The 115,343-nt window shown below is 71.7% G+C and carries 97 protein-coding genes and 1 riboswitch (1 of these 98 running past the window's edge); of the genes, 69 read left to right on the top strand and 28 right to left on the bottom strand.

The annotated features are described in order from the left end of the window. The 3 genes from glyA to gcvT form a co-directional block, all read right to left on the bottom strand. On the bottom strand, positions 1–277 hold the 5' end (the start) of the coding sequence (glyA, locus tag ABZZ04_RS24445; RefSeq protein ID WP_148839341.1) for a serine hydroxymethyltransferase. The gene continues 983 nt to the left of window position 1, outside the view; the window shows 277 of its 1,260 coding nt (coding positions 1–277); its start codon is at positions 275–277; the stop codon falls past the left edge of the window. A 22-nt stretch (positions 278–299) separates the two neighbouring features. Further along, positions 300–677, bottom strand: a complete 378-nt coding sequence (gene gcvH, locus ABZZ04_RS24440) for a glycine cleavage system protein GcvH (protein WP_356934323.1) — start codon at positions 675–677, stop codon at positions 300–302. 92 nt (positions 678–769) lie between these two features. Continuing rightward, positions 770–1,885, bottom strand: coding sequence for a glycine cleavage system aminomethyltransferase GcvT (gene gcvT, locus ABZZ04_RS24435; protein WP_356934322.1), 1,116 nt, complete (start codon positions 1,883–1,885; stop codon positions 770–772). Positions 1,886–2,026: 141 nt separating this feature from the next. Beyond that, a riboswitch (glycine riboswitch) is annotated at positions 2,027–2,124 on the bottom strand. 159 nt (positions 2,125–2,283) lie between these two features. On the opposite strand from gcvT, the gene ABZZ04_RS24430 reads away from it, so the two are divergent. From ABZZ04_RS24430 to ABZZ04_RS24385, 10 genes are all read left to right on the top strand, one after another. Then, positions 2,284–2,967 carry an AAA family ATPase gene (locus ABZZ04_RS24430; protein WP_356934321.1) on the top strand — a complete coding sequence of 228 codons (684 nt, stop codon included), beginning with the start codon at positions 2,284–2,286 and terminating at the stop codon, positions 2,965–2,967. Positions 2,968–3,117: 150 nt separating this feature from the next. Further along, a complete protein-coding gene (locus tag ABZZ04_RS24425; protein ID WP_356934320.1) occupies positions 3,118–3,888 on the top strand; it encodes an enhanced serine sensitivity protein SseB in 771 nt (256 codons plus the stop codon). A gap of 174 nt (positions 3,889–4,062) precedes the next feature. Beyond that, positions 4,063–4,842: an enhanced serine sensitivity protein SseB C-terminal domain-containing protein gene (locus ABZZ04_RS24420; RefSeq protein WP_356934319.1), complete on the top strand. Its 780-nt coding sequence runs from the start codon at positions 4,063–4,065 to the stop codon at positions 4,840–4,842. Between the two features lie 621 nt (positions 4,843–5,463). Continuing rightward, positions 5,464–6,468 carry an ABC transporter permease gene (locus ABZZ04_RS24415; protein WP_356934318.1) on the top strand — a complete coding sequence of 335 codons (1,005 nt, stop codon included), beginning with the start codon at positions 5,464–5,466 and terminating at the stop codon, positions 6,466–6,468. 95 nt (positions 6,469–6,563) lie between these two features. Then, positions 6,564–8,336, top strand: a complete 1,773-nt coding sequence (locus tag ABZZ04_RS24410) for an ABC transporter substrate-binding protein (RefSeq protein WP_356934317.1) — start codon at positions 6,564–6,566, stop codon at positions 8,334–8,336. Between the two features lie 144 nt (positions 8,337–8,480). Further along, complete coding sequence (locus ABZZ04_RS24405; protein WP_356934342.1) at positions 8,481–9,482, top strand: ABC transporter permease; 1,002 nt, start codon at positions 8,481–8,483, stop codon at positions 9,480–9,482. Continuing rightward, positions 9,479–10,579: an ABC transporter ATP-binding protein gene (locus ABZZ04_RS24400; protein ID WP_356934316.1), complete on the top strand. Its 1,101-nt coding sequence runs from the start codon at positions 9,479–9,481 to the stop codon at positions 10,577–10,579. Before ABZZ04_RS24405 ends, ABZZ04_RS24400 begins: the two co-directional genes overlap by 4 nt. Positions 10,580–10,614: 35 nt before the next feature. Continuing rightward, entirely contained in the window at positions 10,615–11,922 is a 1,308-nt protein-coding gene (locus ABZZ04_RS24395) for a dipeptide ABC transporter ATP-binding protein (RefSeq protein ID WP_356934341.1), read from the top strand. Between the two features lie 18 nt (positions 11,923–11,940). Further along, the gene (locus ABZZ04_RS24390; RefSeq protein ID WP_356934315.1) at positions 11,941–12,612 is read left to right on the top strand and encodes a trimeric intracellular cation channel family protein; all 672 of its coding nucleotides are present in this window, start codon (positions 11,941–11,943) and stop codon (positions 12,610–12,612) included. Between the two features lie 112 nt (positions 12,613–12,724). Next, complete coding sequence (locus ABZZ04_RS24385; RefSeq protein ID WP_356934314.1) at positions 12,725–13,591, top strand: thioesterase family protein; 867 nt, start codon at positions 12,725–12,727, stop codon at positions 13,589–13,591. Between the two features lie 81 nt (positions 13,592–13,672). Here ABZZ04_RS24385 and ABZZ04_RS24380 read toward each other — a convergent pair whose 3' ends face one another. Then, entirely contained in the window at positions 13,673–14,356 is a 684-nt protein-coding gene (locus ABZZ04_RS24380) for a TetR family transcriptional regulator (RefSeq protein ID WP_356934313.1), read from the bottom strand. Positions 14,357–14,457: 101 nt separating this feature from the next. Here ABZZ04_RS24380 and ABZZ04_RS24375 point away from each other — a divergent pair, with 101 nt between their 5' ends. The 3 genes from ABZZ04_RS24375 (at position 14,458) to ABZZ04_RS24365 (ending at position 16,237) form a co-directional block, all read left to right on the top strand. Beyond that, entirely contained in the window at positions 14,458–14,634 is a 177-nt protein-coding gene (locus ABZZ04_RS24375; protein WP_266431472.1) for a hypothetical protein, read from the top strand. A gap of 61 nt (positions 14,635–14,695) precedes the next feature. Next, positions 14,696–15,037, top strand: coding sequence for a DUF4190 domain-containing protein (locus ABZZ04_RS24370; RefSeq protein WP_356934312.1), 342 nt, complete (start codon positions 14,696–14,698; stop codon positions 15,035–15,037). A gap of 189 nt (positions 15,038–15,226) precedes the next feature. Then, positions 15,227–16,237: a helix-turn-helix domain-containing protein gene (locus tag ABZZ04_RS24365; RefSeq protein WP_356934311.1), complete on the top strand. Its 1,011-nt coding sequence runs from the start codon at positions 15,227–15,229 to the stop codon at positions 16,235–16,237. Between the two features lie 58 nt (positions 16,238–16,295). Here the strand turns inward: ABZZ04_RS24365 and ABZZ04_RS24360 are convergent, their stop codons facing one another. After that, on the bottom strand, positions 16,296–20,123 hold the full coding sequence (locus tag ABZZ04_RS24360; protein ID WP_356934310.1) for a S8 family serine peptidase: 3,828 nt from the start codon (positions 20,121–20,123) through the stop codon (positions 16,296–16,298). Between the two features lie 360 nt (positions 20,124–20,483). Here ABZZ04_RS24360 and ABZZ04_RS24355 point away from each other — a divergent pair, with 360 nt between their 5' ends. After that, positions 20,484–21,653 carry a cysteine desulfurase family protein gene (locus ABZZ04_RS24355; RefSeq protein WP_356934309.1) on the top strand — a complete coding sequence of 390 codons (1,170 nt, stop codon included), beginning with the start codon at positions 20,484–20,486 and terminating at the stop codon, positions 21,651–21,653. A 152-nt stretch (positions 21,654–21,805) separates the two neighbouring features. Here the strand turns inward: ABZZ04_RS24355 and ABZZ04_RS24350 are convergent, their stop codons facing one another. Continuing rightward, positions 21,806–22,486: an N-acetylmuramoyl-L-alanine amidase gene (locus tag ABZZ04_RS24350; RefSeq protein ID WP_356934340.1), complete on the bottom strand. Its 681-nt coding sequence runs from the start codon at positions 22,484–22,486 to the stop codon at positions 21,806–21,808. Positions 22,487–22,547: 61 nt separating this feature from the next. Here ABZZ04_RS24350 and mnmA point away from each other — a divergent pair, with 61 nt between their 5' ends. Continuing rightward, a complete protein-coding gene (gene mnmA, locus ABZZ04_RS24345; RefSeq protein WP_356934308.1) occupies positions 22,548–23,678 on the top strand; it encodes a tRNA 2-thiouridine(34) synthase MnmA in 1,131 nt (376 codons plus the stop codon). A 126-nt stretch (positions 23,679–23,804) separates the two neighbouring features. Here the strand turns inward: mnmA and ABZZ04_RS24340 are convergent, their stop codons facing one another. Beyond that, entirely contained in the window at positions 23,805–24,605 is an 801-nt protein-coding gene (locus ABZZ04_RS24340) for an alpha/beta fold hydrolase (protein WP_356934307.1), read from the bottom strand. Positions 24,606–24,701: 96 nt separating this feature from the next. Then, positions 24,702–25,037 carry a DUF427 domain-containing protein gene (locus ABZZ04_RS24335; protein ID WP_356934306.1) on the bottom strand — a complete coding sequence of 112 codons (336 nt, stop codon included), beginning with the start codon at positions 25,035–25,037 and terminating at the stop codon, positions 24,702–24,704. Between the two features lie 76 nt (positions 25,038–25,113). On the opposite strand from ABZZ04_RS24335, the gene ABZZ04_RS24330 reads away from it, so the two are divergent. The 10 genes from ABZZ04_RS24330 (at position 25,114) to ABZZ04_RS24285 (ending at position 37,421) form a co-directional block, all read left to right on the top strand. Beyond that, positions 25,114–25,653, top strand: a complete 540-nt coding sequence (locus tag ABZZ04_RS24330) for a TIGR00730 family Rossman fold protein (RefSeq protein ID WP_356934305.1) — start codon at positions 25,114–25,116, stop codon at positions 25,651–25,653. A gap of 27 nt (positions 25,654–25,680) precedes the next feature. Next, positions 25,681–26,370: an SDR family oxidoreductase gene (locus ABZZ04_RS24325; RefSeq protein WP_356934304.1), complete on the top strand. Its 690-nt coding sequence runs from the start codon at positions 25,681–25,683 to the stop codon at positions 26,368–26,370. 48 nt (positions 26,371–26,418) lie between these two features. Beyond that, on the top strand, positions 26,419–27,444 hold the full coding sequence (locus ABZZ04_RS24320; protein ID WP_356934303.1) for a methionine synthase: 1,026 nt from the start codon (positions 26,419–26,421) through the stop codon (positions 27,442–27,444). A 30-nt stretch (positions 27,445–27,474) separates the two neighbouring features. Further along, the gene (gene ligA, locus ABZZ04_RS24315; RefSeq protein ID WP_356934302.1) at positions 27,475–29,697 is read left to right on the top strand and encodes an NAD-dependent DNA ligase LigA; all 2,223 of its coding nucleotides are present in this window, start codon (positions 27,475–27,477) and stop codon (positions 29,695–29,697) included. A 301-nt stretch (positions 29,698–29,998) separates the two neighbouring features. Continuing rightward, complete coding sequence (locus ABZZ04_RS24310; protein WP_356934301.1) at positions 29,999–32,155, top strand: bifunctional diguanylate cyclase/phosphodiesterase; 2,157 nt, start codon at positions 29,999–30,001, stop codon at positions 32,153–32,155. 325 nt (positions 32,156–32,480) lie between these two features. Further along, positions 32,481–32,777, top strand: a complete 297-nt coding sequence (gatC, locus tag ABZZ04_RS24305) for an Asp-tRNA(Asn)/Glu-tRNA(Gln) amidotransferase subunit GatC (RefSeq protein ID WP_015036350.1) — start codon at positions 32,481–32,483, stop codon at positions 32,775–32,777. Positions 32,778–32,782: 5 nt separating this feature from the next. Further along, a complete protein-coding gene (gatA, locus tag ABZZ04_RS24300; protein WP_356934300.1) occupies positions 32,783–34,285 on the top strand; it encodes an Asp-tRNA(Asn)/Glu-tRNA(Gln) amidotransferase subunit GatA in 1,503 nt (500 codons plus the stop codon). Further along, positions 34,282–34,521 (top strand): hypothetical protein, encoded by a 240-nt coding sequence (locus tag ABZZ04_RS24295; RefSeq protein WP_356934299.1) that lies wholly within the window; start codon positions 34,282–34,284, stop codon positions 34,519–34,521. Before gatA ends, ABZZ04_RS24295 begins: the two co-directional genes overlap by 4 nt. A gap of 15 nt (positions 34,522–34,536) precedes the next feature. Beyond that, complete coding sequence (gene gatB / locus ABZZ04_RS24290; protein WP_356934298.1) at positions 34,537–36,045, top strand: Asp-tRNA(Asn)/Glu-tRNA(Gln) amidotransferase subunit GatB; 1,509 nt, start codon at positions 34,537–34,539, stop codon at positions 36,043–36,045. Between the two features lie 128 nt (positions 36,046–36,173). Then, positions 36,174–37,421 carry an SLC13 family permease gene (locus ABZZ04_RS24285; RefSeq protein WP_356934297.1) on the top strand — a complete coding sequence of 416 codons (1,248 nt, stop codon included), beginning with the start codon at positions 36,174–36,176 and terminating at the stop codon, positions 37,419–37,421. 58 nt (positions 37,422–37,479) lie between these two features. On the opposite strand, the gene ABZZ04_RS24280 is transcribed toward ABZZ04_RS24285, so the two are convergent. Continuing rightward, positions 37,480–39,474, bottom strand: coding sequence for a protein kinase (locus tag ABZZ04_RS24280; protein ID WP_356934296.1), 1,995 nt, complete (start codon positions 39,472–39,474; stop codon positions 37,480–37,482). 232 nt (positions 39,475–39,706) lie between these two features. On the opposite strand from ABZZ04_RS24280, the gene ABZZ04_RS24275 reads away from it, so the two are divergent. The 4 genes from ABZZ04_RS24275 to ABZZ04_RS24260 all read left to right on the top strand — a co-directional run bounded on the left by ABZZ04_RS24275 (position 39,707) and on the right by ABZZ04_RS24260 (position 46,369). After that, positions 39,707–41,833, top strand: a complete 2,127-nt coding sequence (locus ABZZ04_RS24275) for a phosphocholine-specific phospholipase C (RefSeq protein ID WP_356934295.1) — start codon at positions 39,707–39,709, stop codon at positions 41,831–41,833. A 67-nt stretch (positions 41,834–41,900) separates the two neighbouring features. After that, positions 41,901–43,370 (top strand): hypothetical protein, encoded by a 1,470-nt coding sequence (locus tag ABZZ04_RS24270; protein ID WP_356934294.1) that lies wholly within the window; start codon positions 41,901–41,903, stop codon positions 43,368–43,370. 183 nt (positions 43,371–43,553) lie between these two features. After that, the gene (locus ABZZ04_RS24265) at positions 43,554–45,776 is read left to right on the top strand and encodes an MMPL family transporter (RefSeq protein WP_356934293.1); all 2,223 of its coding nucleotides are present in this window, start codon (positions 43,554–43,556) and stop codon (positions 45,774–45,776) included. Between the two features lie 38 nt (positions 45,777–45,814). Then, positions 45,815–46,369, top strand: a complete 555-nt coding sequence (locus ABZZ04_RS24260) for a GNAT family protein (protein WP_356934339.1) — start codon at positions 45,815–45,817, stop codon at positions 46,367–46,369. Positions 46,370–46,487: 118 nt separating this feature from the next. Here ABZZ04_RS24260 and ABZZ04_RS24255 read toward each other — a convergent pair whose 3' ends face one another. Next, positions 46,488–49,061: a helix-turn-helix domain-containing protein gene (locus ABZZ04_RS24255; RefSeq protein WP_356934292.1), complete on the bottom strand. Its 2,574-nt coding sequence runs from the start codon at positions 49,059–49,061 to the stop codon at positions 46,488–46,490. A 301-nt stretch (positions 49,062–49,362) separates the two neighbouring features. Here ABZZ04_RS24255 and ABZZ04_RS24250 point away from each other — a divergent pair, with 301 nt between their 5' ends. The 3 genes from ABZZ04_RS24250 to ABZZ04_RS24240 all read left to right on the top strand — a co-directional run bounded on the left by ABZZ04_RS24250 (position 49,363) and on the right by ABZZ04_RS24240 (position 52,184). After that, positions 49,363–49,587, top strand: coding sequence for a hypothetical protein (locus tag ABZZ04_RS24250; RefSeq protein WP_356934291.1), 225 nt, complete (start codon positions 49,363–49,365; stop codon positions 49,585–49,587). A gap of 104 nt (positions 49,588–49,691) precedes the next feature. Next, entirely contained in the window at positions 49,692–50,948 is a 1,257-nt protein-coding gene (locus tag ABZZ04_RS24245; RefSeq protein ID WP_356934290.1) for a serine hydrolase domain-containing protein, read from the top strand. A 126-nt stretch (positions 50,949–51,074) separates the two neighbouring features. After that, positions 51,075–52,184: an alpha/beta fold hydrolase gene (locus ABZZ04_RS24240; RefSeq protein WP_356934289.1), complete on the top strand. Its 1,110-nt coding sequence runs from the start codon at positions 51,075–51,077 to the stop codon at positions 52,182–52,184. Positions 52,185–52,230: 46 nt separating this feature from the next. On the opposite strand, the gene ABZZ04_RS24235 is transcribed toward ABZZ04_RS24240, so the two are convergent. The 3 genes from ABZZ04_RS24235 to ABZZ04_RS24225 all read right to left on the bottom strand — a co-directional run bounded on the left by ABZZ04_RS24235 (position 52,231) and on the right by ABZZ04_RS24225 (position 54,944). Then, positions 52,231–52,551: a DUF6191 domain-containing protein gene (locus tag ABZZ04_RS24235; RefSeq protein ID WP_356934288.1), complete on the bottom strand. Its 321-nt coding sequence runs from the start codon at positions 52,549–52,551 to the stop codon at positions 52,231–52,233. Positions 52,552–52,573: 22 nt separating this feature from the next. Further along, entirely contained in the window at positions 52,574–53,740 is a 1,167-nt protein-coding gene (locus ABZZ04_RS24230; protein ID WP_356934338.1) for a PQQ-dependent sugar dehydrogenase, read from the bottom strand. Between the two features lie 247 nt (positions 53,741–53,987). Then, positions 53,988–54,944: an aldo/keto reductase gene (locus ABZZ04_RS24225; protein ID WP_356934337.1), complete on the bottom strand. Its 957-nt coding sequence runs from the start codon at positions 54,942–54,944 to the stop codon at positions 53,988–53,990. Between the two features lie 345 nt (positions 54,945–55,289). Here ABZZ04_RS24225 and ABZZ04_RS24220 point away from each other — a divergent pair, with 345 nt between their 5' ends. From ABZZ04_RS24220 to ABZZ04_RS24185, 8 genes are all read left to right on the top strand, one after another. Then, positions 55,290–56,258 carry a 2-hydroxyacid dehydrogenase gene (locus tag ABZZ04_RS24220; RefSeq protein WP_356934287.1) on the top strand — a complete coding sequence of 323 codons (969 nt, stop codon included), beginning with the start codon at positions 55,290–55,292 and terminating at the stop codon, positions 56,256–56,258. A 274-nt stretch (positions 56,259–56,532) separates the two neighbouring features. Next, positions 56,533–59,391 (top strand): EAL domain-containing protein, encoded by a 2,859-nt coding sequence (locus ABZZ04_RS24215; protein ID WP_356934336.1) that lies wholly within the window; start codon positions 56,533–56,535, stop codon positions 59,389–59,391. A gap of 219 nt (positions 59,392–59,610) precedes the next feature. Then, positions 59,611–61,482 (top strand): acetolactate synthase large subunit, encoded by a 1,872-nt coding sequence (locus ABZZ04_RS24210; RefSeq protein ID WP_356934286.1) that lies wholly within the window; start codon positions 59,611–59,613, stop codon positions 61,480–61,482. Between the two features lie 22 nt (positions 61,483–61,504). Continuing rightward, positions 61,505–62,032: an acetolactate synthase small subunit gene (gene ilvN, locus ABZZ04_RS24205; protein WP_148839397.1), complete on the top strand. Its 528-nt coding sequence runs from the start codon at positions 61,505–61,507 to the stop codon at positions 62,030–62,032. Between the two features lie 114 nt (positions 62,033–62,146). Continuing rightward, on the top strand, positions 62,147–63,148 hold the full coding sequence (gene ilvC, locus ABZZ04_RS24200; RefSeq protein WP_356934285.1) for a ketol-acid reductoisomerase: 1,002 nt from the start codon (positions 62,147–62,149) through the stop codon (positions 63,146–63,148). A 273-nt stretch (positions 63,149–63,421) separates the two neighbouring features. Continuing rightward, positions 63,422–65,014: a phosphoglycerate dehydrogenase gene (gene serA / locus ABZZ04_RS24195; protein ID WP_356934284.1), complete on the top strand. Its 1,593-nt coding sequence runs from the start codon at positions 63,422–63,424 to the stop codon at positions 65,012–65,014. Positions 65,015–65,093: 79 nt separating this feature from the next. Further along, positions 65,094–65,675 carry a TetR/AcrR family transcriptional regulator gene (locus ABZZ04_RS24190; RefSeq protein ID WP_356934283.1) on the top strand — a complete coding sequence of 194 codons (582 nt, stop codon included), beginning with the start codon at positions 65,094–65,096 and terminating at the stop codon, positions 65,673–65,675. A 242-nt stretch (positions 65,676–65,917) separates the two neighbouring features. Then, positions 65,918–66,442 carry a hypothetical protein gene (locus ABZZ04_RS24185; protein WP_356934282.1) on the top strand — a complete coding sequence of 175 codons (525 nt, stop codon included), beginning with the start codon at positions 65,918–65,920 and terminating at the stop codon, positions 66,440–66,442. Between the two features lie 41 nt (positions 66,443–66,483). Here ABZZ04_RS24185 and ABZZ04_RS24180 read toward each other — a convergent pair whose 3' ends face one another. Further along, positions 66,484–67,659: a helix-turn-helix domain-containing protein gene (locus tag ABZZ04_RS24180; RefSeq protein WP_356934281.1), complete on the bottom strand. Its 1,176-nt coding sequence runs from the start codon at positions 67,657–67,659 to the stop codon at positions 66,484–66,486. A 179-nt stretch (positions 67,660–67,838) separates the two neighbouring features. Between ABZZ04_RS24180 and ABZZ04_RS24175 the strand changes: the two genes are divergently transcribed. Together ABZZ04_RS24175 and pruA are read left to right on the top strand one after the other, a co-directional pair. Beyond that, on the top strand, positions 67,839–68,765 hold the full coding sequence (locus tag ABZZ04_RS24175) for a proline dehydrogenase family protein (RefSeq protein ID WP_356934280.1): 927 nt from the start codon (positions 67,839–67,841) through the stop codon (positions 68,763–68,765). A gap of 52 nt (positions 68,766–68,817) precedes the next feature. Beyond that, the gene (gene pruA / locus ABZZ04_RS24170) at positions 68,818–70,449 is read left to right on the top strand and encodes an L-glutamate gamma-semialdehyde dehydrogenase (protein WP_356934279.1); all 1,632 of its coding nucleotides are present in this window, start codon (positions 68,818–68,820) and stop codon (positions 70,447–70,449) included. Between the two features lie 276 nt (positions 70,450–70,725). On the opposite strand, the gene ABZZ04_RS24165 is transcribed toward pruA, so the two are convergent. The 4 genes from ABZZ04_RS24165 to ABZZ04_RS24150 form a co-directional block, all read right to left on the bottom strand. Next, positions 70,726–71,448 carry a nitroreductase family protein gene (locus tag ABZZ04_RS24165; protein ID WP_356934278.1) on the bottom strand — a complete coding sequence of 241 codons (723 nt, stop codon included), beginning with the start codon at positions 71,446–71,448 and terminating at the stop codon, positions 70,726–70,728. An 81-nt stretch (positions 71,449–71,529) separates the two neighbouring features. Next, positions 71,530–72,738, bottom strand: coding sequence for a lysophospholipid acyltransferase family protein (locus ABZZ04_RS24160; protein ID WP_356934277.1), 1,209 nt, complete (start codon positions 72,736–72,738; stop codon positions 71,530–71,532). Continuing rightward, positions 72,735–73,595 carry a phosphatidate cytidylyltransferase gene (locus tag ABZZ04_RS24155; protein WP_356934276.1) on the bottom strand — a complete coding sequence of 287 codons (861 nt, stop codon included), beginning with the start codon at positions 73,593–73,595 and terminating at the stop codon, positions 72,735–72,737. The genes ABZZ04_RS24160 and ABZZ04_RS24155 overlap by 4 nt, the downstream gene beginning before the upstream one ends. Beyond that, positions 73,592–74,164 carry a CDP-alcohol phosphatidyltransferase family protein gene (locus ABZZ04_RS24150; protein ID WP_356934275.1) on the bottom strand — a complete coding sequence of 191 codons (573 nt, stop codon included), beginning with the start codon at positions 74,162–74,164 and terminating at the stop codon, positions 73,592–73,594. The genes ABZZ04_RS24155 and ABZZ04_RS24150 overlap by 4 nt, the downstream gene beginning before the upstream one ends. Before the next feature lie 456 nt (positions 74,165–74,620). On the opposite strand from ABZZ04_RS24150, the gene ABZZ04_RS24145 reads away from it, so the two are divergent. The 9 genes from ABZZ04_RS24145 (at position 74,621) to cimA (ending at position 85,089) form a co-directional block, all read left to right on the top strand. Beyond that, the gene (locus ABZZ04_RS24145; RefSeq protein WP_262376265.1) at positions 74,621–74,749 is read left to right on the top strand and encodes a hypothetical protein; all 129 of its coding nucleotides are present in this window, start codon (positions 74,621–74,623) and stop codon (positions 74,747–74,749) included. 276 nt (positions 74,750–75,025) lie between these two features. Next, positions 75,026–76,066 carry a 3-isopropylmalate dehydrogenase gene (locus tag ABZZ04_RS24140; RefSeq protein WP_356934274.1) on the top strand — a complete coding sequence of 347 codons (1,041 nt, stop codon included), beginning with the start codon at positions 75,026–75,028 and terminating at the stop codon, positions 76,064–76,066. 241 nt (positions 76,067–76,307) lie between these two features. After that, positions 76,308–77,396 carry a branched-chain amino acid aminotransferase gene (locus ABZZ04_RS24135; RefSeq protein ID WP_356934273.1) on the top strand — a complete coding sequence of 363 codons (1,089 nt, stop codon included), beginning with the start codon at positions 76,308–76,310 and terminating at the stop codon, positions 77,394–77,396. A 270-nt stretch (positions 77,397–77,666) separates the two neighbouring features. After that, entirely contained in the window at positions 77,667–78,347 is a 681-nt protein-coding gene (gene ureA / locus ABZZ04_RS24130) for an urease subunit gamma (protein ID WP_356934272.1), read from the top strand. Beyond that, positions 78,344–80,032: an urease subunit alpha gene (locus tag ABZZ04_RS24125; RefSeq protein WP_356934271.1), complete on the top strand. Its 1,689-nt coding sequence runs from the start codon at positions 78,344–78,346 to the stop codon at positions 80,030–80,032. Before ureA ends, ABZZ04_RS24125 begins: the two co-directional genes overlap by 4 nt. 19 nt (positions 80,033–80,051) lie before the next feature. After that, the gene (locus tag ABZZ04_RS24120; RefSeq protein ID WP_356934270.1) at positions 80,052–81,065 is read left to right on the top strand and encodes an agmatine deiminase family protein; all 1,014 of its coding nucleotides are present in this window, start codon (positions 80,052–80,054) and stop codon (positions 81,063–81,065) included. Between the two features lie 3 nt (positions 81,066–81,068). Further along, on the top strand, positions 81,069–81,674 hold the full coding sequence (locus ABZZ04_RS24115) for a TetR/AcrR family transcriptional regulator (RefSeq protein WP_356934269.1): 606 nt from the start codon (positions 81,069–81,071) through the stop codon (positions 81,672–81,674). Positions 81,675–81,805: 131 nt separating this feature from the next. Beyond that, positions 81,806–83,140, top strand: a complete 1,335-nt coding sequence (locus tag ABZZ04_RS24110) for an MFS transporter (protein ID WP_356934268.1) — start codon at positions 81,806–81,808, stop codon at positions 83,138–83,140. A 341-nt stretch (positions 83,141–83,481) separates the two neighbouring features. Continuing rightward, complete coding sequence (gene cimA / locus ABZZ04_RS24105; protein ID WP_356934267.1) at positions 83,482–85,089, top strand: citramalate synthase; 1,608 nt, start codon at positions 83,482–83,484, stop codon at positions 85,087–85,089. Positions 85,090–85,151: 62 nt separating this feature from the next. Here cimA and ABZZ04_RS24100 read toward each other — a convergent pair whose 3' ends face one another. Beyond that, positions 85,152–85,634 (bottom strand): hypothetical protein, encoded by a 483-nt coding sequence (locus ABZZ04_RS24100; protein ID WP_351835574.1) that lies wholly within the window; start codon positions 85,632–85,634, stop codon positions 85,152–85,154. A gap of 299 nt (positions 85,635–85,933) precedes the next feature. Between ABZZ04_RS24100 and ABZZ04_RS24095 the strand changes: the two genes are divergently transcribed. The 9 genes from ABZZ04_RS24095 to ABZZ04_RS24055 all read left to right on the top strand — a co-directional run bounded on the left by ABZZ04_RS24095 (position 85,934) and on the right by ABZZ04_RS24055 (position 99,011). Continuing rightward, positions 85,934–86,908, top strand: coding sequence for a LacI family DNA-binding transcriptional regulator (locus ABZZ04_RS24095; protein ID WP_356934266.1), 975 nt, complete (start codon positions 85,934–85,936; stop codon positions 86,906–86,908). 183 nt (positions 86,909–87,091) lie between these two features. Further along, entirely contained in the window at positions 87,092–88,765 is a 1,674-nt protein-coding gene (locus ABZZ04_RS24090) for an ABC transporter substrate-binding protein (RefSeq protein ID WP_356934265.1), read from the top strand. Between the two features lie 52 nt (positions 88,766–88,817). Further along, positions 88,818–89,930, top strand: coding sequence for an ABC transporter ATP-binding protein (locus ABZZ04_RS24085; protein ID WP_356934264.1), 1,113 nt, complete (start codon positions 88,818–88,820; stop codon positions 89,928–89,930). Continuing rightward, positions 89,927–90,907 carry an ABC transporter permease gene (locus tag ABZZ04_RS24080; protein WP_356934263.1) on the top strand — a complete coding sequence of 327 codons (981 nt, stop codon included), beginning with the start codon at positions 89,927–89,929 and terminating at the stop codon, positions 90,905–90,907. The genes ABZZ04_RS24085 and ABZZ04_RS24080 overlap by 4 nt, the downstream gene beginning before the upstream one ends. Before the next feature lie 4 nt (positions 90,908–90,911). Continuing rightward, positions 90,912–91,937, top strand: coding sequence for an ABC transporter permease (locus ABZZ04_RS24075; RefSeq protein ID WP_356934262.1), 1,026 nt, complete (start codon positions 90,912–90,914; stop codon positions 91,935–91,937). Continuing rightward, complete coding sequence (locus tag ABZZ04_RS24070; protein WP_356934261.1) at positions 91,934–92,965, top strand: ABC transporter ATP-binding protein; 1,032 nt, start codon at positions 91,934–91,936, stop codon at positions 92,963–92,965. The genes ABZZ04_RS24075 and ABZZ04_RS24070 overlap by 4 nt, the downstream gene beginning before the upstream one ends. 26 nt (positions 92,966–92,991) lie before the next feature. Next, positions 92,992–94,425, top strand: a complete 1,434-nt coding sequence (locus ABZZ04_RS24065; protein WP_356934260.1) for a GH1 family beta-glucosidase — start codon at positions 92,992–92,994, stop codon at positions 94,423–94,425. Positions 94,426–94,540: 115 nt separating this feature from the next. Further along, positions 94,541–95,986, top strand: a complete 1,446-nt coding sequence (locus ABZZ04_RS24060) for a hypothetical protein (RefSeq protein WP_356934259.1) — start codon at positions 94,541–94,543, stop codon at positions 95,984–95,986. A gap of 217 nt (positions 95,987–96,203) precedes the next feature. Continuing rightward, positions 96,204–99,011 carry a SpoIIE family protein phosphatase gene (locus tag ABZZ04_RS24055; protein WP_356934335.1) on the top strand — a complete coding sequence of 936 codons (2,808 nt, stop codon included), beginning with the start codon at positions 96,204–96,206 and terminating at the stop codon, positions 99,009–99,011. Here the strand turns inward: ABZZ04_RS24055 and ABZZ04_RS24050 are convergent. Then, complete coding sequence (locus ABZZ04_RS24050; RefSeq protein WP_356934258.1) at positions 98,974–99,489, bottom strand: hypothetical protein; 516 nt, start codon at positions 99,487–99,489, stop codon at positions 98,974–98,976. The two genes, ABZZ04_RS24055 and ABZZ04_RS24050, sit on opposite strands and share 38 nt — an antisense overlap. Positions 99,490–99,595: 106 nt before the next feature. Beyond that, positions 99,596–100,219, bottom strand: a complete 624-nt coding sequence (locus ABZZ04_RS24045; RefSeq protein WP_356934257.1) for a YceI family protein — start codon at positions 100,217–100,219, stop codon at positions 99,596–99,598. Positions 100,220–100,534: 315 nt separating this feature from the next. On the opposite strand from ABZZ04_RS24045, the gene ABZZ04_RS24040 reads away from it, so the two are divergent. Next, positions 100,535–101,059: a hypothetical protein gene (locus ABZZ04_RS24040; RefSeq protein WP_356934256.1), complete on the top strand. Its 525-nt coding sequence runs from the start codon at positions 100,535–100,537 to the stop codon at positions 101,057–101,059. Positions 101,060–101,316: 257 nt separating this feature from the next. After that, on the top strand, positions 101,317–102,084 hold the full coding sequence (locus ABZZ04_RS24035) for an ALF repeat-containing protein (protein ID WP_356934255.1): 768 nt from the start codon (positions 101,317–101,319) through the stop codon (positions 102,082–102,084). Positions 102,085–102,216: 132 nt separating this feature from the next. Here the strand turns inward: ABZZ04_RS24035 and ABZZ04_RS24030 are convergent, their stop codons facing one another. Then, positions 102,217–102,786, bottom strand: coding sequence for a DinB family protein (locus ABZZ04_RS24030; protein ID WP_356934254.1), 570 nt, complete (start codon positions 102,784–102,786; stop codon positions 102,217–102,219). Positions 102,787–103,407: 621 nt separating this feature from the next. Here ABZZ04_RS24030 and ABZZ04_RS24025 point away from each other — a divergent pair. The 3 genes from ABZZ04_RS24025 to ABZZ04_RS24015 all read left to right on the top strand — a co-directional run bounded on the left by ABZZ04_RS24025 (position 103,408) and on the right by ABZZ04_RS24015 (position 105,714). Further along, positions 103,408–104,931 carry a LamG domain-containing protein gene (locus ABZZ04_RS24025; protein WP_356934253.1) on the top strand — a complete coding sequence of 508 codons (1,524 nt, stop codon included), beginning with the start codon at positions 103,408–103,410 and terminating at the stop codon, positions 104,929–104,931. A 50-nt stretch (positions 104,932–104,981) separates the two neighbouring features. Next, positions 104,982–105,125, top strand: coding sequence for an Imm1 family immunity protein (locus ABZZ04_RS24020; RefSeq protein WP_356934252.1), 144 nt, complete (start codon positions 104,982–104,984; stop codon positions 105,123–105,125). Positions 105,126–105,201: 76 nt separating this feature from the next. After that, positions 105,202–105,714: a GNAT family protein gene (locus tag ABZZ04_RS24015; protein WP_356934251.1), complete on the top strand. Its 513-nt coding sequence runs from the start codon at positions 105,202–105,204 to the stop codon at positions 105,712–105,714. 69 nt (positions 105,715–105,783) lie between these two features. Here ABZZ04_RS24015 and ABZZ04_RS24010 read toward each other — a convergent pair whose 3' ends face one another. Further along, a complete protein-coding gene (locus ABZZ04_RS24010) occupies positions 105,784–107,010 on the bottom strand; it encodes a glycoside hydrolase family 64 protein (protein ID WP_356934250.1) in 1,227 nt (408 codons plus the stop codon). Between the two features lie 212 nt (positions 107,011–107,222). Here ABZZ04_RS24010 and ABZZ04_RS24005 point away from each other — a divergent pair, with 212 nt between their 5' ends. Next, entirely contained in the window at positions 107,223–108,932 is a 1,710-nt protein-coding gene (locus tag ABZZ04_RS24005) for a protein kinase (RefSeq protein WP_356934249.1), read from the top strand. 99 nt (positions 108,933–109,031) lie between these two features. On the opposite strand, the gene ABZZ04_RS24000 is transcribed toward ABZZ04_RS24005, so the two are convergent. Further along, positions 109,032–109,295, bottom strand: a complete 264-nt coding sequence (locus ABZZ04_RS24000) for a DUF397 domain-containing protein (protein ID WP_356934248.1) — start codon at positions 109,293–109,295, stop codon at positions 109,032–109,034. After that, entirely contained in the window at positions 109,292–110,116 is an 825-nt protein-coding gene (locus ABZZ04_RS23995) for a helix-turn-helix transcriptional regulator (protein ID WP_356934247.1), read from the bottom strand. Before ABZZ04_RS23995 ends, ABZZ04_RS24000 begins: the two co-directional genes overlap by 4 nt. 111 nt (positions 110,117–110,227) lie before the next feature. Between ABZZ04_RS23995 and ABZZ04_RS23990 the strand changes: the two genes are divergently transcribed. Both ABZZ04_RS23990 and ABZZ04_RS23985 read left to right on the top strand, forming a co-directional pair. Beyond that, positions 110,228–110,653: an ATP-binding protein gene (locus tag ABZZ04_RS23990; protein ID WP_356934246.1), complete on the top strand. Its 426-nt coding sequence runs from the start codon at positions 110,228–110,230 to the stop codon at positions 110,651–110,653. 162 nt (positions 110,654–110,815) lie between these two features. Beyond that, on the top strand, positions 110,816–111,688 hold the full coding sequence (locus ABZZ04_RS23985; RefSeq protein ID WP_356934245.1) for an MBL fold metallo-hydrolase: 873 nt from the start codon (positions 110,816–110,818) through the stop codon (positions 111,686–111,688). Positions 111,689–111,864: 176 nt separating this feature from the next. Here ABZZ04_RS23985 and ABZZ04_RS23980 read toward each other — a convergent pair whose 3' ends face one another. The 3 genes from ABZZ04_RS23980 to sigJ all read right to left on the bottom strand — a co-directional run bounded on the left by ABZZ04_RS23980 (position 111,865) and on the right by sigJ (position 114,617). Next, the gene (locus ABZZ04_RS23980) at positions 111,865–112,374 is read right to left on the bottom strand and encodes a hypothetical protein (protein ID WP_356934244.1); all 510 of its coding nucleotides are present in this window, start codon (positions 112,372–112,374) and stop codon (positions 111,865–111,867) included. 70 nt (positions 112,375–112,444) lie between these two features. Then, complete coding sequence (locus ABZZ04_RS23975) at positions 112,445–113,518, bottom strand: MerR family transcriptional regulator (RefSeq protein WP_356934243.1); 1,074 nt, start codon at positions 113,516–113,518, stop codon at positions 112,445–112,447. An 88-nt stretch (positions 113,519–113,606) separates the two neighbouring features. Then, positions 113,607–114,617, bottom strand: a complete 1,011-nt coding sequence (gene sigJ / locus ABZZ04_RS23970; RefSeq protein WP_356934242.1) for an RNA polymerase sigma factor SigJ — start codon at positions 114,615–114,617, stop codon at positions 113,607–113,609. A 138-nt stretch (positions 114,618–114,755) separates the two neighbouring features. Between sigJ and ABZZ04_RS23965 the strand changes: the two genes are divergently transcribed. After that, complete coding sequence (locus ABZZ04_RS23965; protein ID WP_356934334.1) at positions 114,756–115,130, top strand: hypothetical protein; 375 nt, start codon at positions 114,756–114,758, stop codon at positions 115,128–115,130. Positions 115,131–115,343: the final 213 nt, after the last annotated feature.

Here is a 115,343-nt window from a genome sequence, read left to right as displayed (position 1 = left end):
CGTTCGCGGCCTCGGCGCCGAACAGCGCCTTGATCCGGTCGATGGCGATCTGCTCGACGACGTCGACGTGCTCGCAGCCGCCGTAGTAGCGGCGGCCGGGGTAGCCCTCGGCGTACTTGTTGGTGAGGACGGAGCCCTGGGCCTCCATGACCGCGACCGGAGCGAAGTTCTCCGAGGCGATCATCTCGAGGGTGGACTGCTGTCGGTGGAGCTCGGCGTCGACGGCGGCGGCGACGTCCGGGTCCAGCTCGTGGAGGGAGGAGTTGAGAAGCGACATCAGATGGTCCCTTGGGGTCTCTTTAGTTGCCGGAGAACTCGGTGTACTCGTCGGCGGAGAGCAGGTTCCCGGGCTCCTCCGCGACGCGTACCTTGAACAGCCAGCCGCCCTCGAAGGGAGCGGAGTTCACCAGCGACGGGTCGTCCACGACGTCCTGGTTGAACTCGGTGACCTCGCCGGTCACGGGCGAGTACAGGTCGCTCACGGACTTGGTCGACTCCAGCTCGCCACAGGTCTCGCCCGCGGTCACCGTGTCACCGACCTCGGGGAGCTGGGCGTAGACGACGTCGCCGAGCGCGTTGGCGGCGAACTCGGTGATGCCGATCGTGGCCACACCGTCCTCGACGGCCGACAGCCACTCGTGCTCCTTGCTGTAACGCAGCTGCTGGGGGTTGCTCATGACCTGAATTCTCCTGTACGCGGGGGAGTGCTGATGAACGGTGGTCTTAAGAAGTGAGACGCGAATGCGTCACTTTCGGGGAAGCGCGGATGTCACTTCTGGCGCTTGTAGAAGGGCAGTGCCACGACCTCGTACGGCTCGTGGGTGCCCCGGATGTCCACTCCGACGCCCGCGGTGCCGGGCGTGGCGTGCGCGGCGTCCACGTACGCGATGGCGATCGGCTTGCCGAGGGTGGGCGACGGGGCGCCCGAGGTGACCTCGCCGACGACCTGGCCGTCGGCGACGACGGAGAAGCCGGCGCGGGGCACCCGGCGGCCCTCGGCGATCAGCCCGACCAGCTTGCGCGGCGGGGCGGTCTCGGCGCGCTCGGCGGCGGCCTCCAGGGCCTTGCGGCCCACGAAGTCGCCCTCCTTCTCGAACTTCACGACCCGGCCGAGACCGGCGTCGAACGGGGTCAGCGCCGTGGTCAGCTCGTGCCCGTACAGCGGCATGCCGGCCTCCAGGCGCAGCGTGTCGCGGCAGGAGAGCCCGCACGGGATCAGGCCGCGGGAGGCGCCGGCCTCGGTCAGCGCCTTCCACAGCTGCTCGGCGTGCTCGGGGGCGACGAACAGCTCGAAGCCGTCCTCGCCGGTGTAGCCGGTACGGGCGATCAGCGCGGGGACACCGGCGACGGTGCCGGGCAGACCGGCGTAGTACTTCAGGTTGTCCAGGTCGGCATCGGTGACGGAGGCCAGGATGGCGGGGGACTCGGGGCCCTGGACGGCGAGCAGCGCGTACGCGTCGCGGTCGTCGCGGACCTCGGCGTCGAAGCCGCCGACCCGCGCGGTCAGCGCGTCCAGCACGATCTGGGCGTTGCCGGCGTTGGCGACGACCATGTACTCGGTCTCCCCGAGCCGGTAGACGATCAGGTCGTCCAGGATGCCGCCGTCCTCGGCGCAGATCATCGTGTAGCGGGCGCGGCCCGTGGCGACGGTGCCGATGTTGCCGACCAGCGCGAAGTTCAGGAAGGCCGCGGCCCCGGGGCCGGTGACGGTGATCTCACCCATGTGCGACAGGTCGAAGAGACCGGCCCGGGTGCGGACCGCGTTGTGCTCGTCGCGCTCGCTGCCGTAGCGCAGGGGCATGTCCCAGCCGGCGAAATCGGTCATGGTCGCACCCAGCGAGCGGTGCAGGGCATCGAGGGCGGTGAGGCGGGGGGCGGTGCTCATGGATGTGACTCCCGGGGCATGACGACGAGGACGATCCCTCCCCATCTGTCATCGGAACCTGAGAGGTTCGCCGGGAGCCCCTGAACGGGGTCGGCTTGCACCTTGGGTGGAGCCGCAGAGCGGCCCGCTTTTCAGATCTGCCTCATCCGCACGGTACGGGGCCTGAGAGATTCAAGGGAGGAACTTGCTCCTTCGGCGCCCGGCACACGCGGTGACCGGAACTCTCCCGCGCGGATTCAAACGGCCTGTATGTAGTTGGCGGGGTCATCATCGCACGCATCGGGCCGGAGTGGGGCGTCGGTCCCCCTCGGGATTCGACGGCGCGGGCAGTTGTGCCGCATTACCTTTTCTTTACACTTCAGGGGCATACGTGGGGTGACCCGTACAGGGGGAGGGTGATGACGTTGCGGCGATACGCGACGACCGCGGGCATCGCGCACGGAGCGATGCCCGCACAGCCGGGAGCCCCGGCCAGGGAGGCGCTCGGCCCGCACGCGCCCGTCGTGCGGGACCTGCGGGAGCGGACGGGGGGCGGTCCGCGCGCCCTGGACTTCGCGCCGGGCGACGTGGTGGTGGTGTCCGGGCTGCCGGGCAGCGGCAAGTCGACGCTCATCCGGCGGGCGGTGACGACGGCGCGCGCGATCGACTCGCAGGACACCCGCGACCGCTGGGCGGGGATGATGCCCCGCTTACTCCCGTACGCCCTCTACCGCCCGCTCGTCCGCGCCGCCCACTACTGGGGGCTGCGGCGGGCGCTGCGCTCGGGGGAGTCCGTCGTCGTCCACGACTGCGGGACCCAGTCGTGGGTGCGCGGCTGGCTGGCCCGTGACGCCCGGCGCCGGGGCCGCGGCCTGCACCTGGTCCTGCTCGACGTCACGCCGCTGACGGCACGGGAGGGCCAGCGGGAGCGCGGGCGAGGAGTGTCCGGCTACGCGTTCGCCCGGCACCGCAGGGCCGTGGCCCGGCTGCTGAGGGCCACCGAGACCGGCCTGCTGCCGCCCGGCTGCGCCTCGGCGGTGCTGCTGGACCGGGAGGCCGCGGGGAGGCTGGACCGGATCGGGTTCACCGAGCCGGGGAGCTGAGCGGCCGGAAGGGGCCGGGACGGCCGGAGGGGACGGGGCGGCGGGGGAGGGGCACCGCCGGGCCGGTCGTCCGGGTGTTCGAGGGGCCGGGGTGGTCGCGGCGGCGGGCGTTAACCTTCTGCCGGAAGGCTCGGGCAAGAAGGGGAAGCAGTGGACATTCCGGCGCAGGTCCAGTCCCATCCGCAGGGCGGATGGCCGGCCAACGAGCTCGAAGAGGTGCTGATGGCCTCGGTGGGCAGCCCGGAGGCGGGCGGACGGCTCGTCGAGGTGCTCGGACGCAACCAGGTCTGGGTGCCCCTGCCCAACGGCGGCGGACCCGACTCCCCGGCCCTCGACCTGCCGACGGTGGAGATCGACGGCGCCCCGTACGTCCCCGTCTTCAGCTCCGAGCAGCAGTTCCTCGCCTGCGTCGGCGCCCACATGTCCTTCACCGTCGCGCCCGCCCGCGACTTCGCCCGCGGACTGCCCCCGCAGCTCGGCATAGCCGTGAATCCGGGCGGCGCGGTCGGGATGCCGCTGCCGCCGCCCGCCGTGGCCGAGCTCTGCCGGGCCGGACGCACCCCGCTGGACGGCCCGGCCAGCGGCGGCCGGGTCCGGCTGTACGAGCCGGACTGGCAGGAGGAGCCCGTCGACTTCCTCTCCGCGGCGGCCGGCGAGTTCGAGGAGAGCGGCGTGGTGCTCACCGCGCGCCGGGCCCTGGCCAGCATCGAGGGCGAGGACCCCGTCCTGTTCATCGGCGTCGAGTTCTCCACCTGGGACGGCGCGGGCCGCAACGCCCCGATGGACGCCCTCGGCCGCGCTCTCGGCCGGGTCGAGGTGCCCTGGTCGGTCAATCTCGTCCTGCTCGACGTGGCGCAGGACCCGGTGGGCGACTGGATGCGGGAGAAGATCCGGCCGTTCTACCAGCGGGCGGAGCGCTAGGGCGGGTTCCTGGGGCCCCGGACCGGACCGCGCGGCTCCGGCCCGTGGTGTCAAGCCGGTGTCAGGACCGGCGCATAAGCTGGTTTCATGGCTGGTGCCTCGGCATCGTGCCGCGCCCAGATGCCCGGGGCGCGGCGGGCCGACACAGTGGAGTCGAAGAGGGGCGGGACCAAGGTGAGTGCGTCAGGCACCGCGGCGGCCGGGCAGGTCGAGCACATGCTGCGCCAAGTGACGCCCGGGCGCTACGACGCGTACGAGGCGCTTCTGCAGGCCCTCGCGAACGACCGGGTCTGGATGCTCCTGTGGCACGGCGCGCCGGGCTCGCCCGACGCCCAGTACGGGAACATGGAGGTCGACGGTCTCGGCTACGCCCCCTGCGTGACCTCCGCGCAGGAGCTCTCGGCCAGCGGCTGGAACCGCGCCCACGAGGTGGTCACCGGCAGCGACATCGCCCGCGCCCTCTTCCCGGACCGATGGGGCATCTGGCTCAACCCGCACGCCCCGGGCGGCGGCGTCGGCATCCCCTGGCTGGACCTGCGCCGCATCGCCACCGGCCTCGACCGGATGCCCGCGGGCCCGCTCCGACTCACCGAGCCGGCCATCGAGATCCCGCAGTTCTACGCCCAGCTCGCGCAGAACGCCCACCGCACCCCCGCGATCCGCTCGCTGCGCCGCGCCTGGGTGCAGCCCGCGCTCGGCGCCCCGTACCTCGCCATCGGCCTCGACCTCTACGACACCAGCCGCCCCTCGGTCGACACGGTGCGCGCGATGATGCAGCAGTCGATCGCCTCGGTCCCGGACGGCCTGCCCGTCTCCACCGTCGCGATGTCCGACGAGTACGACCCGGTCGCGATGTGGCTGCGCGCCAACGCCCGGCCGTTCTACGACCGCGAGGCCCACGCCCCGGCCGCCCCCGCCGCGGGTTACGGCTACCCGCCCCAGCGCACGTACTGACCCCGCCCGCCGCGGGCCCGTGAGCCCGCGGGGGGCCGGCCCGCCCCCGTCGGCGCCTCCCGCGTCCCGGCCCGCGGTTTTTCGTGCCGGGGGTTTTGTGCCGTGGTTTCCGTACCGCGGGTTTCGTGCCGCGGTTTCCGTGCCGCGGTTTTCGTGTCGATCCGCGTCGGCCGGTGGTTCCCCGGTCCGCGGTCCACGGTCGCCACATCGGTCCTCGTACGTCCGATATTCCCGTGATGTGCACATGCGTACCCAACTGTCGGTGCCGATGGGTGAGTTCGCGGTTTGCCTGGTCATCTCGCCTGCCATGTCCGGGATTTACCCGCTGGTCATGTCTGGTGATGTCTGGTGATGAAAGCGGGGTCAATTGCCCCGCGTGCCCCGTTCTGGTTCAACTGGCCCGTGTTCGAGGGGCGTTCACATCCGTCCGGATAACGGAACACCCCAGACCGCATCACGGTTAGGCATCCATTCGCCTGACGCTCTGGCTACCTGTAGTGACGGCAATGAAGACTCCCGCAGCAAGGGCGTCTTGCCGCCTCTGCGTACGACTGACTGATCGCGCCGCCACAGCGGCCAGTTCGGCCCGGCCACCGCCGGTTGAGAGGGGTCCTTGCCACGATGACGGCACCACTGCAAGAGCCGACCACGGAAGCGGATCCGGTTGCGGCCGGCGGTACTGCGGCCGACTCCGGGGCGAAGAAGGTCGAGGGCCGGTCTCTCAAGCAGATCGCCTGGAACCGCCTGAAGCAGGACAAGGTCGCGCTGGCGGGCGGCATCACCGTGCTCCTCCTGGTCCTGGTGGCGGTCTTCGCGCCGCTGATCGTGAGCCTGCTCGGACACCCGCCGAACGAGTTCCACCAGGAGAAGCTCGACCCGCTGACCAACCTCCCGATGGGCAGTCTCGGCGGGGTGAGCGGCGACTTCCTCTTCGGCGTCGAGCCCAACAAGGGGCGCGACGTCTTCAGCCGGATCGTCTACGGCGCCCGGATCTCGCTGCTCGTGGCGTTCCTGGCGGCCCTGGTCGCCGTCGCCCTCGGCACGCTCTTCGGGATCATCGCCGGTTACTTCGGCGGCTGGGTGGACGCGACGATCAGCCGGGTCATGGACGTGCTGCTGTCCTTCCCGCAGCTCCTCTTCATCATCTCCCTGGTCTCGGTCCTCCCCGACGACCTGCTCGGACTGACCGGCAGCGGCGTGCGCATCGCCGTCCTCGTCGCCGTCATCGGCTTCTTCGGCTGGCCGTACGTGGGACGCATCGTCCGGGGCCAGACGCTCTCGCTGCGCGAACGCGAGTACGTGGAAGCGGCGCGCAGCCTCGGCGGCGGGCGGGTGCACATCCTCTTCCGTGAACTGCTGCCGAACCTGGTGGCGCCGATCACCGTCTACGCGACGCTCATGATCCCCACCAACATCCTCACCGAAGCGGCCCTCAGCTTCCTCGGCGCCGGTGTCCGGCCGCCCACCGCCTCCTGGGGCGGAATGCTGAGGGACGCCCTGGAGACGTACGAGCACGACCCGATGTTCATGGTCTTCCCCGGCGTGACGATCTTCATCACCGTACTGGCCTTCAACCTCTTCGGGGACGGGCTGCGCGACGCCCTGGACCCCAAGGGGACCCGATAACCCACGACTTGCCCCTGCCGCATCGTCAGGTGGCTTTTCCCATGGTTCTCCGGCAAGCAACGGCCTGGGACCGCGATCTCGGAGGTTGCGAGAAAATGTCCACAGTTACCTCGAAACGACGGCTCACCGCTGGTGCGGCCCTCGTGGTCGCGGCGCTGATGACCACCACGGCGTGCGGCGGCGGCGACGACGGCGAGAGCGGCGGCAAGTCGAAGGGCGCCGGCTTCAACGCGGCGTTCAACAAGGTCGCCAACCCGTCCACCAAGAAGGGCGGAACGCTCAAGTTCGTCGGCAAGCAGGACCTCGACTCCGCCGACCCCCAGCGTGCCTACTACGGCATGGCCTGGGACTTCATGCGCTTCTACACCCGCCAGCTGGTCACGTACGACACCAAGCCGGGTCAGGCCTCCACCAAGCTGGTCGGCGACCTCGCCACCGGCCCCGGTGAGATCTCGGACGACGGCAAGACCTACACGTACAAGCTGCGTTCCGGGCTGACCTGGGAGGACGGCTCCAAGCTGACCTCCAAGGACGTCAAGTACGGCATCGAGCGCATCTGGGCGACGGACACCATCACCGGTGGCCCGCAGTACCTGATGCAGACGCTGGACCCCAAGGGCGAGTACAAGGGCCCCTACAAGGACAAGTCCCCGGACAAGCTCGGCCTCAAGGCGATCGAGACCCCGGACGACAACACCATCGTCTTCAAGCTGCCCAAGCCCAACGGTGACTTCGAGCAGTTCCTCGCCATGCCGTCCGGCTCGCCCGTGAAGGCCGAGAAGGACACCGGCGCGAAGTACACCCAGCGCCCGTTCTCCAACGGCCCGTACAAGTTCGAGACGTACAAGCCGGGCAAGAACATCGTGCTCGTCCGCAACGACAAGTGGCAGAAGTCCTCGGACCCGGTTCGCGCCGCGCTCCCGGACAAGATCACCGTCACGATCTCCGCCAACCTGGAGGAGAACGACAAGAAGCTGATGGAGGGCGACTACGACGTCGACCTCAACGGCACCGGCATGACCCAGTCCGGCCGCGTCACCGCCGTCCAGAAGCACCGGGACAGCGTCGACAACATGCAGACGTCCTTCGTCCGCTACGTGGCGCTCGTCCACACGGCCAAGCCGTTCGACGACGTCCACTGCCGCAAGGCCGTCTTCTACGCCACGGACTTCGCCGGTCTCCAGCAGACCCGCGGTGGCGAGATCGCCGGTGGTGCGATCGCCAACAGCACCCTGCCGGTCTCCATCAAGGGTCACAGCGACTACGACCCGTACGGCGTCCTCGCCCGCAAGGGCAAGCCGGACCTGGCCAAGGCCAAGGACGAGCTGAAGCAGTGCGGCCAGCCGAACGGCTTCACCACCAAGCTCACCGCCCGCAACAACAACCCGGGTGAGGTCGACACCGCCGAGGCGCTCCAGGAGCAGCTCGGCAAGGTCGGCATCAAGGTCGAGGTCGACCCGATCGACGGCGCCGAGGCGTCCAGCATCACCGGCTCGCCGTCCGTCGTGAAGAAGCGCGGCTACGGCATGACGATGAGCGGCTGGGGCCCGGACTTCCCGTCCGGCCAGGGCTTCGGCCAGCCGCTGTGGGACAGCCGCTTCCTCGCGGACACCGGCAACTACAACGAGTCGCAGCTGAACGACCCGAAGATCGACGGGCTGTTCGACAAGGCGATCGCGGAGACCGACCCGGTCAAGGCCGGTGAGGTCTACAAGGAGCTCGACAAGCGGATCCTCGACCAGGCCGACTGGATGCCCTTCATCTACGAGAAGAACATCACCTGGCGCGGCAGCCGTCTGACGAACGCCTACATGTCCGACGCCTACAACGGCCGTTACGACTACGTCTCGCTCGGCGTCGTCAAGTAATCGCTGTAGCCAACAGCATTTGCAGTCAACCCGGTTGACTGTTCCACTGCCGCCGAAACCCGCCAGTCCGAAGGGCAGGTGATGGCCGGGGCGGTGGCCGGGAGCCCCCACAAGGGGTTCCCGGCCACCGCCGGGCCGCACACAGTGCTTGCTTATCTCATCCGGCGCCTGTTCGCCGTAGTCATCATGGTGCTCGTCGTACTGCTCGCGACCTTCACCATCTTCTTCATGCTGCCCAAGTGGGCGGGCCAGGACGTAGCAGTCCTCTTCGCCGGCAAGGCCACGGGTGTCGAGCAGCTCCAGGGCATCCGGGTCAAACTGGGTCTCGACGAGCCCCTTCTCGTCCAGTTCTGGGACTTCGTCAAGGGCATTCCGATGGGGCGCGACTACGCGAACGGTGACGACGTCACCCACTGCGCCGCTCCCTGCTTCGGGTACTCCTTCCGCACGGAGGTCCCGGTCTGGACCACCCTCAAGGACGCCCTGCCCGTCACCGGGGGCCTCGCCGCCGGTGCCTGTGTCCTGTGGCTCCTCGGCGGTGTCGCCACCGGTGTGGTGTCCGCGCTCCGCCGCGGCAGCATCTGGGACCGCGCCGCGATGACCACGGCCCTGGCCGGTGTCTCGCTGCCGATCTTCTTCACCGGCATGGTCGCGATGGGCCTGTTCGTGCACAACTTCGGTTGGGTGAAGATCGCCGACAACCTCTCCACGGACGACAGCATCGGGACCTGGTTCCAGACCCTGATCCTGCCGTGGATCGTGCTCGCGTTCCTGAACGCCGCGATGTACGCCCGCCTCACCAGGGCCACCATGCTCGAAGTGCTCGGCGAGGACTACATCCGCACCGCCCGCGCCAAGGGCCTCGGCGAGGGCACCGTCATCACCCGGCACGCGCTGCGTTCCGCGATGACGCCGATCCTCACCGTCTTCGGTCTCGACATCGGCGTGCTCCTCGGCGGCGCCGTCCTCACCGAGTCCACGTTCAACCTGCCGGGGCTCGGCCTCGCGGCGGTCCAGGCCATCAGCAACAAGGACCTGCCGGTGATCCTCGGCGTCACCCTGTTCGCGGCTCTCGCGATCGCCGTGGCCAACCTCCTCGTCGACATTCTGTACGCCGTCATCGACCCGCGAGTGAGGCTGGGATGACCGAACTGCACAAGAGCGGTGCCGCGCTGGGCGAACCCACCCGGACCGGATCGCCCGCTCCCTCCGCCTTCCTCGAAGTACGCGACCTCAAGGTGCACTTCCCGACCGACGACGGACTGGTCAAGTCCGTCGACGGGCTCAGCTTCCAGCTGGAGAAGGGCAAGACCCTCGGCATCGTCGGCGAGTCCGGCTCCGGGAAGTCCGTCACCTCGCTGGGCATCATGGGCCTGCACACCGCGGGCCAGTACGGCAAGCGCAAGGCGCAGGTCTCCGGCGAGATCTGGCTGGACGGCAAGGAACTGCTGACGGCCGACCCCGACGAGGTGCGCAGGCTGCGCGGTCGCGACATGGCCATGATCTTCCAGGACCCGCTGTCCGCGCTGCACCCGTACTACACGATCGGCAAGCAGATCGTGGAGGCGTACCGGGTCCACCACTCCGTGGACAAGAAGACCGCCCGCAAGCGGGCGGTGGAGATGCTCGACCGGGTCGGCATCCCGCAGCCCGACAAGCGCGTCGACAGCTACCCGCACGAGTTCTCCGGCGGTATGCGTCAGCGCGCGATGATCGCCATGTCGCTGGTCAACAACCCCGAGCTGCTGATCGCCGACGAGCCGACGACCGCACTGGACGTGACCGTCCAGGCGCAGATCCTCGACCTGATCCGGGACCTGCAGAAGGAGTTCGGCTCCGCCGTCATCATCATCACCCACGACCTGGGCGTCGTGGCCGAGCTCGCCGACGACATCCTCGTGATGTACGGCGGGCGCTGCGTCGAGCGCGGACCGGCCGAGAAGGTGTTCTACGAGCCCCGGCACCCCTACACCTGGGGCCTGCTGGGCTCGATGCCGCGCCTCGACCGCGACCAGACCGACCGGCTCATCCCGGTCAAGGGTTCCCCGCCGTCGCTCATCAACATCCCGTCGGGCTGCGCCTTCAACCCGCGCTGCCCGTACGCGGACGTGCCCAAGGACGACGTCACCCGCACCGTACGGCCCGAGCTGCAGGAGGTCGGCAGCCGGCACTGGGCGGCCTGCCACATGTCGCAGGAGCAGCGGGAGCGTATCTGGACCGAAGAGATTGCGCCCAAGCTGTGAGCGAGGAAAAGGCCGTGACGAGCGAGGACAAGGGCGTGGACGTTCCGGCGCAGAGGTCTGCCGGCGACGGGACGCCGGCCGGGGACGCCGCCTCCCGCGAGGTGCTGCTCAAGGTGACCGGGCTGCAGAAGCACTTCCCCCTCAAGAAGGGGATGCTGCAGCGCACCACCGGCGCCGTGAAGGCCGTCGACGGGATCGACTTCGAGGTGCACTCGGGCGAGACCCTGGGCGTCGTCGGCGAGTCCGGCTGCGGCAAGTCGACGATGGGCCGACTGATCACCCGGCTGCTCGAACCCACCGCGGGGAAGATCGAGTTCGAGGGGAGGGACATCACACACCTCGGCGTCAGCGGCATGCGCCCGATGCGCCGGGACATGCAGATGATCTTCCAGGACCCGTACTCCTCGCTGAACCCCCGGCACACGATCGGCACGATCGTGGGCGCCCCCTTCAAGCTCCAGGGCGTCACGCCCGAGGGCGGCGTCAAGAAGGAGGTGCAGCGGCTGCTGGAGGTGGTGGGCCTCAACCCCGAGCACTACAACCGCTACCCGCACGAGTTCTCCGGCGGCCAGCGCCAGCGCATCGGGATCGCCCGCGCACTCGCGCTCAAGCCGAAGCTGGTCGTGGCGGACGAGCCGGTGTCGGCACTGGACGTGTCGATCCAGGCGCAGGTGGTGAACCTGCTCGACGACCTCCAGCGCGAGCTGGGCCTCACGTACGTGATCATCGCCCACGACCTGTCGGTCGTCCGGCACGTCTCGGACCGGATCGCGGTGATGTACCTCGGCAAGGTCGTGGAGCTGGCCGACCGCGAGTCGCTCTACAGGGCGCCGATGCACCCGTACACCAAGGCGCTGCTCTCGGCGGTCCCGATCCCGGACCCCAAGCGGCGTTCGGCCAAGAGCGAGCGCATCCTGCTCAAGGGCGACGTGCCGTCGCCGATCGCACCGCCCAGCGGCTGCCGGTTCCACACCCGGTGCTGGAAGGCCACGGAGGTCTGCAAGACGCAGGAGCCGCCGCTGGCCATGCTGAAGACCGGGCACCAGGTGGCCTGCCACCACCCGGAGAACGCGCCCGACCAGGTGCCCGGCGAGGAGATCACGGCCCAGGCACGCGAGGCGATCGAGATCGTCGAGGTGCGCGAGGCCGCGGCGGACGGGGCCGAACCCGAGTCCGGCACCGAGGCCGCGGCGGAGGCCGAGTCCGGCACCGAGGCCGAGGCCGCCGGGACCGCGGCGGAGGAGTCCGGGGCCGCGTCCGAGGACGGGGCCGGGGCCGCCGGGTCCGCGACGGACGGCGGTACCGCATCGTCCGATACGCCGGAGGACAACCCCAAGGAGTAGTACCGGCACAATTGCCCGGTGCTCAACGAACTGTTCACGCCCTCCGTCCAGCATGCGCTCGACATCGTCGGAATCTTCGTCTTCGCGATCTCCGGCGCTCTGCTCGCCGTACGCAAGAACTTCGATGTCTTCGGCATCGCGGTGCTCGCCGAGGTGACCGCGCTGGGCGGGGGGCTGTTCCGTGACATCGTCATCGGGGCGCTCCCGCCCGCGGCGTTCACGGATCTCGGCTACTTCATCACCCCGCTCCTCGCCGCGGTCCTGGTGTTCTTCCTGCATCCGCACGTCGAGCGGATCCAGGTGGGCGTCAACGTCTTCGACGCGGCGGGCCTCGGGCTGTTCTGCGTCACGGGCACGGTCAAGGCGTACGACTACGGGCTCGGCCTCACCGCGTCGGCGACCCTCGGGCTGGCCACCGCGGTCGGTGGCGGCGTGCTGCGCGACGTACTGGCCAACGAGGTGCCCTCGCTGCTGCGCTGGGACCGCGACCTGTACGCGGTGCCCGCGATGGTCGGCGCCATGATGATCGTCCTGTGCATCCGCTTCGGCGCGCTCAACGCGTTCACCAGCGGCACCGCGGTGATCGTCGCCTTCGTGCTGCGACTGCTGGCGATGCGCTACCACTGGCGGGCCCCGCGCGCCTACAACCGGAAGTCCGCGACGGCCGAGGAGGGCTCCGCGACCACCTGACCCGGTCCGGGCCGGGTGCGCACCGGGTCCGGGCCGCACCCGGTGCGGCCCGCCATTTTCCGGTCACAAAAAAGCTACCGCTCAGTAATACAATCGGTGTACGGTGCATCGCATGGCACAGGCAGCAGAGCAGGCGGCACCGACCGCGCAGGCGACCATCGGCGACAGCGAGTTCGACCGCGACACCGCCGTCACCCTCCGCGAAGAGGGCGTCTACGACGCCGAACTCTCCGCGGGCTGGACGATCATCCACGCCGTCAACGGCGGCTATCTGCTCGCCATGCTGGGCCGCGCGCTTGGCGAGGCCCTGCCGCACCCGGACCCCTTCTCGGTCTCCGCGCACTACCTCACGGCGTCCGTCCCCGGTCCCGCGGTGATCCGGACCCAGACCGTCCGCACCGGCCGCACCCTCTCCACCGGCCAGGCCTCCCTCTTCCAGTACGCGGAGGACGGCTCCGAGGTCGAGCGCATCCGGGTCATCGCCACCTACGGCGACCTGGACGCCCTGACCGACGAGGTCCGCACGACGGCGAAGCCGCCGGTCATCCCGCCGCTGGAGCACTGCCTCGGCGCGAACGACGGCCCGGCCCCGATCCCCGGCAGCTCCGCCATCACCGGCCGGATCGACATCAAGCTGGACCCGGCGACGGTCGGCTGGGCCGTGGGCGCGCCCTCGGGCAAGGGGGAGATGCGCGGCTGGTTCGGCCTCGCGGACGGCCGCGACGCCGACCCGCTCTCGCTGCTCCTCACCGTGGACGCGCTGCCGCCCACCGCCTTCGAGCTGGGCATCAAGGGCTGGACGCCCACCATCGAGCTGACCACCCACATCCGCTGCCGCCCCGCCCCGGGTCCGCTCCGGGTCTCCATCACCACCCGCAACCTGGCGGGCGGCTTCCTGGAGGAGGACGCGGACGTCTGGGACAGCGCGGACCGACTGGTCGCCCAGTCCCGTCAGCTGGCCAGGGCGCCGCGTTCCTGAAGCGCCATCGATCCCCGTCGGGGCCCGCCGGAATCCGGCGGGCCCCGACTCGTGTGGGGTGTGCGGGCCGGGCGGACGCGCTCAGGCGGCCGGGCCGGTCGGGACGTTCGGATTGCTCGAACCGCTCGGACCGCTCGGACCGCTCGGGGTGTCCAGCCAGTGGAGCCGGCCGAGGTTGACCAGCCTGAGCCGTCGCCGGGCCGTCTCGGCCACCCGCCGCTCGCCCTCCGGTCCCGCGTCCAGCAGCGCCGACGCGGTGACCACCATGTGGTCGACGTAGAAGCCGCCCAGCATCAGCAGGTCCTCGTCGCTCCACCCCCGGGACTGCGGCTCCCCGGCGAGCGCATCGGCCGTCTCCTCGGCGAACCGCCGCAGTTGGGCCGCTATGGCCTCGCGGACCGGGCCGACCCCGCCGTGCTGCTCGCGGGCGATGAAGCGGAAGTGGGCGGGCTGCTCGCCGACGTGGCGCAGGATCAGCTCGACGCCGCGTCCCAGGCGCTCCTCGCTGTCGCCGGTCTCGGCGAGGACCGCGCCGATCATTCCGTGCAGGCTGTCCAGCGCCTCCTCGACGAGTGCCACGCCGAGCGCGGCGGTGTCCTCGAAGTGCCGGTAGAAGGCGGTGGGCGTGACCCCCGCGGCCCGGGTCACCTCGCGCAGTCCGAGGCTGCTGAGGCTCTGGTGCTCCAGGAGTGCGAGTGCGGCGTCCAGCAGTGCCTGACGTGTTCTCAGCTTCTGGGTCCGGCGGACGCCGACGGTGTGACTCATGCCATTCAGTAAACAACTGTTCTCCGGAGTGGGGAAGGGATGGCCGGGTCTAGACTGAGCAGTCAGTGAACAGTCGTAATCTCAAGTGCTCGTGAGGGCCCGTGGAAAGGCTGAACATGATCGTCCTCGTCGTCGCCCTGCTCCTGCTGGGGATTGTGCTGGGCGCGGTGGCCCAGATCCCGCCCGCGCTCTCCCTCGTGCTCGGTGCCCTGATCGGTTGCTGGCTGCTGGTCTTCGCCGTGCGCGAGCGGGCGGGCGCACGTCGCCGCTCCTCGTGACCGGCCGCACCGCCGCCACGACGTCCGCCGCACCGCACCCCGACCCGAAGGAGCCCGCCCCATGACCCTCACCGCGATCGCCCGCCGCCCCGGAACCGCCGTCCGGCCCCCCGCCTCCTGCGCCCCGGCAGGAACCCCCGGCCCGGCCGCCCCCGCCCGGCGCTCGACCCGGGACGCCGACGGACTGGCCGTCGCCTCCTTCGTGCTCGGGCTCGTCGGCCTGCTGGTGATGAACATCCTGCTCGGCCCGGCCGCCATCGTGATGGCGACCCTCGCCCTCGTCCGCTCCACGGCCCGCCGCGGCCGCGCCTGGCTCGGTCTCGCCCTCGGCATCGCCGACCTCGTGGTCCTCGCCCTCCTCGTCACCGGGAACGGCGTCGTCGCCTGGAACTTCGGCGGCTGAACCGGGGCGCGGCGGACCTGGCCGCTGCCGCCGCGCGCGGGTCCGCGGACACCGCGCACCCGCCGTACGTCCCGCTCCGGGTTCACGGAAACCGTGCCGTCTTCTTGATCATCCGGCAAGGTCGCCCGCATTCTGATGGGCGGCGCGACGGGTGTCCGTCCGGGGTGGGCTGCGGGAAGGAGAAAGCGCTTGCTGGAAATAGCCGGGATCGGGGCGGCGGAGGAGCGGGTCTACCGCCACCTGGTGGAGGTACGGGGCGCGGGCGTGGACGAGATCGTCCAACGGCTCCGCATCCGGGAACGCGAGGCGGCGTCGCTGCTGTCCTCCCTGCATGACAAGGGCCTGGTCGGGCGGCTGCCGGGCGACGGCGGCACGCGGTACGTACCCGTCCCGCCGGACGTGGCGCTGCAGCCCCTGCTGGCGCGCGGCCAGGAAGCGCTGGAGTGGGCGCGGCGCGCAGTGGAACAGCTGGCCGAGGAGTACCGGGCGGGCGGCCGACGCCATGACGCCGGGCAACTGGTCGAGGTGATCACCGGGGCCGGCGCCATCCGTCAGCAGCTGCGCCAACTCGCCTACGGGGCCCGCAGCGACCTGCGGTGGTTCTGCAAGGCCGACCCCGTGGCGCTGCGCGCCCAGGACAACGACGAGGAGTTCGAACTGCTCGCCCTGGGCATCCGCTACGAGGCGATCTACGAACGGGCCTGCCTGGAGATGCCCGGCATGGTCGACAACGTCGCCAAGGGCATCCGAGCCGGTGAAGTGGCCCGCGCCACCAGCGCACTCCCCGTGCGCATGGTCATCGTCGACGGCTCCGTCGCCGTCTGCCCGCTGTTGCCGAGCAGCACGGCCGGCGTCCGCGGCGAGCCGACCGCCGCGATCATCCGCAGCAGCACCCTCCTGGACGCCCTCGTCGCCCTGTTCGACATCCAGTGGGCGGCGGGGACCCCGCTGCACGTCACGGAGGCGGGCGGGCTGGCCGACTTCGCCGACATCATGGAACAGGGCGGCAGTCTCGCCGACGACGAGCGCTATCTGCTCTCCCTGGTCGTCGCGGGCGTGGCGGACAAGGCGATCGCCACCCAGCTGGGTGTCAGCCACCGCACGGTGCAGCGCCGGATCACCGCGCTGATGCAGCGGGCGGGCGCGACGACGCGTACGCAGCTGGTGTGGCAGGCGGCGCGGCGCGACTGGCTGCCGTAGGACGCACGGAAGCCGCGACCGGGGTCGGTCGCGGCTTCCGGACCTCGCGTACCGCCTCCTACCTCAGCGCGTACGCCCGCTCGATCTTCTGCGTCACCTCGTTGCCCGCGTCGTCCCAGGCGCGGACCCGCAGCGTGACGTACCCGCCGGTGCGGCCGGTCGAGGGGTGGGTGACCCGGACGCGGTAGGCGCCGTCGCCCCGGGCGGAAACCTTCGCCGCCCGCCAGTGCTCGCCGTCGTCGTACGAGACGGACACCTCCATGCCCTTCACGGAACGGCCCGTCAGACCGTCCTGGTGGCGGGCGCTCACTCCGAAGGCGAAGGACCCGGAGCCGGGGACGGCGCCCTTGAGGTCGGTGGCCACGTCGTAGTCGAGCTGGAGGAGAGGAATCAGGGACTCCTTGTCCGCGGCCGGGCGGGGGGCCGTGAACGACCAGCCGGTGCTGGTGGCCCGCGAGAGGGTGCCCTCGGGACCGGTGCGCTTCACGTCCAGGTCCAGCTGGTAGCGGCCGTCCTCGCCGCCCGCGGGGAAGGTGCCCCACGCCCGGGGACCCTCGGCGAGGACCTTGCCGTCGCGACGCAGCACGGCGCGGGTCTCGTCGGGGTAGGCGGTGTCGGCGTTCTTGCGGGGCATGGCGAAGCCGTAGTGGCCGGAGGCGGTGTCGGCGAACTCGGGGATCCCCACGGTCAACTGGTCGCCCTTGCGGTACGCGAGCCCTTCGGCACCCCGGGGGATCGCCGGGCGGACCACGGGGGCGTACCAGCTCTCCGTGCCACGCTCACCGGGCCGGTAGGTGCGCAGGGGGCCGAACATGCCGGTCCCGCTCGCCTGACCCGCCCAGGTGTTGCGGGGGTTGACCCAGTGCAGCCACCGGGTGTCGGCGGGACCGCTCAAGTACTCCGTCCGCACCTGCCCGGTGCGGACGTACCGGCCCCACGGGGAGAGGTACACGTTCTCCCCCTCCCACGGACGCCAGGACTCCCGGTTCTCCGTGACGTACCGCGCCCCGCTCGTGTCCGGGTAGCGCGAGACCACGGTGGCCGTGTTGTCCGGCCCGACCTTGTGGACCACGCGCTCGGGGACGCGCTGCTGAGAGACCTGCACGACGTCGTAGAGGTAGGGGCTCTCCGGGGTCCCCCTCAACTCCAGCACGGTGCCCGGCGCGCGCAGCCGCTGCGCGGTGGTGGGGGAGGCGTACAGCCCGATCGCGGGCAGTCGCGGTCCCACCGGCTGCCAGGTCGCGGTCGCGGACCTGTTGCCGTCGGCGGTGGTGACGGCGGCCGCGGCTCCGGCCTTGGCGGCCGCGGTCACCGCCTCGTCGTACTCGATTCCCTCCAGTTCCACGAGCACCGCCGCTCCGCGGACGTCCGTGCCCCGTTCGCGCAGTGCCGCGTAGTCCTCGGGTCGTCCGTGACCGGCGTCCACCACCCGCAGGCGCCGTACGCCCTCCACGGCGGGGGAGTTGTGGAGCAGACGGACGGGGACACCGGCCGCGGCGCCGGCGGAGACCGCGCGGGTGCGGAGCATCGGTGCGGTCAGCTGCCAGCGGGAGGAGAACTCGAAGTCTCCCTCGGTGTACTTCCCGGTGGGCGTGACGTAGAGGCGCTGTCCGCCGCTGTGGGAGGTGGAGAAGAAGCTGGCGAACTCCCGGTCGCCGGTCTTCCAGTGGGTGGTGAAGACCATCGGGCCCCGCTGCTCGGCCCGCTCGGGGGTCCGGATCTCCACGGGGACCGCCTTGCGTGCGTCGAACACCAGGTCCGTGTCGCCGCTCACCCGCAGCTGGGGGTCGACCACCAGGCTGGTGGTGAGGTTGTCCTCCGTGTACTGCCGGATGACGCCGTGCATGTAGTACGTGCCCGAGGGCACCTCCACCGTCGCGGTGTTCCCCGCCGGCAGCTCCCCGAGGACGTCGAAGCGGCCTATGGGGCCCAACAGGATCAGCGGGGAGACGGTCGCCGGCTGCCCGGCGCGGTCGACGCCGCGCACGGTGACCTTGTGCTTGACCGGGTCCTTCGTCGCGGAGAGAACGGTGTGCGCGACGGTCTGCCCGTCGGCCGAGGTGGCGGTGAGACGGCCGCCGTAGATGCCCTCCGGCAGCGCGGGCGCGTCGAGGGTCACGGTCACGTCGGCGGTGCCGTGGGCGGGCACGGTGACCTGTGCGGGGGCGCTGACGGCGCCTGCGGGTGCCGGGGCGCCGTAGAGCTTGTCGAAGGTGGTGGCCAGGGCGAGCGTGACGGGCGCGTCGCCGTCGTTGGTGTAGGTGACGCGCACCTGCCGCGGGCCCGCGTCCGGATCCAGGGAGCCGAAGGCGGTGGTGCCGGTGGCGCGCACCTGCTGGCGCACCGAGCGGGCCACGTCCACCCGGCCGGTGCCCTGCTCGTAGACCGTCTGGTCGGGGGCGGTACGCGTCGTGCTCATCAACGCGTCCTTGAGCTGACGGCCGTTCCAGTCCGGGTGCTGCGCGGCCAGGATCGCCGCCGCGCCCGCCACGTGCGGGGTCGCCATGGACGTACCGGAAGCGGCGGTGTACGACGCGTCCACCGGGGTGCCCATGGACGTACCGGCCGCGCGGGCGGCGACGATGCCGACGCCGGGGGCGGTGAGGTCGGGCTTGGCGCCGTTGTCCCCGACGCGCGGACCGCGGCTGGAGAAGGTGGCCAGCTCGTCGTCGCGGTCGACGGCGCCCACGGTCAGCGCGTTCGCCGCGGCGCCCGGGGAGCCCACCGTGTAGTCGGTGCCCGAGTTGCCCGCCGCCACGACGAAGAGGGTGCCGGTGTCCTCGCTGAGGTAGTCGAGGGCGATGCTGAGTATGTCGGTGCCGTCGGTGGGCTGGCCGCCCAGGCTCATGCTGACGATGTCGGCGCCCGAGCGGGCGGCCCATTCCATCCCGCCGAGGATGGCGGAGTACGGCCCGGAGCCGGTGTCGTCGAGCACCTTGCCGATCATCAGCCGTGCCCCCGGTGCCACGCCCTTGCGCGAGCCGTCCGAGGCGGCGCCGCTGCCGGCGATGGTGGAGGCGACGTGGGTGCCGTGGCCGTGGCCGTCGTTCGCGGTGGGGTCCTCGGTGAAGTTGCGTACTTCGCCGAGTTTCCCGGCCAGGTCGGGGTGGGTGGCGTCGACGCCGGTGTCCAGGACGGCGACGGTCGCGCCCTTTCCGTCGTAGCCGGCCTTCCACGCCTCGGGCGCACCGATCTGCGCGGTGCTGCGGTCGAGGGAGGCGTGGGCCTTCGCGTCCAGCCACAGCTTCTCGACGCCGCCCTCGAAGGCCGCGTTCTTGAAAGCGGAGTTCTTGGAAGAGGCTTTCTTCGCGCCGTCCCCGGCGGCGCTCTCGGCGAGCGCGTCGTCGTCGATGGCCTTCCAGAAGCGCTTGGCCTGCTTCTTGTCCGCCTTCAGCGCCGAGCCGCGCAGGCTCTTGATGACCAGGCCCTTGCGCGAACCGGTGGGCGCCGCCTTGGACGTGGGGTTCGTGCCGCCGGTGTAGCGGGCGATCAGCGGGATGGCGGAGGTGTGGGCGTCGTCGTAACCCTGCTTGACCAGGGAGGTGATGTTGAACAGCTGCCGGTCCAGCTTGCCGGACGAGATGTACGGGAGCGCGGCGCGGGGCAGCACGTACAGCTGCTTGTCGATCTCCAGCCGGGTGAAGTCGGCCGGCGAGACGCCCGGGGCCGGCTCGACGGAGACGGCCTTCCGGCCGTCGGGGAAGGTCTCCAGCCGTACCCGGTCACCGGTCACGAGCGTGACGGAGGTGACCTGGGGGCGGCCGGCGGAGTCCGGGCCGGCGGAGGCGGGTGCCGGAGCGGCGCTCGCGCCGGAGGAGACGGGGGACAGGGTGGCGATGAGTACGCCCGCCGCCAGAACGGAGGCAGAGCGATGCCGTATGTGCATCGGAACCTTTCCAGGAAGCAAGGAAACGGACACGCGGTGCGGCTCAAGACTGGGGCCCCCGCTGATCGCCGCACCAGACCTCTTCGGTGCCGTGCTTGCGACATGTCGCCAAAACGACACGGTGATTCCACCGCGCGTACCGACGGAGTCACCGGGGCCGTGCGGCCCCTCCCCGTCACCGGAAACGGCCTCGTCGCCCGGGACTTCGCCGGCTGAACCCGGGGGCCGGGCCCGACGCCCTCCCCCGCCCGGACGGACCCGGGAACGGGGCGGGGAGGACCGCACCCGGCCGTGCGCGGGCGCCGGAGCGCCATGCGCCCGCCGTACGCCCCGCCCCGGGCTCGTAGAATCGAGCCCACCATGGCTTACCTCGACCACGCCGCGACCACGCCGATGCTTCCGGAAGCGATCGAGGCGATGACCGCCCAGCTCGCCGTCACCGGCAACGCGTCCTCACTCCACGCCGCCGGGCGCCGGGCCCGCCGTACCGTCGAGGAGTCGAGAGAGACCCTCGCCGACGCCCTCGGCGCACGCCCCAGCGAGGTGGTCTTCACCTCCGGCGGGACCGAGGCCGACAACCTCGCGGTGAAGGGCCTGTACTGGGCCCGCCGCGACGCCGACCCCCGCCGCACACGCGTCCTGGCCAGCCCGGTCGAGCACCACGCGGTGCTGGACGCCGTCGACTGGCTCGCCGAGCACGAGGGCGCGGACGTCGAGTACCTCCCCGTCGACCCGTACGGACGCGTCCACCCCGACGTGCTGCGCGAGGCGATCCTCAAGGATCCCGACGACGTCGCGCTGATCACCGTGATGTGGGCCAACAACGAGATCGGCACGATCATGCCGGTACGCGAACTGGCCGACACGGCCCGCGAGTTCGGCGTACCGATGCACGCCGACGCGGTGCAGGCGTTCGGGCAGCTGGAAGTCGACTTCGCCCGGTCCGGACTGGCCGCGATGACGGTCAGCGGGCACAAGATCGGCGGCCCGTCCGGCATCGGCGCGCTGCTGCTGGGCCGCGAGTACACCCCCGTGCCCGTGCTCCACGGCGGCGGCCAGGAGCGGCACGTCCGCTCGGGCACCCTGGACGTGCCGGCCATCGCCTCCTTCGCCCTCGCGGGACGGCTCGCCGCCGACGGACGCGAGGAGTTCGCCCGGGAGATCGGCGGACTCCGCGACGACCTGGTCGCCGCGGTGCGGGCGGCCGTGCCCGACGCCGTCCTCGGCGGCGACCCGGCCCCCGGCGGCCGACTGCCCGCCAACGCGCACTTCAGCTTCCCCGGCTGCGAGGGCGACTCCCTGCTCCTGCTGCTGGACGCGCAGGGCATCGAGTGCTCCACCGGTTCGGCCTGCACCGCCGGGATCGCCCAGCCCAGCCATGTGCTGCTGGCCACCGGGACCGACCCGGACCTGGCCCGGGGCACCCTGCGCTTCTCGCTCGGCCACACGTCCACCGGGCAGGACGTGGACGAGGTGGCCCGCGCGATCGGCCCGGCGGTGGAACGGGCCCGCACGGCCGGACTCAGCTGACCGACGCGGCCACCTGCTGACACGTGCGCCGGCCGGCGTGGGCACCGGTCGGCGTGGGCGTCGGTCGGTGTGCGGGGCGGCCGGTGCGCGGGGCGGGGCGGCCGGGGCGTCCGTACCGCCGGTCGGGCCGTCCGGACTGCCCGGACCGTCGGTCAGGCCGTCCGCGCCGCCCGGACCAGCTTCATGTAACGGTCCCAGTCCCAGTGCTTCCCCGGGTCGGTGTGGTCCGCGCCCGGCACCTCCACGTGCCCGACGATGTGCTCCCGGTCCACCGGTATCCCGTACCGGCCGCAGATCGCGGCCGTCAGGCGCGCCGACGCCCCGTACATCGCCGCCGTGAAGTCCTGCGGGCGGTCCACGAAGCCCTCGTGCTCGATGCCGACGCTGCGCTCGTTGAACGACCTGTTCCCCGCGTGGAACGCCACGTCCAGCTCACGGATCATCTGCGCCACGTGGCCGTCCTTGCGGACCACGTAATGCGCCGCGGCCCCGTGCCCCGGGTCCTGGAAGACCTTCACCGCGCTCCGGTAGCTGCCCTGGGTGACATGGATGACGACCCGGTCGACCGTGTAGTCGTCGGGACGGTCGGCCCGCCGCCAGTTCGCCGGGGAGGCCGATATCCACTCGGCGCGCGCGTAGTCCACCTCGCCGGGCTTGCGGGGCTTCTCGATCCCCGGCAGCCGCCACCAGGCGCGCTTCAGCTCGTCCCGCGCCAGCACGGCCGTGCCCACGGCCGTGGCGGCGGCGCCGATCAGCAGCCCGCGCCGGCCGATGCCGCGCCCGGACCCCGCCTTCGCGGACCCCTCGGCGCCCGACGTCCCCTTGCTCTCCATGTGATCCACAACGCTCATCCGTGAGCGTCGAGTTCCCCGGGCCCCGTACCCTGGTGGAGCTATGACTCAGACTTCCCAGCGCCCCCTCCGCGTGCTCGCCGCCATGTCGGGCGGTGTCGACTCCGCCGTCGCCGCCGCCCGCGCCGCCGAGGCGGGCCACGACGTGACCGGTGTGCACCTCGCCCTCTCCGCGAACCCGCAGTCCTTCCGCACCGGAGCGCGCGGCTGCTGCACGATCGAGGACTCCCGCGACGCGCGCCGCGCGGCGGACGTCATCGGCATCCCGTTCTACGTCTGGGACCTGGCGGAACGGTTCCGCGAGGACGTCGTGGACGACTTCATCGCCGAGTACGAGGCGGGGCGCACCCCCAACCCGTGCCTGCGCTGCAACGAGAAGATCAAGTTCGCGGCGCTGCTCGACAAGGCCCTCGCGCTCGGCTTCGACGCCGTGTGCACCGGCCACTACGCCACCGTCGTGCTGAACGAGGACGGCAGCCGCGAGCTGCACCGCGCCTCCGACATGGCCAAGGACCAGTCGTACGTGCTCGGGGTCCTGGACGAGAAGCAGCTCGCCCACGCGATGTTCCCGCTCGGCGACACCCTCACCACCAAGGACGAGATCCGGGCCGAGGCCGAGCGGCGTGGGCTCGCCGTCGCCAAGAAGCCCGACAGCCACGACATCTGCTTCATCGCCGACGGCGACACCCAGGGCTTCCTCGCGAGCCGGCTCGGCACGGCCGAGGGCGACATCGTCGACGAGTCGGGCACGAAGGTCGGCACCCACGAGGGCGCCTTCGGCTTCACCATCGGCCAGCGCAAGGGCCTGCGCATCGGCCACCCCGCCCCCGACGGCAAGCCGCGCTACGTCCTGGACATCTCCCCGGTGAACAACACGGTGACGGTCGGCCCGGTCGAGGCCCTCGACGTCACCGCCCTCACCGCGATCAGGCCCCGCTGGTGCGGCACCGCCCCGTCCGGCCCCGGCACGTACACCGCCCAGCTCCGCGCCCACGGCGGCGAGACCGGGGTCACGGCGGAACTCGTCGACGGCACCCTGCACGTCGCCTTCACCGAACCGGTCCGCGGCGTGGCCCCCGGCCAGGCGGTCGTCCTGTACGACGGCACCCGCGTCGTCGGCTCGGCGACGATCGCCACGACGGCGCGACGGGAGACGGCGGCTACGTCCGGCTGATCCGGCAGACCGCGGCGACGTCCGGCTGATCCCGTCGGCCGACGCCTGCCCGACCCCGTACAGCCGTCCCCCGCGCGGTCGCGCCCACCCCCGTAAAACGGGCGCGACCGCGCGCGGAACGGGGTCTCAGGACGCCTGGCGGGCGTACACGTCCCGGGCGAAGAACTCCGCCAGGACCGGGGCCACCGCCTGCGGCGCCAGCTCGCGCGTCTGGCCCGTCAGGGTGCGGTGGCGGGACCGGGGGAGCGCGTCCGCCAGGGCACGGGCGGACATCCGGGCCGGGGCGGTGCTGGCGCCGCCGCAGACGACCAGGGTGCGCGCCGTGACGGAGGCGAAGCGCTCGGCCGGGATCGAGCCGTCGCCGAGCAGCGCGTCGTCGTACGCCAGGGTGTGCGCCATCGACACCAGGCCGCTCCACAGCGGGGCGCGCCGCATCCGGGCGATCATGTCGGCCGGTACGCCGGTCACGGACAGGAACAGCTCGACCGCCCCGGCGCGGTCCCCGGAGGACAGCAGCCGGTGCAGCCGGGAGGTGCAGCACTCCTTGTACTGGAGGCCCGAGGCGCCCGGCGTGTACGGGGGCTCGTACACCGCCAGCAGGTCGACGGGGAGCCCGGCCGCGTGCGCCTCCAGGGCCAGCGCCCCGCCCGCGCCCATGCCGAACACCGAGGCCCGGCCGCCCACCGCGGTGACGACGGCGGCCAGGTCCTCGATCTCGCGTTCCACCGCGTACGGCCCGCTGTCACCGCTGGCGCCGCGCCCGCGCCGGTCGTAGGTCACGACGTGGAAGCGGGGCGCCAGGAGGCGTGCCAGCGGAGCCTCGGTCTCCGCCGTGCCCAGGGCCCCGCCCACCAGGACCACCGGCGGCCCTTCGCCCCGCCGCCGGTACGCGATCATGGTGCCGTCGCGGGAGAGAATCTTGTCCATGCGAGGGTGGACCGCCCGCCCCGGAAAAACTCATCGGTCCGGCCGAAGATTTTTTGAAAATCTTCGATTCCCCAGGTCAGGGCCGTGCTTTGAGGGTCAGTCGGCAACCGTCCCGGTGTCGTAGAAGCAGAAGTGGTCCTTGATGGCGGCGACTTCCTCCTTCGGATCCGGGTAGGCCCAGACGAGATCCGCCGCCCCCGGCAGCGACCAGTAGGAGGCGTCCCCCTTGAACGGGCAGTGGGTACGGGTCCCCGAAGGGGACAGGAGGTCCGTGCGGACGTCCTCGGGCGGCAGGTAGTAGCGAACCGGACAGCCCGTCTCGCGCAGCACGAGCGGGCGGCGGCTCTCGGCGAGTACGAGCCCGTCCCGGACCACACGTACGTGTGCGGTGCCGGGCTCGACCGTGATGAGGTGTCCTGATGCGGAAGCCATACGGGGTTCAGCCACGCTGTCGGCCGGTTTCTTCCCCGGCGCCGGAGATGTCGGCACCGACCCTTACGGTGGCTGCATGAAGATCTGTGTTTTCCTCTCCGCCGCCGACCTCGACGACCGCTACACCCGGCCCGCCCGCGAATTCGCCGAACTGCTCGGCAGGGGCGGACACACCCTGGTCTGGGGAGGCTCGGAGAGCGGACTGATGAAGGTCGTCGCCGACGGGGTGCAGGAGTCGGGCGGACGGCTGGTGGGGGTGTCGGTCGACTTCCTGGCCGCGAAGGCGCGGACCGATGCGGACGAGATGGTGATCGCGCGCGACCTCGCCGAGCGCAAGGCTCTGCTCCTGGAGAAGGCCGACGCGGTCGTGATCATGGTGGGCGGCACCGGGACGCTCGACGAGGCGACCGAGATCCTGGAGCTGAAGAAGCACGGCAAGCACGACAAGCCGGTGGTCCTGCTCAACACGGCGGGCTTCTACGACGGGCTGCGCCAGCAGTTCCAGCGCATGGAGGACGAGGGCTTCCTGCCGGTCCCGCTCACCGACCTGGTGTTCTTCGCGAAGGACGGCGTGGGCGCCCTGGCCCACCTGGAGGAGTGGTCCGGCCTGCAGTGACCCGGCGGCGGGTGAGATCATGAGGCAATGCCCACTCATGTCATCACCGGCGCCGGTTCCGGTATCGGCGCAGCCGTGGCCCGTCGACTCCTGGAGCGCGGCGACGAGACCGTGCTGCTGGCCCGGGACGCGGCCCGCGCCAAGGAACTGGCCGCACTCCACCCCGGGGCCCGCACGCTCGTCGGCGACCTCTCCAACCCGGACCGGCTGTCCTGGGCCTTCGCCCAGCAGGCGATGCCGGAACGGATCGACTCGCTGCTGCACGTCGCGGGGGTCGTGGAACTCGGCAGGGTCGGCGACCTCACCCCCAAGGCGTGGCACTTCCAGCTCAACACCAACCTGGTCGCGCCCGCCGAGCTGACCCGCCTCTTCCTGCCCCAACTGCGCGTCTCCCAGGGGCACGTGCTCTTCGTGAACTCCGGCGCGGGCCTCGCGGCGCACGCCGAGTGGAGTGCGTACGCCGCGAGCAAGCACGGCCTGAAGGCGCTCGCCGACTCGCTGCGCCACGAGGAGCACGGGAACGGTGTCCGGGTGACCTCCGTCTACCCCGGACGCACCGCGAGCCCCATGCAGGCCAAGGTCCACCAGCAGGAGGGCAAGGAGTACGACCCCTCCCGCTGGATCGACCCGGAGTCGGTGGCCACCACCATCCTGATGGCCATCGACCTGCCGCGCGACGCCGAGGTCAACGACCTGACGGTGCGCCCCGGCCGCTGACCGCCCCGCGGGCCCGCCGGGGACATGGGCAGCACTTAGGCTTCCCGTGTGAGCGAGAAGAACGACTTCAGGGGTTGCCCGGCCACCGGCATCGGATCCATGCCCGGGGGAGACGCGCGGGAGGCGGCGAAGACCGTCACCGGTTCCTTCGCGGGCGGCGAGGGCCTGCCGTACCTGGCGGAACTGCCCGCCCGCGGCCCCGGCGCGGACATGATCGGGCGGACCGTCGGGCTGCTCGTCGAGCTGTACGGCCACGTCGAGCCCAGCGGCTGGCGGATCAGCGACCGGCCCGGCCGCGACACCCGCCGTGCCCGGTCCTGGCTCGGCGAGGACCTGGACGCCCTGGAGGAGTTCACCCAGGGATACGAGGGACCGCTCAAGGTCCAGGCCGTCGGCCCCTGGACGCTGGCCGCCGCCCTGGAACGCCGGGGCGGCGAGGCCGTCCTCGGCGACCCCGGGGCCTGCCGCGACCTGGCGGCCTCGCTGGCGGAGGGGCTGCGCGCCCACCTCGCGGAGGTACGGCGCAGGGTGCCCGGCGCCGAGGTGATCCTCCAGCTCGACGAGCCGTCGCTGACCGCCGTGCTGCGCGGACAGATCAGGACGGCGAGCGGCTACCGCACCCACCGGGCCGTGGACCGCCAGGTCGTGGAGGGCACGCTGCGCGACGTCCTGGCGACGGTCGGGGACGGGGCGACGCTCGTCCACACCTGCGCCCCCGGCGTACCGTTCGCGCTGCTGCGCCGGGCCGGGGCGGGTGGCATCTCGTTCGACCTCGCGCTGCTCACCGAGCGTGAGGAGGAAGCGATCGGTGAAGCGGTCGAGGGCGGCACCCGGCTCTTCCTCGGGGTGGTGCCGGGCACGGACCCGGCCTCGGGCGGATTGTCGGACCCGGGCGGTAGCGTCATGGGTGTCAGGACGCTGTGGCGCAGGCTGGGGCTGAATCCGGGGACTCTGTCGGAGTCCGTGGCCATCACCCCGTCGTGCGGGCTCGCGGGTGCGTCGCCCGCGTACGCGCGCGCCGTGCTCGCCCACTGCGTCCGGGCCGCGAGATCCCTCGCGGACAACCCTGAGTAACGGGGCAACGGGCAACGGGAGGACCAGACGATGGCCGGCGAACAGCAGACGGCGGTGCCCGCAGGGGCCCAGGAGCAGCACGCACTCCTCGCCGAGCAGATCGAGGAGCACCGCTTCCGGTACTACGTGAAGGACCAGCCGGTCGTCAGCGACGCCGAGTTCGACCGGCTGATGCGCGAGCTGGAGGCGCTGGAGGACATGTACCCCCAGCTGCGCACGCCGGATTCGCCGACCCAGAAGGTCGCCGGGCCGTACCGGACGGAATTCACCTCCGTCGAGCACCGTGAACGGATGCTCTCGCTGGACAACGCCTTCGACGACACGGAACTGGCCGCCTGGGGCGAGCGGATCGCGAAGGAGGTCGGCACGGCCGACCACCACTTCCTGTGCGAGCTGAAGGTCGACGGCCTGGCGGTCAACCTCACCTACGAGCACGGCCTGCTGACCCGGGCCGCGACCCGGGGCGACGGCCGCACCGGCGAGGACATCACCCCCAACGTCCGCACGATCGCCGGGATCCCGCACCGGCTGAAGGGCGACCGGATCCCGGAGCTGGTCGAGATCCGCGGCGAGGTCTTCTTCCCGATGGAAGCCTTCGACGGACTCAACGCCCGGCTGATCGAGGCGGGCGACAAACCCTTCGCCAACCCGCGCAACGCGGCCTCCGGTTCACTGCGCCAGAAGGACCCGAAGGTCACCGCCACCCGGCCGCTGCGCATGGTGGTGCACGGCATCGGTGCCCGCGAGGGCTTCGACATCGACTGCCTCTCGCACGCCTACGAGCTGCTGCGCGAATGGGGCCTGCCCACCGCCCGGCACAACAAGGTGGTGGACTCCCTCGACGGGGTACGGGAGTTCATCGCGTACTTCGGCGAGAACCGCCACTCCGTGGAGCACGAGATCGACGGCGTCGTCGTCAAGCTCGACGAGATCCCGCTCCAGGGCCGGCTCGGCTCCACCTCGCGCGCCCCGCGCTGGGCGATCGCCTGGAAGTACGCCCCCGAGGAGGTCAACACCAAACTGGTCAACATCCGGGTGGGCGTCGGCCGGACCGGCCGGGTCACGCCGTACGCGCAGGTCGAACCGGTGGAAGTGGCGGGCTCCGAGGTCGAGTTCGCCACCCTGCACAACCAGAACGTGGTGAAGGCGAAGGGCGTCCTCATCGGGGACACGGTGGTGATCCGCAAGGCGGGCGACGTGATCCCGGAGATCCTCGGCCCGGTCGTCGACCTGCGCGACGGCACCGAGCGGGCCTTCGTGATGCCGACGCACTGCCCCGAGTGCGGTACGGGGCTGAAGCCCATGAAGGAGGCCGACATCGACCTCCGCTGCCCCAACGCGCGTTCCTGCCCCGCCCAGTTGCGCGAGCGCGTCGCCTACCTCGCGGGCCGCAAGTGCCTCGACATCGACCACTTCGGCTACGTCGTGGCCGCCGCCCTGACCAAGCCGCTCGAACCCGAGGAGCCGCCGCTGCGCGACGAGGGCGATCTGTTCGGGCTGACGATCGAGGAGCTGCTGCCGATCCGCGCCTACGTCCTGGACCCGGTCAGCGGGCTGCCCAAGCGCGACCCGGAGACCGGCGAGGAGAAGACCGCCCTGGTCTTCGCCAACCAGCAGGGCGAGCCGAGGAAGAACGCCGTCGCCATGCTCGCCGCCATCGCCGCGGCCAAGGAAGCCCCGCTGGCCCGGGTCCTCACCGGGCTCTCCATCCGCCACGTCGGCCCGGTCGCCGCCGCGGAGCTGGCCCGTCAGTTCCGCTCCATCGACCGGATCGACGAGGCGACCGAGCAGGAGCTGGCCGAGGCCGACGGGGTCGGGGACATCATCGCCGCATCGGTGAAGCAGTGGTTCGCCGAGGACTGGCACCGGGAGATCCTCCGCAAGTGGCGCGAGGCCGGGGTCCGGATGGCGGACGAGGGACCTGGGGAGGACGTGGGGCCGGGCCCGCTCGACGGGCTCACCGTCGTCGTCACCGGCACGCTGGACGGGCACACCAGGGATGGCGCGAAAGAGGCGCTCCAGAAGCTGGGTGCCAAGGTGACGGGGTCGGTCTCGAAGAAGACCGCCTTCGTGGTCGTCGGAGACAACCCCGGCTCGAAATACGACAAAGCGATGCAGCTGAAGGTTCCGGTGCTGGACGAGGGCGGTTTCGCCGTCCTCCTCGAACACGGGCCGGACGCGGCACGCGAGGCGGCCGTACAGGCCGAGGAACCGGCCGGGGAAGCGGCCGGGGAGCCGGTGGAGGCCGGATAGGCCGAGCAGAGGGGGAACGGGCCGCGTGAACAGAAGGACCGATAAGGGGTGTCCTGCGATGAATCGGGACAAGTGTTTCGCTCCGGGAGCGGGTTCACCCGATCGGCGCATACCAGATGTTGACGGATGGTCGGTTCGCATTCGGGCAACAGCGTCCGAGCGCTGCCCGTAGCGGCCCTTCCCGGCCTACTGTTGAGACGTACACCTGCCGTGCCCGGCCGCGGGGTGGGAAACCGGGCAGCGCGGCATGGAGCGGAATCTATCGGGTGACATCGGCACCGCCGGCTGTGAGAGGGACGGAATGAAACCGACCGAGAGCGCCGCACCGGTGTCGCGGCTGCAAGGTTTCGTCGGCCTCACGCCGAAAGTGGGGGCCGTCTTCATCGTGATCGCCGTCGCCCAGCTCGCGACCGGTTTCTACCGGACCGTGAGCGAGGGGCGCGCGCTCTTCCCCGACGGCGAGCCCGGCTGGGCGCTCGCCGTCCTGACCGGAATCATCGTCGGCCACCTGGTCGCGCTCGGACGCGACCGCTGGTGGGGAGGGACCGGCTCCGGCGCCTCGCTCACCCTGGCCGTGCTGCTGCTCTACGGCTGGGTGCCCGCCGGGCTGGTCAGCCTGGTCGTCGTCGTCCTGGTCGGCATGGCCCGCAGACACCGTTGGTGGCAGGGGCTGCTGCACGGCGCCGTCGACATCCTCGGCATCGGCGCGGCGGCCCTGGTGCTCGCCGCGTTCGGCGAGGTGCAGACCGTCGAGTCGCCCTGGCAGCCACTCGACTGGGGCATCGCCGCGGTCCCGGAAGTCCTCCTGGCCGCCTCCACCTATCTTCTGGTGACCCGGGTCCTGCTGTGGTACGCGAGGACCCCCCAGGGCGGCGGACTGCCGACCATCGCCCGCAGCACCCTGCTGCGCCAGGGGCTCGTCGCCCTCGCCCTGCTCGGCATCGCGCCGCTGATCTGCGTCGTCGCGATGGCCACGCCCCTGCTCCTGCCGCTCTTCGCGGTCCCGCTGATCGCCCTGGACTCCGCGCTCTGGATCGCCCGGGCACGGGCCGAGGAGCAACTGCGCGACCCGTTGACCGGACTGCCCAACCGGCAGTGGCTGCTGGAACGCACCTGGACGGCGCTGGAGGACGCGGAGTCCACCGGCACCAGATCCGCGCTCGTCCTGATCGACCTCGACCGTTTCCGCGCGGTCAACGACACTCTCGGCCATCTGGCGGGGGACCGGCTGCTGCTGCAGATAGCCGAACGGCTGAGACTGGCGCTGCCCCGGGGGGCGGAGGCCGCACGGCTCGGCGGCGACGAGTTCGCCGTGCTCCTGCCGACGGCGGACTCCACCACCAGCGCCCAGCGGGTCGCCCGCCACCTGGTCGCCGAGCTGTCCTCCCCGCTCGACCTGGACGGTCTGACCCTGGTGCTGGAGGCCAGCGCCGGGGTGGCCGTCCACCCGGACCACGCACTGGACGCCGAGGGGCTGCTCAGACGCGCGGACGTGGCGATGTACCAGGCCAAGCGCGACCGCACGGGCGTCGAGGTGTACGAGTCCAAGCGGGACAGCAACACCCCCGACCGGCTCGGACTCCTGGGCGACCTGCGCCGGGCGCTGGACGCGGGCGAGGTCGAGCTGCACTACCAGCCGAAGGTCCGCTTCGACGGCCAGGTGGCCGGCCTGGAGGCGCTGGTGCGCTGGGTGCACCCGGAGCGCGGACGGGTCCCCCCGGACGAGTTCATCGCCATCGCCGAGTCGTCCGGACTGATGCCGCACCTCACGGAGTACGTCCTGGAGACGGCGCTGGCCCAGGTCGCCCGGTGGCGGGCGCAGGGCCTGTTCGTCCCGGTCGCGGTCAACGTCTCCCCGCGCGACGTCCACACCCCCGGCTTCGCGGGCGGCGTCGCGGCCCGGCTCGCCCGGCACGGCGTCCCGGCCGGCGCACTGCAGCTGGAGATAACGGAGCACGTGCTGCTGGAGGACCCGCAGCGCGCCGCCGACACGCTCGCCGGACTGACCGGGCACGGCGTGAAGATGTCCCTCGACGACTTCGGCACCGGCTACTCCTCCCTGGTCCACCTGCGGCGGCTGCCGGTCAGCGAGCTGAAGATCGACCGGTCGTTCGTGGCCCGGCTGGCCGTCGACAACGAGGACGCCGAGATCGTCCGCTGCACCATCGACCTGGCCCACTCGCTGGGCCTGCTGGTCGTCGCGGAGGGCGTCGAGGACGACGAGACCTGGGAGCGGCTGCGGGACCTGCGCTGCGACGCGGTGCAGGGGTGGCTGGTCGCCGCGGCGATGCCGCCCCAGGAGACGACGGCCTGGCTCCGGGCGCGGGGCGAGCACGGCTGGCGCCGGCCCGCCGAACTGGCCGCCGCGGCCGCCGCCGCGGCAGCCGCCGGTACGCCCCCGGAGCTGGAGCAGCGGCCCTCCGGCCGGGCGATCAACTCACGCCCCGCCACGACCTGAGCCCACGCGGCGTCCCGCCCCGAGGGACGGGACGCCGCACGGTGGGGAAAACCGTGTTCGGGAGAGGTGTTCCCCCGGGTGGCGGGAGAGGCGGCGGGCTACCCCATAGGATTGGGGGTCGGCGGCACATTTCCACCTGCCGCGCGACGCCTGGCACGCACGCTCGCCGTGTTGCCGAATCGCTCACGTGGCTCCGCCACGAGGGCGCTCCGGCGCCTTGCGATCGCACGCACCAGACGCCGCGCGGCCCGTCCTTCGGACGGACGGCGGAAATGTGCCGCCGGCCCCCGGCCAGAACCACACACCAACCCCTGAGGATCGCTGCATGCCTGGCATCACGCGCGAGGAGGTCGCCCACCTCGCCCGGCTGGCGCGTCTGGAGCTGAAGGGCGAAGAGCTCGATCACTTCGCCGGTCAGCTCGACGACATCATCGGCGCGGTCGCCCGCGTCTCCGAGGTCGCCGACCAAGACGTACCGCCGACCTCCCACCCGCTGCCGCTGACCAACGTCATGCGCGCGGACGAGGTCCGTCCGTCGCTCACCCCCGAGCAGGCGCTCTCCGGCGCCCCGGCCCAGGAGCAGCAGCGTTTCAAGGTGCCGCAGATCCTGGGGGAGGACTAACAGCCATGACGGACCACAGCACCATCATCAAGCTCACCGCCGCCGAGATCGCCGCGAGGATCGCCTCCGGCGAGCTGACGGCCGTCCAGGTCACCGAGGCCCACCTGGCCCGGATCGACGCGGTCGACGAGAAGGTCCACGCCTTCCTGCACGTCGACCGCGAGGGCGCCCTCGCGCAGGCCCGCGCCGTCGACGCGAAGAAGGCGGCCGGCGAGAAGCTCGGCCCGCTGGCCGGTGTCCCGCTCGCGCTGAAGGACATCTTCACCACGAAGGACATGCCGACCACCGTCGGCTCCAAGATCCTCGAGGGCTGGATCCCGCCGTACGACGCGACCCTCACCCGGAAGCTGAGGGCCGCCGACGTCGTCATCCTCGGCAAGACCAACATGGACGAGTTCGCCATGGGGTCCTCCACCGAGAACAGCGCCTACGGCCCGACCGGCAACCCGTGGGACCTCACCCGCATCCCCGGCGGCTCCGGCGGCGGCTCCTCGGCCGCCCTCGCCTCGTACGAGGCCCCGCTCGCCATCGGCACGGACACCGGCGGTTCCATCCGCCAGCCCGCCGCCGTCACCGGCACCGTCGGCGTCAAGCCCACCTACGGCGGCGTCTCCCGCTACGGCATGGTGGCCTTCTCCAGCTCCCTGGACCAGGGCGGGCCCTGCGCCCGTACCGTCCTGGACGCGGCCCTGCTGCACGAGGCGATCGCCGGGCACGACCCGATGGACTCCACGTCCATCGACGCCCCGGTCCCGCCGGTCGTCGAGGCCGCCCGCAACGGCAGCGTCGAGGGCATGCGCGTCGGCGTCGTCAAGCAGTTCGCCGGCGAGGGCTACCAGGCCGGTGTCGTCCAGCGGTTCAACGAGTCGGTCGAGCTGCTGAAGTCGCTCGGCGCCACGGTCGTCGAGCTGGACTGCCCGACCTTCGACCTGGCCCTGTCGGCGTACTACCTGATCGCGCCGTCCGAGTGCTCCTCCAACCTGGCCCGCTTCGACGCCATGCGCTACGGCCTGCGGGTCGGCGACGACGGCACGAAGTCCGCCGAGGAGGTCACCGCGCTCACCCGCGAGGCCGGCTTCGGCGACGAGGTCAAGCGCCGCGTCATCCTCGGCACGTACGCCCTCAGCTCCGGCTACTACGACGCGTACTACGGCTCGGCGCAGAAGGTCCGCACCCTCATCACCCGGGAGTTCGAGAAGGCCTTCGAGGAGGTGGACGTCATCGTCTCCCCGACGACGCCCACCACCGCCTTCCCGATCGGCGAGCGCGCCGACGACCCGATGGCGATGTACCTCGCGGACCTGTGCACCATCCCGACCAACCTCGCGGGCAACGCCGCCATGTCGCTGCCCTGCGGCCTGGCCCCCGAGGACGGGCTGCCGGTCGGGCTGCAGATCATCGCCCCCGCCATGAAGGACGACCGGCTGTACAAGGTCGGAGCCGCCGTCGAGGCCGCCTTCGTGGAAAAGTGGGGACACCCGCTGCTGGAGGAGGCTCCGTCACTGTGAGTGCACTGACCAAGGCCAAGGGCTTCAAGAAGTCCAAGACCGGTACGTACCTGTCCATCGGCACCACCGCCTTCGGGGCGGTCAGCGTGCTCAAGCAGGCCAGGAAGGCGCGTTCCGAGCACGACACGCTCCGACTGGTCGACGCCGTTGTCTCCGCCGCCGCCATCGCCACGGGCATCGCTCTGCTGCTGCGCGAACTCAAGCGCATCGGCGATGACGACGTACTGCTGGGCTGAGAGGGAAGTTTCACCGTGACTGTCACCGACCTGGTGTCGTACGAGGACGCGCTCGCGTCCTACGACCCCGTCATGGGCCTGGAGGTCCATGTCGAGCTCGGCACCAAGACCAAGATGTTCTGCGGCTGCTCCACCGAGCTCAAGCAGGACGCCAACTCCCAGACCTGCCCGGTCTGCCTCGGCCTGCCCGGCGCGCTCCCGGTCGTCAACGAGATCGGCGTCGAGTCCGCCATCAAGATCGGCCTCGCGCTGAACTGCGAGATCGCCGAGTGGTGCCGCTTCGCCCGGAAGAACTACTTCTATCCGGACATGCCGAAGAACTTCCAGACCTCCCAGTACGACGAGCCGATCGCATATGACGGCTATCTGGACGTCCAGCTGGAGGACGGGGAGATCTTCCGGGTCCAGATCGAGCGCGCCCACATGGAGGAGGACACCGGCAAGTCGACCCACGTCGGCGGTGCCACCGGCCGTATCCACGGCGCGTCCCACTCCCTGCTCGACTACAACCGCGCGGGCATCCCGCTCATCGAGATCGTCACCAAGCCGATCGAGGGCGCGGGCGCCCGCGCCCCCGAGGTCGCCAAGGCGTACGTCGCCGAGCTCCGTGAGCTCATCAAGGCGCTCGGCGTCTCCGAGGCCCGCATGGAGATGGGCCAGATGCGCTGCGACGTCAACCTGTCGCTGCGCCCCAACGGCACCGAGACGTTCGGTACCCGCTCCGAGACGAAGAACGTGAACTCGCTGCGTTCCGTCGAGCGCGCCGCCCGCTTCGAGATCCAGCGCCACGCGGCCGTGCTGTCCTCCGGCGGCACGATCGTGCAGGAGACCCGGCACTTCCACGAGGAGGACGGCTCCACCACGGCCGGCCGCATCAAGGACAACGCCGAGGACTACCGCTACTTCCCCGAGCCCGACCTGGTGCCGGTCGCCCCGGCCCGCGAATGGGTCGAGGAGCTCCGCAAGGGGCTGCCCGAACTGCCCCGGCTGCGCCGGGCGCGGCTCAAGGAGGAGTGGGGCGTCTCCGAGCACGACATGCAGTCCATCCTCAACGCCGGCGCGGTCGACCTGATCGTCGCCACGACCGACGCGGGCGCCCCCTCGGACCAGGCCCGCAAGTGGTGGATGGGCGAGCTGGCCCGCAACGCCAACGAGACCGGTCGCGGCCTCGACGAGCTGCCCATCACCCCGGCGCAGGTCGCCAGGGTGGCCGAGCTCGTCGCCTCGGGCGACCTCAACGACAAGCTGGCCCGCCAGGTCATCGAGGGCGTCCTCGCGGGCGAGGGCGACCCGGACACCGTCGTCGAGAAGCGCGGCCTGAAGGTCGTCTCCGACGAGGGCGCGCTGTCCACGGCCGTGGACGAGGCCATCGCCGCCAACGCGGCCATCGCGGACAAGATCCGTGGCGGCAAGGTCGCGGCGGCGGGCGCGCTCGTCGGCGCGGTCATGAAGGCCACCCGCGGCCAGGCGGACGCGGCCCGCGTGCGCGAGCTGATCCTGGAGAAGCTCGGCGTCGAGGGCTGATCCGCCCGCGCCCCGGCCGTCCCGTACGGCCGGGGAAGCCGTGAGTCACGTCCCCGGAGGGGCGGTGCACGCCGGTCACCGGTGCACCGCCCCTCCACCTGTGTCCGGAGAGTCCGTTGAACACCGTCATGACCGAGACCGTCGCCGTCGCCCTCCTGCTCGGCGTGCTGGTCTTCGCCGTACTGCGCCCGCGGGGACTGCCGGAGGCGACCGCCGCCGTACCCGCCGCCGTGCTGGTCGTCGTGGCCGGCGCGGTTCCGTGGCCGGAGGCCCGCGCCCAGGTGGACAGCCTGCTCCCGGTCGTCGGGTTCCTCGCGGCGATCCTGGTGCTGGCGCAGCTCTGCGCGGACGAGGGGCTGTTCACGGCCGCCGGCGACCTGGTCGCACGCGCCTGCCGGGGGCGGACCGGACCCCTGCTCGGCGGGGTCTTCGCCGTCGCCTCCGTGATCACCGCCGTGCTCAGCCTGGACGCGACCGTCGTCCTGCTGACCCCGGTCGTCCTCGCCACCGCCGCCCGCGTGGGCGCCCGCCCCCGCCCGTACGTCCACGCCTGCGCGCACCTCGCCAACTCGGCGTCCCTGCTGCTGCCGGTCTCCAACCTCACGAACCTGCTGGCGTTCACCGCGAGCGGCCTCTCCTTCACCCGGTTCGCCGCACTGATGAGCCTGCCGTGGCTGGCCGCGATCGCCGTCGAGTACGTCGTCTTCCGCCGGTTCTTCGCCGCCGACCTGGCAGCGGGCGCGCACCCGCCGGAACCGGAGGAGGCCCGCCCGGCCGTCCCCGTCTTCACGCTCGTCGTCCTCGCCCTCACCCTGGGCGGATTCGTCGTCACCTCGTTCGCGGGCGCCGAACCGCTGTGGGCGGCGCTGGCGGGCGCCGGGGTGCTGGCGGTCCGCGCACTGGCCAGGCGCGACACCACCGTCAAGGGAATCGTCCGCTCCGCCCACCCGCTGTTCTGCCTGTTCGTCCTCGCGCTCGGTGTCGTGGTCCGGGCGGTGGTGGACAACGGGCTGGGCGCCGGGATCGACGCCTTCCTGCCGGACGGCTCCTCGCTGCCCGAACTGCTGGCGGTGGCCGCGGCGGCGGCCGTCCTCGCCAACCTGATCAACAACCTGCCCGCGATTCTGGCCCTGCTCCCGGTCGTCGCGGCGGCGGGGCCCGGACCGCTGCTCGCCGCCCTGATCGGCGTGAACATCGGCCCGAACCTCACCTACGTCGGCTCGCTCGCCACCCTGCTCTGGCGTCGCATCCTGCACGCCCACGGCACCCCGCCCGAGCTCGGCGAGTTCACCCGGCTCGGGCTGCTGACCGTACCGGCGACCCTGGTCGCGTCGACGGTGGCGCTGTGGGGCGCGCTGCAACTGATCGGGGTGTGAAGCCCCCGGCGGGCCGGGGGCGCCTTCGAGGAGCGGGGCCGCCTCCTGAGAAGCGGAGTCACCTCTTGAGGAGCGGGGTGCCCAGCGCCAGTTGGGCGCCGTTGCAGGTCTCGTCGACGCTGATCCGCAGCCGCAGCCCGTTCTCGACCTTCAGGGACAGCTTCTGGGGCTTGCCCAGTCCGAGCGTGCCGACCCACAGGGTGGTGTCGTCCACCTTGATGGTCAGCCGCCCCGACTCGTAGTTCGAGTTGTCGTCGATGCCCGCGGTCAGGTCGAAGGTCTGCCAGGCCCGGCCGAGGTTGAACTCCATGTACGGCCCCTCGCCGCAGTCGGGCGTCGCCACGTAGGCGTCCGCGTACTGCTGGGCGTCGAGGGTCGCCGAGCCCACCTCGAACCCGTCGGGGTCGACGATCGGGGTCAGCGTGGTCAGCGACACCTCCGGGGCGTCCTCGGCGGTGCCGGGCGTCGAGGGGTCCGCCGACGGGCTGTCGCCCCCGTCGTCCCCGCCGTCCGTGCCCCCGGAGTCCGCGGCCGGCTCCTCGGCGCCGGAATCCGGCGGCGTGGGGGTCGGGGACGACGAACCGACGCTCCCGCCCGCCCGGCCGCCGTTGTCGTCGTCCCGCATGAGCGCCCACGCCCCGCCCGCGCCGAGTGCGGCGGCGACCAGCACGGCCGCCACCGCCAGCGCGACGGCCGGGCGCTTCCGCTTCCGCTCCGGCACGGAAGCAGGCGCGGGCAGCCGGACGTCCGCGGTCGGCGGGGCCACCGGTGCGGAGCCCGGGGACCGCGAGGCGTGCGGCCGGTCCGGTTCCCCGTCCGCCGGTCCCTGTTCCGGCGGCGTCGCCGGGCCGGGGTTCACGGTGGGGGGCGTCGGTACGCCCGGATCGGCGGAGGCGGTGACCGGCGGCGGGAAGCCGGGCGCCGCGCCCCCGACGGGGACCGCGGGCGGTGCACCGGGAGGGGGCAGCAGCGGTGGCGGCGGTACGGACGGCAGGCCCGTGCCCGGGGTGCCCGACGTACCCGGCGCGTTCGTGCCCGGGTCCGGCACCTCGTCCCGGGCCGATGCGCCGGAGGCGTCCGCGTCCGGAGCGTCCGTACCGGCGGACACCGCCGCGCCCGGCACCGCGTCGCGGACCGGGGCCGCCCCGGAGCCGGTGACCGTGGTCGACACCACCGCCGAGCGCACGTCCTTCACCCACGCCGACAGGTTCTCCGGCCGCCGGTCCGGCTCGGCCGCGCAGATCCGCAGGAGCCGCTCCACCCGGTCCGGGGCCGCGGCCGCCACCTGGGGGAGCGCGGCCAGTGCGGCCCGGAGCTGCTCCGGGGTGCTCGGCGGGGCCTGGCCGCTCAGCAGGAAGTAGGCGATCGCGCCGAACGCGTACCGGTCGGTGTTCGGGGTCCGCTTGCCCTCGAACACCTCCGGCGCCGCGTATCCCGGGGTGAACCAGACCTCCGCCGTCCGGTGGTCGGCCGTCAGCTTGCTCAGCCCGAAGTCGACCAGCGTGGCCTGCCCGTGCGCATCGACCATCACGTTCCCCGGGGACAGGTCGCCGTGCACGACGGTCCGGCCGGAGGGCGTCGCCCGCCCCGAGTGCAGCCAGTCCAGCACGTCGGCGAGCTGCTCCAGCGTCCGCAGCACCTCGCGCCGCTCGGCGTGGGTGGCCAGGGTGCGCTCCTCGCGCCAGTCGCGCAGGTCGAGGCCCTCCACATGGTTCATGACCAGCACGAGCGAGCGCCCGGCCGCGGTCGACGCCTCGCCGGGCCCGTGGATCGGCGGCCCCTCGAAGTGCTCGCGCACGCCCACCACGCCGGGCCGGTTCACGAACCGCAGCAGCTCCGCCTGCTCCTGCCACTTCGCGCTGAGCCGCTGGAACTGCTCGACGGTGATCGTGGTCCTCGAATCCATGACCTTCACGACCACGGTCTCCGGCGCCCCGTCGAGCTCGATCTCGGCCCGGTACAGGACCGCCTCGCCACCCCGCCCGATGGAATTGAGCAGGCGGTATCTGTCCGGTGCGGAATCAGGCCCGATGTGATGCGACGCGCTGTTCAACTGGTCCCCCAACACAAGTAATTGACGGTCCATAAGACTGCCGCGCGGGCGGGGGCCGGTCAACGTCCGGCCGGCGGCGGACGGGCGAGGGGCGAGGGGCGAGGAGGAGAGGCGCGGTTGGACTTCCCGGCCGACCTGTTGGACGTTCACCACGGAGCCGTACGAAATCCTTCCCCGCGCCACCCGGCTTGATTAGCTTCCCGGCTGAACGACAGGACTCGGGAGGCCCATCTTGACCACGGACATTTCACGGCGCCGGCTCTTCGCACTCGGCGGCGGCGCACTCGGTGCCGCGGCGGCGGGGTCGCTGCTCCCGCCGTCGCTGCAGGCCGCGATCGCCGCGCAGTCGGCGCACCGGGAGGGGTCCGGCGGCCGGGACGGGCTCGGAGCCATCAAGCACGTGGTGATCCTGATGCAGGAGAACCGTTCCTTCGACCATTACTTCGGGATGCTCCGGGGCGTACGGGGCTTCGGCGACCGCAACGCCGTCGAGCTGCCGTCCGGCAAGCCGGTCTTCGAGCAGCCCGCCCCGCTGGGCGGCTCCGTGCTGCCGTTCCCGGTGCGGGACGCCGCCGAGGCCCAGAAGAAGGACCTCCAGTACATCGGCGCCCTCGACCACTCCTGGAGCGGCGGCGGCAAGGCGTGGGCCGGGGGGTGGATGAACAACTGGGTGAGCACGAAGACGGCTGCCACCATGGCGTACTACGACCGCCGGGACATCCCGCTGCACTACGAGCTGGCCGACACCTTCACGGTCTGCGACGCCTACCACTCCTCCATCCACACCTCGACCAGCCCCAACCGCAACCACCTGTGGAGCGGGAAGACCGGCAACGAGCCGAACGGCAGGCGGGCCGTCGGCAACGACGCGTACGACGAGGGCACGCACCCCGGGTACGACTGGGGCACCTACGCGGAGCGGCTGGAGAAGGCCGGGCGCAGCTGGCGCACGTACACCGAGTGGGAGAACTTCACCGACAACCAGATCGAGTTCTTCGCCACCTTCAAGGCGGTCGCCCGCAAGGCGCTGGCGAGGACCGGCGGCCACACGTACATGGAGTCGTTCTACGCCGCGATACGCGACGCCGACGACGCGGAGCGGCAGCGGCTGTTCGGGCTGCTGGAGGAGGGCGTCGCCACCCTGGACAGGAGCGAGCGCAGCCTCTTCGAGCGGGCGCTGCGCCGGGTGGAGACCGGGAAGCTGGCCGAGGAGTTCGCCAAGGACGTGGCGGCGGGCACCCTGCCCGAGGTCTCGTACCTGGTGCCGTCGGCCGTCGACTCCGAGCACCCGAGCGTGTCCTCGCCGGTCCACAGCGCGACGATCGTCTACAAGGTCCTGGACGCGCTGGGCAGGCACCCCGAGGTGTGGCGGCACACCGCCGTGCTCATCAACTACGACGAGAACGACGGCTTCTTCGACCACGTGCCGCCGCCCGTCGCGCCGCCCGAGGTGGCCGAGGAGCGGTGGGAGGGCAAGCCCACCGGTCTCGGGATCCGGGTGCCGCTGCTGGTCGTGTCGCCGTGGACGGTGGGCGGCTACGTCTGCTCCGAGGTCTTCGACCACACCTCCGTGATCCGCTTCCTGGAGCGCTGGACCGGGGTGGAGGAGCCCAACATCAGCCAGTGGCGGCGCACCGTCACCGGCGACCTGACTTCCGCGTTCGACTTCGGGCGCGGGCGACGCAGGCCCGACCTGGAGCAGCCGGCCGCCATTCCGCCGTTCAGCGGGCGCTGGTCGCCGAAGCCGCCGGCCGTGCAGCGGATGCCGGTGCAGGAGCCCGGCACCCGCCCGGCCCGCCCGCTGCCGTACCAGCCGGACGCGCAGGCGAAGCCGGTGGACGGCGCGGTACGGGTGGACCTCAGCAACACGGGCCGCTCGTCCGCACACTTCGCGCTGTACCCGTACGCGGGAGAGTTCCCCGTGCCGCAGCACCGGGACGTGCGGGGCACGGACCGGTGGACGGTGCCGGTCCCCGGCGACGAGTACCGCTTCACGGTGACGGGACCGAACGGCTTCCGGCGCGAGTTCGCCGGGCCCGCGAAGGGCGGGGCGTCGGCCGGGGCCGAGGTCGCCTCGCGGATCGACGCCCACGAGCGGGACCTGCACCTCACCCTGCGCAACACGGGCAGCACGGTGCTCACCTTCGTCGTGCGCCCCCTGGGGTACGTGGACGAGGCGGACCTGCGGGGCTGGTCCAGGACCGTCAAGGTCAAGCCGGGGCGCAGCCGCACCGTGGTGCACTCGGCGGCCGACGCGCACGGCTGGTACGACCTGGCCGTCACCGTCGAGGGGGACGACGCCTTCCGGCGCCGCCTGATGGGGCACATCGAGAACGGCCGGGCGAGCGTCTCGGGCTGACGGTCCGCCCGGAAGTTCCTTCGCACGGGAGTTCGGTGACTGCCGGAACCATCGTGGTGCGACCCGCGTGTCCTCGATCATGACCGAACTGATCGAGAAATGGCTCGACGTCACGGCGGAGTCCGCCCCCGAGGAGGCGGACCCCGTCGTCCTGGAGTGCGCCCGCCTGCTCGCCGCCGAACCGGACGGCGAGCAGGCGGTCCTGCTGGCCTTCGGGCTGGTGGGCATGGCGCAGTACGTCCTCGGGCGACGCGGCACGGCCGTCGAGCGAGCCGTGGTGGACGCGCTCGGCGCCGCCGCCGCGGCCCTGGACGAGCGGGTTCTCCGGGCCGGCGGGTGCGGGCACGAGCTCCATCCGTACACCGACAGCCTGGAGGAGTGGGACACGGACGCGGACGGGCTGTTCACCGCGCCGGACGTCGAGATTCCGCTCGATGAGTGGGACGAGGCGGAGATCTGCCCCCGCAACGCCGCCGGGTGGGCGCGGACGGCGGCCGACGTGATCCTGCCGGGCAGCGCGGACGGCATCCCCGGGATCGTCCCCGAGGACCACCAACGGCACATCCGCAGCCTGGGCAGTGTGCTCAACGACTATCCGAACGGTGATCCGTTCTGGGACCTGGACCTCCACGCCGTACCGCCCGCCCGCCTCTCCCGGGCCGCTCTCGCCGGCTATGTCGTCGTCGCCCATGCGAACTGCTGGTACGCGGGGTCGGGCCGGATCAGGCAGCGGTCGCTGCTCGACGACATGATCGAGGGCCTGGAGTCCGTACTGCCGCTGCTGCCGGACGGGGCCTGCGCGCACGGGGACGGCGAGCACCCCGCACTGCGCTCCGGCGGCGAGGAGCAGGCGTCCGAGGGCATCCACCTGCAGAGCCCCGGCGGCCGGACCCTCCTGCGCGAGGAACACGCGGACGGATACGGCGCCTCGCTGGAGGCATGGACCTGCACCACCTTCCTGCGCGCCCTCGCCGTCGAGGCCCGCGACCATCTGCGCGAAGCGGTCGACAGACTCTTCGGCACCCGGGAGACGGCACATCTGGACCGGGTGTACCTGCGCCCCGACGGCCGGCTCGACATCGAGCCGCTGAGCGAGCGGCATGTCCCGTTCAAGGATGAGACGGCCTCCGAGGAGGCGGCGCTCTGGGCGGCCCGGCGGTACGAGCGGCTCGGTCCGGACGGACCCGCGCTCGACCGGACCGTCCTGCTGCTCCTGATGGGCACGGCGGCCGATTCCCTGGATCTGTCGTACGGCATCGCACGCGAGATCCTCGGCATCCTCCGCACCGCCGCCGCCACCCTGCCCGGCGGCGCGTGCGACCACACGGACGGCCATGGGCGCACGTCCGACCGCTCGGCGCACATCGCGCACCTCTACGACCCCGACGCATGCCCCGCCCCCGCCTCCGGCCAGGGCTTCAGGAGCGAGGTGCTGACCTGCCCCGTCCACCTGGCGGAGACCGTGACGAAGGGCATCGCGGAGATCGAGGAGCAGTTCGAGGAAGAACTGGAGGCGGAGGAGCAACGGGCCGGGTGAGACGGCCGGAGGGCGCTGCGACCCGGGACCGCGTCAGCCCCTGCGACCGTTGTGAGTAAGGCCACGAAAGAGACAAAGGATCACGATCGGCTGCCAGAGTGACAGTTCTCAGGTCATGTGCTCTTTGCGGGTAATTCATGCTTTGTCCCGGCAAAGAGCCACGAACCGGCAGGGAGCACGTCCGTGGCCGCCATCGCCCGCTGGTGCATCAGGCACCGCCTCATCGCCGTTCTCATCTGGCTCGTCGCCCTCGGCGGAGCAGCCACCGCGGCGGGATTCGCGGGTTCCGCGTACTCCAACGACTACGAGGTGCCCGGCACGGAGTCCGGCCGGGCCACCGAACTCCTCGCGAACGGCTTCACCGACCTCGGCGGGGACACCGACACCATCGTCTGGCACACCACCGACTCCACGGTGCGGGCCGACGACGTCCGCCAGACGATGACCCGGACCCTGCACGAGGTCGAGGAACTGCCCGGCGTCGGCTCGGTCACCGGACCCTACGGGGCCGCCGGCGCCGCGCAGATCAGCGAGGACGGGCGCACCGCCTACGCCACGGTCACCTTCGACCGGCAGGTCGACGACATCCCGGTGGCCCAGGCCCAGGCACTCGTCGACACCGCGAGGGCGGCGGCCGGCGAGCACCTCCGGGTGGAGGTGGGCGGCTCGGCGGTCGCCCTCACCGAAGCGCCGTCCGCCCATCTCAGCGAGGCCGTCGGCGTCGTCGTCGCGGCGGTCGTCCTGTTCCTCGCCTTCGGCTCGCTCGCCGCCAGCATGCTGCCCATCGCCACCGCCCTGGTCTCGGTCGGCACTGCCTACTCGGGCATCGTGCTGCTCGGCCATCTGATGACCGTCGCCGACTTCGCCCCCATGCTGGGCATGCTGATCGGGCTCGGCGTCGGCATCGACTACGCGCTGTTCATCGTCACCAGACACCGCAGGGGGCTGCGCAGGGGCCTGACGGTCACCGAGGCGGTGCAGGACGCCGTCGCGACGACCGGCCGGGCGGTCGTCTTCGCCGGGGCCACGGTCTGCATCGCCCTGCTCGGCATGCTGATCCTGCGGCTCGGCTTCCTCAACGGCGTGGCCATCGCCGCCTCGCTCACCGTGGTCCTGACCGTGGCCGCGTCCGTGACCCTGCTCCCCGCCCTGCTGTCCTTCATCGGGACGCGGGCCCTGAGCCGGCGCGAGCGGCGCAGGCTCGCCGAGCACGGGCCGCAGCCCGAACTCCCCACCGGCTTCGCCGCCCGCTGGTCCGCCTTCGTCGAACGCCACCCCAAACTGCTCGGCGGGATCGCCGCCGTGGTGATGCTGGTCCTGGCCCTGCCCACCTTCTCGCTCCACCTGGGCAGCGCCGACCAGGGCAACAACCCCGCCTCGTCCACCACCCGGCAGGCGTACGACCTGCTGGCCGACGGCTTCGGGCCGGGCGTCAACGGGCCGCTGACGGTCGTCGCCCGGCTGGACGGCGCGGACGACCGGCTGGCGATGGACGGACTGCCCGCCACGCTGCGGTCCACCGAGGGCGTCGCCTCGGCCGGCCCGGTCACGTACAGCGCCGACGGCGAAACGGCCTTCGTCACCGTCGTACCGAAGACGTCACCGCAGTCGGAGCGGACCAGCGAACTCGTCGACCGGCTGCGCTCCGACGTGCTGCCGCAGGCCGCGCAGAACACCTCGCTCCAGGCCCACGTCGGGGGAGTGACCGCGAGCTACGACGACTTCGCCGGGATCATCGTCGGCAAGCTCCCGCTCTTCGTCGGCGTCGTCACGGGGCTCGGCTGCCTGCTCCTGCTGCTGGCCTTCCGGTCGATCGGCATCCCGCTGAAGGCCGCGGCGATGAACGTGGCCGCCGTGGCCTCCTCGTTCGGGGTCGTCGTCGCGGTCTTCCAGTGGGGGTGGGGGAGCGAGCTGCTGGGGCTGGGCAGCGCGGGCCCCATCGAACCCTTCCTTCCGGTGATCATGGTGTCCGTGCTCTTCGGGCTGTCCATGGACTACCAGGTGTTCCTGGTGGGGCGGATGTACGAGGAGTGGCTGGAGACCGGCGACAACCGGCGGGCGGTCCGGGTCGGCCTCGCCGAGACCGGCCGGGTGATCAACTCCGCGGCCGTGATCATGATCTCGGTCTTCCTCGCGTTCGTCCTCAGCGGGGACCGGGTCATCGCGATGTTCGGCATCGCGCTCGCCGCCGCCGTCGCCCTCGACGCCTTCGTCCTGCGCACGCTGCTGGTCCCGGCCCTGATGCATCTGCTGGGCGGGGCGAACTGGTGGCTGCCGCGCCGGCTGGACCGGCTGCTGCCGCGGATCAGCATCGAGCCTCCCGAGCGGCCGGTGCCGCATGCGAGGATCCCGCAGGCGGCACAACCGGCCGAGGACGGGGCGGTGGGGGCCGCGAAGACGATGTGAGCGGTCCGAGAAGGCCACGAAGTCCGAGAAGGAGCATGATGTTCGCGGTATCCCTGGGTGACGACGGAGCGGAACTGCGTCCGCTGGAGATCTGGCAGGCGCAGGAGTTCCTCGCCCACATGGACCGGGCCCGGGAGCTCGTCGATCCCTGGATCCCCTTCGCGTCCTTCGCCACCGACCTGGAGTCGGCGCGAGCCCTGCTCGGAAGGTACGCGGAGAAGCAGGCGGCCGACACCGGCCGGCTCTACGGCATCTGGCTGGACGGCACGCTGGTCGGCGGCGTCCTGTTCCGGATCTTCGACGCGGAGTCGGGGAACTGCGAGGTCGGCTGCTGGCTCGAACCGGCGGCGCAGGGACGTGGCCTGATCACCCGGGCGTCGCGGAAGCTGATCGACTGGGCGGTGTACGAGCGCGGCATGCACCGGGTGGAATGGGTCGCCTCCGCCGCGAACCGGCGCAGCGTCGCCGTGGCCGAGCGGCTCGGCATGAAGCGCGACGGGGTGCTGCGCGAGAGCTACCTGTACCGGGGCGAGCGGCACGACTCGGAGATCTGGTCCGTGCTGGCCCCGGAGTGGCGGGCGCAGAAGGGCTGAGAACGGGGGCGCGGCGCACCGTCGGACGGTGCGCCGCGCCTTCCTGCTCCAGCCGCTCCGGGCCTTCCCGTTCAGCTGCTCCGGGCCTTCCCGTTCCGGTTGCTCCGGGCCTTCCCGTTCAGCTGCTCCGGGCTCCCTGCGCCTGTTGTGCCTGCTGTGTCTCCTGCGCCTGCTGTGTTTGATGCGCCCCGGCACCGAACCTGGCCGGCGCGTACTTGCGCTGGTGCTCGCGGTAGGAACGGGCGAGGTGGTGCTGGAGCCGGATGTGGCGGAACTGGTAGACCGCGCCGGCCCGGCGCAGTACGCCCCGGCGGTAGGCGTCGTCCAGGAAGGCCACCGTGTCCCAGGGCAGCTTGCCGGTCAGCGGCAGCCACACCCGGGACAGGACCAGCCACCGCCCCCAGGCGGTGAACGAGAGCGCGTACGAGCAGGTGCCGCCGAGCCCGCCGACGGCGCCGATGACGAGCCCGTCCGCCGAGTTCCAGATCAGCGGGCCGAGGATTCCGTCGAACAGCTCGGTGACCAGGCGCCCGCCGAACGCGATGACCAGGGTGAGCATCGGCGCCAGTACGAGGACCTGCCGGACCACCGTCGCGCGGTTCGAGGCCAGCAGACCGGCCGGGGTGGCCGCGGAGGCGACGTCCAGCGGTGCCTCCAGCGCGGCCAGGATCCCGAAGACGAGACCGGCACCCGCCCCGAAGATCAGGCCGAAGAGCAGCATGTTGATGAGCGTGCCCTTGATCACCAGCTCGTTCGCGAGCGGGACCCCGTAGAACAGCCAGCGCTGGAGGGCGAGGGCGGACGCGCAGCCGACGCCCATCACGGACCCGCCCAGCAGAACGGGACCGAACCGGGCGGCGAACGCACGGACCGGTCTGCGGCCGACACCGGTGCCCGCGCCGGGCAGCCGCAGCCGTACCCGGGCCGGTTCGAAGGCCATGGTGCCGAACCGGGCCAGGACCGCGTGGACGCACCCGAAGGCGAGACCGGCGGCCGTCCCCATCAGACCGCCCAGCAGGAGACCCTGACCGATCGGGAACGGCAGGTTGATCAGGTTGATGAGCCACTCGGAGAGGGTGACGCAGAGCGCCGACGCCACCACCACCGACAACAGCCGCGTGGACAGCCGGAGCGAATCGCCGATCCGCCACCACGCGAGGTCCTGCTGGTCGCGGTCGAGTCGGGCCAGATGGTGGGCGAGGTAGCCGAGCCAGCGCTCGGCGCGCTCCGGGTCGCGGTGCCGCTCCCGGCGGCCGGCGGTGCTCCGCTCGGCGACGCGGCGCCGGTAGACCGTCGGCACGAAACCCGCCAGCAGATGCTCCTCCAGGGAGTTCTCGTCGGGGAAGCGCTCGGTGTCCAGCAGCTCGGCCGGATTCCGGTCGGGCGCCTCGCTGTACATCGTCCGCGCCAGAATGATCATGAGCGGGGTGCTCAGGACCCTGGCCGGGGGAGCGGTTTCCCCGTCCTCCCGGGCGCGCAGCCCTTCCAGTACGGGGGTCCAGACCGCCGTGCTCCCGCGGGCGGTGCGGGGAAGGTAGTCGTCGAGGTCGTCGAGGGTGAGGTCGGTCAGTTCGAGACCGGCGGCCCAGACCAGCGGGGCCCCGGCCTCCTGGACGGCATCGGCGAACTCGCCGCGCCGACTGGTCAGGACGAGCGGGAACGAGGTGGAGTTGAGCTCCTCCAGGGCCGTGCTCCGCAGCCCCTCCGCGATCTCGTCGAAGCCGTCCAGGACCGGCAGCACGAGATCCGCGTCGACCAGCGCGGTGGCCAGCGTCGACCCGCCGGGTGCCCGGCGGGTGAGATGCGGGTGGTCGCGCACCAGCCGGTCGATCAGCCAGTCCCGCAGCGCGACGGCCGTGGGGTCCCAGGAGCCGACGCCGAAGATCACCGGCACCCGGTCGTGCGGCTCCCGGGTCTCCAGCAGGTCCAGGACGAACCTGATCGTCAGGACCGACTTGCCGGACCCGGCCCGGCCGAGGACCACCAGCCGCCCGGAGTCGATCCGCCGGTAGACCTCGGCCACACTGCCGAGGTCGCCGCTCAGATCCATCGGGTCCGGCTTCGCTCCCGGCGGCAGCCGCTGGATGTTCGCCGAATGGTCGGTCAGGGAATCGGGCGCGTCCTGCCAGCGCACCGGCAGCGGAAACGGGTCGTGGACCCGGCGGTGTTCCTCCTCGCGCTGCCAACGGCGCCTGATCTCCTGCGCCAGTTCGTCGGCGGCGGCGACCAGGGTGTCGCGGAACGGTGACGCGAAACGATCGGGGCCGGACTTCGGACCGGACTTCGGACCGGACTTCTTCCGGGGATCCGGCTCGGAACCGGGTCCGGATTCCCGTTTGGAATCCTGCCCGGAATTCTGCGTGGGAATGGGAACGGGGGTGGTCGCGGAACCCGTCACGGAATCCGTAGTGGAATTCGATAAAGGGGAGTCGTCGGCCGGTTCGGAATCCCCGGAATTCGGCACGCCCCGCATTCCCGTGAGCGCGGCCACGAGTCTCTGGCGGTCCTCCGGTCCGGCCTCCAGGGCGTCCGCCAGCAGGTTCACCGTACCCAGTCGGTGATCGCTGGATCTGCCCGTCTCCAGTCTGCGGATGGTGCGCACGCTCACTCCGGACCGTTCCGCCATCTGCTCCTGCGTCAGTCCCGACCGGGTGCGCAGCCGACGCAACAACGTGCCCAGCTGATCCGCCACTTGGACATCCTCTCCACCACCGAGCGCGGCCGGGCATGAGCCTATCGTGACGACCGGTCACGCATGGCCGGTCGTATGGCCTGTTCCCCCAGCAGCGCGAACGCCACGATCAGTGGTGCCCGGTCGGTGCGCCGACCCGGGGCGGTGCACTTCGCAGGATCTCCGAGAAGCAGATGGCACACGCGGCCGGCCGACGACGGATCGTCGACGGGCCGGGGCGGACCGCAGGCCCGGACGGGCCCGGCACCGGACCTGATCGCCTCTCATGAATTTCTCCTGCTACGACATATGAGGAGTTGACATGGCATATCGGTTCTGGTGCGGCGAATGCGGCTTCAAGACGCCATGGGTCAGCGAGTCCCAGGGGTCGGACCGTCAGCTCGAACACTATGAGAAGCAGCACCCCGGAATTCCCCCCGGCGGCCACGTGGAGGTCAACCGGAAGAACCCGGAGGGCGTCGGATGCCTCCAGGTGCTGGGAGTCATCGTCCTGCTGCTGATCATCGCGGCCGCCTGCCAGCGGTAGGGCTTTCGTCCCACCCGCTTCCGTACCGCGTTCGGAACGAATCCGAACCCTGCCGAACAGCTGGAACGACCGACCAACTGAGAGGGACAGAAAAGAAAATGAGCATGCGTGATGTTTCCGGGGCCGGTATCCCGACGAACACGGGGGACGCGGGGGCCGACGGCGCGGCCCGGCGCCCCTCGACGGCGCGCGGGAAATGGCGTCGGCTGCTGCCGGCGGCCACCGCGGTCTGCCTCCTGATGACCGGGGCCGGCCCGGCCGTCGCCGCCGCCCCGGCCTCCGGCTCCTCGGCCTCCGACTCCCGGGCCGCAGCCCAGACCCCGGCCGACATCCTGCAGGCCGGAGCCCAGCAGGGGGTCGCCGACGGATACCCGGGCGTGATCGGCATGGTCCGGCAGGGCGACACCACCCAGTACGTCCACGCGGGCGTCGGCGACCGCGCCACCAAGACGCCCGCCGACCCGAAGGCCAAGTTCCGGATCGGCAGCAACACCAAGGCGTTCGTCTCCACCGTGCTGCTCCAGCTGGAGGGCGAGAAGAAGCTCTCGCTGGACGACACCGTCGAGCGGTGGCTGCCGGGCGCGGTCGCCGCCAACGGCTACGACGGTTCGAGGATCACGATCCGTCAGCTGCTCAACCACACCTCGGGCCTGCCCGACTACCTCGGCTCCCTCCAGATCAACGGCCCGTACTTCCTCAACCTCAACCCGAGGGAGGCGTACCCGCCGCAGAACCTGGTCGACGTCGCCCTCGGCATGCGCGCGCCGGCGACCGAACCGGGCGAGAAGTTCGGCTACTCCAACACCAACTACGTGCTCGCGGGCATGGTGATCAAGGCCGTCACCGGTGAGGACGCGGCCGCACAGATCCAGCGGCGCATCATCGAACCGCTCGGTCTGCGCGACACCAGCTTCCCCACCACCGACCCCGCGCTCCACGGCAACCACCTCCGCGGCTACGTGCTCCGGGCGATCCTCATCAGCGACGGCACGGTCTCCAACGTGCAGGTCACCGGGAGCGCCGGGGCCATGGTGTCGACCATGGACGACCTGGCCGCGTTCGGCCGGGCGCTGATGACCGGGAAGCTCCTGGCGCCCGCACAGATGGCCGAGCTCAAGACCACCGTCCCCGTGGCCACCGGCGTCGGCTACGGGCTGGGCATCGAGCGCATGGAGCTGCCCTGCGGGAAGTCGGCCTGGGGGCACAACGGCGCGGTGCTCGGCTACTTCAGCGAGTGGCTGAGCAGCGAGGACGGCACCGAGCAGGTGCTGCACACGAACAACGAGTTCCACATGCTCGCCGGCACGCCGGGGCAGGCACACACGGGCAAGGCCATGACGGACGCGTTCTGCGCGCTCTGAGCACCGCGACCGGAAGGGAGCCCCCCGCGCGGCCGGCCCGCCGACAGGCCCCGGCCGCCGGGGCGGCCCCGACCCGGCCGGCCCCCACTCACCCGTGAGAGCCACCGCTCTCGGAGAGGACATCCGATGAGAACGCAGCCGACCACCTGGCGGACCCGGACCCGGACCCGGACGGCCGTCGCCGCCGCCGCGCTGGCCATGACCGCGACCCTCGCGACCCCGCTCGCGCACGCCGAGGGCACCGAGGGCGCCGCCCCTCCTCCGGTGCTGTCCGACGGATTCGGCCTGACCCAGGTCGCCGGGGGCACCGAGGTGCACTCGGACAACGACTTCACCATCACCGTGACCACCTCGCAGGTGACCGGACCGCGCAAGATCCGCATCTTCCTGCCCAGCGGCTACCGCAGCGAGCCCGGCAAGCGCTGGCCGGTGACGTACTTCCTGCACGGCGGGCCCGGAAACCCGGACGACGCCGCGGCCGCCCCGGCCCTGCGCTCGGACTCGATGATCACCGTCGTGCCGGACGGCGGCCGGAAGGGCTGGTACGCCGACTGGCTCATGCAGAAGACCGCCGAGGGCGCGGCGAACTGGGAGACCTTCCACCTGAAGCAGGTCGTCCCCTTCATCGACGCGAACCTGCGCACCATCGCCGACCGGGACCACCGGGCCGTCGTGGGCCTGTCGATGGGCGGCTTCGGCGCCCTGCACTACGGCGAGGCCCGCCCCGACCTCTTCGGCCACGTCGCCTCGCTGTCCGGCGGCATCGACTTCGGCATGGCCGAGGTCCGCGCCGCGGTCCTGGCCACGGAACTCAACCTGCCCGGCGCCTGGTGCGCGGTGAGCAGCTCCACCCCGCCCGGCACCGGCGAGTGCACGGGCTACGGCCCGGTCGTCGACAGCGACGCGATCTTCGGCTCCCCGTACCCGATCCTCGACGCGGACCGGATCTGGAAGGCGATCGACCCGGCCGCCCCGGTCAACCTGGCCGAGCTCGCCGACACCGACGTCACGCTCTACACCGGCGACAACGACCTGATCGACCACTTCACCGCGATCGCCTCCAGGAACGTCAAGACCCGCATGGACGAGCTCGGCCTGAACAGCCGCCTCGTCGACTACGGCAACGGCTCGTCGCTCTCGCCCACCTGCAACGGCGGCCACAACTACGGCTGCTGGGCACCCGCCATCGCCGACTACGTCCCCAGGCTCCAGGACTCCTTCGACCGGGCCGGCTGAACCGGCCGGGCGGAGGCCGCGGGCCCGCGTCGCGTACGCGGGCCCGTCACCCCCGGCCGGGACCCGGGACGGTACCGGGACCGGCGGCGGGGTCCGATCCGGGATCGGGGGAGGGATCGGGCCCCGCACCGGGGGCGGGACCGGGGTCGTCCGGGGCGAGGAACGCCCCGGACGACCCCTCTTCCCGTGCTCCGGAGGCGTCGGACGGCCGGATGGTGACCTTGCCCGAGGCCAGGTCTATCGGCCCGCGCCCCGGGTCGCCGATGCCGAGGTCCACCCGGGACAGCTCCAGCCGCTTCTGCTCCTCGGCGGTGTGCTTGCGGCCCGGTGCGAAGATTTCCTCGAAGAAGTTGAACACCAGCCGCACGCCCTTTCCCCTGCCGTGGCCGCTACCGCACCTCCAGCACCAGGATCCTGTCGTCTCCCGGCTCGGGGGTGCCGCGGCCGTCCGTATTGCTCGTGACGAGCCAGAGCCTGTCGCCGCCCGCGGCGAGCACGGTGCGCAGACGGCCGTACTTCTTCTCCAGGAACGCCTGCGGGGCCGCCAGGGGTTCCCCGCCGTCCTTGCCGGACAGCGGAATCCGCCAGAGCCGCTCACCGCGCAGGCCCGCCATCCAGATCGAACCCCTGGCGAAGGCGATCCCGCTGGGGGACGCCTCGGACGTCTTCCACTGTGCCACGGGGTCGACGAAATCCTTCCGGCCCGCCTTGCCCTCGGCCTCCGGCCAGCCGTAGTTCCTGCCCGGCATGATCAGGTTCAGCTCGTCCCGGCTGTCCTGCCCGAACTCCGACGCCCACAGCTGCTTGCGCCCGTCCCAGGCCAGCCCCTGCACATTGCGGTGCCCGGACGAATACACCACGGAGTCGGCCCCGGGGTTGCCGTGCAGCGGCTGCCCGTCCGGCGTCATCCGCAGGATCTTGCCGGCCAGCGACTCCGGGTCCTGGGCGAGGCCGTCGTCCCCCGTCTCGCCGGTGCCCGCGTACAGCATGCCGTCCGGCCCGAAGGCGATCCGGCCGCCGTTGTGGATCGCGCCCCTGGGGATGCCGCGCAGGATCGTGTCCGGGGCGCCCAGCAGCCGGCCCGGCACCGTGCCGTCCTCGTCGTACTGCATGCGCGCGATGCGGTTGTCGGACTCGGTCGTGAAGTACGCGTACACCAGATGGTCCGAGCCGTACGTGGGAGGGACCGCGATCCCCAGCAGCCCGCCCTCACCGCCCGGCGCCACCCCGGGCACGGAGCCCAGCAGGGTCTTCTTCCCGCTCTTCGCGTCGATCCGGGTGATCGTGCCCTCGTCGCGCGAGGAGACCAGCAGATCGCCGTCGGGCAGCGCCGCCAGGCCCCAGGGCGAGTCCAGGCCCCCGGTGAGCGTGGAGACCACCTTCACCGAGCCCTTCGCGGGCGGCAGGGAGACCGTGGCGGACGGGGAGGCCGACGGGGACGGGGCGGCGGGGGAGGAGGCGGCCGACGGCGTCCGGCCGGTGCCCGCCGTGCCGCCGGAACCGTCGCCGGAGCACCCCGCGGTCAGCACCAGGGAACCGACGGCCAGCGCGGCCAGCGTCCCCCGCCGCACCGCCCCGCGGCGCGGGCCCCGGCCGCCGGGCCCCGCCGGGCCCCGTACAGATCCGAACAGAACACCGCGCACAGAACCGATCCCTTCGACGGACACCTGACCACTCCTCAAACACCGTCGCCCCGTTCCGGGTTCCCGGCACCCGCCGATTGTCCCCGTCCGCCGCCGGAAGCGGCGCCGGGAAGCGGAAGACCCCGGCCGGGGCGCCCCCGGTCACCCGCGGGGGCTCGGCTCAGTCCCACGACCCCTGGGCCCCGGGCAGCCGGGCGATCTCCGCCAGGTCCCGCGCGGTCAGCTCCAGTGCGGCCGCCCCCGCGTTCTCCACCGCCCAGTCCTCCCGCTTCGTCCCCGGCACCGGCACCACGTGCGGGCCCTGTCGCAGCACCCAGGCCAGCGCCACCTGCGCGACGGTCGCCCCGTGCCGCTCGGCGATCCGCCGCAGCCCGGCCACCACCGGCTGGTTCGCCGCCATCATCTCCGCCGTGAACCGGGGATGCCGGGCCCGCAGGTCGTCCGGCTCGAAGCCCTGCCCCGGTGTGAGCGTGCCCGTCAGATAACCGCTGCCCAGCGGCATGGCCGCAAGCAGCCCCACCCCCCGTGCCGAACACCACGGAAGCAGGGCGTCCAACGGCTCCGGGGACCAGACCGAGAACTCCGCCTGCACCGCGCTCACCGGGAAGACCTGCTGCACCCGCTCCAGCTGACGGATCGTTCCGTCGTACATCCCCGCACCCGACCGCCGCGGGGCCCGCGCCCCGACCGCGCAGAGCCCGAGCGCCCGCACCTTGCCGGCGGTCACCAGCTCCGCCATCGCACCCCAGGTCTCCTCGACCGGCACCTCGGGATCGGCCCGGTGCAACTGGTACAGATCGATCACATCGGTCTGCAGCCGGCGCAGCGAGGCGTCACAGGCCCGCCGCACGTAACCGGGACGGCCATTGGCCACGATGTGCTGATCACCCACCAGCAGCCCGCACTTGGTGGAGACGAACGCGTCGGACCGACGGCCCTTCAACGCCCGCCCCACCAGCAGCTCATTGGTGAAGGGGCCGTACATGTCGGCGGTGTCGAGCAACTGCACCCCCGCGTCCAGCGCCGCGTGCACCGTTCGCAACGCACGGTCACCGCGCTGTTGTGACGCGCTGTACGCCCAGCTCATCGGCATGCAGCCGAGACCGACCGCCCCCACGGCGAGCGCCGCCGCACCGAGACTCCTGCGCTCCAACTCCCCGTACCCTCCCTGGGCCCCGCCACCGGACCGCCGTCCGTCGCGGACGCCCGGCGCTTCCCCGAGCTCCCGGCTCCGTCAGGGCAGGGGGGATCCCTGTCCCGGCCCCGGAACTCCCCGGCGCCCCGCGACCGCGCGCGCCGGACGCCGCACGGCGTCCCTGCGGGCGACGACGGCAGTTCGACGACCGGGTTCGTGGCCCGCGATCACGGGACCACACCGCACCCAAAGTAACCTCTGCCGCCCGGCGCCCCTCGCGCAGCCTCCACCCATCGCCCCCGGGGGGCATGTCCTAGCCTCCTGATCATGACTGCGACGAAGACTTCCGACGCGACGGGAACCCCCGACGTCTGGCTGCCGTTCCCCGCCGACGAGATCGACGGGCTCCCCGAAGGGCTCAACTACCGCTTCTGGGACGGGGGCCCGGACTACCCCGCCGACCCCGCCGACTGCGCCTTCTACATCGTGCCGTACATGAAGGGGGCGGAGGTCGCGGTCCGTCCGCTCGGCGGCATGGCGTCGGTCCGGGTGGTGCAGACCCTCTCGGCCGGCATCGACCACGTCGAACCCGGTCTCGGCCTGCTCCCCGCGGGGGTGCGGCTGTGCAACGCCAAGGGGGTCCACGAGGCGTCGACCGCCGAGCTCGCCCTCGCCCTGATCCTGGCCTCCCTGCGCGGCATCTCCCGCTTCGTGCACGGCCAGGACGAGGAGGAGTGGCGGTCGGGCTTCTACCCCGCGCTCGCCGACAAGTCCGTGCTGATCGTGGGCTACGGGTCGATCGGCTCCGCCATCGAGGACCGGCTCGCGCCCTTCGAGTGCGCGCGGGTGGCACGCGTCGCGCGCTCCGCGCGGACGACCGCGCGCGGCCCCGTGCACACACTCGACGACCTGCCCGAACTCCTGCCCGAGGCCGACGTCGTCGTGCTGTCCACCCCGCTGAACCCGTCCACGCAGGGGCTGGTGGGAGCCGACTTCCTGGCCTCCATGCGGGACGGGGCGCTGCTCGTGAACGTCGCGCGCGGCGGCGTCGTGGACACCGCGGCACTGCTGGCCGAACTGGAGTCGGGCCGGCTGTACGCCGCCCTCGACGTCACCGACCCGGAACCGCTGCCCGCCGGGCACCCCCTCTGGCATGCTCCCCATGTCCTGATCACGCCCCATGTCGGCGGCAGCACATCGGCGTTCCTGCCGCGTGCCAAGCGGCTGATGGCCGGACAGCTGAACCGGTTCGCCGCGGGCGAGCCGCTGCGGAACGTCGTGCGCACCACCGACTGACCACGCTGCGGATCCCCGTCACTGCGCAGTGTGCGGACAACGTCCCAGGTCGTCACGGAGAGTAGAGGAACTATGTCCCTGAGTGACGACTCTGGTGTATCGTCCCGAAAGGGGCGCTGCGTCGTGGAAGGGACGGCGCCGGGGGACGCGACACGCAAGGGGGGCGACGGGCGATGCACGGCCGATGGGTGGACGATCCGACACCACGGGGCAGTCGACGGGGACCGGCGGGGCGCCGGGTGAGGGCACATCCGACGGCATCGGGGTCGCCCCGGTGAGCGCGCCGGTCGACGCCCTCGGTGCGCTCCTCTCCCGCCGGTCGGCCGTGTACGGCCCCTCAGCCCTGTTCTGGCAGCTCCTGCTCGGCTTCGTCTGCGCCGGTTACGCCGTGGGTGCGGCCCTCGGCTGGGGATCGCGTCAACTGTCGCTCTTCATGGGGGACTTCGGCCTCAGTGCGGCCGCGCTGGTCGCCGCCGTCTCCTGCTTCCTCTACGCGCGCGCCGTCGGCAGCCGGTTCCGGCCGGCCTGGCTGCTGTTCTCGTTCTCCTCGCTCATGGCCGCCGGGGGCAACGCGGTCTGGGGCTGGTACGAGGTCGTGCTCGGGCGCGAGGTGCCCACCCCCTCACTGGCCGACGCCCTCTTCCTCTGCTTCGCGCCGCCCGCCATCGTCGGGCTGCTCGTCCTCGCCAAGCGCCCGGTCACCAGAGCCGGCTGGGTCTGTCTCGCGCTGGACGCCTGGCTGATCGGCGGCTCGCTCCTCACGCTCTCCTGGAGCCTCGCCCTCGCCCACACCGCCCACCTGGTGGACGCCGAGGGCGCGAGCGTGGCCCGGGCGGCGCTCTCGCTGGCCTACCCGTTGCTCGACATCGTGCTGGTCTCCATGGTGCTCGCACTGCACTTCCGGCGGGTCGGCGCCGACCGCTCCGCGGTGAACACCGCCGTGGCCGCGCTCGCCGTGACGGTCCTGTCCGACGCCCTGTTCACCTCGCCGCTGCTGCGCCAGAACTACCATTCCGGACAGCTGCTGGACGTGGGCTGGTTCGCCGGCTCCCTGCTCCTCGCGTACGCCCCCTGGGGCGCCAACAGGGCGGCGGACAACGCTGTCCCGCCGCGGGAGGAGCCGCAGTGTGCCAGCCGGCCCGTCGCGGGTTCGCTGGCCGCGCTGACGCCGTACCTCGCCGCCGCCGTCTGCACCCTCGGCATCCTCTACAACGTCATCGAGGGCCGCCGGGTGGACCGCGTGGTGGTCCTCACCGGCTGCGCGGTGGTGCTCGCCCTGGTGGTCCGGCAGGGCATCATGCTCGTCGACAACATCGCCCTCACTCAGGAACTGGCGCAGAAGGAGAACCACTTCCGCTCCCTGGTGCAGGGCTCCAGCGACGTCATCATGATCGCCGCCCCCACCGGCGTCCTGCGCTACGTCAGCCCCGCCGCCGCCGGGGTGTACGGGCGCGACGCCGACGAGCTGGTCGGGGCCGAGCTCTCCTCGATCATCCATCCGGACGACCTGGGGCGGGTGGTCCACGAAGTGCGCCGGTTCCTCGCCGCCCCGCCGGGCGAGGAACCCACCACCCGCATCGAGTGCCGCTTCCGCTCGGGCACGGGCGACTGGCTCAACGTCGAATCCACCGTCAACCGCCACCAGGGCGGCCTGATCCTCAACAGCCGCGACGTCACCGAACGGGTGCGGCTGCAGGCCCAGTTGCAGCACAACGCCGAGCACGACCCGCTCACCGACCTGCCCAACCGTGCCCTGTTCACCAAGCGGGTCCGCCAGGCCCTCGGCGGCCGGCGGGCCGGTGATCAGGGCACGGCCGTGCTCTTCATCGACCTCGACGGCTTCAAATCGGTCAACGACCGCCTAGGCCACCAGACGGGCGACGAACTCCTCGTCCAGGCCGCCCACCGCCTCCACGAGTCCGTCCGGTCCGGCGACACCGCGGCCCGGCTCGGCGGCGACGAGTTCGCGGCGATCATCCTCGGCGACGGCACCCGCGACCAGGCCGCCCGGGAGTGCCAGGTCCACGAGATCGCCGACCGGCTGCGCGTCACCCTCTCCCAGCCGTACCGGATCGGCGCCGGGGACGTCCGGGTCGCCGCCTCCATCGGGGTCGCCTTCGCCGAGCCCGGCATCAGCCCCAGCGACCTCATGCGCAACGCCGACCTCGCCATGTACCGAGCCAAGGCGGGCGGCAAGAACCGCGTCGAGCTGTACGCCCCGCAGATGCAGGCCGAGGTCGTGCGCCGCTCCGAGCTCTCGGCCCGGCTGCGCACCGCACTGCGCGACGGCGAGTTCGCCCTGCTCCACCAGCCCGTGGTGCACCTCGCCAGCGGCGCGGTCGCCGCCGTCGCCGCCCAGGCCCGCTGGCGCTCCGCCCAGGGCATCCTGTTCACCCCGGCCGAGTTCCTCCGCGTCGCCGAGGACAACGACCGCACCGCCGAGCTCGGCCGCTGGCTCCTGGAGGAGGCCGTCGCACAGGCCGCCGAGCGGGCGAGGGCGGGGCACCCGGCCCCCGTGGCCGTACGGCTCCCCGCCCGCAGGCTCCTCGACAAGGGACTCCCGTTCAGCTCCGTCGAGGCGCTGCTCACCCGGCACGGCCTGCCCTCCGGTGCCCTGATGATCGAAGTGGCCGACAGCGACCCCCGGATCTCCTTCGACGAACTGGAGCAACGTCTCGTGGCCCTGCGCCGCCTCGGTGTCCGCATCGCGCTCGACGGCTTCGGCAGCGGCTACGCCGCGATCAACGCCCTGCGCCGGCTCCCCATCGACGTACTGAAGCTCGACCGCGGTCTCGTCGAGGGCGTCGTGGAGTCCGCCCGGCTGCACAAGATCACCAGCGGCCTCCTGCGGATCGCCTGCGATCTCGGCATGCAGTCAGTGGCCGACGGGGTGGACATGCCGGAGCAGGTCCTCGCGCTGCGCGCCATGGGCTGCACGCACGGCCAGGGGATGGCCTTCTCCGGCCCGCTCGACGAGTACCGGCTGCGCCGCGCCCTGGCCCGCGGCGAGTTCCCGGTACCCGGCACCGGTGCCAGCACCGGAACCGGAAACGGAACCGGGAGACCGGTCCTGACCGGGGGATTCACCCGTTCGGGCGGATCACATGTTGAGACGACCGTCCCACCCACTTGACATCCTGAGTGCGTCGGAGAGAGGGTCATTGCCATGCGCACCCGAATTCTCGTACTTGGAAAGCGCGTCGGCTGAAGCAGAGTCCCTCGTTCGACACTCTGCAGGACCCCACCGACGCGCTCCCCTCGCTTGCCTCACGGCACGAGGGGTTTTTTGTTGCACTGACACCAGGCAAAACGTCTCAAAAAACCCGCAAGAACCCTCAGCTTCGAGAAGAGAATGCCGATGACCGAGCAGGCCACCGGGGCCCACCACCCCCAGCCGCGGGCCCGTAACGGCGGATCCCCCGCCGCCACCGTCGAGCACGTCACGGGCGCGCAGTCCCTCGTCCGCTCCCTGGAGGAAGTGGGCGCCGACACGGTATTCGGCATTCCCGGCGGCGCCATCCTCCCGGCGTACGACCCGATGATGGACTCCACCCGGGTCCGTCACGTCCTGGTCCGCCACGAGCAGGGCGCCGGGCACGCCGCCACCGGCTACGCCCAGGCGACCGGAAGGGTCGGCGTCTGCATGGCCACCTCGGGCCCCGGCGCCACCAACCTGGTCACGCCGATCGCCGACGCCCACATGGACTCCGTCCCGCTGGTCGCGATCACCGGTCAGGTCGCCTCCAGCGCCATCGGGACGGACGCCTTCCAGGAAGCCGACATCTGCGGCATCACGATGCCGGTCACCAAGCACAACTTCCTGGTCACCAAGGCCGAGGACATCCCGCACACGATCGCCGAGGCGTTCCACATCGCCTCCACCGGCCGTCCGGGCCCGGTCCTCGTCGACATCGCCAAGGACGCCCTCCAGGCACGGACCACGTTCAGCTGGCCGCCCACCCAGGACCTGCCCGGCTACCGCCCGGTCACCAAGCCGCACGCCAAGCAGATCCGCGAGGCCGCCAAGCTGATCGTCCAGGCCCGGCGCCCGGTGCTGTACGTCGGCGGCGGCGTCATCAAGGCGGGGGCCACCGCCGAGCTGAAGGTCCTCGCGGAGCTCACCGGAGCGCCCGTCACCACCACGCTGATGGCGCTCGGCGCATTCCCCGACAGCCACCCGCTGCACGTCGGAATGCCGGGCATGCACGGTGCGGTCACCGCCGTCACCGCGCTGCAGAAGTCCGACCTGATCGTCGCCGTCGGAGCCCGTTTCGACGACCGCGTCACCGGCAAGCTGGACAGCTTCGCCCCGTACGCCAAGATCGTCCACGCCGACATCGACCCGGCCGAGATCGGCAAGAACCGCGCCGCCGACGTCCCGATCGTGGGCGACGCCCGCGAGGTCCTGGCCGACCTGGTCCAGGCCGTCCAGGCCGAGCACACCGACGGCCACGTCGGCGAGGCCGCCCGAACGGGATATTCAGCCTGGTGGAAGGACCTCAACCGCTGGCGCGACACCTACCCGCTCGGCTACGACCTGCCCGAGGACGGCAGCCTCTCGCCGCAGCAGGTCATCCAGCGCATCGGCCAGCTCGCCCCCGAGGGCACGATCTTCGCGGCGGGCGTCGGCCAGCACCAGATGTGGGCCTCGCACTTCATCCAGTACGAGCGGCCCGCCACCTGGCTGAACTCCGGCGGAGCCGGAACGATGGGGTACGCGGTCCCGGCCGCGATGGGCGCCAAGGCCGGCATGCCGGACCGCACGGTCTGGGCGATCGACGGCGACGGCTGCTTCCAGATGACCAACCAGGAACTCACCACCTGCGCGCTCAACAACATCCCGATCAAGGTCGCGATCATCAACAACGGCGCGCTCGGGATGGTCCGCCAGTGGCAGACCCTGTTCTACAACCAGCGGTACTCCAACACCGTCCTGCACTCCGGCGCCGACACCGAGGGCGCCCCGGCGAAGGGCACCCGCGTCCCGGACTTCGTCAAGCTGTCCGAGGCCATGGGCTGCTACGCGATCCGCTGCGAGGACCCGGCCGACCTGGACAAGGTCATCGAAGAGGCCAACTCCATCAACGACCGCCCCGTCGTGATCGACTTCATCGTCCACGAGGACGCCATGGTGTGGCCGATGGTCGCCGCGGGCACCTCGAACGACGAGGTCATGGCCGCCCGCGGGGTCCGCCCCGACTTCGGCGACAACGAAGACGACTGAGAGACAGAGAGAGACCGACTCCATGTCCACCAAGCACACGCTCTCCGTCCTGGTCGAGAACAAGCCAGGTGTCCTCGCCCGGATCACCGCCCTGTTCTCCCGCCGCGGCTTCAACATCGACTCGCTCGCGGTCGGTACCACCGAACACCCCGACATCTCCCGCATCACCATCGTCGTGAGTGTCGAGGACCTGCCACTGGAGCAGGTGACCAAGCAGCTCAACAAGCTGGTCAACGTCCTGAAGATCGTCGAACTCGAGCCGTCCGCTGCGATCCAGCGCGAGCTCGTCCTGGTGAAGGTCCGCGCCGACAACGAGACCCGCTCCCAGATCGTCGAGATCGTCAAGCTGTTCCGGGCCAAGACCGTGGACGTCTCCCCCGAGGCCGTCACGATCGAGGCGACCGGCGGCGCCGACAAGCTGGAGGCCATGCTCAAGATGCTGGAGCAGTACGGCATCAAGGAGCTGGTCCAGTCGGGCACCATCGCCATAGGGCGCGGCGCGCGCTCGATCACCGACCGTTCGCTGCGCGCCCTGGACCGTACGGCGTAGGACCCTCCGCCGGACGGGTCCCGAACCCGCCGCCCGCATGGCAAGACCCCGAAACGTATTCGACGCACCCGCCGTACGGTGGGACGCAACACCTGCACACCAAGGAGAAACCCAGTGGCCGAGCTGTTCTACGACGCCGACGCCGACCTGTCCATCATCCAGGGCCGCAAGGTCGCGGTCATCGGCTACGGCAGCCAGGGCCACGCCCACGCGCTGTCGCTGCGCGACTCGGGTGTCGACGTCCGTGTCGGCCTGCACGAGGGCTCCAAGTCCAAGACCAAGGCCGAGGAGCAGGGCCTGCGCGTGGTGACCCCGGCCGAGGCCGCGGCCGAGGCCGACGTCATCATGATCCTGGTCCCGGACCCGATCCAGGCCCAGGTCTACGAGGAGTCCATCAAGGACAACCTCAAGGCGGGCGACGCGCTGTTCTTCGGCCACGGCCTGAACATCCGCTTCGACTTCATCAAGCCGCCGGCCGACGTCGACGTCTGCATGGTCGCCCCGAAGGGCCCGGGTCACCTGGTCCGCCGCCAGTACGAGGAGGGCCGCGGCGTCCCGTGCATCGTGGCCGTCGAGCAGGACGCCTCGGGCAACGGCCTGGCGCTCGCCCTGTCGTACGCCAAGGGCATCGGCGGCACCCGCGCCGGCGTCATCAAGACGACCTTCACCGAGGAGACCGAGACCGACCTGTTCGGCGAGCAGGCCGTCCTCTGCGGTGGCACCGCCGCTCTGGTCAAGGCCGGTTTCGAGACCCTGACCGAGGCCGGTTACCAGCCGGAGATCGCGTACTTCGAGTGCCTGCACGAGCTGAAGCTCATCGTGGACCTCATGTACGAGGGCGGCCTGGAGAAGATGCGCTGGTCCATCTCGGAGACCGCCGAGTGGGGCGACTACGTCACCGGCCCGCGGATCATCACCGACGCCACCAAGGCCGAGATGAAGAAGGTCCTCGCGGAGATCCAGGACGGCACCTTCGCCAAGAACTGGATGGACGAGTACCACGGCGGCCTGAAGAAGTACAACGAGTACAAGAAGGCCGACAGCGACCACCTCCTGGAGACCACGGGCCGCGAGCTGCGCAAGCTCATGAGCTGGGTCAACGACGAGGACGCGTGACACCGACGCCCCGGGGGCGGGCCCTGGCCCGCCCCCGGGGCGTTCCCGTCGCTCCACCGCCGGAAGAAGCGGCGCGCCGTACGTGTGTACAAGACGTCCACCCCCGTGTGGGTGATCCTTCCAACGGGGCGCAGTGCGGGTCCGGGCACATGACTACACTGCTCCACACATACACGCGTCAGGCCCACAGTGTCGTGCGTCTTCCACGCGGCAAGCCCCTCCACGCCTGCGGCCGTCGGGACGGCCGTCCGCACTGGAACTGTGAGGACCCACGTGAGCCCGAAACCTGTCGTACTCATCGCTGAAGAGCTGTCGCCCGCCACGGTCGACGCCCTGGGCCCGGACTTCGAGATCCGGCACTGCAACGGCGCGGACCGCGCCGAGCTCCTCCCGGCGATCGCCGACGTCGACGCCATCCTGGTCCGCTCGGCCACCAAGGTCGACGCCGAGGCCATCGCCGCCGCCGGGAAGCTGAAGGTCGTCGCCCGCGCGGGCGTCGGTCTGGACAACGTGGACGTCTCCGCCGCCACCAAGGCCGGCGTGATGGTCGTCAACGCCCCGACCTCCAACATCGTCACCGCCGCCGAGCTGGCCTGCGGTCTGCTGGTCGCCACCGCGCGCAACATCCCGCAGGCCAACACCGCCCTCAAGAACGGCGAGTGGAAGCGCTCGAAGTACACCGGCGTCGAGCTGAGCGAGAAGACCCTCGGCGTCGTCGGCCTCGGCCGGATCGGCGTCCTGGTCGCCCAGCGCATGTCGGCCTTCGGCATGAAGATCGTCGCGTACGACCCCTACGTGCAGCCCGCGCGGGCCGCGCAGATGGGCGTCAAGCTCCTCTCGCTCGACGAGCTGCTGGAGGTCGCCGACTTCATCACCGTGCACCTGCCCAAGACCCCCGAGACGATCGGCCTGATCGGCGACGAGGCGCTGCACAAGGTGAAGCCCTCGGTGCGCATCGTCAACGCCGCGCGCGGCGGCATCGTCGACGAGGCGGCACTCGCCTCCGCGCTCAAGGAGGGCCGCGTCGCGGGCGCCGGCCTCGACGTGTACGCGAAGGAGCCCTGCACGGACTCCCCGCTGTTCGCGTTCGACCAGGTCGTCTGCACCCCGCACCTCGGCGCCTCCACCGACGAGGCCCAGGAGAAGGCGGGCATCGCGGTCGCCAAGTCCGTGCGCCTGGCCCTCGCCGGCGAGCTCGTGCCGGACGCGGTCAACGTCCAGGGCGGTGTGATCGCCGAGGACGTGCGCCCGGGTCTGCCGCTCGCCGAGAAGCTCGGCCGGATCTTCACCGCGCTCGCGGGCGAGGTCGCGGTCCGCCTCGACGTCGAGGTGTACGGCGAGATCACCCAGCACGACGTCAAGGTGCTCGAACTCTCCGCGCTCAAGGGCGTGTTCGAGGACGTCGTCGACGAGACCGTGTCGTACGTGAACGCCCCGCTCTTCGCGCAGGAGCGCGGTGTCGAGGTCCGCCTCACCACCAGCTCCGAGTCGCCCGACCACCGCAACGTGGTCACCGTCCGCGGCACGCTCTCGGGCGGCGAGGAGGTCTCGGTCTCCGGCACGCTGGCCGGCCCCAAGCACCTCCAGAAGATCGTCGCCGTCGGCGAGTACGACGTGGACCTGGCGCTGGCCGACCACATGGTCGTGCTGCGCTACGAGGACCGCCCCGGCGTCGTCGGCACGGTCGGCCGGATCCTCGGCGAGGCCGGTCTGAACATCGCGGGCATGCAGGTCTCGCGGACGGGTGCGGGCGGCGAGGCGCTGGTCGTGCTCACCGTCGACGACGACGTCCCGGCCTCGGTGCTCGCCGAGATCTCCTCGGAGATCGGTGCCGCCTCGGCCCGCACGGTGAACCTGACCGACTGACCGGTCCCGACTCCAGCGCGTACCCGGAATTCAGACAACCGTCTTACACGGATGTCTGGGCGCCGGGTACGCTGCTGTCATGGGACACCGTGAGGATCTGCTCGAAGGCGCCAAGCGCTGCCTGCTGGAGAAGGGGTACGCACGGACGACGGCACGCGACATCGTGGCCGCCTCCGGCACGAACCTCGCCTCCATCGGCTACCACTACGGCTCCAAGGAGGCCCTGCTCAACCTCGCCTTCCTCAGGGTGACGGAGGAGTGGGGCGATGTGCTCACCGAGAAGCGGGACACGGACGGCGACGAGGCGTCCCGGCCGCCGCTCGACCAGTTCCGCGACACCTGGCAGCGGGTGATCGACAGCTTCGAGGAGACCCGGTCCGTCTGGCAGCTCCAGATGGAGGTCGTCTCCCGGATCGACCAGGACCCGGAGCTGCGGAAGGCCCTGCTGGGCCCGCAGCGCGAGGGCCGCGAGGGCCTTGCCGAGAACATGCTCGGCATCGACCCGGAGAAGGACCCGGAGAAGGCGCGGGTGGCCGGGCTGTTCTGCCAGGCGCTGCTCGCGGGCGTGATGGTGCAGTGGCTGATGGACAGCGAATCCGCGCCGTCCGCACAGGATCTGACGGACGGTCTGAAGGCGGTGCTGGAGGGGCGGGAGTCCTGACGGCGCCGGGGGCGAAGGCGCCCCGGTTCGGTGGACGGCGGAACCGTGTCGCGGTTCCGGGCGACGGAGGGGGAGCAGGGCGTGAACGTTGGAGCGCGGGGCCTTCGGGCCTCCCGGCCGGAGCGGGTCGAGGGACGCGGGGGCGGGAGGTGCCTCGCGTCCGCCGGGCACCGGCCGCCGATGCCGGTGCGGCCCGCGGAGCCGCTTCCCGGAGCGACGGCCCCGACGCGCCGGACCGCTCCGTGAGCGCCCGTGCCGGGGAGACCTTCGCCGTCGCCCGCGCGCTGGCCGACGTCCGGGAGCTGCTGGCCGGCCCGGTGCCGGAGACCGGTCCCGTCACGGCCGGGGGTGAGCCGGACACGGGGGAGTGGACCACCACCACCGGCCCGGGATTCCGCGTCGTCCCGCTCTGGGAGGGCGACTCGCTGACCGGCGTGTACGAATCCGAGTGGAACGAGGCCGTGGACGCGTCCGAGGCCCATCTCGCCGATCTGGCGGCGGAGTTGGACCGGGAGTGGGGCCCGCACCACGTGGTGCCCCTGCACGTGCCGATGCTGCGCCACCAGCGGGGCATCCCGGTCGAGCCGCTGTTCGAGGCGCTGTTCTCCGAGGACCTCTACGGGGACCTGGCGGTCTGGGGCCCGGTCGCCGGCACCGGCCGCTGGGTCGCGCTGAGCGTGGGCCACAGCGACGGGGACGCGCCGCTGGTGCTGGCCGCGCTCGTCAGCCTCCGTCCCGTCACCGCCCCGGACACCGACGACTGGTGACCGCGACCGGCCGATGACCGCGGTCGGCCGGGCGCCGTGCTTCAGGAGGACGGCGGGGCCGCCGGGCCCTGCACGGTCCGGAGGCGTGCGGTCTTGAGCGCCATGTGGAGCAGCAGCCGGTCCTCGCCGTCGTTCAGGTCGAGTCCGGTGAGCTGCTGGATGCGGGAGAGCCGGTAGTACAGCGTCTGACGGTGGACGCCCAGCTCGGCGGCGGTCCGGGAGGCCTGGCCCGCGCAGTCGAGGAACACCTCGGCGGTGTGCGCCAGCTCCTTGTGCGACGGGGTGAGCAGGGAGCGGACGGCGAAGTCCGCGGCGGCCCCCGCCGGGAGCGTGGTCAGCAGCCGGTACGGGCCGATCGCGGGCCATCCGGCGATCGGGCCGAAGCGGGACTCGGCCGCCGCGGCGCGGGCCGCGCCCGCCGCCTCGTGCCAGGCCGCGGCCAGGTCCACGAGGCCCCGGCGGGGGGCGGAGAACCCGGCGGTGGCGTCCCGGCCGACGGTGGACCGCAGCCGCTCCGCGGCGGTCAGGGCCGGGGCGAGGACCTCGGCCGAGCGCAGCCGGACCAGCGCGGCCAGCGCCGGGAGCCCGGCGTCGGGGAGCGGGACGGAGACCAGTGCCGCCGCCGAGGGCACCGTACGGACCGACGGCGGGTCGTCCGGCCACGGCGTCACGCACACCACCGCGTGCAGCCCCTCCGCGTCCGGCCCCAGCGCCTCGTGCAGCGCGGCCACCGCCATGTCGCGCTGCCAGCCCCGCCCCGCGGTCAGCACCGCGCCGAACTCGCGGGACGGGTCCGAGCCCGCCCGCGCCTCGGCGGCGAGCAGCGCCCCGATCCGGGCCGCCACCTCCATCGCCGCCCTCAGCTGCTCGTCGGTCGGCCCCGGCTCGGCGTCGAGCAGCCACACGTAGCCGAGCACGGCACTCCGATGGCGTACCGGAAGACAGAGCCGGTCCCGGAAGACCCCGGCCTCCGGGGCGGCCGGGATGCGGACCGGACCGGTGGCGCGCGTGATGCCGAAACCCTCGAACCAGGCGCGGACCGCGGGGGTCGAGCGGCGGGTCAGGATCGAGCGGGTGCGGACCGGATCCATCGCGCTGTCGTCGTCGCTGTCGTGCGCGCCGAAGGCGACCAGCGCGAAATCCCGGTCCTCCAGCGTCGCCGGAGCGCCGAGCAGCCCGGAGATCTCGTCCACCAGCTCCTGGTAATCGCCCTTCACCCGGCCATTCTCGCACCCCTTCAGACAAATGTCTGAGAACCGGGGAACGGATGCGTGACAGCTGTCGATGGCACACGATCGGGGAGATCCTTAGATTTCACGGTGGTTCTCCGTGCTGTACCGATCTGTTCCCCCTGTACCGGTATGGCCTTCGTTCGTACTTTCCGTGGAGGTGCCCCGTGCTGGGTCCCGTGATTCTCGCCGCGTCCCGCAGCGACAAGATGCGCCGTTTCATCTCGGCGGCACCTGGCACCAAGCAGGTCGTCGACCGGTTCATCGCCGGTGAGACCGTCGACCAGGTCGTCCCGATCATCGAGGACGCCGCCGCCAAGGGCCTCGAGGTCACCCTCGACGTGGTGGGCGAGGACATCACCACCCGCGAGCAGGCCGCCGCCGCCCGGGACGCCTACCTGGAGCTGATCGAGCACCTCAAGGACCTGGGCCTGGGCGCCAGGGCCGAGATGTCCGTCAAGCTCTCCATGTTCGGCCAGTCGCTGGAGGGCGGGCACGAGCTGGCGCTCGCCAACGTCCGCCCGGTCGTCGAGGCCGCCGCCGCGATCGGCACCACGGTCACCCTGGACGCCGAGGACCACACCACCCTCGACTCGATGTTCGCCATCCACGAGGAGCTGCGGAAGGACTTCCCGCAGACCGGCTGTGTGATCCAGGCCTACCTGTTCCGCACCGAGGAGGACGCCCGCCGCCTGGCCGCCGCCGGCAGCCGCGTCCGCATCGTGAAGGGCGCCTACAAGGAGCCCGCCTCCGTCGCGTACCAGGACAAGGCCGAGATCGACAAGGCGTACGTCCGCATCCTCAAGACCCTGATGGAGGGCGAGGGCTACCCGATGATCGGGTCCCACGACCCGCGTCTGATCGCCATCGCCCAGGAGCTGGGACGCAAGGCAGGGCGCAAACTGGACGAGTACGAGTTCCAGATGCTGTACGGCATCCGCAGCGACGAGCACCTCCGGCTCGCGGCCGAGGGCCACCGGATGCGGGTCTACACCGCGTACGGCACCGACTGGTACGGCTACTTCATGCGCCGTCTCGCGGAGAAGCCGGCGAACCTGATGTTCTTCGGCCGTTCCATCCTCACCAAGGGCTGAACCGGCCCCAGGCCGCCCCCATCCCCGCCGACACCAAGGAGACAAGGCACTCATGGACGCTGTGACCCAGGTTCCCGCGCCGGTCAACGAGCCGGTCCACTCCTACGCCCCGGGCAGCCCGGAGCGCGCTCGCCTGGAGGCGAAGCTCAAGGAGCTCGCAGAGAACCCCATCGACCTCCCGATGACCATCGGTGGCGAGAAGCGGATGGGTGGCGGCGAGCGCTTCGACGTCGTGCAGCCGCACAACCACAAGGCCGTCATCGGCACCTTCGCGGGCGCCACGCAGCAGGACGCGCAGGATGCGATCGACGCCGCGCTGGCCGCCGCCCCGGCGTGGCGCGCGATGTCCTTCGACGACCGCGCCGCGATCATCCTGCGCGCCGCCGAGCTGCTGGCCGGCCCGTGGCGCGAGACGATGGCCGCCTCCACGATGCTCGGCCAGTCCAAGACCGCCCAGCAGGCCGAGATCGACACCCCCTGCGAGCTCGTCGACTTCTGGCGCTTCAACGTGCACTACGCGCGCCAGATCCTGGCCGAGCAGCCCCCGGCCAACGCGCCGGGCGTGTGGAACCGCATGGACCACCGCCCGCTGGAGGGCTTCGTCTACGCGATCACGCCGTTCAACTTCACGGCCATCGCGGGCAACCTGCCCACCGCCCCCGCCCTCATGGGCAACGTCGTGGTGTGGAAGCCGTCCCCGACGCAGACCCACGCCGCCGTGCTGCTGATGCAGCTCCTGGAGGAGGCCGGCCTGCCCAAGGGCGTCATCAACCTGGTGACCGGCGACGGCATCGCCGTCTCCGAGGTGGCCCTGAACCACCGCGACCTGGCCGGCATCCACTTCACCGGCTCGACCCCCACCTTCCAGCACCTGTGGAGGACGGTCGGCAACAACATCGCCAACTACCGCACCTACCCGCGGCTCGTCGGCGAGACCGGCGGCAAGGACTTCGTCGTCGCCCACCCGTCGGCCGACCACGCCGTCCTGAAGACCGCGCTGACCCGTGGCTCCTTCGAGTTCCAGGGCCAGAAGTGTTCGGCCTCCTCCCGCGCGTACATCCCGGCCTCCATCTGGAACTCCGGTTTCAAGGAGAAGTTCGCCGCCGAGGTCGACGGCATCACCATGGGTGACGTCACCGACCTGTCGAACTTCATCGGCGCCGTCATCGACGACCGCTCCTTCGCCAAGAACAAGGCCGCGATCGACCGAGCCGCGTCGGACCCGTCCTGCACGATCATCGCGGGCGGCACGTACGACGACTCGGTGGGCTACTTCGTCCGCCCGACCGTCATCGAGTGCACCGACCCGGCCAACGAGGTCTTCACGACCGAGTACTTCGGCCCGATCCTCGCCGTGCACGTCTACGAGGACGACAAGTACGACGAGATGCTGGAGCAGATGGAGTCGGTCTCCGACTACGCGCTGACCGGTTCCGTCATCGCGAACGACCGCGCCGCGGCCGCGTACACGATGGAGAAGCTGCGGTACGCCGCGGGCAACTTCTACATCAACGACAAGTCGACCGGTGCCGTCGTCGGCCAGCAGCCCTTCGGCGGCGGCCGTGCCTCGGGCACGAACGACAAGGCGGGTGCCCCGCAGAACCTCCAGCGCTGGACGCTGACCCGGGCCATCAAGGAGACGCTGGTCCCGCCGACCGACTACACCTACCCCCACCAGGGCTGAGAGGGCGGCGGGCAGCCTCGGAGCGGGCGGCCAGGTCCTGGCACGCACGCTTCCGGCGTTGTCGTCGGTCGATGACGCTCCGCGTCGCCTCCCTCCTCCGCCTTGGAATCGTACGCACCAGGCCGCGTCCGCTGTCCGCTCCGAGGCCGCCCGCCACCCTCACCCCCCGGGGCGCCGCCACCCCCGGCGCCCCGCCGTGAACTCCGCCTCCCGACCGGTTCCCCTGCCGGCCGGGAGGCGGTTTCCATTTCCGGGCCCGTCCGGGGCCTTCCGGGCTCAGATCTCCACGAGCACCTGGTCCAGCGACTTGCGCACCAGGTCCGGCACCTGGCAGTCCTCGGCCGGATACCCGACCGGGATCACCGCGAACGCCTTCTCGTTCTCCGGGCGCCCGAGCACCTCGCGCAGGAACCGCATCGGACTCGGGGTGTGGACCAGCGCGGCCAGGCCCGACAGGTGCAGGGCCGACAGCAGCATCCCGACGGCGATCCCGACCGATTCGTCGACGTAGTAGTGCTTGTGCTTCGTGCCGTCCTCGCCCACCCAGTACCTCTGCTGGAACACCACGACCAGGGCCGGGGCGTCCGTCATGTGGGCCTTGACGGCATCCGTGCCCAGCGGGCGCAGCGCCGCCAGCCACTCATCGCCGAGCCGCCCGTCGTAGCTGATCCGCTCCTCGTGCTCGGCCGCCTCCCTGATGCGCCGCCGCACCTCGGGGTCCTTGACCAGGACGAAGGTCCACGGCTGCTGGTGCGCCCCGGACGGGGCGGTCGCGGCGCAGGCGATCGCGTCCCGGACGACCTGCTCGGGCACGGGATCGGACGAGAACCGGCGTACGGTCCTGCGTCCGTCCATCCGCCGGCGCAGACGGGCGGCGCGTGCGAGCGACTCGTCGGCCGCGATCCGCTCGGGGCGGTAGGGGACCGGTCGGTAGGGCTCGCCGTGGACGGGCGTCCACCGCGGGGGCACGGGTGCGGGTGTGGCTGTGGTGTCGGACATGCGGGCAGTGTGACGGGCGGGGGCAGGTCCGGACCAGGGTGTCGCCGGACAGAACCGGTGCGCCCGTCGGTCAGTGTCCGCTCAGCCCCAGCCCGCGACGATCAGCGAGAGCCCCGCCGTGAAGCCGCCGCCCAGCAGGACCAGGTAGCGGCCGTAGTGGCGGCGGTGGCGGCGCATCAGCAGGCCGAGGGCCGCGAAACCGAGGCCGACCGTCAGGGTCCGGGAGCCGCGGGCCTTCGCCGACGCGGCGAGCCAGTCGGCCGCCGGCACCCCGGCGCGCCCCGCCTCCGCCCCGTACACCTTGAACGGAATGCCGTTCCACGGCTGGTGGCGCACCGCGGACGCGCTCTCCAGGGCGAGTTCGTGACGCACCTCGGCCCGCATCCGGTCCGTGGTCAGCGGCGCGGGCAACCGCACACCGGCCGAGGCCAGCTGGAGGGCGATCAGGCCACCGGCCAGGCTCCCGGCCAGGGCGCCCAGCGACAGCCGCAGCGCCGCCCCCGGCACCGCCACGCAGACCGCGCCCAGCAGCAGCTCCGGCATCAGCGGCCAGCTCAGCGCCTCCGCCAGCGCCCACAGGAACGCCAGCGGGACGCCCCACCGCGAGGCGGCGACCGCCGCCACCCGGCGCCGCGTCGCGGAGTCCCGCAGCGGTTCGGCGACCGTACGCCGGTGCAGCGCCACCACCGCGTCGCGGGCCTCCCGCGGACCGGCCGCCGGCGGCAGCGGGTCGCCGATCGACACCCGCACCAGCGCCGAGCGCAGCCTGCCGTGCTTCGGCAGCAGCCGGTCCGTGCCCGCGATCCCCACCGGCACCACCGGGACGCCCGCCTGCTCGGCCAGCACCAGCGCGCCCCGGTGGAAGGAGCCCAGCTCGCCGTCCCGGCCCCGGGTGCCCTCCGGGAACAGGACGACCGCCCGGCCCGCCCGGAGCTCGTCCGCCATGGTCAGCAGGTCGTCCATGCCGCCGCCGCTGCGCCGGACCGGGAACCCGGCGGCCAGCCTGCGGCAGATCCGGCGCCGCCACGGCGAGGCGAACCAGTAGTCCGCCGCGGCCCCGATCGCCGGGGTGTGCCGGGCGTCGAGCGCGGCGAGGAGTGCCGCCGTGTCGGCGTGCGAGGAGTGGTTGGCGACGACGACACAGCCGCCGCGGGGCAGCCGGCCGCGCCGCTCCACCCCGCCGGTGAGGCTGAGCACGCCCCACCACAGGCCGCGCCGGAGCGCGGCGGAGAACCGGGAACGGACGGGCAGTGCGATCCGGTCGCGGACGCGGGGAAGGGTGGAGCTCATGTCATCACCATCGCCAGGAGGAGAGCCACCAGCAGGGAGTCGATCCGGTCGAGGAGGCCGCCGAAACCGGGCAGCCAGTCGCCCGCGTCCTTCACCCCCGACTCGCGCTTGACCATCGATTCGAGCAGGTCGCCGAGGACGCAGCCGCCGAGCACCGCGGCCCACAGCGGGAACGTGAACGCGCCGAGCACGAGCAGCGGCAGGGCCGTGGCCACCGCCGCGCCGAGCACCCCCGCCCAGGTCTTGTTGGGGGACAGCGGCGAGAGCGGCCGCGCGAGCGGACCCCGGCGGCCCAGCGCCGTGCCGCCGCACCAGGCGCCGACGTCGCCGAGCGCCACCGCGAGCCCCACCGCGACACCGGTCTCGCCGAGCGTCACCAGACCGGTCAGGGCGACCGGGATCCACAGCACTCCGAAGGCGGTGCGGGCGGTGCGGGTGAAGCCGGTCCGGTCGTCCCCGGCCAGCACCGGGGGAAGCGCGGCCGCGACCAGCAGCAGCGCCGCCGCCCGCACGTCGAGGACCTCCGGCACCAGCCACGCCAGCGCGGGAAGCACCACCGAGGCCGCCACCAGCACCGCGAGGTCGCCGCGCCGCAGCCCCGCCATCCGGGCGAACTCGCCCGCAGCGACCACGCCGAGCCCCGCGGCCAGCACGAACGTGCCGCCGCCGCCCAGGAAGTACGCCCCCAGGAAGACCGGGGCCACCAGCGCCCAGGTGCGCCACCGCCTGCGCAGCTCGGCCCGCATCCGGACCCTCGACGGCAGTACGGCGACGGCGACACCGCCCGCCCCCAGCACCCCCGCGACCAGCGGCACGGCCCGCGCAGCCGCCTCCTCGGCGATCAGTACGGCGCTCATGCCAGTTCCCGCCACAGGCCGGCCAGCCGGAGCGCCGCGGTCAGCAGCGAACCGGCGGCGATCACGATCAGGACGGGCACGGCCCAGCCGCTCGCCGCGGCGACCACCACCAGCAGACAGCGCTCGGTCTTGCCGACCGGGCCTCCGTTGCGCCGGGGCGCGCCCGCCGCGGCACCGGCCAGCGACACCCAGGACGGCAGCGTCGCCGCGAGCCCGGCCACCGCCACCAGCCACAGCGGGGCGAGCGTCAGGAACCCGGCCAGCACGACCAGGTCCGCCACCCGGTCGCCGAGCTCGTTGAGCACCGCGCCGCGCCTGGTGGTCCGGCCCGTGTCGCGGGCCAGCGCGCCGTCCAGGTTGGCGAAGGCGAGCCGGGCCGCGAGCAGCGCGGCGACCGGCAGGGCCGCTGGACCGGCGGGCAGCCAGGCCAGCGCGGCGGCGGCACCGGCGGCCGAGACCACCCCGGCCGCGGTGAGGGTGTCGGGCGACACCTCACGACGGGCCAGCGAGGCGCGGACACCGGAGAGCCGGTCCGCGTACCAGGGCTTGAGAGCGTAGAGGCCGTTCATGGCTTCAACTCTCGGACCAAGCACAATCGTTCGACACGTGGTGAGTACTCAAATACGACTGAGTACCCGGGAGCGTGCGCCCGGGTATTCGGGCGAGGGGTGTGACCCTCCTCGCACGGGCGCCCCGATCGACCGCCTCACCCCCTTCCACCAGGGACGATCGGCTGCCGTACGGGCTCTCGCGAGGGGATCGGGGGCGGTCGGGCGCAAACCTCCGTCTCAGATAGTAGGAAGTCCGAGTAATTGTGGAGACAGACCGGCCGGGCTGCCCTAGCTTTGTAGGAGCCGAACGTCTCGCTGGAACCAGCGACTGGCGGTCCTGAGCGCGCGCCCCGTGCAGGCAACCCCTGCGGCGCCCGCCTCCGCCCCTTCCGGCACCTCGAAATCCTGATCTCGAAATCGCCCTCACGCTTTTTCGATCTCGAAATCCTCGCGATCTCAAGGAGTCGATCCACCATGGCCCAGACGACCGTCCGCCGCGTCCGCCGTACCCACCGCCCGACCGAGTCGGAGCGCCAGAACGCCGCCGCCGCCCTGCAGCGGGCCCTCGACCGCCGGGACAACGGCGGCTCCACGGGCCACTGACACCGGCTTGCTGACACCGGCTTCCGGCACCGGTCCGCGGGGACCGGCCGCCGACCGCCGCTGATCGCCGTCGACCGACCGGCCTCGGGGGCCGGTCGGCTTTCCGGGCCGGCCGCCGGAGCGGGTGCAGCCCCGCCGCGGGCCGGTCCCGGTGCCGGGTGCCGACCGGACCGTCACCGCCCCGCCGGGTGGCCGAACGGTGCACGCACAGCTCCCCGTTCGTCCATATGGTGGACGTCGTATGTCATGAGGTGGGACGGGCAGTAAGGTGCGGACATGTCTCGCAGCATCAATCTCGCAGTGATCCCCGGTGACGGAATCGGCCAGGAGGTCGTGGCCCAGGGCCTCAAGGTTCTCAGGGCCGTGCTTCCGCAGGACGTGAAGCTGGAGACCAAGGAGTACGACCTTGGTGCCCGGCGCTGGCACCGCACCGGAGAAACCCTCCCGGACGCGGAGCTCGAAGCCCTCAAGGGGCACGACGCCATCCTGCTCGGCGCGATCGGCGACCCCTCCGTGCCGTCCGGGGTCCTGGAGCGCGGGCTCCTGCTGAAGCTGCGGTTCGCCTTCGACCACTTCATCAACCTGAGGCCGTCGAAGCTCTTCCCGAACACCGCGACCCCGCTGGCCGGCCGCCCGGACATCGACTTCGTCGTCGTCCGGGAGGGCACCGAGGGCCCGTACACGGGCAACGGCGGCTCGCTGCGCACCGGCACCCCGGCCGAGGTCGCCACCGAGGTCAGCGTCAACACCGCGTACGGCGTCGAGCGCGTCGTCCGTGACGCGTTCGAGCGGGCGAACGCCCGCCCGCGCAAGAAGCTGACGCTGGTTCACAAGAACAACGTCCTGGTGTACGCGGGCCACATGTGGAAGAACATCTTCGACCGCGTCGCGACCGAGTACCCCGAGGTCACCACGGACTACCTGCACGTCGACGCGGCGACGATCTTCTTCGTCACCCAGCCGGAACGCTTCGACGTCATCGTCACCGACAACCTCTTCGGCGACATCCTCACCGACCTGGCCGCCGCCGTGACCGGTGGCATCGGCCTGGCCGCGTCCGGCAACATCAACCCGACGGGCGCCTTCCCGTCGATGTTCGAACCGGTCCACGGCTCCGCCCCCGACATCGCGGGGCAGGGCAAGGCCGACCCGACCGCCACGATCCTCTCCGTCGCCCTCCTGCTGCGCCACCTCGGGCACGAGGCCGAGGCCGTGCGCATCGAGGACGCCGTCTCCGCCGACCTCGCGGAGCGCGACGGCACGGCCCGTACGACCGACCGGATCGGTGACGAGCTCGCGGTACGCGTAGCGGGCTGACCCGACGACTCCACTCACGAGGCCGCCGGGTGGCGACAGCACCCGGCGGCTTCTCCTGTGCGGCCCCCGGGTGCCACCATCGACCACTGGACCGCATTCGCGTCATTTCGTGCCAGGCTGCCCCGGAGCGATAATCGAACGGGGCCGCGGCTCGTACTGAAGCTCGGACGTCCTAGTACCTGCCCGGCGGGAGAGGCGTGAGCGCGGTCCCACACACACAACAGGTGAAGGACACGCACTCATGACGACGCCCACGATCGAGCTCAAGCCCTCCGCGAACCCGCTGTCCGACGCGGAGCGCGAGGCCAGCATGGTCAACCCCGGATTCGGCCGCCGCTTCACCGACCACATGGTGACGATCCGGTGGACCGAGGGCCGCGGCTGGCACGACGGCCAGCTCATCCCCTACGGCCCGCTCGCGCTCGACCCCGCGACCACCGTGTTCCACTACGCGCAGGAGATCTTCGAGGGTCTCAAGGCGTACCGCCGGCCCGACGGCAGTGTCGCCACCTTCCGTCCCGAGGCCAACGCCCGGCGCTTCCAGGCGTCGGCGCGCCGCCTGGCCATGCCGGAGCTGCCCGTCGAGACCTTCATCGAGGCGTGCGACCTGCTGGTCCGGCAGGACAACGCCTGGGTTCCCCCGCACGGCGGCGAGGAGTCCCTCTACCTGCGCCCGTTCATGATCGCGACCGAGGTCGGCCTCGGGGTGAAGCCCGCCAACGAGTACCTGTTCGTGGTGATCGCCTCGCCCGCCGGCGCGTACTTCCCCGGCGGTGTGAAGCCCGTCTCCATCTGGCTCTCCGAGAACCGGGTGCGCGCCGTCCCCGGCGGCGTGGGCGACGCCAAGACCGGCGGCAACTACGCCGCGTCCCTCCTCGCCCAGGCCGAGGCCAGTGCCAAGGGCTGCGACCAGGTCGCCTACCTCGACGCGGTCGAGCACAAGTGGGTCGAGGAACTCGGCGGCATGAACCTGTACTTCGTGTACGGGAACAGGATCGTCACCCCGGCGCTGACCGGCTCCCTGCTCGCCGGCGTCACCCGTGACTCGCTGCTCCAGGTCGCCCGCGACCTCGGCTACGAGTCCGAGGAGGGCCGCGTCTCCATCGACCAGTGGCGCGACGACACCGCGAACGGCACCCTCACCGAGGTCTTCGCCTGCGGCACCGCGGCCGTCATCACCCCCGTCGGCACCGTCAAGTGCGAGAGCGGCGAGTGGGTCCAGAGCGGGGGCGAGCCCGGCGAGGTCACGATGAAGCTGCGCGAGCGGCTGCTGGACATCCAGCGCGGGGTCGTCGAGGACACCCACGGCTGGATGCACCCGCTCGGCTGAGGAAACCCCGGCCGTCCGGCCGGAGCCGCGCACGACGCACACGCACAGGGCCGCGCCCGGCCGTCCGCCGGGCGCGGCCCTGTGCGTTCCCGGGGCGCGGGGCCGTCAGGGGGTGCCGGGAACGGCGGCCCCGTGCGAGGCGTCGGCGGCCGGTGGTTCCCGCGTGCGATGCGGGCGGCGTCCGGCTGTGACGGGGGCGACATCCGTCATTGTTGGAGCAGCACTCTAACCCCGGGTTAGAGTGCTGCTCTAACCGGAAGGTGTGGAGACGTGCGACTGACCCCTACGGAACGCGACCGGCTGCTGCTCTTCGGCGCGGCCGAACTGGCCAGGGCCCGCCGCGCCCGGGGGCTGAAGCTCAACGTCCCCGAGGCGACCGCGCTGATCGCGGACACGGTCTGCGAGGCCGCCCGGGACGGACTCCGGCTGGCGGAGGCCATCGAGGCCGCCCGCTCGGTGCTCGGCCCGGACGACGTGCTGCCCGGCGTGGCCGACGTCGTCACCGAGGTCCACGTGGAGGCCGTCTTCGACGACGGCTCGCGGCTCGCCGTGGTCTCCGCCCCGCTGGGCGGGAGCCTCGGCGACCGGGCACCGGGGGCCGTCCTCCCCGGACCCGCCGGGCCCGAGCCGGAGCCCGCCGTGCGGCTGGACGTCCGCAACACCGCGACCGTGCCGGTCTCCGTGACCTCGCACTACCACTTCTTCGAGGCCAACCCGCGGCTCGACTTCGACCGCTCGGCCGCGTACGGGATGCGGCTGTGCGTCCCCGCCGGGTCCTCGGTCCGCTTCGGGCCGGGGGAGTCGGTCGAGGTGGGGCTCGTGCCCATCGGCGGCGACCGGATCGCGATCGGCTTCGCCGGGCTGGTCGACGGCCCGCTCGACGCGCCCGGCGCGAGGGAAGAGGCCCTGCGGCGCGCCGCGGCCTGCGGATACCTGGGAGCAGGACGATGAGCATCGACCCGTACGAGTACGCCTCCGTGCACGGCCCGCGCGCCGGGGACCGGGTCAGGCTCGGTGACAGCGGGCTGACCGTCCGCGTCGAGTCCGACGCGCAGGCGTACGGCGAGGAGTTCCTCGCCGGATTCGGCAAGACTGCCCGCGACGGACTGCACCTCAAGGCCGCCGCCGTCCGCGACACCTGCGACGTCGTCATCAGCAACGTGCTGGTCATCGACGCCGTGCAGGGCATCCGCAAGGTCTCGATCGGCATCCGCGAGGGCCGGATCTCGGCGATCGGCCGGGCCGGCAACCCCGACACCCTCGACGGGGTGGACGTCGTCGTCGGCACGGGCACGACGATCGTCTCCGGCGAGGGCATGATCGCGACGGCGGGCGCCGTCGACACCCACGTCCACCTGCTCTCGCCGCGGATCATGGAGGCGTCGCTCGCCTCCGGCGTCACCACGATCATCGGCCAGGAGTTCGGCCCGGTCTGGGGCGTCGGCGTCAACTCGCCCTGGGCGCTGCGCCACGCCTTCAACGCCTTCGACGCCTGGCCGGTCAACATCGGTTTCCTGGGCCGCGGTTCCTCCTCCCACGGGGCGCCGCTGGTCGAGGCGCTCGCTGAGGGCGGGGCCTGCGGCTTCAAGGTCCACGAGGACATGGGCGCCCACACCCGCGCCCTGGACACCGCGCTGCGGGTCGCCGAGGAGCACGACGTCCAGGTCGCCCTGCACAGCGACGGGCTGAACGAGTGCCTGTCGGTCGAGGACACCCTGCGCGTCCTGGAGGGCCGCACGATCCACGCCTTCCACATCGAGGGCTGCGGCGGCGGACACGTCCCCAACGTCCTGAAGATGGCCGGCGTGCCGAACGTCATCGGCTCGTCCACCAACCCGACCCTGCCCTTCGGCCGGGACGCCGTCGCCGAGCACTACGGGATGATCGTCTCCGTCCACGACCTCAAGACGGACCTGCCGGGCGACGCCGCCATGGCCCGCGACCGCATCCGCGCCGGGACGATGGGCGCCGAGGACGTACTGCACGACCTGGGCGCCATCGGCATCACCTCCTCCGACGCCCAGGGCATGGGCCGGGCCGGCGAGACGGTGCGCCGCACCTTCGCCATGGCCGGGAAGATGAAGGCCGAGCTCGGCCCGATGGACGGCGACGGCCCCGACGACGACAACGCCCGGGTGCTGCGCTACATCGCCAAGCTCACCATCAACCCCGCCATCGCCCACGGCCTCGCGCACGAGGTCGGCTCCATCGAGACCGGCAAGATGGCCGACATCGTGCTGTGGCGACCCGAGTTCTTCGGCGCCAAGCCGCAGCTGGTGCTCAAGGCGGGCTTCCCCGCGTACGGCGTCACCGGCGACCCGAACGCCGCCACCGACACCTGCGAACCGCTCGTGCTCGGACCGCAGTTCGGGGCGTACGGGGCGACCGCCGCCGACCTCTCCGTCGCCTTCGTGTCCCAGGCCGCGACCCAGCTGGGCGCGGACTCGATGCCCACCCGCCGGCGCCGCGTCGGGGTGCGCGGCACCCGGGGCATCGGCCCCGGCGACCTCGTGCACAACTCCCGCACCGGAGAGGTCACCGTGGACGCCCGCAGCGGCCTGGTCGCCCTGGACGGCGACCCGCTGCGCTCCGAGCCCGCCGACTCCGTCTCCCTCAACCGCCTCTACTTCCTCTGACACCCCTTCAGGACGCCTCATGACCTTCCGCATGCCGCCCGAGTGGGCCCCGCACGAACGCACCTGGATGGCCTGGCCCGGCCCCAACCCCACCTTCGACACCGACGCCGAACTGACCGCGGCCCGCGAGGCATGGGCCACCGTGGCCCGCGCCGTCCGCCGCTTCGAACCCGTCACGATGGTCGTCGGCCCCGGCCAGGAGGACGGCGCCCGCGCCCTCCTCGGCCCGGACGTCGAGCTCGCCGTCCGCCCCCTGGACGACGCCTGGATGCGGGACATCGGCCCCACCTTCGTCACCGACGGGCGGCAACTGGCCGCCGTGGACTGGACGTTCAACGGCTGGGGCGCCCAGGGCTGGGCCCGCTGGGAGCACGACCGGCACATCGCCCGCTCCGTCGCCGAACTCGCCGACGTGCCCGTGCACGGCTCCCGCCTGGTCAACGAGGGCGGCGCCATCCACGTCGACGGCGAGGGCACCGTCCTGCTCACCGAGACCGTCCAGCTCGGCAAGGAGCGCAACCCCGACTGGCCCCGCGAGCAGGTCGAGTCCGAGATCCACGCCCGGCTCGGCACCGAGAAGGCCATCTGGCTGCCGCGCGGACTGTCCGGCGACTACGGCACGTACGGCACCCTCGGCCACGTCGACATCGTCGCCGCGTTCGCCCGTCCCGGCACCGTCGTCGTCCACGTCCAGCCCGACCCGGCCCACCCCGACCACGAGATCACCCGCGAGACCGTCCGCATCCTGCGCGCGGCCACCGACGCCCGGGGCCGCTCCCTGGAGGTCGTCGAGGTCAAGGCGCCCACCGTGCTGAAGGCCGACGGGGAGTGGGTCGACTACTCCTACATCAACCACTACCTCTGCAACGGCGGCGTCGTCCTGTGCGCCTTCGACGACCCGCGCGACAAGGAGGCGGCGGAGATCTTCGGTGAACTCTTCCCCGACCGTACGGTGACGCTCGTCGACGCCCGTACCATCTTTGCCGGCGGTGGAGGCATCCACTGCATCACACAGCAGCAGCCGAAGGTCTGAAACGTGCCCCCCGCGCCACGCCGTCGCAACACCGCCCCGCCCCGTGAGGAACTGCTGGCCGCAGCCATGGCCACCATCGCCGAACGGGGGCTCGACGGCCTCACCATGGCCGGACTCGGCCGCGAGGTCGGCATGAGCAGCGGACACCTCCTCTACTACTTCCGCACCAAGGACGAGCTGCTGCTCCAGACCCTGGAGTGGAGCGAGGGACGGCTCGGCGAGCGGCGGCGCGCCCTGCTCGCGGGGCGGGTGACGGCCCGCGAACGGCTCGACGGGTACATCGACCTGTACCTCCCCGACGGCGACCACGACCCGCACTGGACGCTCTGGCTGGAGGTGTGGAACCGCTCGCGGGACGCGGACGACGACGCGCGCGCCCGGCAGGCCGCCATCGAGGACGCCTGGCACCACGACCTGGTGGCCCTGGTGCGGGAGGGCGTCGCGGGCGGCGAGTTCCGCGCCGTCGACGCCGAACGGTTCGCGACCCGGCTGCGCGCGCTGCTCGACGGCTTCAGCGTCCACGTCGCGGTCGGCATACCCGGCACCGGACGTTCCCGGGTCCTCGCCGAGGCGGAGGAGTTCGTCGAGGAGTCGCTCGCGGCCCGTTAGGGCGTGCTCCGAAAGCCCCGCCCGGCGGCGCGGCCGTACCCCCACCGTGAACGAAACGCACGTAAGTACGCGCGATCGTTGCCCGTTGCGCCCTTGTTGTGTTCCCGCCCGGTCGGGCACGGTGGCGGACCATGGGACGAGAGCAGTGGAAGAAGATCTGGGTCGGCTCGGCCGGCAACATGGTCGAGTGGTTCGACTGGTTCGTGTACGCCACCTTCGCGGTCTACTTCGCGGATTCGTTCTTCCCCGAGGGCAACGAGACCGCCAACCTGATGAACACCATGGGCATCTTCGCCGTCGGCTTCTTCATGCGGCCGGTCGGCGGCTGGCTGCTCGGCCGGATCGGTGACCGCAAGGGGCGCAAGGCCGCGCTCACCCTCACCGTCACCCTCATGTCGGCCTCCGCGATCCTCATCGCCATCGCGCCGACGTACGACGTCGCGGGATACGGCGGCGTCGCCGTCCTGCTGGTGGCCCGGCTGCTCCAGGGCCTGTCCGTCGGGGGCGAGTACGCCGCCAGCGCCACCTACCTCACCGAGGCGTCGGCCCCCGAACGGCGCGGCTTCGCCTCCAGCTTCCAGTACGTGTCCATGACCGCGGGACAGCTGGTCGGCCTCGGCCTCCAGATCGTCCTGCAGCGCAACATGTCCGAGGCGGCCCTGCACGACTGGGGCTGGCGCATCCCGTTCGTCGTCGGCGCGCTCGGCGCCGGAATCGTCTTCTACCTGCGCCGCAACATGCTGGAGACCGAGGTCTACGCGGAGTCCGGCGCCGCCGACCAGGAGGACCGGGGCACCCTGAAGGCGCTGTGGCAGCACAGGCGCGAGGCGTTCCTCGTGATGGCGCTGACCATGGGCGGGACCGTCGCCTACTACACGTACACGACCTACCTCACCAAGTTCCTCTCCAAGAGCGCGGGCATGGAGAAGTCCACCGCCTCGCTCGTCAGCTTCTGCGCGCTGTTCGTCTTCATGTGCCTCCAGCCGCTGGCCGGGATGCTCTCGGACCGGATCGGCCGCCGCCCGCTGCTGATCGGCTTCGCCATCGGTTCCACCTTCCTGACCGTGCCGATCATGACCATGCTCAAGCACGCGGGCACCTTCTGGCCGGCCTTCGGGCTGGCGCTGCTCGCCCTGGTGATCGTCACCGGCTACACCTCGATCAACGCCTGTGTGAAGGCGGAGCTGTTCCCGACCGGCATCCGCGCCCTGGGCGTCGCCCTCCCGTACGCCCTGGCCAACGCGCTCTTCGGCGGCACCGCCGAGTACGTGGCGCTCTGGTTCAAGAAGGCGGGCATCGAGTCCGGCTTCTACTGGTACGTGGCGGGCTGCGCCGCGGTCTCCCTGGTGGTCTACCTGACCATGCGCGAGACCCGCAACATCGACCTGGGCCGGATCGGCACCAAGGACGCGGACCGGGGCGGCGCACGGAAGTCCGCAGCGGCCGGCGCCACGCCCGCGCCCTGACGGGGACGAGCGGCGTCACGTCCGAGTCCTGACCGGGACGAGCGGCGCGCCCGCATCCTGAGACGGGGAAGGGCACGGAGGCGGCCCTGTGCAAGACTGCCTCCGTGCCTTCGTCCGTCATGATTATCGGCAGCAGGCGCGCCGGTCCGCAGTGACCGCCCCGCATCATCACGTGCGGCGCGGCCACCGTGCCCCAGACCCGCGCGCAGACCTCTCGCACCCGCGAGGGGTTTTTTCGTTTTCCGGCCCTCACCTCGGCCGGGGCGAGGCGCACGCGGGATGATGGGGGCAAGTGGAGCCAGATAGTCCGGATCCGCTCATCCGACAGGAGTCAGACCAGCATGACCACCAAGGCCAAGGCCACCGACGACAGCTTCCACGTCTTCGACACCACACTGCGCGACGGGGCCCAGCGTGAAGGCATCAACCTGACGGTCGCGGACAAGCTGACCATCGCCCGGCACCTGGACGACTTCGGCGTCGGCTTCATCGAGGGCGGCTGGCCCGGCGCCAACCCCCGCGACACCGAGTTCTTCGCCCGCGCGCGGCAGGAGATCCAGTTCGAGAACGCCGAACTGGTCGCCTTCGGCGCCACCCGCAGGGCCGGTGGCAGGGCCGCCGAGGACCCCCAGGTCAAGGCGCTGCTGGAATCCGGCGCCCCGGTGATCACGCTGGTCGCCAAGTCCCACGACCGCCACGTGGAACTCGCGCTGCGCACCACGCTGGAGGAGAACCTGGAGATGGTCCGCGACACCGTCTCCTTCCTCCGGGAGCGGGGCCGCCGGGTCTTCGTCGACTGCGAGCACTTCTTCGACGGCTACCGCGCCAACGCCGAGTACGCCAAGGCGGTCGTCCGCGCCGCCGCCGAGTCGGGCGCCGACGTCGTCATCCTCTGCGACACCAACGGCGGCATGCTCCCCGCCCAGATCCACGCGGTCGTCTCCACCGTCCTCGCCGACACCGGCGCCCGGCTCGGCATCCACGCCCAGGACGACACCGGCTGCGCCGTCGCCAACACCCTCGCCGCCGTCGACGCGGGCGCCACGCACGTCCAGTGCACCGCCAACGGCTACGGCGAACGGGTCGGCAACGCCAACCTCTTCCCCGTCGTCGCCGCGCTGGAACTCAAGTACGGCAAGAGCGTCCTCCCCGAGGGCTCCCTCGCCGACATGACCCGCGTCTCGCACGCCATCGCCGAGGTCGTCAACCTGACGCCCTCCACCCACCAGCCCTATGTGGGTGTTTCCGCCTTCGCCCACAAGGCCGGACTGCACGCCTCCGCGATCAAGGTCGACCCCGACCTGTACCAGCACATCGACCCCGCCCTGGTCGGCAACACGATGCGGATGCTCGTCTCCGACATGGCGGGCCGCGCCTCCATCGAGCTCAAGGGCAAGGAGCTCGGCATCGACCTCGGCGGCGACCGCGAGCTCGTCGGCCGGGTCGTGGAGCGGGTCAAGGAGCGCGAGCTCAAGGGCTACACCTACGAGGCCGCCGACGCCTCCTTCGAACTGCTGCTGCGCGCCGAGGCCGAGGGCCGACCCCGCCGCTACTTCCGCACCGAGTCCTGGCGCGCCATCGTCGAGAACCGCCCCGACGGCACGCACGCCAACGAGGCGACCGTGAAGCTCTGGGCCAAGGGCGAGCGGATCGTCGCCACCGCCGAGGGCAACGGCCCGGTCAACGCCCTCGACCGGGCGCTGCGGGTCGCCCTCGAACGGCTCCACCCGCAGCTCGCCAAGCTGGAGCTGACCGACTACAAGGTCCGCATCCTGGAGGGCCGCACCGGCACCGAGTCCACCACCCGCGTCCTCATCACCACGGCCGACGGCAACGGCGAATGGTCCACGGTCGGCGTCGCCGACAACGTCATCGCCGCGTCCTGGCAGGCATTGGAGGACGCGTACACCTACGGCCTCCTGCGGGCCGGCGTCGAGCCGACGGAGTAACCGCCGGGCACGCCCCCGCGCGTCGCCCGGCGGCGCGCGGGGCCCCTCGGGGAGGGGTGGGGCTACCCCATGACCTCGCGGGCCGCGTCGAGGAACACCGACCGGTTGATCTCCAGGAGGTCCCGCAGGCTCTCGCCGTCGCCGTCGGGCAGTCCGTGCCACACGGTCCGGTTGAGGTCGAGGAAGTGCGCGTGCGCGACCTCGTGCACGGATGCCGGGAACTGGACACGCAGGAGCCGGTCGGCGACCCAGAACCGGGACATGACGTCCCGGGTCGTGAGGTACCAGTCGTCGGTCTCCTCCCACTCGGACGGCCGGGTGTACGCGCAGCGCTCCGCCTCCGCCGAGACCTCGATGAATCGCTCCAGCAGCGCCAGCCGTTCCGCGCGCCGGGTCTCCGACAGCGCGATCCGCTGTCGTTGCTGCTCGGCGCGTTCCGCCGACCGCTGGGTCCGGTGCTGGACGAGGTAGGACAGCACGCCGCCGAGGACGACGCCGCCCAACGATATGAGTGACACCCAGACTTGACCTGTCATGGCGATCATCGTTCCACGGCCCGGTTCCCTGACCCGGACCCCCGGACGGGGCCGACGGCGCCGTCCGGGCGGACGCGACATGAGTGAACTGCCCCTGCGCGGCCACGTCAAGAGGGAGTGTTGTGTTCACGAGTCGAACGCACAACTCGCCCCGCCTGCAAGGGAAATGGGTCCGGACCAATTTCGGCGTGAAGTGTTGACGGCACTGTTCCGGCGGGGTTAACTCACGCCGCAACGCCGGTACCGGTTCCGGAACCGGTACCGGAACCGGTTCCGACTCCCCGTCCCGTCCCGCCCGGAGGCCCTGGATGCGTGTCACCATCGCCGATGTCGCCCGCGAGGCCGGGGTCAGCAAGACGACCGTGTCCCGGGTGGTCAACGCCAAGGGCGAGGTGGACGGAACCACGGCCGCCCGCGTTCGTGAAGTGATCGCACAGCTCGGCTATGTACCCAGCTCGGGCGCGGTCGGACTGGCCCGCGGCAGCAGCCGTACGGTCGGCATGCTGGTGCCCTCGCTCACCTGGCCGTGGATGGGCGAGGTGCTCCAGGGCGTCGTCGACACCGTCGAGGCCGCCGACCACGGGCTGCTGCTCTTCACCTGCAACCGGGGCGCCGAATCCGTACGGCGCTTCACCGACCAGGTGTCGGCGCGCGCCTTCGACGGGCTCCTGGTGGTCGAACCCGAGAACACCCTCGACCACCTCACCGCACTGCACCGGGGCGGCCTGCCGATCGTGCTCATCGACGACCGCGGCCACCACCCCGAGTTCCCCTCCGTCGTGACCACCAACCGCGAAGGAGGCGCGTCCGCGGCCCGGCACCTGCTGGCCGCCGGGCGCTCCCGGCCCCTGGTCGTCACGGGGCCCCGGCACTTCGGCTGCGTGCGCGACCGGCTGGACGGGTTCCGCGCGGTCCTGCCCACCGGTCTCGTCGCCGACGGGGACTTCACCGAAGGCTGCGGCCGGGCGGCGGTGGAGCAACTCCTCGCCACCGGAACGGAGTTCGACTCGGTCTTCGCGCACAACGACATCAGTGCGGCGGGGGCGCTGCGGGCGCTGCGCGCGGCCGGGCGCTCCGTGCCCGACGACATCGCCGTGGTCGGCTTCGACGACATCCCGATGGCCGAACACACCGAACCACCACTGACCACCGTGCGCCAGCCCACCCGGAAGATGGGTGAGACGGCCGCACGGCTGCTGCTCGACCGCCTCGGCGGCGCGCCCGCGCCCGACGCTCCGGTCGTGCTGCCCACCGAACTGGTCGTGCGCCACTCGGCGCCGTAGCGGTACGGCCGGTTCCGCCGGCCGCCCGGTCCTCCGTACGCCCCCCCCGAAGCACTCCGCACGTACCGGAGTGCCCGAACGCACCCCGAAGCACCTGTACGTACGCACCCCGAAGCACCCGTACGCACCCCGAAGCACTCCGCACGTCCTCCGAACCTTCCGAACCTCCCTCCTGGAGTCGCCATGTCCGCACGACGTCACGCCGTTCTGAGAGCGCTCTCGATCGCCACCGCCACGGTCGCGCTCGCCGCCGGTTGCTCGTCCGCCAACTCGGGTGCCGGCAAAGGGGGCGGCGCGTCCGGCGTGCTGACCCTGGGCAAGCCCGACGGTCCGCAGACCGACAACAGCAACCCGTTTTTGAGCACCTCGGCGGGTGCCACGCTCGGCTACCGGTTCATGATCTACGAGCCGCTCGCCATGACGAACCAGATCAAGCCCGCGGACAGGGCCACCCCCTGGCTGGCGACCGACTGGAAGTGGGAGTCCAACTTCACCAAGGTCACCTTCACCCTCGACCCCAGGGCCAAGTGGGCCGACGGCAAGCCGCTGACCGCCGACGACGTCGCGTACACCTTCGAACTCCTGAAGAAGCACCCGGCGCTGAACGGCAACGGCATCCCGTTCGACGGGATCACGGTGCGGGGCAAGGCGGTCGAGCTGACCTTCAAGGAGTCCCAGTACGTCAACCAGAACAAGATCACCCAGCAGTTCGTGGTGCCCAAGCACATCTGGGAGGGCGTCGAGAACCCCGAGACCTGGCCCAACCGCACCCCGGTCGGCTCGGGCCCGTACGAGCTCAAGACGTTCACCCCGCAGACCACGACACTGACCGCCACGCCCGCGTACTGGAAGGGCGCCACCGAGGTCAAGGAGCTGCGCTACACCGCGTACAACGACAACAGCGCCGCGACCACGGCCCTGGCGGGCGGCAAGGTCGAGTGGTCGTTCGTCTTCATGCCGAACCACAAGCAGCTGTTCGTCGCCAAGGACCCCGAGAACCACAAGCTGTGGTTCCCCTCCGGTCTCGGCATCCACGGACTCTGGTTCAACACCACCCGCAAGCCGCTCGACAACCCGGCGCTGCGCAGGGCCATGGCGATGGTCGTCGACCGGAAGGCGATCCACACCCAGGCCCAGGCGACGCTCTACCCGGAGATCACCAACCCGACCGGCATCCCGCTGCCCGCCGGTGAGTCCTTCCTCGCCCCCGCGTACAAGAACGCCACCACGAAGCCGGACATCGCCGGAGCCAGGAAGGTCCTCGCCGACGCCGGGTTCGAGCTGAGCGGCGGGGTGCTGAAGGACCCGGACGGCAAGCCGGTGAAGCTCACCTTCACCGACCCGGCCGGCTGGAACGACTACATCACCGGGCTCGCGATCATCAAGGACGACATCAAGCAGCTCGGCATCGAGGCCGAGGTCAAGACGCAGACCGCCGAGGCGTGGGGCGCGGACGTGGCCAACGGCAACTTCGACGCCACCCTGCACTGGACCAACAGCGGCGCCACCCCGTACGACATGTACCAGAACATCATGGACGGCGCGCTCCTCCAGCCCGTCGGCAAGGCGTCCCAGCTCGGCAACTTCGGCCGGTTCGAGAACGACGGGGCGACCGCGGCGCTCAAGGACTTCGCCACCGCCACCGAGGAGTCCGCCCGCACCACGGCCATGAACACCCTCCAGAAGATCATGGTCGAGCAGGCGCCGATGATCCCCACGGCCGCCGCCCCCATCGGGGCCGAGTACTCCACGAAGAACTGGGTGGGCTGGCCCACCGAGGCCGACCCGTACGCCCCGCCGCAGCACACGCAGCCCACCGCGCTGCAGATCGTGCTGAAGCTGAAGCCCGCCAAGTAGGGCCGGGGACAAGGAGATACGGAACACGGAACACGGGACACAGGGACCGGCCATGTCGAATCAGCCCGCACCGAATCAGCCCGCACCGAATCACATCGTGCTCGAAGCACGCTCAGTCACCAAGCACTTCCCCGTGCGCCGCACCGCGCGCGACCTCCTCGCACGCCGGCGCCGCACCGTCCACGCCGTCGACGACGTCTCGCTGGAGCTGCGGCGCGGCACCGTCACGGCACTGGTGGGGGAGTCCGGCTCCGGCAAGTCCACCGTCGCCCGGCTGCTCGCCCAGTTGTACCCGCTCACCGGGGGCGAGATCCGGCTGGACGGCACGGCGGTGAAGGCCGGGCGCGGCCGGTCCTTCCGGGACTACGTACGCCGGGTCCAGCTCATCTTCCAGGACCCGTTCGCCTCGCTGAACCCGGTGCACACCGTGCGCTACCACCTCACCCGGTCCCTGCGCATCCACGGCCGGGCGGGCAGCGGCGAGGCGGAGCTGGAGCGGAACCTGACCGCCCTGCTGGACCGGGTCCAGCTGACCCCCGCCCACCAGTACCTGGACAGGTTCCCGCACGAGCTGTCGGGCGGGCAGCGCCAGCGCGTGGCCATCGCCCGCGCGCTCGGCACCGACCCGCAGGTCCTGCTCGCCGACGAGCCCGTCTCGATGCTGGACGTCTCGATCCGGCTCGGGGTGCTCAACCTGCTGGCGGACCTCAAGGACCGGCTGCGCCTGGCGATCCTCTACATCACCCACGACATCGCGTCCGCCCGGTACTTCGCGGACACCACACTGGTCATGTACGCGGGCCGGATCGTCGAGGGCGGCGACAGCGAGACCGTCACCCAGCACCCCGCCCACCCCTACACCCAGCTCCTCATCGCCTCCGCGCCCGACCCCGACCGGGTCGTCGCCGGGGCGGACCAGGAGGAGGCCGGGAGCGGCGAACCGCCCTCGCTCATATCCCCGCCCACGGGCTGCCGCTTCCACCCCCGCTGCCCGAAGGCCATGGAACGCTGCCGCGCCGAACGGCCCCCGCGCTTCGACCTGGCCGACGGGCAGTGGGCGGCCTGCTGGCTGTACGAGGACGGCGCGCCCGAGGCCAAGAGCGAGACCGAAGCAGAAACCGGCGCCGGCACCGGCGGCGCGCTCCGGAAGGAGGCCGCGAAGTGAAGTACCTCCTGAAGCGGCTCGCGTTCTACCTGGTCACCGCCTGGGCCGCGATCACCGTCAATTTCCTGATCCCGCGCCTGATGCCGGGCGACCCGGTCCAGGCGCTGCTCGCCCGCTTCCAGGGCCAGCTCGACACCGACGCCGTGAACTCCCTCAAGGCGCTCTTCGGCCTCGACCGGGACCAGTCGCTCTGGCAGCAGTACACCGACTACTGGGCGCACCTGCTCGACGGCGACCTCGGCCTGTCCTTCACCTTCTTCCCGACACCGGTCGGCGAGGTGATCGCCCAGTCGCTGCCGTGGACGCTCGCACTCGTCGGCATCACCACCCTGATCAGCTTTCTGCTCGGCACCGGCATCGGCATCCTCACCGGCTGGCGGCGCGGCTCCTGGCTGGACGGGCTGCTGCCCGTCACCACCTTCATCTCGGCCATCCCGTACTTCTGGCTCGGCCTCATCGCCATCGCGTTGTTCGCCGTGAAGTGGCCGCTCTTCCCGGCCGCCGGGGGCTACGACAACTCGCTCGTGCCCGCCTTCGACTGGCCGTTCGTCTCCAGCGCGCTGTACCACGGGGTGCTGCCCGGCCTCACCATCGTGCTCAGCGCCGTGGCCGGCTGGATCCTCGGCATGCGGAACATGATGGTGACGGTGTCCTCCGAGGACTACGTCATGGTCGCCCAGGCCAAGGGGCTCTCCGAGCGCCGGGTGATGTTCGGCTACGCCGCGCGCAACGCGATCCTCCCCAACATCTCCGGCTTCGCCCTCTCGCTGGGCTTCATCGTCGGCGGCACGCTGCTGGTGGAGATGGTCTTCTCCTACCCCGGCATCGGCTACCAGCTCTTCCAGGGTGTGGGCGCCAAGGACTACCCCCTGATGCAGGGCGTCTTCCTGATCATCACGCTCTCCGTCCTCGCGGCGAACCTCCTCGCCGACGTCATCTACATGGCCCTCGACCCCCGTACCCGAAGGGAGGCCTAGGGACATGACCGCCCCCACCGCAGAGGCCACCACCGCGGCCGACGCGCCCGCGCCCCCGTCCGCACCCCCGGCCCCCGGCCGGCGCGGGCTGCGCTTCCTGCGCGGCCGCAAGACCGCCGTCGGCCTCGGCATCCTCGCCTTCTTCGCCGTGCTCGCGGTCGTCGGACCGTGGATCGCGCCGTACGACCCCGGCGCCATGAGCGACCGGCTGCTCCAACCGCCCTCCGCCGACCACTGGTTCGGCACCACGCAGACCGGCCAGGACGTGTTCTCGCAGATCCTCGTCGGCACCCGGGGCGTGCTCGTCGTCGGCTTCGTCGCCGGGACGCTCGCGACGATCCTCTCCGTACTGATCGGGGTCAGCGCCGGTTTCCTCGGCGGCACGGCCGACGAACTGCTCTCGCTGCTCTCCAACGTCTTCCTGGTCATCCCGGGGCTGCCGCTGATCATCATCATCGCCAGCTTCGTCTCCGACGCGGGCGACCTGCTCATCGCCACCGTCATCGCCCTCACCTCCTGGGCATGGGGCGCACGGGTGCTGCGCGCCCAGACGCTGTCGCTGCGGCGCCGGGACTACGTCGAGGCGGCCCGCGCCACCGGCGAGCCGACCTGGCGGATCATCCTCTTCGAGGTCCTGCCGAACCTGACGGCCGTCATCGCCTCCGGCTTCGTCGGCACGGTCGTCTTCGCGATCCTCTCCGAGATCACGCTCGCCTTCATCGGCGTCGCCGACATCTCCGACTGGAACTGGGGGACCGTCCTGTTCTGGGCGCAGTCCAACCAGGCCCTGGCCCAGGGCGCGTGGTGGTGGTTCGTGCCGGCCGGGGTCTGCATCGCCCTGCTCGGCATGTCGCTCGCCCTGATCAACTTCGGCATCGACGAGTTCGTCAACCCGCGCCTGCGCACGGAGACCGGCACGTCCGGGAAGGTCCGGATGCGGGTCGGCTTCACCCCCGTGGTGCGTACCCCCGCGGCGCATACCCCTGCGGCACCCGGAGCCGGTACGCACGACAAGGAGACCCGCTCATGAGCAGCAGCAGCGAGCCCGTCCTCACCGTCCGCGGACTGAACGTGGACTACGGAACCGGGGACGGCGCCGTGCACGCGCTGCGCGACATCGACCTCACCCTGCACCGGGGCGAGGTCCTGGGCCTGGCGGGGGAGTCCGGGTCCGGCAAGTCGACGCTCGCGTACGCCGTCACCCGGCTGCTCCAGCCGCCCGGGGTGATCACCGGCGGCGAGGTCCACCACCACCGGCGCGACGGCGGGGTGCTCGACCTGCTGTCCCTGTCGCCCGCCGGGCTGCGGGCCTTCCGCTGGCAGGAGCTGTCGATCGTCTTCCAGGGCGCGATGAACTCGCTCAACCCGGTGCACACCGTGCACAGCCAGCTCACCGATGTGCTCCGGGCCCACCGCCCGCACATGAAACGGCCCGAACGCACCGCCCGCGCCAAGGAGTTGCTGGCCCTCGTCGGCATCTCCGCCGACCGGCTCGCCGCCTACCCGCACCAGCTCTCCGGCGGCATGCGACAGCGCGTGATGATCGCGATGGCGCTCGCGCTGGAACCAGAGATCGTCATCATGGACGAGCCGACCACCGCGCTGGACGTCGTGATGCAGCGCCAGATCCTGCGTCAACTGGTCGCGCTCCGCGAGCGGCTGGGCTTCTCCGTCGTCTTCATCACCCACGACATCTCCCTGCTGATCGAGTTCTCCGACCGGATCGCGATCATGTACGGCGGCCGGATCGTCGAGGAGGCCGCGGCCCCGGAGATCTACCGGGACCCGCGCCACCCCTACAGCGACGGCCTGCTGCACTCCTTCCCCGCCCTGCACGGCCCGCGCCGCGAACTCACCGGCATCCCCGGGTCGCCCCCGCACCTGTCCGCGATGCCGGCCGGCTGCGCCTTCCACCCCCGCTGCGACAGGGCGGTCGACGCCTGCGCCACCCGCGTCCCGGTGCTCGCCGCGCCGGACGGGGACGGGGCGCGCACGGTGGCCTGCTGGCTCCACCCGCCGGCCCCCGTCCCGGCCGCAGCAGCGACATCCCGCCCGTAGCGCCCCTCCCACACCACAGGAGACCCATGAACCCCGTCACTTCCCGGAACCAGGCGTACGCGCGCGAGATCGCCGCCCGCGCCGTGCCCGGCCTGCCCGCCGACTTCCGCTGGGGCGTCGCCACCGCCGCCTACCAGATCGAGGGGGCCGCCGCCGAGGACGGCCGCACCCCGTCCATCTGGGACACCTACTGCAGGGTGCCCGGCATGGTCGTCCGCGGCGAGAACGGCGACGTGGCCTGCGACCACTACCACCGGATGCCCGAGGACGTACGGCTGATCGCGGACCTGGGCGTCGACACGTACCGCTTCTCGCTGGCCTGGCCGCGCATCCAGCCGGGCGGCCGGGGCCCGGCCAACGCGAAGGGCCTGGACTTCTACAAGCGCCTGCTCGACGAGCTGGAGGCCAGGGACGTCACCCCCTGGATCACCCTCTACCACTGGGACCTCCCGCAGGAGCTGGAGGACGCGGGCGGCTGGCCGGCCCGGGACACCGCGTACCGCTTCGCCGAGTACGCAGCCCTCGCCCACGACGCGTTCGGCGACCGGGTGAAGCACTGGACCACGCTGAACGAACCCTGGTGCTCGGCCATGCTCGGCTACGCCCACGGCAACCAGGCACCCGGCCGGAAGGACTTCGGCGCCGCCGTCCGCGCCGTCCACCACCTCCTCCTCGGCCACGGCCTCGCCGCCCGGCACATCCGCGGGACGGCCGCCGCCCGCGGCGACGCACTCGAACTCGGCATCACGCTCAACCTCGGCACCGCCACCCCCGAGACCGGCAGCCACGAGGACGCCGAGGCCTGCCGCCGCGCCGACGGAATGGGCCGCCGCCTCTACCTCGACCCGCTGGTCAAGGGCGTCTACCCCGAGGACGTCGTCGCCGACCTCGCCCTGCAGGGCGTCGCGCTCCCGGTGGAGGAGGGCGACCTGGAGGTCATCTCCACCCCGCTCGACGTCCTCGGCGTCAACTTCTACCGCGGCGCCCTCTTCTCCGGGGTCACCGAGGACGGCTCCCCGGTGGACGCCGACGGGCTGCCCGTCACCCGCGGCGTGGAGCGCGACCTGCCGCGCACCGCGATGGACTGGGAGATCACCCCCACCGCCCTCACCGACCTGCTGGTCGGCCTGGAGGCGGACTACGGGCTCCCGACCGTCGTCACCGAGAACGGCGCCGCGTTCGACGACACCGTCGCCGAGGACGGCCGGATCCACGACGCCGACCGCACCACCTACCTCGCCGACCACATCGACGCCGTGGCCGCGGCCCGCGCCGCCGGGGCCGACGTGCGGGGCTACTTCGCCTGGTCGCTGATGGACAACTTCGAATGGTCCTACGGCTACGACAAGAGGTTCGGCATCGTCCGCGTCGACTACGACACCCAGGAGCGGACCCCCAAGGACAGCGCCCTGTGGTACCGCGACACCATCCGCCTCACCCGGAACACCGACCACGACTGACACCGGACAGCTCATGGCCGGGTGCCCCTTCGCGAGGGCGGCCCGGCGGGCAGGTCGCGGAACCGGCGGCCCGGACGACGGCGCACGAATGCCCCGTCCGGGTTAGCTTCGAAGTATGCGGAACAGAAGGTTCCCGTCCCTGTCGGCCGGTCTGCTGCTGACCCTCGCGGCGGCCGTCCTCGGCACGGCACCCGGTACGCCCGCGACGACCGGTGCCGCCGAGGCCGGCTCCGCCGCGGCCGGCACGTCCGCCGTCGGCTCCGCCACCGCCCGCGCCACCACGATCGACGAGGTCGCGCGGGCGCTGCGCAGGAGCCCGGTGTACGTCGACCCGGCCGCGGCCGGCCAGCTCTCCCCGGCACAGGCCGCCGCGCTCACGAAGAAGATCGAGGACGCCGACAAACCGGTGTTCGTGGCGGTACTGCCCCGGACCGCGGCGTTCCCCGAACAGGACCTGCTGGCCACCCTGCGCACCGACACCGGAATCACCGGTGTCTACGCAGTCCGCCTCGGCGACGCGTTCGACGCGGGCGCCGACCCGCAGGTGATGCCCACCCGGGCGGTCGACAACCTCACCGCGGCGGTGAAGGCGCCCGGCACGGCCACCGACGCCGCGACCCAGCTGAACGCCTTCGTCGACCGGGCCGTCGAACAGGCCCGCGGCAGCGCCCCCGCCTCCTGGGGCGGCTCGTCCGACGGTGGCGGAGGCCCGTCGTCCACCACCGCGCTGATCGTGGCCGGCGGCATCCTGGTGCTGGGCGGCGGCACGGCCTACGGAGTCGTCCGCCGCAACCGCAGGCGCAAGGAGGAAGAGGAACGCGCCGCCCTCGACAAGCTCCGGGTCGTCGTGGACGAGGACATCACCGCGTACGGCGAGACCCTGGACCGGCTCGACTTCCACCCCGCGGAACCGGGCGCCGACGACACCATGCGCGCGGACTACGAACGGGCACTGGACTCCTACGAGACCGCGAAGTCCCGCATGGCCGGGGCCCGCCACCCGTCCGACGTGCGCGAGGTCACCCGGGCCCTGGAGGACGGCCGGTTCTCCCTGGCCGTCCTGGAGGCCCGCCGCGCCGGCCGCGAGCCGCCCGCCCGCCGCCCGCCGTGTTTCTTCGACCCGCGCCACGGCCCCTCGGTCGCCGACGTCCGGTGGTCCCCGGCCGGCGGCACGGCCCGCGAGATCCCGGTCTGCGCGGTGGACGCGACCAGGCTGCGCGCGGGCGAGGAACCCCTCGGCCGCACCGTCGACACCGGGGACGGCCGACGTCGCCCGTACTGGGAGGCTGGCCCGGCGTACGGCCCCTGGGCGGGCGGCTACTTCGGCGGCGGGCTGCTCCCCGGACTGCTCGTCGGCACGATGCTCGGTTCCATGCTGTCGACCCCGGCGTACGCGGCGGAGTACGGCGGCGGCGACTTCGGCCCCGGCGACTGGAGCGGCGGTGACTTCTCCGGAGCGGACTTCGATTCCTCGGGCTTCGACGGCGGGGGCTTCGACGGCGGCGGATTCGGCGGCGGCGACTTCGGGGGAGGCGGGGGCTTCGACGGCGGCGGGTTCTGAGCCCCCGGCGGCGGCCTCTCGTGCGGATGTGATTCGTGCTAGACCTGAAGTTATGTCTGGTATCGGCCGATTCCGGGCGTGGCCGGGACGGTCCGTCCGGCAATCGCATCGGCATGAGGGGGAACGCCCGGCACGAGCCGCTTCCACGTCGGCCGGACGGAACCCGGCCCGTCGCCCCCGGGGCGGTGAGCTGCGTTCGCTGTTCACCGTGCGCACCGTGGCCGGCCAGGTCTTCTGCCTCGTGCTCGTGCTCGTCCTGCTGCTCGTCACCGCGGGCACGGTCGCCCTGTTCGTGGAGGGCCGCAGGGACAGCATGGACCAGGCCCGCGCCCGCACCATGAGCGTCGCCGGGACCTTCGCCAACTCGCCGGGCATCGTGCCCGCCCTGGAGAGCGCGCACCCCACCGCGCTCCTGCAGCCGCGCGCCGAGAAGATCCGCGAGCAGACCCACGTGGACTCCGTCGTCGTCGCCGACACGCACGGCATCCGCTACACCCACCCCGACCCCGCCCTGATCGGGAAGCACATCGTGGGCCCGTACGACGAGGCGCTGGCCGGGCAGAGCTACACCCGGACCTTCACCGGCTCCCAGGGGCCCGCGGTCAGCTCAGTGGTGCCCGTGGAACGGCCCGACGGCTCGGTCGTCGGCCTGGTGGCGGTGGCCATCACGGTCGAGACGGTGAACAGCGCGGCGGACCGTTCCATCCCGCCGAGCGTGGCGGTCGCGGTGGTCGCCCTCGCCCTCACCACGGGCGCCGCCGCCCTGGTCAGCAGGCGGCTGCGGCGCCAGACCCACGGGCTCGAACCGGCCGAGATGACCCGTATGTACGAACACCACGACGCGGTGTTGCACGCGGTCCGCGAGGGCGTCCTCATCATCGGGCCCGACCACCGGCTGAACCTCGCCAACGACGAGGCCCGCCGCCTGCTCGGCCTGCCCCCGGACGCCGAGGGCCGGGCGGTCGCGGACCTCGGCCTCGCCCCCGGGACGGCGGCCCTGTTCGCCTCCGGCAGGAGCGTCAGCGACGAGGTGCTGCGTTCCGGCAACCGGCTGCTGGCCGTGAACCTGCGCCCGACCGGCGAGCGCGGCGGCCCGCCCGGCACGGTGGTGACCCTGCGGGACACCACCGAACTGCGCGCGGTGACGGGCCAGGCGGAGTCCGTGACCGAGCGGCTGCTGCTCCTCTACGAGGCGAGCGCCCGGATCGGCACCACCCTGGACGTGACCCGGACGGCCCAGGAGCTGGCTGACGTGGCCACACCCGGCTTCGCCGACGCCACGACCGTGGACCTGGTCGGACCGGTGCCGCCGGGGGAGGACCCGGTGGTGTCGGACGACGGCGGGCTGGAGATGCGGCGCACCGCCATCGCGGCCCCCGAGGCGGGCCGGCCCCTGTATCCGCTCGACCGGAAGGTCGGCTTCGTACCCTCCCGGACCAGGGCCGTGCACGTACGGATCGACTCGGAGAACCTGGAGCAGGAGGTCATCACCCGGATCGGGCGGCGGTACTGGGACCCCGAGCGGCTCAGGGGCCTCCTGGACCACGGGTTCCACTCGATGATCTCCGTACCGCTGCACGCGCGCGGGGTCGTCCTGGGGCTGGTGAACTTCTGGCGGCTGGGCGACTCGGAGCGGTTCGACGACGACGACCTGTCCTTCGCCGAGGAACTGGTGGCCCGTGCGGCCGTCAGCGTGGACAACGCCCGCCGCTACACCCGCGAGCACGAGATGGCCGTGACACTGCAGCGCAACCTGCTGCCGCGCGGCGTGCCGGACCAGAACGCCCTCGACGTCGCCCACCGCTACCTCCCGGCGAGGGCCGGGGTGGGCGGCGACTGGTACGACGTGATCCCGCTGTCCGGCGCCCGGGTCGCGCTGGTCGTCGGCGACGTGGTCGGGCACGGGGTGCACGCCGCGGCCACCATGGGGCGGCTGCGCACCGGCATCCACAACTTCTCCGCGCTGGACCTCGCTCCCGACGAGCTGCTCGGCCACCTCGACGAGCTGGTCGGCCGGATCGACCGGGAGGAGGCCGACGGCGGTGTCGAGATCACCGGGGCCACCTGTCTGTACGCGATCTACGACGGTGTGTCCGGGAACTGTGCGGTGGCCGGGGCGGGCCACCCCGGACCGATACTGGTGCTGCCCGACGGCACCGTCGAGTGTCCCGAAGTCCCGGCCGGACTCCCGCTCGGCGTCGGTGGCATGCCCTTCGAGGCGGCCGAGTTCCACGTGCCGGAGGGCAGTCGTCTGGTGCTCTACACGGACGGCCTGGTCGAGGGGCGGGGGCGGGACATCGAGACCGGCCTGGAGCTGCTGCGCGACTGCCTCGCCGGCCGCGACCGGACGCCCGAGCAGACCTGCGACGACGTGCTGTCCGCGATGCTGCCCGAGCAGCCGGGCGACGACGTCGCCCTGCTCGTGGCCCGTACCCACGTCCTCGACCCGGAGCAGGTCGCGCGGTGGGCGGTGGCCACCGACCCGGCGGCCGTCGCCGGGGTGCGCAAGAAGGTCGCCCAGTGGCTCGCCGACCGGGGCCTGTACGAGGAGGCGTTCACCACCGAACTGATCCTCAGCGAACTGGTCACCAACGCGGTGCGCTACGGCGAGGGCCCGATCGAGGTGCGCCTGCTGTACGACCGCAACCTGATCTGCGAGGTCTCCGACACCAGCAGCACCGCCCCGCACCTGCGGTACGCGGCGACGACGGACGAGGGCGGCCGGGGCCTGTTCCTCGTCGCCCAGTTCGCCGAACGCTGGGGCACCCGCTACACGGAGAACGGCAAGGTCATCTGGTCGGAGCAGGCGGTCGGCGAATCGGACGGGGAGGGCCCGGTGGGGGCGGGTCTGTTCGGCGACGACCTGTTCGGCGCCGACGTGCCGGACGACGACGCCCCCGACGACGGCACACGCGGCGACGGCACGCGTGGTGACGACGCGAGCGGTGACGGCACGCGTGGTGACGGCACGCTCGGCGGCGGCGTGCTCAGCGGCGGGCCCTCGGGTCGTCCGGATCCTCGGTGATCCGCACCTCCTGGGGCGCGTCCCGGGGAAAGGTCCAGATCCGGCCGGAGGTGTTGACCGCGGTCACCGCGGTGTCGTCCAGGGTGACGTCACGGAACGGGTTGGACCAGCTGGAGACGGCGAGCCACTCCAGGGTGCCCCCGTCGCCGTCGTCCCGGGTCAGCGCGACCCAGCCGATGGACCCGTGATTGGCCGACTCCCCGGCCCAGGCCCGGCCTCCGGCATGGGCGTGCGTGGCGAGCGCGGAGTCGACCTCCACCCAGCTGTCGGCACTCCACTCGGTGGCGTGCAGGCTCTCGGTCCAGTGCCACTCCTCGGCCCCCGGGCCGTCGGGCAGGTCGGGCGACCGCAGGCACAGCAGGTTCATCACCCGGAGGGAGCCGTCGGCGAACACGATGAAGTCCCCGTCGGGCCCCTCCCGGGCACGCCATCGCCGGTGCACTTCCCGGGCCATGGCCGACGTGGCCGAAACGTCCATGCGCGGCATTGTGGCACGGCGTGCCGGAACGCCGAGCGCCCGCCTCCCGCCCCGGTGGGGGAGGGAAGGGCGGGCGCGCTCGGGCCGGTGCCGTGCGGCGGGGGCGTCAGGCCTGCGGTGCGGCGGCCTTGATGGCGGAGATGTCGAAGGTGAGCTTGACCTTGTCGCTGACCATCACGCCACCGGTCTCCAGCGCCGCGTTCCAGGTCAGGCCCCAGTCGGAGCGCAGGATGGTCGCGCTGCCCTCGAAGCCGACGCGCTCGTTGCCGTAGACGTCGGTGGCGGAGCCGTTGAACTCCAGGTCGATGGAGAGCGGGCGCGTGACGTCCTTGATCGTGAGGTCGCCGGTGACGCGGTAGTCGTCGCCGCCGAGCTGCTCGGCACGCGTGGAGCGGAACGTCATGAGGGGGAACTTCTCGGCGTCGAAGAAGTCGCCGCTGACCAGGTGGGCGTCGCGGTCGGTGATGCCGGTGTCGACGCTGGCGATCCGGACGTCGATCGAGGCGGTGGAGTTCGCCGGGTCGGAGCCGTCCAGCTTCAGGGTGCCCTCGTGGTCGCCGAAGGTGCCGCGGACGTTGGTGACCATGGCGTGGCGCACGGTGAAGCCGATGCTGCTGTGGGCCGGGTCGATCGTGTAGTCACCGGTCAGGGCGGCCAGCGCCGGGTCCACGGCGGGGGCGACGGCGGTGGTGGCAGCGGCGTTGTTGTTCTTGCGGTTGAACAGAGCCATGGCTCCTCCTCGGGGGGACGTGATCGAGCTGGGGAACGCGATCGAGCGGGGGTCGAAGTTGTTGTTTAACCTTCAACGAGATCGACTGTAGCGGTATCTAGTTCAAAGTTCAACATCTGAGGGCGGGTGATTCCGGATCGACGTGCCCGGGGGGTGTGCCCGAGGTGGCCGCGGCCCCTGCGTCCGTGCGGCCGTGAACGGCGTCGGAACGGCGGATCAACTCCCGTCCGATCCCTGCTCCCCTCTGGCGGACGCGCGTAGAGCTCGGGCAGTATCTGCATGTCTTTGTTTGTCATGAGCAGGAGGAGTCCCCCCATGGTGTCCCGTATGACACTGCGCCCCGCCCTGACTGCCCTCGCCCTCGTCCTCGGCGTGCTCTTCGCCCCGGGTGTCGGCGTCCTCGGCAGCGGCGCCACCCAGGCCCACGCCGTCACCAAGCTCACCCACTCCCAGGCCACCGCCCGGTTCAGTTCCTCCGGGATCACCTGGTCCTCGTCCGGCGGCTGCTCCAACCGCAACGTCGCGACCTGCACCTCGTTCGACCAGCTCAACCTGGCCACCGCCCAGGGCGCCCAGACCCTCAAGAGCGCCACGGGCTGCGCGCTGAACATCACCGGCGGCACCGAGACCGGGCACGCCAGTGGCACGTACTCGCACTGGAACGGCTACAAGCTCGACTTCGCCAAGTCGACCTGCCTCACGAACTACGTCCACAACACCTTCACCTACATCGGGGTGCGTGGCGACGGTGCTCCCCAGTACAAGGCGGGCTCCGGCAACATCTACGCCGACGAGGGCAACCACTGGGACGTGACGTACTACAACTGCGGCGGCTGCTGACCTCCGCGCCGCACACGCTCGTCCGGGTGCCCCCGTTCCGCCGGAACGGGGGCACCCGCACGCGGTCGTGATCATGTCGGCAACGAGCCGGGGGCGAAGACTGCCAGGTCCGGGCAGTGCACCGGGCGCCGCCCCCTGGCATGATCCCTCGCCGCCGGACAGCACGCGACGGTACGGATCAGGCGCACCGTCAACTCCCGTGCCACCGCCCGGTGCACGAGACGTCCGGCCGTTCCCGAACCGAGGTAGGTACCCAAGTGAGACTGACCCGTGCGGCCCTGGCCGTGGCCGCAGGCGCCCTGGCCCCGGCCCTGCTGCTCTCCACCCCGTCCTCCGCCGCGCAACCGGCCCCTTCCCCTGCCGCCACGACGACGGCCCCGGACGCGGGCCCGGCCGACGACTCCCCCTACGACTCGATGACGGAGGAGGAACTCCGCGTCGAGATCGCCCGCATCCTGGCCGACCCCGAGATCGGGAAGGCGGTGTTCCGGGAGGCCCAGGAGGCCATGGACGGCACGATCGACGACATGCGGTACTTCCTGAAGACCGGCCGGGCGATCGCTCAGGAGGAGGACGACCGGGTGGCGGTCGCGCGGATCCTCGCGGACCCGAACATCGGGAAGGCGGTGTACCGGGAGGCGCAGAAGGCGTTGGACGGTACGGCCGAGGACGTGCGGTACTTCCTGGAGACCGGCTGGGCGATCGCCCGGGAGGAGGACGACCGGGTGGCGGTCGCGCGGATCCTGGCCGACCCGAACATCGGGAAGGCGGTGTACCGGGAGGCGCAGAAGGCGTTGGACGGTACGGCCGAGGACGTGCGGTACTTCCTGGAGACCGGACTCCGGCTCGCCCAGGCGGAGGACGACCGGGTGGCGATCGCGCGCATCCTGGCCGACCCCGGCATCAGCGACGCCCTGCGCGCGGCGGCCGAGGAGGCCATCGACGGCACCCCGGAGGAGCTGCGCCACTTCCTGGAGGTCGGCCAGTACGAGGCGGACGGCCGGACCCCGCCGACCTCGGGCTGACCCCACGGTCTCCCGGCCCGTGTGTCCGAGCCGCCGCTGGAGCGGCACGGATGCACGGGGCAGGCGGGCCGGCACCATCAGGCCCCGGCCCACGGGCCGGGGCCTTCGCGCCGCCCCTCGTTGTCGTCCCCGCTACTGGCCCACCCTGCCGTCGACGCACTCGCGCAGCAGGTCGGCGTGCCCGCAGTGCCGGGCGTACTCCTCGATCCGGTGCACCATCAGCTCCCGGACCGAGGTCCTGTCCTTCCCCAGGCGAGTGCCCAGGTCCGGGTGCTCGGCCAACGCGGCGTCGGTAGCGGCCTGTTCGCGCTCCAGATCCGCGTACGCGGCGTCCACCACGGCCTGGTCGGCGACGGCCTCGTCGAAGTCCGCGTCGCGCCTGCCGTACAGCTTCGGCAGCGGATCGCCGTCACTGATCCAGTTGCGCCAGTCCCGCTCCACCTCGGCCAGGTGCCGGACCAGGCCGAGCAACGACATCGTCGACGGCGGGACCGACCGCCGGGCCAACTGCTCCGGGTCCAGGCCCTCGCACTTCATCCGCAGGGTCAGCCGATACCCCGACAGGAAGTCGTCCAGCGTGGCGAGTTCACCTTCCGGGCTCGCCCCGTCGTTCTCACGGGGGTCGTCATCGGGGTCGGTCCACATGTCGGGGTAGACGGTCGCCTGGGTCCATCGCGCGGGTTGATCGTTCATGCGTGCCATGGTCGTCCGCGGGGCCCGCACCCGCCAGCCATTTGTACGCGAACGGCGTGTGCACGGCTCCTACGACGGCCGACGTCACAATGCCCTCCGGTGTACGGACCGAACGAGATTCGCATTGCGGAACGTGGGGCGACACGGGGCGGGAGCTTCGGTGACGGCGATGCGGGGGTGCCGGGAAGTGGGCCGACCGGTCAGAAGTGAAAGCTCCCAGGGATTTTTAGACTTTGCAGTCTGTTTTTCGCGCCCGGGCGATCATCGCCCCGCTCGCGAGCGGGGCTCCTTCGCTGTCGCAACTCGCTCATGAAGTGGCCCGGATCACTCTTGACCGGCCCTGATCATGCCTCGATATTTGGCTGACTTTTGTGAGAGCCGTGTGGGGTCGGGGTGGGATCTGTGAACGATGTGTTGTGGCGTCGAGCGCGTCACGGTGTGTGCGCGCTGGCTGTTGCCGTCGCGGTGGCGGGCTCGCTTCCTGCTCTGGCCTCGCAGGCCGCGGCATCACCCCTGTCTCCCGGGGGAGTTGCGAGGGAGTCGGCCTCGCCGGAGTCGAGGGCCCTGGCCGCCGCTGCCGAAGCGGGTGAACGGGTGGAGGCTGTGGAGGGGCGCACCGTGCGGGGGCAGGTGGAAGCGAGGGGTGCGAACGGTCCCGGCGCCCCCAACTCCGTCCCCTTCCTCGTCAAGGAGGGCGACGGACCGGTCGGGCGATGGAACTTCCACGACACGGGCGACGAGGCGGTCGACTCCTCCACCACCGACCCGCAGCTCCAGGACAACGCCACCCTGGCCGGTGGCGCGGCCCGAACCGGCCAGGGGCGCCGTGGTGAGATCACGGTCACCCCGGCCACGGACACCACTCCGGCGGAGAAGGTCGCGGACAGCGGCCTCGCCCTCGACGGCACCACCGGCCACGCCGCGACAGCCGGCCCCGTCGTCGACACCCGTGCCTCGTACACGATGGCCGCTTGGGTCCGCCTGGGCGCGGATTCACGGGACGCCACCGTGATGGGACAGGACGGCGCGAACCGCAGTCCGTTCCTCCTGGGCTACGAGCAGAGCACCGAGAAGTGGTCGTTCCGCGAGGCGGACAGCGACGCACCCGCCGGAGACGCGGTGTCCTACCAGCGGGTCACCTCCAAGAACCAGGCGGTTCCGAAGGTGTGGACCCATCTGGCGGGCGTTTTCGACTCCGTCGACAACACGATCAGCCTGTACGTCAACGGTGAGCTCCAGGGCACCACACCGTTCGCGACGGCCTGGGCGGCGACCGGTCCGCTGCAGATCGGCCGCGTTCGGTCGGCCGGTACGTACACGGACCACTTCCCGGGCGTGATCGATGAAGTGGCGGTGTGGCAGGAGGCGCTGACCGAGGCACAGGTGAAGCAGGAGAGCGAGCTCCTGGGCGCGGACGGAAAGCCGTCCGCGGAACTCGTCGCCTCATGGAACCCCGCCCAAGCCACCGGTACGTCGCTGGCCAACGGTGCACCGGGTTACGACGGCACCCTGTCGCTCTCCCCGGGCGCCTCGCTGGTCGACGGCGAGCTGGTGCTGGACGGCACGTCGGGGGCCGGGAGCACGCCGGGTCCTGTGGTCGATGACTCGGGTTCGTTCACGGTGACGACGCAGGCGGTCGTCGACGGGGCAGCGATCATGGAGAAGCCGAACGGCTACAGGGCCCAGATCCTCGGCCAGCGCACGGCCACCGGATCTTCTTGGAGTCTGTGGTTCGAGAAGACCGGCGTCGGTCAGGAACCGGAGCTCGACGAGAACGGCGAACCGGTCCTCGACGAGAACGGCAATTTCGTGACCAGGCCGGTGCCGGTCGGGCGCTGGCACTTCGGCCGCCTGACCACAGACGGCACAGGGACATCGGTCGTCAGCAAGGAAGAAGCCGCCCTGGACTCCGAGGTCCGTCTCACCGGTGTCTACGACGCGCAGGAGAAAACCATCCAGCTCTATATCGCTGCGGATGCTCAGAGCAACGGGACCACGACCTGCACCACACAGGTCGGCAGTGGCGAGTTCTCCGTCGGCAAGGGATACCTCGGATCCTGGGGCAACTACCTGCCCGGGCGGATCGGCGACATCCGGATCTGGGCGGGAGCAATGAGCGACGAAGATCAAGTGAGCAACATCGTCGGTACCTGACCTTGCCGTTCCACGCCTGACCGGAACCAGCGGGGAACCAGCCGGGCCCCATGGCGGCCCCGCCGGTTCCCGGCCCCGCAGGGCCTTCGGCGGAGATTCCCCTTGCCCCGGTGCGTCAGGCTGCGAAGGAGTTCCTTTCTTCCGGAGGGTGGTGTCCGGCGTGTGTGCAATGGCGGGAGCCGGAGATCTGGTGATCGGCTGTCCTGGGCCCGTGCCCGGTGGGGCGGTGGGGGTGTGGCTCGATGGTGTGGGGACGTAGGGTTCCTGGCCATGACCGTGCTGCGTGGTGCTTCCGTCTTCCTCCGTCCCGCTGTTCGTGAGGACGTTCCCGCCCTGGCCGCCATCCGGGCCACTCCCGAGGTGCGGGCGCGGTGGAGGGGCGGGGACGATCTTGAGGCGGAGGTCTCGGCCGATCTCGAAGACTCCGGCAGCCGGCATCTGACCATCGAGTACCAGCAGCGGATCGTCGGCATGATCCAGTGGCACGCCGAGGAAGAGCCCGACTACCGGCACGCCGGCATCGACCTCTTCCTCGATCCCGCCGTGCACGGCAAGGGGCTGGGCACCGACGCCGTGCGCACGCTGGCCCGTCATCTCGTCGACGACCACGGCTACCACCGGCTGGTCATCGACCCGGCGGCCGACAACGCGGTGGCGATCCGCTGCTACGCCAAGGTCGGCTTCCGGCCGGTCGGGGTCATGCGGCAGTACGAGCGTGGCGCGGACGGCACCTGGCACGACGGCCTCCTGATGGACCTCCTGGCCGCCGAGCTGGTGCGCTGACCGAGCCTGACCGGCGGCCCGATCGCCCGCGCCCGCTCCTCGCGAAGGCGCGGGCCGGGGCCGGTCGGTTCAGGCGCCCACCGTCACCGTGAAGCGGCGGGGGTTGCCGTCGTTGGCGGCGCCGGAGACGTCGGGTTCGCCGTCGGGGCGGACGTCGTCGTAGGGGAAGGCGTAGCCGATCGGGGTGTTGGCGTGTACGACGCGGGACCAGTGGTTGGTGGTCGGGTCCCGGTAGTAGTCGGCGGTGGAGGTGCCGTTGGGCTGGTCGGGGTGGGTGAGCATCAGGGAGCGGTTGAAGCCGGAGGCCAGGCGGGCGAGTAGGGCCTTCTTGTCGTCCGGGTCGGCCGGGTTGTTGGCGAACGGGCCGTGGTTGCAGGTGAAGACGTCCTTGGAGGTGGGCTTGGCGAAGGTGTGGCCGCCCTCGAACGTCAGGACGTCCCCGCTCACCCGGCCGGCGCGGACGCCCCGGCCGCCCTGGAGGTCGATGCGCAGGTCGGTGGAGCGGTACTTCTCCCAGACCCGGTCGATGTACGAGGTGAACACGTCGCGGAACGGCATCTGGTCCGGGCGGTCGAAGAACGGCGCCATCAGGTTCTGCGGCGAGATCACGCGCAGCACGTTGCCGTCCGCGCCGCGGATCACCAGCTTGTCCCACGGCTGCCCGTCGGCGGCGGCCTGGGCGACGAGGCCGTCCGCGATGCGCTGCACCGCGCCGTCCGGGAGCGGCGACACGGTGTGCGTGGCGTCGCCGGTCAGGGTCAGGCCGATCGGCAGCGCGGTGACCAGGTCGACGTAGCTGATGTTGGCGTACAGCTGCTGAGGGTTGAAGGTGAACTCGCAGAACGACCAGGTGCGGCCGTAGTTGGCGTCGGTCGGTGTCGCGAACGCCGGTTCCACCAGGGCGGGGCCGGGGTTGAGGTAGAACGTGAGGGTGTCGTCGCGTACGAAGTAGACGCGGGCGCCGTACATCTGGGGCAGCGTCAGGACCACCGGCGCGCCGCCCGCCGCGTTCAGCGGGATGGCGCAGTCGACCGGCAGCGGGGTCTGCGGTGCGGCGGGGGAGTCGGGGCGGTAGACGCTGCCGTCGGCCCGCAGCAGGACCCACCGGTCGGTGCCCTGCTCGTGGCCGGTGACATAGGCGTTGACCCTGCCCGGCAACGAGCGGTTCTCCAGGGCGAGTTCGCACGTCGCGGGCGCGGCGGACGCGCTCGGGCTCAGGGCGCTTCCCCAGACGGGGTAGGTGAGGGCGGTCGCGGTGGCGGCGGCGCCGGTCAGGAAAAGCCTGCGTGAGATCACGGGGACTCCTGCGGTGTGGGGGATGCTCTCCACTTTCGCGAGGGTCGATCCAGCCGTCAAGACTTATGCTTGAGAGCGCTCTCAAAAGTTCCGATCCTTCACAACTCGCATTCATGGGGCGGATGTTGGAGATCGGTTCCGAACCCGTCCCGGACCTGCGAGCATCTGCGGGTGACCGTCATGTGCTGGGCCGTTGGGGGAGAGACGACCGGATGAGAGAGCTGTTGCCCGCGGACCCCCGGGAGGTCGGCCCGTACCGGCTGCTGGCTCGGCTGGGGGCCGGTGGGATGGGTGAGGTGTTCCTCGGGCGCTCCCCGGGCGGGCGGACCGTCGCGGTGAAGGTGGTGCGGCAGGGACTCGCGGAGGACACGCAGTTCCGGCTGCGCTTCGCACGGGAGGTGGAAGCGGCCCGGCGCGTCGGCGGCTTCTACACCGCGCAGGTGGTGGACGCGGACACCGAGGCCGCCCCGCCGTGGCTGGTCACGTCCTACATCCCCGGCCCGTCGCTGCGCGAGGCGGTCGCCGAGTGCGGCCCCTTCTCCGGCGAGGCGGTCGCGGCGCTCGGCGCGGGCCTCGCCGAGGGGCTGAAGGCCATCCACGCGTGCGGGGTGGTGCACCGCGACCTCAAGCCCGGGAACGTGATCGTCGCCGACGACGGGCCGCGCGTCATCGACTTCGGCATCGCCCGCGCCCTGGACGCGACCTCCCAGCTCACCCGGACGGGCGTGATCGGCACCCCCGCCTACATGTCGCCCGAGCAGATCCGGGGCCAGGAGGCGGGCCCGGCGAGCGACGTCTTCTGCCTGGCCGCCGTGCTGGCGTACGCCGCCACCGGCAAGGGCCCGTTCGGGGACGGTCCCACCGAGGCGCTGGTCTACCGCGTCGTGCACGACGAGCCCGACCTCTCGCGTCTCCCGGCCGGCCCCGCCCCGATCGTCGCGGCGGGGCTCGCCAAGGTCCCCGGCGACCGGCCCGGCGTCGACGAATTCCTCAGCCGGTGCGCCGCGCTGGCCGGACCCGACGGGCTCCGGCTCCCGGACGGCGTGACCGAGCTGATCAACGAGCGGACGGCGCGGACCAAGGCACTGGCCGCTCCGCCGGTCCAGCGACCGCCGAAACTCCTTGAGCCCGCTGAGCCCGTTGAGTCCCCTGAACCCGCTGAGCCCCCGAAGCTCCCTGAACCCGCTGAGCAGTCGCTTCCGTCTCCGGGCCCGGCGTCCGGACCTGCCGGGCAGGCCGCACCCCGGCCCGTCCAGCGCGTCCGGGCCACCGGGGAGAGGACCGCGGCCGGATGCACACCCGTGGCCCTGCCCTGGCTGCCGGGAAAGACGGCCGGGGCGCGGCGGGCGAGGATCGTCCGCTGGCACAAGCAGGTGGGCGACGAGGTCGTCGTGGACGAGCCGCTGGTCGACGTCTCGTCGGTCCGGGGCGGGACCGTGATCACCTCTCCGGCCGACGGCACGCTCTTGGCGGTCTACTGCGGCGACGGCGCGTCGGCCCGCATCGGCTCCGTCGTCGCGGGCATCGGTACGCCGGGGGCGAAGGTCCCGCGCGTGCGTCGGTTCCGCGTCGGCCGGATCGCCCTGGTGTCCTCCGGCTGCCTCGTCGCCGCGGCCCTCGTCGTCGGGCTGCTCGGCGCACAGGGGCCGCTCTTCAGCGGTGACATCCGCGAGGCGGGCCGGGGCGACTGCGTCGCCCAGGAGTACCCCGACGAGAACAGGAACGCGGACTGGATCACGAAGCCGTGCCTCTTCATGGAGATCCGCGCGTTCCTGAACGACGGCAACGAGTCCAAGACCTACTCGAAGGTTCTCCGCCGCGATCCGCCCGACGGGTGTTCCAGGTCCGTGGAGGGGTGGTCGGAGACCGACGACTACGAGGCGGAGGCCGGAGACGTGGTGCTGTGCCTGGAGCGGCTCTGACCGGCTGACCGGTGGTGTTTCGCGTGCCCGGAAAGCACGACGCCCCGCCGAGGCCGGCCCGAGGGGCGGCGGGGCGGGGCGGGGGTGGTTCCGGGGCTCTCAGACCGTGGCGTTCAGGAAGGCGGTCCAGGCAGCGGGGGGAACGGTGAGGACGGGGCCGTCGGTGACCTTGGAGTCACGGATGTGGACGGCGGCGGGGTGGGCGGCCACCTCCACGCAGTCACCGCCCTGGGGGCTGCTGTAGCTCGACTTGCGCCAGTCGTAGGCGACTTCGAGGCAGTCACCGCCCTGGCTGCCGCTGTAACTGGATTTGAACCAGGCGAGGGTGGCGGTACGGGGGGCCGGATGTGCTGCGCTGGTCATTTCTCTCCAAGCAGTTCGTCCAGTAGGCGTGCGCTCGCCTCGACGGAGAGCGCCTGCGAACGCAGCATCCCACATTTCTGCTGGAGCACACTGACGTCGTCTGGATCTTGATGGAGGTAGCTGGTCAACTGGCCCTCCACATAGACCAGGTGGTCGTGATCGGGGGTCTCCAGCAGCACCATCGGCCCGTCGAGCGCTGCGTGCTTCGGCAGTTTCAACGGCATGATCTGGAGCCCCAGGAAAGGGAGTTCCATGCACTGACGCAGATGCCGGATCTGGTTCCGCAGCACGGCGGGTTCGCCGATCTCGCTGCGCAGAATGCTCTCCTCCAGGAGGAAGTGGAGCATGGGGCGGGGCTTGCGGCCGAGCAGCTTCTGCCGGTCGAGCCGGTCCGCCACCCACTCCTCCAGCTCGTCCTCTTCGAGGGGCGGGTACTGGCAGGAGAAGACGAACCGGGCGTACTCCTCGGTCTGGAGCAGCCCCGGTACCACCTGGTTCTGGTACGAGAACAGCGTCAACGCGTTCTGTTCGTACTCCACGAAGTCCTGGACGAATGCCGGGAACCGCTCCTTCAGTGGCACCTTCTCCACCGCTACCCGCAACGCCCCCTTCGTGTTCAGCAGTTCGTCCAGCTGGATCGCGAAGTCCAACTGGAGTGCTCTGCGGCCCTGTTCGATCGATGCGATCGTGTCCTCGCCCACGGAGCACCGGTCGGCCAGCGCCACCTGCGTCATCCGGGCCGCTTTGCGGAACATCGCCAACTGTGCGCCGATCAGGTGCCAGGACGTGATCTGCTTGCTCTTCTTCTCTGCCGGTTGCATGAGCTGCCTCTCCCCGTTACGAACCCCGAATGACCCGTCAGGAGCCGTACAAAGGCGTTGTACGACCCCACGCGGTGCTCAACGCTAGTGACTTTGTGTGACGTTGTGTGCGTGAACGAAACAACTCAACTCCCCTGTTTTCGCGAGACGTTCCATCGCCGGGAACGCCGTGCCGTGCCGCTCGTACGGCAGTTCGTGCGCGAGGCAATCGTCGACTGGGCGTGCGACGTCCGGGCCGACGACGTATTGCTCTGCGTGAGCGAACTCGTCACCAACGCCGTCCTGCACGGAGTCCCGCCCGGCCGTGGTTTTCGTGTGCATCTCCACTGGGAGCGGGCCGGTGGTGTTCTGCGCGTCGAGGTCCACGACAGCGGCGACGGGGAGGTCCGTCCCCGTGATTCCTGGGCGGCGCCCGACGAGGAGGGCGGGCGCGGGCTGCTGCTGGTCGCGGCGCTCGCCGACAAGTGGGGAGTGGGGGAGCGGGACCCGGGAAAGGTGGTGTGGTGCGAGTTCGGGGCGGGGCACACAAGCGGGTGAAGTGCCGCATATCCCCACAATGTGCTCGGGGCGTCAGAGCCGGTCGGGGGGTGAGGCACAAGATCGGCGGGGTCTACCGGTTCCGGTCGCGGGTGGGGTACCCCTGGAGAGGCGGCTCCGACCGGGCCGTTCCTCAAGGACGTGAAGTGGAAGGACCCTGTGATGGACAGCTGGTACGTGGACGACCGCTGCACCAACTGCGACGTCGCCCGGCAGTTCGCACCCGAGCTGATCGGCGAGGAGGACGGGACGTCGCGCATCCTGCGACAGCCGGAGGACGAGGCGGAGAACCGGCGCTTACACGCCGCCGTCTTCGCCTGCCACACCCGCTCGATCCGTCCCGCGTCCGGGCAGCCCGACCCGGCGCTCGACCCGTTCCCGATGGCGCTGGACGACGGTGTGCTGGTGTGCGGGCACAACTCCACGCACACCGCCGGTGCCAACTCCTACCTGCTGCGACGGCCCTCCGGTGCGGCCATGATGATCGACACCCCGCGCTGGAGCCCCCGGCTCGCCGAGCGGTACGTGGCGGCCACGGGCCCCGTCACCGACGTACTGCTCACCCACCGCGACCACGCCGCGCACGGTCGCCGCTACGCCGACCACTTCGGCGCCCGGCTGTGGATCCACGAGGGCGACCTCGACGCGGCACCGGACGCGGACCGGGTGATCAAGGGGCTCGACCCGGTGGAGATCGGCGAGGGCGTCACCGTCCACCCGCTGCCCGGTCACACCCGGGGCAGTGTGCTCTACCTCGCGGACGACCGGTACTGCTTCACCGGCGACAGCTTCTACTGGTCGCGCACGACCGGCGACCTGGAGGTCGCGGAGAGCGTGACCTGGTATTCGATCGAGGAGCTGGCCGCCTCCCTGGCGAGGACGGCGGGGAAGCTGCGGTTCGAGTGGGTGCTGCCCGGACACGGCGACCGGCGGCGCCTGGACGCCGACGAGATGTCACGGCGGCTGCACGCGTTGACGGAACGCACGGGGCTGCTGGAGCCCCGGCCGATCGACTTCACGGCCCTCCGCTGGTGAGGACGCGCCCCGGCGCACTTCGGCGGGACACGTGCTCGGCAGCGCCTGCCCCGGCTCGCGCCCGGCCCGCAGCGCGTGCCCCGCAACACCCTCCCCGTCGTGTTCCGTTGTGTTCCGGGGCGTCCGACCGACCGGCCGGCGGCGCCCCTCGACGGTGAGGGGCGTGTTCCGATGTGTCACGCAGCGGGACCGGGCGCGGAGGGCCGCCTGGCGGTGTCCCGTGAAGCGATGGCCTCCGCCACCTCTTCGAGCGCGGTGCGCAGGGAGGCACCGTATGCGTCCTGCGGGAGGCCGGGGGCGTGCTCCTCGGCTGCGTCGATGTGCTCGCGGGCCGCGTCGAAGGACCCGAGCCGGCGGTAGTTGTCGGCCAGGTTGAGATGGAGGGAGGGGTAGAACCCGGTGATGTGGAGGCCGGCGTGGTGCTCCTGGACACGCTGCTCGGTCACGGCGTCGGCGGCGTCCAGGGCCCGGACGTCCCAGGCGAGGGCCTGGGCGGGATCTTCGTAGAGGTCAGCCAGGTAGTGGGCGAGCGAGCAACGGTGCAGCGGGTCCCCGGTGACGCCGATCACCGACCACAGGTCCAGGAGCTTGCGGCGGGCGGAGAGGACGTCGCCCGTCCGGCCTTCGACGACGGCTCGGCCGATGGCTTCCATGGTCGGATCGGAGTCGGCGGATGCAGTGGGCATGAAGTGTTCCTCGTCGTTGTCGTTGTCGTTGTCGTCGTTGCTGTTGCTCGTCGGTCGTCGGTCGTCGTTCTCAGGCCGAGTGGTCGAACCTGATGGGCATGGCCAGAGTGGTGAGATCGCCGCGGTCGGCGGAGCGGATCGTGACGGGCCGGTCGTGTCCCCTCAGATCGAGCATCACGTCGGGTCCGATCGCCGTGCTCACGGCGGGATAGAGCGTGGTCACCCCGAACCGGATCCGGAGGTCCTCGCCCGTCACGGTGGCGGGGAGCGGGATTCCGGGGTGTTCGTCGTCCGGGGGCCGGACGCTCACGCCGTGCTCGGTGACGTGCAGTGCGACGTGTTCGCCGGGGTGTTCCTCCAGGGCCCGCAACAGCAGGTCCTTCGGGACCGTCGCGCGGGTGGTGACCTCGTCCAGGGAGGCGAGCATCAGCCGGTGGTCGGGGAACTCCTCGGGCAGGATCCGGCAGTGCCGGTCCTCGCGCCCGGACATGCGCAGCCGGATCCCGTGCGGCACCGCTTCGACGCGGACCAGCGCACTGCGCCGGACGTCGGCGACCGCGGCCCGGAGGTCGCCGCCGTCGACCGTGCCGGCCCAGGTCTGCTCCGCCGGCCGGGCCGGCACCAGGGTCCGGGTGGAGAGCCGGTACCGGTCGGTCGCCGTCAGGGCGATCGCCTCATCGTTCGCCTCGACGTGCAGACCGGCGAGCACCGCCGTCCCCGGCTCGTGCGCGGTCGCGGTCAGGACCTGCTCGACCGCATCCGCCAGCACGGGCCCCTTCAGCGCGGCGATCAGCAGACCGGGCACGTCGCCGCCGAGGGCGGACCTGATGACCGCGGCCTTCCGCCGCGCCGCCGCCGCATCCCCCTCGATCCTGGCGAGATGCTCGTCGAGCAGCCGAGCCGCCTCCTCGGCCCCGGCGCCGAGGACCGCCTCGACCGTGGCCAGTGGCATGGCGATCTCGCGGAGCCGACGCAGTGTGGTGGCCCGCGCCAGCTGGTCGGCGCCGTAGTGGCGGTAGCCCGTGACCGGGTCCACTTCGGCGGGGGGCAGGAGCCCGGAGTCGGCGTAGAAACGCAACGCGCTGGAGGTCAGGCCACTGCGCTGCGCGAAGACCCCGATGGGCATCAGTTCGGAATTCGGCACCTCGCCATCATTGGGCTTCAACCAACTCGAAGGTCAACACCGACGTGGGCCGTCAACGAGGTCATCGACGTCAACGAGGTCATCGACGTCATGGTCGGAAACGACCGGGCGTCCACAGACGGAGCTTCTCCGGATTGCGGACCACCCAGATCCGGTGCGCCCGGCCGTCGAGGGCGTCGAACGCGGCCACGGTCGCGGTGACCCCCTCGTACTGGGCGACCAGGCCGGGCGCACCGGCCACCGAACGCTCCAGGAGCCGCAGCCCCGGCGCCCTGTCGGCGATCGCGATCATGTACTGGGCGATGCGCGCGCCGCCCTCGACCGGGCGCAGCACGGTGCCGACCAGGCCGCCGCCATCGGCGGTCATCACGGCGTCGGGGTCGAGCAGACCGACGAGGGCCGTGATGTCCTTGGCCTCCCACGCCTCCTTGACGTGCCGCACCACCTCGGCCCGCCCCGCGGCCGAAGTCGCGGGGGCGCGCTCGGCGCGCATCCGCCGCCGGGCCGAACTCGCCAGCTCCCGGCAGGCCCCGGGGGTGCGGCCGACGATCCCGGCGATCTCGGGGAAGGAGTAGCGGAACACGTCGTGCAGCACGAAAGCGACCCGCTCGGCGGGCGTCATCGACTCCAGCACGACGAGGAAGGCCATGGTCACCGACTCGTCCAGGGCGATCCGGTCGGCGGGGTCGGCGGTGTCGGTGTCGCGCCCGCCGCCGGCCCACTCCCCGTGGTCGGGCAGCGGCTCGGGCAGCCACGCGCCGACATAGCGCTCGCGCCGGGCCCGCGCCGAGCCGAGCACGTCCAGGCAGATGCGCCCGGTCACCGTCGTCAGCCAGGCGCCGGGGGACGCGACGGCCTCGCGCCTGCCCCGCGGCTGTGCGTACCAACGGGCGTACGCCTCCTGCACGGCGTCCTCGGCCTCGGCCACCGAACCGAGCAACCGGTAGGCGATACCGATCAGTTGGCGCCGCTCGCCCGCGACATCCACCGCACCCGGTTCACCCGCGACGTCCGCCGCGCCCCGTTCGCCCGCGCCCCCTGCCGTGCCCCGTTCACCGGCGATGTCCGCCGTGCCCCGCTCGGGTACGCCCCTGGTCATGACCGCTCCCCCCTGGTCCGCCGTTCTCCCGCCTTGCATTTCGCGGGCCTGCGTCGTCGGACCGGTGAGACCTTATCGACCCACCAAGGGGACGGCATCATGACGACGCGGACGACGGGCACGACGGGCATGACGGAAATGACGAACACGGCGCGGCGCACCGCCGTGTTCCTGCGGACGTCGGTCGTCCTGCAGACCCTGACCCTCTTCCTCCAGGCGGTCAGCGCCGGTGTGCTGCTGTCCTCCTCGCACAGCGGCCTCCTGCACGACGTCGGGGCGCGCGTGATGTACGGGGCGTCGATGCTGTACCTGCTCGCGGCGGTACTGGCCTGGCGGCCGGGCGGCGGTTCGCCCCGCCCCATCGGGTACGCGGCCGGCTTCCTCGTCCTCGCCTCGGTGCAGGTCGTGCTCGGCATCGCGCACGTCCCGTCGGTCCATGTCCCGCTGGGCGTCCTGATGTTCGGCCTGAGCGTGCTGGTGCTGGCCCGCCGGGACACGGGCGCATCACACTAGACGACATCGCGGACCAGGGCGGCGAAGGCGGCCGTCTCGCTGCCGCGGGGCGCCTTTCTTGGTGTGTCCGGACCTCCTGCCGGGGTTGCTGCTCGATCGCGGGGAGTGAGAGCTTCGCCCCCCCTGATCGCACCGGTGTGCCCAGGTGCATGATGTGCCTGGACACGGGGAGGACGCATGACGCAGACCACGCCGCCGACATGGGGGCTGACA

Origin of the sequence: Streptomyces sp. NPDC006435 (assembly GCF_040612315.1) — a bacterium.
GTDB lineage: Bacteria > Actinomycetota > Actinomycetes > Streptomycetales > Streptomycetaceae > Streptomyces.
Note: the sequence above shows the minus strand (reverse complement) of the source record. Positions and strands in the feature narration are given on the sequence as shown.

Coding starts and splice junctions, on each gene's coding strand:
- ABZZ04_RS24015 (WP_356934251.1), top strand. CDS start 105,202: ATGACCGTGCTGCGTGGTGCTTCCGTCTTCCTCCGTCCCGCTGTTCGT.
- ABZZ04_RS24240 (WP_356934289.1), top strand. CDS start 51,075: ATGAGAACGCAGCCGACCACCTGGCGGACCCGGACCCGGACCCGGACG.
- ABZZ04_RS24000 (WP_356934248.1), bottom strand. CDS start 109,295: ATGACCAGCGCAGCACATCCGGCCCCCCGTACCGCCACCCTCGCCTGG.
- ABZZ04_RS24415 (WP_356934318.1), top strand. CDS start 5,464: ATGACGGCACCACTGCAAGAGCCGACCACGGAAGCGGATCCGGTTGCG.
- ABZZ04_RS24150 (WP_356934275.1), bottom strand. CDS start 74,164: ATGAACGGCCTCTACGCTCTCAAGCCCTGGTACGCGGACCGGCTCTCC.
- ABZZ04_RS24190 (WP_356934283.1), top strand. CDS start 65,094: ATGGGACACCGTGAGGATCTGCTCGAAGGCGCCAAGCGCTGCCTGCTG.
- ABZZ04_RS24040 (WP_356934256.1), top strand. CDS start 100,535: ATGGTGTCCCGTATGACACTGCGCCCCGCCCTGACTGCCCTCGCCCTC.
- ABZZ04_RS24070 (WP_356934261.1), top strand. CDS start 91,934: ATGAGCAGCAGCAGCGAGCCCGTCCTCACCGTCCGCGGACTGAACGTG.
- ABZZ04_RS24045 (WP_356934257.1), bottom strand. CDS start 100,219: ATGGCTCTGTTCAACCGCAAGAACAACAACGCCGCTGCCACCACCGCC.
- ABZZ04_RS24020 (WP_356934252.1), top strand. CDS start 104,982: ATGGCGGCCCCGCCGGTTCCCGGCCCCGCAGGGCCTTCGGCGGAGATT.
- ABZZ04_RS24125 (WP_356934271.1), top strand. CDS start 78,344: ATGAGCATCGACCCGTACGAGTACGCCTCCGTGCACGGCCCGCGCGCC.
- ligA (WP_356934302.1), top strand. CDS start 27,475: ATGGCCGGCGAACAGCAGACGGCGGTGCCCGCAGGGGCCCAGGAGCAG.
- gatA (WP_356934300.1), top strand. CDS start 32,783: ATGACGGACCACAGCACCATCATCAAGCTCACCGCCGCCGAGATCGCC.
- ABZZ04_RS24410 (WP_356934317.1), top strand. CDS start 6,564: ATGTCCACAGTTACCTCGAAACGACGGCTCACCGCTGGTGCGGCCCTC.
- ABZZ04_RS24065 (WP_356934260.1), top strand. CDS start 92,992: ATGAACCCCGTCACTTCCCGGAACCAGGCGTACGCGCGCGAGATCGCC.
- ABZZ04_RS24160 (WP_356934277.1), bottom strand. CDS start 72,738: ATGAGCTCCACCCTTCCCCGCGTCCGCGACCGGATCGCACTGCCCGTC.
- ABZZ04_RS23985 (WP_356934245.1), top strand. CDS start 110,816: ATGGACAGCTGGTACGTGGACGACCGCTGCACCAACTGCGACGTCGCC.
- ABZZ04_RS24285 (WP_356934297.1), top strand. CDS start 36,174: ATGACCGAGACCGTCGCCGTCGCCCTCCTGCTCGGCGTGCTGGTCTTC.
- gcvH (WP_356934323.1), bottom strand. CDS start 677: ATGAGCAACCCCCAGCAGCTGCGTTACAGCAAGGAGCACGAGTGGCTG.
- ABZZ04_RS24120 (WP_356934270.1), top strand. CDS start 80,052: ATGACCTTCCGCATGCCGCCCGAGTGGGCCCCGCACGAACGCACCTGG.
- ABZZ04_RS24335 (WP_356934306.1), bottom strand. CDS start 25,037: ATGGCTTCCGCATCAGGACACCTCATCACGGTCGAGCCCGGCACCGCA.
- ABZZ04_RS24210 (WP_356934286.1), top strand. CDS start 59,611: ATGCCGATGACCGAGCAGGCCACCGGGGCCCACCACCCCCAGCCGCGG.
- ABZZ04_RS24400 (WP_356934316.1), top strand. CDS start 9,479: ATGACCGAACTGCACAAGAGCGGTGCCGCGCTGGGCGAACCCACCCGG.
- ABZZ04_RS24060 (WP_356934259.1), top strand. CDS start 94,541: ATGCGGAACAGAAGGTTCCCGTCCCTGTCGGCCGGTCTGCTGCTGACC.
- cimA (WP_356934267.1), top strand. CDS start 83,482: ATGACCACCAAGGCCAAGGCCACCGACGACAGCTTCCACGTCTTCGAC.
- ABZZ04_RS24145 (WP_262376265.1), top strand. CDS start 74,621: ATGGCCCAGACGACCGTCCGCCGCGTCCGCCGTACCCACCGCCCGACC.
- gcvT (WP_356934322.1), bottom strand. CDS start 1,885: ATGAGCACCGCCCCCCGCCTCACCGCCCTCGATGCCCTGCACCGCTCG.
- ABZZ04_RS24165 (WP_356934278.1), bottom strand. CDS start 71,448: ATGTCCGACACCACAGCCACACCCGCACCCGTGCCCCCGCGGTGGACG.
- ilvN (WP_148839397.1), top strand. CDS start 61,505: ATGTCCACCAAGCACACGCTCTCCGTCCTGGTCGAGAACAAGCCAGGT.
- ABZZ04_RS24370 (WP_356934312.1), top strand. CDS start 14,696: ATGACCCTCACCGCGATCGCCCGCCGCCCCGGAACCGCCGTCCGGCCC.
- ABZZ04_RS24050 (WP_356934258.1), bottom strand. CDS start 99,489: ATGGACGTTTCGGCCACGTCGGCCATGGCCCGGGAAGTGCACCGGCGA.
- ABZZ04_RS24360 (WP_356934310.1), bottom strand. CDS start 20,123: ATGCACATACGGCATCGCTCTGCCTCCGTTCTGGCGGCGGGCGTACTC.
- ABZZ04_RS24085 (WP_356934264.1), top strand. CDS start 88,818: ATGTCGAATCAGCCCGCACCGAATCAGCCCGCACCGAATCACATCGTG.
- ABZZ04_RS24355 (WP_356934309.1), top strand. CDS start 20,484: ATGGCTTACCTCGACCACGCCGCGACCACGCCGATGCTTCCGGAAGCG.
- ABZZ04_RS24330 (WP_356934305.1), top strand. CDS start 25,114: ATGAAGATCTGTGTTTTCCTCTCCGCCGCCGACCTCGACGACCGCTAC.
- ABZZ04_RS24110 (WP_356934268.1), top strand. CDS start 81,806: ATGGGACGAGAGCAGTGGAAGAAGATCTGGGTCGGCTCGGCCGGCAAC.
- ABZZ04_RS24005 (WP_356934249.1), top strand. CDS start 107,223: ATGAGAGAGCTGTTGCCCGCGGACCCCCGGGAGGTCGGCCCGTACCGG.
- ABZZ04_RS24155 (WP_356934276.1), bottom strand. CDS start 73,595: ATGAGCGCCGTACTGATCGCCGAGGAGGCGGCTGCGCGGGCCGTGCCG.
- ABZZ04_RS24340 (WP_356934307.1), bottom strand. CDS start 24,605: ATGGACAAGATTCTCTCCCGCGACGGCACCATGATCGCGTACCGGCGG.
- ABZZ04_RS24075 (WP_356934262.1), top strand. CDS start 90,912: ATGACCGCCCCCACCGCAGAGGCCACCACCGCGGCCGACGCGCCCGCG.
- gatC (WP_015036350.1), top strand. CDS start 32,481: ATGCCTGGCATCACGCGCGAGGAGGTCGCCCACCTCGCCCGGCTGGCG.
- ABZZ04_RS24135 (WP_356934273.1), top strand. CDS start 76,308: ATGACGACGCCCACGATCGAGCTCAAGCCCTCCGCGAACCCGCTGTCC.
- ABZZ04_RS24090 (WP_356934265.1), top strand. CDS start 87,092: ATGTCCGCACGACGTCACGCCGTTCTGAGAGCGCTCTCGATCGCCACC.
- ABZZ04_RS24350 (WP_356934340.1), bottom strand. CDS start 22,486: ATGGAGAGCAAGGGGACGTCGGGCGCCGAGGGGTCCGCGAAGGCGGGG.
- ABZZ04_RS24245 (WP_356934290.1), top strand. CDS start 49,692: ATGCGTGATGTTTCCGGGGCCGGTATCCCGACGAACACGGGGGACGCG.
- ABZZ04_RS24385 (WP_356934314.1), top strand. CDS start 12,725: ATGGCACAGGCAGCAGAGCAGGCGGCACCGACCGCGCAGGCGACCATC.
- ABZZ04_RS24380 (WP_356934313.1), bottom strand. CDS start 14,356: ATGAGTCACACCGTCGGCGTCCGCCGGACCCAGAAGCTGAGAACACGT.
- ABZZ04_RS23995 (WP_356934247.1), bottom strand. CDS start 110,116: ATGCAACCGGCAGAGAAGAAGAGCAAGCAGATCACGTCCTGGCACCTG.
- ABZZ04_RS24260 (WP_356934339.1), top strand. CDS start 45,815: ATGTTCGCGGTATCCCTGGGTGACGACGGAGCGGAACTGCGTCCGCTG.
- ABZZ04_RS24100 (WP_351835574.1), bottom strand. CDS start 85,634: ATGATCGCCATGACAGGTCAAGTCTGGGTGTCACTCATATCGTTGGGC.
- ABZZ04_RS24310 (WP_356934301.1), top strand. CDS start 29,999: ATGAAACCGACCGAGAGCGCCGCACCGGTGTCGCGGCTGCAAGGTTTC.
- ABZZ04_RS24325 (WP_356934304.1), top strand. CDS start 25,681: ATGCCCACTCATGTCATCACCGGCGCCGGTTCCGGTATCGGCGCAGCC.
- ABZZ04_RS24095 (WP_356934266.1), top strand. CDS start 85,934: ATGCGTGTCACCATCGCCGATGTCGCCCGCGAGGCCGGGGTCAGCAAG.
- ABZZ04_RS24250 (WP_356934291.1), top strand. CDS start 49,363: ATGGCATATCGGTTCTGGTGCGGCGAATGCGGCTTCAAGACGCCATGG.
- pruA (WP_356934279.1), top strand. CDS start 68,818: ATGGACGCTGTGACCCAGGTTCCCGCGCCGGTCAACGAGCCGGTCCAC.
- mnmA (WP_356934308.1), top strand. CDS start 22,548: ATGACTCAGACTTCCCAGCGCCCCCTCCGCGTGCTCGCCGCCATGTCG.
- ABZZ04_RS24030 (WP_356934254.1), bottom strand. CDS start 102,786: ATGGCACGCATGAACGATCAACCCGCGCGATGGACCCAGGCGACCGTC.
- ABZZ04_RS23980 (WP_356934244.1), bottom strand. CDS start 112,374: ATGCCCACTGCATCCGCCGACTCCGATCCGACCATGGAAGCCATCGGC.
- sigJ (WP_356934242.1), bottom strand. CDS start 114,617: ATGACCAGGGGCGTACCCGAGCGGGGCACGGCGGACATCGCCGGTGAA.
- ABZZ04_RS24140 (WP_356934274.1), top strand. CDS start 75,026: ATGTCTCGCAGCATCAATCTCGCAGTGATCCCCGGTGACGGAATCGGC.
- ABZZ04_RS23965 (WP_356934334.1), top strand. CDS start 114,756: ATGACGAACACGGCGCGGCGCACCGCCGTGTTCCTGCGGACGTCGGTC.
- ABZZ04_RS24220 (WP_356934287.1), top strand. CDS start 55,290: ATGACTGCGACGAAGACTTCCGACGCGACGGGAACCCCCGACGTCTGG.
- ABZZ04_RS24430 (WP_356934321.1), top strand. CDS start 2,284: ATGACGTTGCGGCGATACGCGACGACCGCGGGCATCGCGCACGGAGCG.